The sequence below is a fragment of the Deinococcus aerolatus genome, from assembly GCF_014647055.1.
GTDB lineage: Bacteria > Deinococcota > Deinococci > Deinococcales > Deinococcaceae > Deinococcus > Deinococcus aerolatus.
This window is the reverse complement of record NZ_BMOL01000014.1, coordinates 1-91,672: the sequence shown is the minus strand read 5'-3', so window position 1 is coordinate 91,672 and position 91,672 is coordinate 1. Positions and strand designations below refer to the sequence as shown.

Annotated in this window: 72 protein-coding genes and 4 pseudogenes; 42 read left to right on the top strand and 34 right to left on the bottom strand. The window is 63.4% G+C overall.

From position 1 onward, the window contains the following. Positions 1-716: 716 nt before the first annotated feature. From IEY31_RS13995 to IEY31_RS13985, 3 genes are all read left to right on the top strand, one after another. On the top strand, positions 717-1,910 hold the full coding sequence (locus IEY31_RS13995; protein ID WP_188973044.1) for a sensor histidine kinase: 1,194 nt from the start codon (positions 717-719) through the stop codon (positions 1,908-1,910). Positions 1,911-2,315: 405 nt separating this feature from the next. Further along, on the top strand, positions 2,316-3,077 hold the full coding sequence (locus IEY31_RS13990; RefSeq protein WP_188973042.1) for a hypothetical protein: 762 nt from the start codon (positions 2,316-2,318) through the stop codon (positions 3,075-3,077). After that, entirely contained in the window at positions 3,049-6,417 is a 3,369-nt protein-coding gene (locus tag IEY31_RS13985) for a PAS domain S-box protein (protein ID WP_188973040.1), read from the top strand. The genes IEY31_RS13990 and IEY31_RS13985 overlap by 29 nt, the downstream gene beginning before the upstream one ends. Here the strand turns inward: IEY31_RS13985 and IEY31_RS19090 are convergent. Then, a complete protein-coding gene (locus tag IEY31_RS19090; protein WP_373289172.1) occupies positions 6,392-6,601 on the bottom strand; it encodes an EAL domain-containing protein in 210 nt (69 codons plus the stop codon). The two genes, IEY31_RS13985 and IEY31_RS19090, sit on opposite strands and share 26 nt — an antisense overlap. Positions 6,602-6,795: 194 nt before the next feature. Between IEY31_RS19090 and IEY31_RS13975 the strand changes: the two genes are divergently transcribed. Beyond that, complete coding sequence (locus tag IEY31_RS13975) at positions 6,796-8,211, top strand: SAM-dependent methyltransferase (RefSeq protein ID WP_188973036.1); 1,416 nt, start codon at positions 6,796-6,798, stop codon at positions 8,209-8,211. Between the two features lie 533 nt (positions 8,212-8,744). On the opposite strand, the gene IEY31_RS13970 is transcribed toward IEY31_RS13975, so the two are convergent. From IEY31_RS13970 to IEY31_RS13960, 3 genes are all read right to left on the bottom strand, one after another. Then, the gene (locus tag IEY31_RS13970; protein ID WP_188973034.1) at positions 8,745-9,116 is read right to left on the bottom strand and encodes a hypothetical protein; all 372 of its coding nucleotides are present in this window, start codon (positions 9,114-9,116) and stop codon (positions 8,745-8,747) included. A 345-nt stretch (positions 9,117-9,461) separates the two neighbouring features. Continuing rightward, on the bottom strand, positions 9,462-11,756 hold the full coding sequence (locus IEY31_RS13965) for a tetratricopeptide repeat protein (protein WP_188973032.1): 2,295 nt from the start codon (positions 11,754-11,756) through the stop codon (positions 9,462-9,464). 242 nt (positions 11,757-11,998) lie between these two features. Next, entirely contained in the window at positions 11,999-12,226 is a 228-nt protein-coding gene (locus IEY31_RS13960; protein WP_188973030.1) for a hypothetical protein, read from the bottom strand. Between the two features lie 703 nt (positions 12,227-12,929). On the opposite strand from IEY31_RS13960, the gene IEY31_RS13955 reads away from it, so the two are divergent. From IEY31_RS13955 to IEY31_RS18745, 4 genes are all read left to right on the top strand, one after another. Further along, positions 12,930-13,385 carry a DUF1775 domain-containing protein gene (locus IEY31_RS13955; protein ID WP_188973028.1) on the top strand — a complete coding sequence of 152 codons (456 nt, stop codon included), beginning with the start codon at positions 12,930-12,932 and terminating at the stop codon, positions 13,383-13,385. Positions 13,386-13,619: 234 nt separating this feature from the next. After that, positions 13,620-14,330, top strand: coding sequence for an alpha/beta fold hydrolase (locus IEY31_RS13950; protein ID WP_188973026.1), 711 nt, complete (start codon positions 13,620-13,622; stop codon positions 14,328-14,330). A 102-nt stretch (positions 14,331-14,432) separates the two neighbouring features. Next, a complete protein-coding gene (locus IEY31_RS18750) occupies positions 14,433-15,062 on the top strand; it encodes an IS630 family transposase (RefSeq protein WP_229723637.1) in 630 nt (209 codons plus the stop codon). After that, the gene (locus tag IEY31_RS18745) at positions 15,023-15,466 is read left to right on the top strand and encodes a transposase (RefSeq protein WP_308424333.1); all 444 of its coding nucleotides are present in this window, start codon (positions 15,023-15,025) and stop codon (positions 15,464-15,466) included. The genes IEY31_RS18750 and IEY31_RS18745 overlap by 40 nt, the downstream gene beginning before the upstream one ends. A 637-nt stretch (positions 15,467-16,103) precedes the next feature. On the opposite strand, the gene IEY31_RS13940 is transcribed toward IEY31_RS18745, so the two are convergent. Then, a complete protein-coding gene (locus IEY31_RS13940; protein WP_188973024.1) occupies positions 16,104-17,699 on the bottom strand; it encodes a histidine kinase N-terminal 7TM domain-containing diguanylate cyclase in 1,596 nt (531 codons plus the stop codon). A gap of 390 nt (positions 17,700-18,089) precedes the next feature. Between IEY31_RS13940 and IEY31_RS13935 the strand changes: the two genes are divergently transcribed. Both IEY31_RS13935 and IEY31_RS13930 read left to right on the top strand, forming a co-directional pair. After that, entirely contained in the window at positions 18,090-18,494 is a 405-nt protein-coding gene (locus tag IEY31_RS13935) for a hypothetical protein (protein WP_188973022.1), read from the top strand. A 157-nt stretch (positions 18,495-18,651) separates the two neighbouring features. Then, a complete protein-coding gene (locus tag IEY31_RS13930) occupies positions 18,652-18,840 on the top strand; it encodes a hypothetical protein (RefSeq protein ID WP_188973020.1) in 189 nt (62 codons plus the stop codon). A gap of 70 nt (positions 18,841-18,910) precedes the next feature. Here IEY31_RS13930 and nucS read toward each other — a convergent pair whose 3' ends face one another. Together nucS and IEY31_RS13920 are read right to left on the bottom strand one after the other, a co-directional pair. Further along, the gene (gene nucS, locus IEY31_RS13925; protein ID WP_188973018.1) at positions 18,911-19,666 is read right to left on the bottom strand and encodes an endonuclease NucS; all 756 of its coding nucleotides are present in this window, start codon (positions 19,664-19,666) and stop codon (positions 18,911-18,913) included. Positions 19,667-19,926: 260 nt separating this feature from the next. After that, a complete protein-coding gene (locus tag IEY31_RS13920; RefSeq protein WP_188973016.1) occupies positions 19,927-20,241 on the bottom strand; it encodes a helix-turn-helix domain-containing protein in 315 nt (104 codons plus the stop codon). Positions 20,242-20,392: 151 nt separating this feature from the next. On the opposite strand from IEY31_RS13920, the gene IEY31_RS13915 reads away from it, so the two are divergent. After that, complete coding sequence (locus tag IEY31_RS13915) at positions 20,393-21,316, top strand: tyrosine-type recombinase/integrase (protein ID WP_188973013.1); 924 nt, start codon at positions 20,393-20,395, stop codon at positions 21,314-21,316. Here IEY31_RS13915 and IEY31_RS13910 read toward each other — a convergent pair whose 3' ends face one another. From IEY31_RS13910 to IEY31_RS13895, 5 genes and pseudogenes are all read right to left on the bottom strand, one after another. After that, positions 21,317-22,171: a TniB family NTP-binding protein gene (locus IEY31_RS13910; RefSeq protein ID WP_188973011.1), complete on the bottom strand. Its 855-nt coding sequence runs from the start codon at positions 22,169-22,171 to the stop codon at positions 21,317-21,319. Beyond that, positions 22,168-23,931: a Mu transposase C-terminal domain-containing protein gene (locus IEY31_RS13905; RefSeq protein ID WP_188973009.1), complete on the bottom strand. Its 1,764-nt coding sequence runs from the start codon at positions 23,929-23,931 to the stop codon at positions 22,168-22,170. The genes IEY31_RS13910 and IEY31_RS13905 overlap by 4 nt, the downstream gene beginning before the upstream one ends. Next, positions 23,882-24,796, bottom strand: coding sequence for a hypothetical protein (locus IEY31_RS18740; protein WP_229723636.1), 915 nt, complete (start codon positions 24,794-24,796; stop codon positions 23,882-23,884). The genes IEY31_RS13905 and IEY31_RS18740 overlap by 50 nt, the downstream gene beginning before the upstream one ends. A 45-nt stretch (positions 24,797-24,841) precedes the next feature. After that, positions 24,842-25,306: pseudogene (locus tag IEY31_RS19085) on the bottom strand (TniQ family protein); the annotation flags it as partial. A 1,034-nt stretch (positions 25,307-26,340) separates the two neighbouring features. Then, complete coding sequence (locus tag IEY31_RS13895) at positions 26,341-27,876, bottom strand: hypothetical protein (RefSeq protein WP_188973005.1); 1,536 nt, start codon at positions 27,874-27,876, stop codon at positions 26,341-26,343. A 731-nt stretch (positions 27,877-28,607) separates the two neighbouring features. Between IEY31_RS13895 and IEY31_RS13890 the strand changes: the two genes are divergently transcribed. The 3 genes from IEY31_RS13890 to IEY31_RS13880 all read left to right on the top strand — a co-directional run bounded on the left by IEY31_RS13890 (position 28,608) and on the right by IEY31_RS13880 (position 30,419). After that, positions 28,608-28,892 carry a type II toxin-antitoxin system HigB family toxin gene (locus IEY31_RS13890; RefSeq protein WP_188973003.1) on the top strand — a complete coding sequence of 95 codons (285 nt, stop codon included), beginning with the start codon at positions 28,608-28,610 and terminating at the stop codon, positions 28,890-28,892. A 58-nt stretch (positions 28,893-28,950) separates the two neighbouring features. After that, positions 28,951-29,376, top strand: coding sequence for a helix-turn-helix domain-containing protein (locus IEY31_RS13885; RefSeq protein WP_188973001.1), 426 nt, complete (start codon positions 28,951-28,953; stop codon positions 29,374-29,376). A gap of 74 nt (positions 29,377-29,450) precedes the next feature. Continuing rightward, complete coding sequence (locus IEY31_RS13880) at positions 29,451-30,419, top strand: tyrosine-type recombinase/integrase (RefSeq protein ID WP_188972999.1); 969 nt, start codon at positions 29,451-29,453, stop codon at positions 30,417-30,419. Positions 30,420-30,484: 65 nt separating this feature from the next. Here the strand turns inward: IEY31_RS13880 and IEY31_RS13875 are convergent, their stop codons facing one another. From IEY31_RS13875 to IEY31_RS18735, 3 genes are all read right to left on the bottom strand, one after another. After that, complete coding sequence (locus IEY31_RS13875) at positions 30,485-31,381, bottom strand: ParB/RepB/Spo0J family partition protein (RefSeq protein ID WP_188972997.1); 897 nt, start codon at positions 31,379-31,381, stop codon at positions 30,485-30,487. Continuing rightward, the gene (locus IEY31_RS13870) at positions 31,378-32,313 is read right to left on the bottom strand and encodes an AAA family ATPase (protein ID WP_229723635.1); all 936 of its coding nucleotides are present in this window, start codon (positions 32,311-32,313) and stop codon (positions 31,378-31,380) included. Before IEY31_RS13870 ends, IEY31_RS13875 begins: the two co-directional genes overlap by 4 nt. Positions 32,314-32,690: 377 nt before the next feature. Next, on the bottom strand, positions 32,691-32,843 hold the full coding sequence (locus IEY31_RS18735) for a hypothetical protein (protein WP_229723633.1): 153 nt from the start codon (positions 32,841-32,843) through the stop codon (positions 32,691-32,693). 329 nt (positions 32,844-33,172) lie between these two features. Between IEY31_RS18735 and IEY31_RS13865 the strand changes: the two genes are divergently transcribed. Further along, complete coding sequence (locus tag IEY31_RS13865; protein ID WP_188972995.1) at positions 33,173-33,373, top strand: hypothetical protein; 201 nt, start codon at positions 33,173-33,175, stop codon at positions 33,371-33,373. Positions 33,374-33,629: 256 nt separating this feature from the next. Continuing rightward, positions 33,630-34,130, top strand: coding sequence for a sulfocyanin-like copper-binding protein (locus IEY31_RS13860; RefSeq protein WP_188972993.1), 501 nt, complete (start codon positions 33,630-33,632; stop codon positions 34,128-34,130). Positions 34,131-34,529: 399 nt separating this feature from the next. Here the strand turns inward: IEY31_RS13860 and IEY31_RS13855 are convergent, their stop codons facing one another. The 3 genes from IEY31_RS13855 to IEY31_RS13845 all read right to left on the bottom strand — a co-directional run bounded on the left by IEY31_RS13855 (position 34,530) and on the right by IEY31_RS13845 (position 36,298). Continuing rightward, the gene (locus IEY31_RS13855; RefSeq protein WP_188972991.1) at positions 34,530-34,964 is read right to left on the bottom strand and encodes a response regulator; all 435 of its coding nucleotides are present in this window, start codon (positions 34,962-34,964) and stop codon (positions 34,530-34,532) included. Between the two features lie 55 nt (positions 34,965-35,019). Further along, entirely contained in the window at positions 35,020-35,727 is a 708-nt protein-coding gene (locus IEY31_RS13850) for an HD-GYP domain-containing protein (protein ID WP_188972988.1), read from the bottom strand. Positions 35,728-35,905: 178 nt separating this feature from the next. Beyond that, complete coding sequence (locus IEY31_RS13845; protein WP_188972986.1) at positions 35,906-36,298, bottom strand: SH3 domain-containing protein; 393 nt, start codon at positions 36,296-36,298, stop codon at positions 35,906-35,908. Between the two features lie 47 nt (positions 36,299-36,345). On the opposite strand from IEY31_RS13845, the gene IEY31_RS13840 reads away from it, so the two are divergent. Continuing rightward, positions 36,346-36,621, top strand: coding sequence for a DUF3006 domain-containing protein (locus tag IEY31_RS13840; protein WP_188972984.1), 276 nt, complete (start codon positions 36,346-36,348; stop codon positions 36,619-36,621). A gap of 191 nt (positions 36,622-36,812) precedes the next feature. Here IEY31_RS13840 and IEY31_RS13835 read toward each other — a convergent pair whose 3' ends face one another. The 4 genes from IEY31_RS13835 to IEY31_RS13820 form a co-directional block, all read right to left on the bottom strand. Next, entirely contained in the window at positions 36,813-38,888 is a 2,076-nt protein-coding gene (locus IEY31_RS13835; protein WP_188972982.1) for a putative bifunctional diguanylate cyclase/phosphodiesterase, read from the bottom strand. Between the two features lie 472 nt (positions 38,889-39,360). After that, positions 39,361-40,188, bottom strand: coding sequence for an alpha/beta fold hydrolase (locus tag IEY31_RS13830; RefSeq protein ID WP_188972980.1), 828 nt, complete (start codon positions 40,186-40,188; stop codon positions 39,361-39,363). Positions 40,189-41,149: 961 nt separating this feature from the next. Next, on the bottom strand, positions 41,150-41,443 hold the full coding sequence (locus tag IEY31_RS13825) for a hypothetical protein (RefSeq protein ID WP_188972977.1): 294 nt from the start codon (positions 41,441-41,443) through the stop codon (positions 41,150-41,152). 83 nt (positions 41,444-41,526) lie between these two features. Continuing rightward, entirely contained in the window at positions 41,527-42,519 is a 993-nt protein-coding gene (locus IEY31_RS13820; protein WP_188972975.1) for an NERD domain-containing protein, read from the bottom strand. A gap of 520 nt (positions 42,520-43,039) precedes the next feature. Between IEY31_RS13820 and IEY31_RS13815 the strand changes: the two genes are divergently transcribed. The 5 genes from IEY31_RS13815 to IEY31_RS13795 all read left to right on the top strand — a co-directional run bounded on the left by IEY31_RS13815 (position 43,040) and on the right by IEY31_RS13795 (position 48,510). Continuing rightward, positions 43,040-44,188 carry a transposase gene (locus IEY31_RS13815; RefSeq protein ID WP_188972973.1) on the top strand — a complete coding sequence of 383 codons (1,149 nt, stop codon included), beginning with the start codon at positions 43,040-43,042 and terminating at the stop codon, positions 44,186-44,188. 350 nt (positions 44,189-44,538) lie between these two features. Continuing rightward, positions 44,539-44,826: a DUF3006 domain-containing protein gene (locus IEY31_RS13810; protein WP_188972971.1), complete on the top strand. Its 288-nt coding sequence runs from the start codon at positions 44,539-44,541 to the stop codon at positions 44,824-44,826. Then, on the top strand, positions 44,823-45,848 hold the full coding sequence (locus tag IEY31_RS13805) for an excalibur calcium-binding domain-containing protein (protein WP_188972969.1): 1,026 nt from the start codon (positions 44,823-44,825) through the stop codon (positions 45,846-45,848). Before IEY31_RS13810 ends, IEY31_RS13805 begins: the two co-directional genes overlap by 4 nt. A 51-nt stretch (positions 45,849-45,899) precedes the next feature. Next, positions 45,900-47,294: a DEAD/DEAH box helicase family protein gene (locus IEY31_RS13800; RefSeq protein ID WP_188972967.1), complete on the top strand. Its 1,395-nt coding sequence runs from the start codon at positions 45,900-45,902 to the stop codon at positions 47,292-47,294. Beyond that, entirely contained in the window at positions 47,281-48,510 is a 1,230-nt protein-coding gene (locus tag IEY31_RS13795) for a DUF790 family protein (RefSeq protein ID WP_188972965.1), read from the top strand. The genes IEY31_RS13800 and IEY31_RS13795 overlap by 14 nt, the downstream gene beginning before the upstream one ends. A 3-nt stretch (positions 48,511-48,513) precedes the next feature. Here the strand turns inward: IEY31_RS13795 and IEY31_RS13790 are convergent, their stop codons facing one another. Beyond that, positions 48,514-48,777, bottom strand: coding sequence for a hypothetical protein (locus IEY31_RS13790; protein ID WP_188972963.1), 264 nt, complete (start codon positions 48,775-48,777; stop codon positions 48,514-48,516). 775 nt (positions 48,778-49,552) lie between these two features. Further along, positions 49,553-51,058, bottom strand: coding sequence for an indoleacetamide hydrolase (gene iaaH, locus IEY31_RS13785; protein WP_229723631.1), 1,506 nt, complete (start codon positions 51,056-51,058; stop codon positions 49,553-49,555). Between the two features lie 589 nt (positions 51,059-51,647). On the opposite strand from iaaH, the gene IEY31_RS13780 reads away from it, so the two are divergent. The 6 genes from IEY31_RS13780 (at position 51,648) to IEY31_RS13755 (ending at position 57,666) form a co-directional block, all read left to right on the top strand. Further along, entirely contained in the window at positions 51,648-51,983 is a 336-nt protein-coding gene (locus IEY31_RS13780) for a hypothetical protein (RefSeq protein WP_188972961.1), read from the top strand. Between the two features lie 191 nt (positions 51,984-52,174). Beyond that, a complete protein-coding gene (locus IEY31_RS13775; protein ID WP_188972958.1) occupies positions 52,175-53,164 on the top strand; it encodes a Kelch repeat-containing protein in 990 nt (329 codons plus the stop codon). A gap of 385 nt (positions 53,165-53,549) precedes the next feature. Then, on the top strand, positions 53,550-55,481 hold the full coding sequence (locus tag IEY31_RS13770; protein ID WP_188972956.1) for a tetratricopeptide repeat protein: 1,932 nt from the start codon (positions 53,550-53,552) through the stop codon (positions 55,479-55,481). Between the two features lie 433 nt (positions 55,482-55,914). Beyond that, complete coding sequence (locus IEY31_RS13765; protein ID WP_188972954.1) at positions 55,915-56,457, top strand: DUF3592 domain-containing protein; 543 nt, start codon at positions 55,915-55,917, stop codon at positions 56,455-56,457. Positions 56,458-56,494: 37 nt separating this feature from the next. Further along, a complete protein-coding gene (locus IEY31_RS13760; protein WP_188972952.1) occupies positions 56,495-56,662 on the top strand; it encodes a hypothetical protein in 168 nt (55 codons plus the stop codon). Positions 56,663-56,883: 221 nt separating this feature from the next. Then, positions 56,884-57,666: a carboxypeptidase-like regulatory domain-containing protein gene (locus IEY31_RS13755; protein ID WP_188972950.1), complete on the top strand. Its 783-nt coding sequence runs from the start codon at positions 56,884-56,886 to the stop codon at positions 57,664-57,666. A gap of 31 nt (positions 57,667-57,697) precedes the next feature. On the opposite strand, the gene IEY31_RS13750 is transcribed toward IEY31_RS13755, so the two are convergent. From IEY31_RS13750 to IEY31_RS13730, 5 genes are all read right to left on the bottom strand, one after another. Beyond that, on the bottom strand, positions 57,698-59,830 hold the full coding sequence (locus IEY31_RS13750) for an AAA family ATPase (RefSeq protein ID WP_188972948.1): 2,133 nt from the start codon (positions 59,828-59,830) through the stop codon (positions 57,698-57,700). Between the two features lie 70 nt (positions 59,831-59,900). Further along, entirely contained in the window at positions 59,901-63,218 is a 3,318-nt protein-coding gene (locus tag IEY31_RS13745; RefSeq protein ID WP_188972945.1) for an ATP-binding protein, read from the bottom strand. A 212-nt stretch (positions 63,219-63,430) separates the two neighbouring features. Beyond that, positions 63,431-64,225, bottom strand: coding sequence for a hypothetical protein (locus IEY31_RS13740; protein ID WP_188972943.1), 795 nt, complete (start codon positions 64,223-64,225; stop codon positions 63,431-63,433). A 137-nt stretch (positions 64,226-64,362) separates the two neighbouring features. Next, on the bottom strand, positions 64,363-65,397 hold the full coding sequence (locus IEY31_RS13735) for a DUF4352 domain-containing protein (RefSeq protein WP_229723629.1): 1,035 nt from the start codon (positions 65,395-65,397) through the stop codon (positions 64,363-64,365). A gap of 215 nt (positions 65,398-65,612) precedes the next feature. Continuing rightward, positions 65,613-66,245, bottom strand: coding sequence for a carboxypeptidase regulatory-like domain-containing protein (locus IEY31_RS13730; protein ID WP_188972941.1), 633 nt, complete (start codon positions 66,243-66,245; stop codon positions 65,613-65,615). A gap of 1,446 nt (positions 66,246-67,691) precedes the next feature. Between IEY31_RS13730 and IEY31_RS13725 the strand changes: the two genes are divergently transcribed. Continuing rightward, complete coding sequence (locus IEY31_RS13725) at positions 67,692-68,330, top strand: hypothetical protein (RefSeq protein ID WP_188972939.1); 639 nt, start codon at positions 67,692-67,694, stop codon at positions 68,328-68,330. A gap of 273 nt (positions 68,331-68,603) precedes the next feature. Further along, a pseudogene (locus IEY31_RS13720) lies at positions 68,604-69,734 on the top strand (transposase). Positions 69,735-69,898: 164 nt separating this feature from the next. Here IEY31_RS13720 and IEY31_RS13715 read toward each other — a convergent pair. The 5 genes from IEY31_RS13715 to IEY31_RS13695 form a co-directional block, all read right to left on the bottom strand. Beyond that, on the bottom strand, positions 69,899-70,801 hold the full coding sequence (locus IEY31_RS13715; RefSeq protein WP_188972937.1) for a PDZ domain-containing protein: 903 nt from the start codon (positions 70,799-70,801) through the stop codon (positions 69,899-69,901). Further along, a complete protein-coding gene (locus tag IEY31_RS13710; protein WP_188972935.1) occupies positions 70,798-71,727 on the bottom strand; it encodes an SDR family oxidoreductase in 930 nt (309 codons plus the stop codon). The genes IEY31_RS13715 and IEY31_RS13710 overlap by 4 nt, the downstream gene beginning before the upstream one ends. Positions 71,728-72,070: 343 nt before the next feature. Further along, positions 72,071-72,238 carry a helix-turn-helix transcriptional regulator gene (locus IEY31_RS18725; protein WP_229723627.1) on the bottom strand — a complete coding sequence of 56 codons (168 nt, stop codon included), beginning with the start codon at positions 72,236-72,238 and terminating at the stop codon, positions 72,071-72,073. Between the two features lie 340 nt (positions 72,239-72,578). Beyond that, a complete protein-coding gene (locus IEY31_RS13700) occupies positions 72,579-72,941 on the bottom strand; it encodes a hypothetical protein (protein WP_229723626.1) in 363 nt (120 codons plus the stop codon). A 478-nt stretch (positions 72,942-73,419) separates the two neighbouring features. Beyond that, entirely contained in the window at positions 73,420-75,747 is a 2,328-nt protein-coding gene (locus tag IEY31_RS13695) for an ATP-binding protein (RefSeq protein WP_268238959.1), read from the bottom strand. Positions 75,748-76,014: 267 nt separating this feature from the next. Between IEY31_RS13695 and IEY31_RS19080 the strand changes: the two genes are divergently transcribed. The 12 genes and pseudogenes from IEY31_RS19080 to IEY31_RS13635 all read left to right on the top strand — a co-directional run bounded on the left by IEY31_RS19080 (position 76,015) and on the right by IEY31_RS13635 (position 91,374). Then, positions 76,015-76,239, top strand: a complete 225-nt coding sequence (locus IEY31_RS19080) for a DDE-type integrase/transposase/recombinase (RefSeq protein WP_188972929.1) — start codon at positions 76,015-76,017, stop codon at positions 76,237-76,239. A 178-nt stretch (positions 76,240-76,417) separates the two neighbouring features. Further along, a pseudogene (locus IEY31_RS18715) lies at positions 76,418-76,863 on the top strand (phosphotransferase-like protein). Between the two features lie 331 nt (positions 76,864-77,194). After that, positions 77,195-77,314: a recombinase family protein gene (locus IEY31_RS18710; protein WP_308424331.1), complete on the top strand. Its 120-nt coding sequence runs from the start codon at positions 77,195-77,197 to the stop codon at positions 77,312-77,314. A 698-nt stretch (positions 77,315-78,012) separates the two neighbouring features. Further along, entirely contained in the window at positions 78,013-79,767 is a 1,755-nt protein-coding gene (locus IEY31_RS13675; RefSeq protein WP_188972927.1) for a LuxR C-terminal-related transcriptional regulator, read from the top strand. A 276-nt stretch (positions 79,768-80,043) separates the two neighbouring features. Further along, positions 80,044-80,409 (top strand): hypothetical protein, encoded by a 366-nt coding sequence (locus IEY31_RS13670; protein WP_188972925.1) that lies wholly within the window; start codon positions 80,044-80,046, stop codon positions 80,407-80,409. A 19-nt stretch (positions 80,410-80,428) separates the two neighbouring features. Next, positions 80,429-80,902, top strand: a pseudogene (locus tag IEY31_RS13665) (type II toxin-antitoxin system VapC family toxin); the annotation flags it as partial. A gap of 660 nt (positions 80,903-81,562) precedes the next feature. Then, positions 81,563-82,957 (top strand): replication initiator protein A, encoded by a 1,395-nt coding sequence (locus IEY31_RS13660; RefSeq protein ID WP_188972923.1) that lies wholly within the window; start codon positions 81,563-81,565, stop codon positions 82,955-82,957. A gap of 185 nt (positions 82,958-83,142) precedes the next feature. Further along, a complete protein-coding gene (locus IEY31_RS13655) occupies positions 83,143-83,481 on the top strand; it encodes a hypothetical protein (protein ID WP_229723621.1) in 339 nt (112 codons plus the stop codon). 438 nt (positions 83,482-83,919) lie between these two features. Then, on the top strand, positions 83,920-84,717 hold the full coding sequence (locus IEY31_RS13650; protein ID WP_188972921.1) for an IS5 family transposase: 798 nt from the start codon (positions 83,920-83,922) through the stop codon (positions 84,715-84,717). 288 nt (positions 84,718-85,005) lie between these two features. Next, positions 85,006-85,968: an IS4 family transposase gene (locus IEY31_RS13645; RefSeq protein ID WP_188973048.1), complete on the top strand. Its 963-nt coding sequence runs from the start codon at positions 85,006-85,008 to the stop codon at positions 85,966-85,968. Positions 85,969-86,258: 290 nt separating this feature from the next. Then, positions 86,259-88,109 carry a sensor domain-containing phosphodiesterase gene (locus IEY31_RS13640; RefSeq protein ID WP_229723617.1) on the top strand — a complete coding sequence of 617 codons (1,851 nt, stop codon included), beginning with the start codon at positions 86,259-86,261 and terminating at the stop codon, positions 88,107-88,109. 10 nt (positions 88,110-88,119) lie between these two features. Further along, positions 88,120-91,374, top strand: a complete 3,255-nt coding sequence (locus IEY31_RS13635) for a diguanylate cyclase (protein WP_188972919.1) — start codon at positions 88,120-88,122, stop codon at positions 91,372-91,374. Positions 91,375-91,672 lie beyond the last annotated feature (298 nt).

Below are 91,672 nucleotides of genomic sequence, written 5' to 3'. Positions count from 1 at the left end.
GAGACACCGCTCTTAAGGGCAGGTGCGTACGGAGCGAAAAATCACCATGTCAGACGACGAGGAAGAGTGTCTTTCCTCGCACGGCACCGCCCTCGCGGAAATACTGCAAAGGCAGATACGTGAGTAAATAATGTGATCTTTATGATCTTAGAGTGAAATCATACTCTTGGAAAGTATGTTTTATCACTTTGTAAGATTTTTGAGAGAGTCTCTCGCTCTACTGGGTGGTTGGCATCAGGCCTGAGGTGCACCTCGCCCTTCGCCATGCGAAGTGAGATTTAGAACCCATCATCCTATTCAGCGCTCAGGCCATCGCTGGGACTGCAGTCAGGCACGTTAGAGTGAGCTTTGGCATGCCTTGAGTTCAGAGAGCCAAGCGGTCATTAATGGCAGCGGTTGCCGTTCAGGCGTAGCTCTGCCGCTTTGTCTTTTGTTGGATATACCCGCTCCGAGGAGATACGGCAGGACATACAGGTCAGAAAGCTGCTGACATCTCTATGCAACACCTATCACTGCATTGACCGTGACGGAGGCTGGGAACGCAATACTGTTTCCCCTCCTGTCAGCACCCGCCACCCGGAGCGCCGTGCTGGGCCTGACGCCGCCTCCATGAGGTGCCGCCCAGGTGCCCGGGTCATTCACCGCGCCACGTCTCCCCTTTAAGCTGGACCAATGACGACGTTGCTGATCGACAGCGTGGTTGAAAGAGACCGCGCATGGACCCGCTGAATCTGGCCCGCACCCGCGCCCACACCCTCCGGCAACTGGCCCTGACGCTTGCCCCACTGCACACCGTGCCGCCCACCGTGGACGCGCTGCTCCAGACCCTGGGCACCCTGGATGGGCAGCCCCACGGCGTCCTGGTGGTGTTCGACGGCGCGCGGCGGGTGGTCAGCGCCCTCCATCCGTTTGGCCCGGCCGCTGGCGCTCCCAAGGCTGAACCGGTTCCCGACCTGAGGCCGCCGAGCCTGGTGATGGGCGCCGCGCTGGACACGGCGGCGCTGTGGGCGGAAGTGGCCCGTTCGGGGCAGGCGGTTTTTGGACCGCCGGTCACCTGGCTGCCCTTGCCCGGCCGTCAGCAGGCCCCGGGCCTTGTGGCGCTGGACTTCGGGCTCAAGTACCCCATCGATGACGATGAACAGACCTTCTTGCTCTCCGTCACGGGGCTGGGCGGTCAGGCGCTGGAAGAAACCAACCGGCAGCTTGAGGAGCGCAGCCTGGAACTGCAAGGCTTTACGCGCGCGCTGGCGCAGAACCTGAGTGAACCGCTGCAGCGCATCCACGGCTTTCTGAAGCTGGCCGAGGCAGCCCTGGGCGAGGACCTGCCCCCGCGCACCCGGCGCCTGTTCTCGCTGGCCCACCTGGAGGCCGAGACACTGGCCGAGCGCAGCGACGAACTGCGCATGCTGGCCCAGGTGGATGGGCAGCCTCTGCGCCTGGAGACCGTCGATCTGCGCCGCCTGCTCGCACAGGTGCAGCATGACCTGGTGCCGCTGACCCAGGGGCGGAACGTGGCCTGGACGATCGGAGCGCTCCCGGCCGTGCGGGGGGACGCGCTGCTGCTGTACCAGGCCTTCATGGAACTGCTGGCCTTTGCGCTGGAGAACACCTGGCAGCACCCGGAACCGCGGGTGAGCATCCGGGCAGAGGTGCCGGACGGGCAGGTGCTGGTGTACATCCAGGACAACGGCGCGGGCGTCACGGCGACGGCGCAGGACCACCTGTTCGAGGTGCTGGACCGTTCGGTGGCGCGGCGCACGGCCTTTGGGCGGCTGGGGCTGTCGAATGTGCGCCGGGTGGTCAATCGGCACGGCGGTTGGATCCGGGCGTCCACACCGCCGGAGGGGGGGCTGGCGTTCGTGCTGAGTTTGCCACGCCCGGTCACGGATGCCGCCAGCGCGCCGTCCTGACCAGGGTGCAGTCCATCCACTCCTGCCCGGTGTCAGGTTGGAGTATACCCCAACCAGACGTCAGATCACGGGTGGGAAAAGCGTCAGATTAGGATTGATTTCAGCATTGTCTGGCAGCCTCCTGTCGGAGTTCAAGACCCTAAACTGACACCTTGACGCCTACAGGGGCTCCTTATTGGCTGGCCCTCGCCCGATGCCCCGGGCTTCACCCGACACTTCTACATGGATTGACGGCCAAGCTCACGCCTATCCGCCAGTTCGCCGCGAGGACTAGGATGGCAGGATGACAGCGTTGACTCTCTCTAGCGTCGTTCTAAGCCGACGCCCATCGACACCGTAGCGCTGGCCTGCACCCGCGCCCACACTCTCCAGCAACTGGCCCTGGACCTCGCCCCACTGCAATCTGTGGGGCAGACCGCAGAGGCCCTGCTCCGCACCCTGACTATGCTTGACGGCCACCCCCACGGCGTGATCGCGACGCTGAACTGGGATGACCGGGTGGTAGACCAGGTGTGGTCCTCCGCGCCTGTCGATTCAGTGCCCATCCCCGGTGAAGCTGCCCCCCAGCCTTCAGCGACTCAGGCCCCAGACGCTCAGCCCCTGGCCCTGGTGTCGGGGGCCCCGCTGGATACGGAGGTCTCCTGGGGTCAGGCCGCCCGGTCCGGCGTGGCCTCGTTCGGCACCCCCGAGACAGTTCTGCCCCTACCTGGACGCCAGCAGGCTCCCGGCGTCGCCGTGCTGGTATTCGGGCCGTCCCATACGCCTGGGGATCAGGACGAGCAAGCCTTCCTGCTGTCGGTGGCGGGACTGGATGGCCAGGCGCTGGACCGCGCCGTGATCCTAGACGCGCAGCAGGCTGCCCAGACCGTGCTGGCCAGGCGCACCCAGCAACTGGAGGAACGCAACCTGGAGCTGTACAGCTTCACCCGTGCGCTGGCCGAGAACCTGGGCGAACCCCTGGAGCGCATCCACGGCTTCCTGAAACTGGCCGAGGCTGATCTGGGCGAGGGCACGCCAGAGCGCGTCCGCCGCCTGTTTACCTTCGTGCGCCTGGAAGCCGAGATGCTGACCGAAGTGAGGCGGGCAACTTTGGCCTTATGGTCGGCCATGAACCGCAACGGCGCATTCAGGAGGTGCCATGCAACTCCACAATGCTCCCTCGCCTGATCTCCATCTTCTGAGCCAAGCATTTGCCGCGAGCGTCACCGGCATCATTCTCACCGACGCGCGGCAGCCGGACCTGCCGATCATCTTTGTCAATCCAGCCTTCGAGCAGCTCAGCGGCTACCTGGCTGCCGAGATCATCGGGCGCAACTGCCGCTTTCTCCAGGGTCAGGACCGTGATCAGGACGCCCGGCATGAGATCCGGGACGCCCTGCTGCAGGGCCAAAGCGTCACCACGGTGCTGCGCAATTACCGCAAGGACGGTTCGCTGTTCTACAACGAACTCACCGTTAGCCCCATCCGCGACGCAGCGGGAACCATCACGCACTTCGTGGGCTTCCAGACCGACGTCACCTCGCGTGAGCAGGCCAGGCAGCAAGAAGCGCACGCCAAACAGCACCTTACTTCCACTCTGGAGCGCATTACTGACGGGTTCGTGTCTTTTGATCAGGACTGGACTGTCACTTACGTCAACGCGGCAGCGGCAGCCATGATGGCCCGTGAACCCACCGAAACCCTCGGCCAGAACCATTTCGACCTGTTTCCACTGTCCACCCACGCACCCCTGGGTCTGGCCCTTCAGAAAGCCCGGGAATCTGGGACTGTTCAATACCTGTTGAACCACTCGGCCATGGGGAAGCAGGCAAACGTCACCATTTATCCAGGCGGGGACGGCGTCTCAATGTTTATTCAGGATGTCACCGAAACCCGGGAGGCGCAGCGGGAGCGGCAGATCAGCCAGGAGCGATTCGCCAAGGTCTTCGAGGCGAGTCCCGTCGCCATCTTCATCACCCGTCAAAGCGACAAACACTTTATCGAGGTCAATGCCGAGTTCTCACGCCAGAGCGGCTATACCCGCGAGGAGATCCTCGGCCAGTCTTCTCAAGCCCTCGGCTTGTGGGTCAATTCAGCTGACCGCGAGATTGCCTGGAGCATGGTCGACGGCGATCTTATAATTCGCGATCGTGAAATTCTTTTCCGCAGCAAGAGTGGAGAGGAAGTGTACGGCGTGCTGTCGATTATCCCAATGGAGGTGGCCGGTGAAGCCTGCGTGATCGGCTTTGTGCGGGACATCACCGAGGAAAAGCGGGCCAGCAATCAGCTCCAGGCCAGCGAGGAGCGCTTTGCCAGAGTCTTCGAGGCTTCACCAGTCGCCATTGTCGTGGCGGATCTCGAGAGCGGCCATTATCTCGACGTCAACGCCGAGTTTCTGCGCCAGAGTGGCTACAGCCGCGAGGACGTGATCGGCCGCACCCCGGTCGATCTCAACGTCTGGGTTAACCCGCCAGAACTCGAAGATGTTGGGCGAACGCTGCAGGCAGAAGGGAAGGTGCTCAACCGTGAGGTGCAGTTCCGCCTGAAGTCCGGAGTGGTGGCCGACACGGTCATATCGGTCGTTCCCGTCACGATTGATGGAGAAGCGTGCGTGGCCACGCTGGTTCGTGACATCACGGTGGAGAAGCGAGCGCAGCAGGTTCTGGCAGAGAGCGAGGAGCGCCACCGCCAGATCGCGACCCAGTTGCAACGGACGCTGGACCTCTCACTTGACCTGATCACCTGCATTGGACCGGACGACCGTTTTATGACGATGAGCGCCGCTTCCATTCAGATCCTGGGCTACACACCTGAAGAGATGATCGGCCGCGCAGTCTCAGACTTTATGCACCCGGACGACCACATAACGACCCTTACCGCGCGGCAACGCACACGAGCAGGTCACACCACGACGAACTTTCAAAACCGGTACCTGCACAAAGATGGGCGTGTGGTCTGGCTGGAATGGTCAGGCACGATGTTGCCGGACGACGCGGTGGTGTACGGCATGGCCCGCGACGTCACCCAGCGCCGGGCTACCGACGAAGACCGGGCCTTCCTGGCGGCCATCGTGCAGGCCAGTCACAGCGCCATCATCGGCGTTTCGTTGGACAACACCATTCGCTCCTGGAATCCTGGGGCCGAGGAACTCTACGGCTACGCCGCCGAGGAGGCGATCGGTCAACCGGTCACCTTCATCGTTCCTGCCGAGCTTCAAACGCTCGAAATTAAGTTGATGGAACGGGCCAGTCAGGGGTTCCGGGACCCACCATTTGAAGGCAACCGGATGACCAAGAACAGCAAGCAGATTCAGGTACTGGTGACCCTCTCGCCAATCCTGGATGCTACCGGTCAAGTGATCGGTGTCTCCAAGATCGCCCGCAACGTCACGGCCCTGCGTAAAGCTGAGCAAGAAATTCAGGTCCTCAACGGGGACCTCCAGCGTCAGTTGCGGTCCATTACGGGCCTCCGCAAAATTGATCACTCAATCGCCGTCAGTGCGGACCTCAACGTCACCCTCGGTCTGGTTCTGGACAATGTCAAGCAGCAACTCGGCATGGACGTGGCCACCGTCCTCCTGTTCGATGCACTCCGGAAGACACTCACGTACACTGTCACCCGGGGCTTCTACGCCGAAAAACTGGAGAACTCGGGGACGAAACTGGGCGTAGGCCTGGCAGGGCGCGCAGCGCAGACTCAGCAGCCAATCAGCCTTCCGGATCTGACCAATGCATCCGTCTTGCCAGCCTGGCGTGAAGTCGTGAAAAACGAAGGACTGACCGCTTATTACGCGGTACCGCTCCTCAGCAAAGGGCAAGTGGTGGGGGTCATAGAAGTGCTCCATCATCAGGCCTGGCCACTCTCACTGGATTGGCTCTCAACCCTCGCGACGCTGGCCGATCAGGCCGCCATTGCCATTGACAACGCCAGGCTGGTGGCCGAACTGGAGCGTAGCAACGTAGAGTTGCGTTCAGCCTACGACGCCACCATTGAGGGCTGGGCCAGGGCACTAGACTTGCGTGACGAGGAAACGGAAGGACACTCACGCCGGGTCACGGAGATGACGTACGAGCTTTGCCAGGCACTCGGATTTACCACCGATCAACTGGTACAAGTCCGTCGGGGTGCTCTGCTGCACGATATCGGCAAGATGGGCATCCCTGACGCAGTGCTGCTCAAGCCAGGCAAGCTCACCGAAGACGAGTGGACCCTCATGAAAAAGCATCCGGAGTACGCGGCGGATCTGCTCACACCCATCGAGTTCCTGCGTCCCGCCCTGGAGATCCCCGAGTGCCACCATGAGAAGTGGGACGGCAGTGGTTATCCGGCTGGGCTGGCAGGAGAGGCCATTCCACTGGTTGCCCGCGCCTTCGCGGTGGTGGATGTCTACGACGCGCTGACCAGCGACCGCCCCTACCGAAAGGCCTGGACGCGGGAGCAGACCATCACCCATCTCCAGAACAGCTCAGGCACGCACTTCGATCCTGAGATCGTGGAGGTCTTCATTCGCATGATTGGGCAGCACTGATGTCGGCGGTGAAACGCCGGCCGATTTTGACGATTTTTACTGGCAGTTGTGCCAGGGCCACGAGAGTGTTGTAGCCGGTCCCAAAATTGTCCAAAGCCGTCTGGATACTCAGGGCCCCAGGTTGCTCAGTCACCACCGCGTCAGGCTGAGCCTTCGGCCACCGTACCCGACAGGCAGTTGGCATGAAAGCAGAAATCGTTCGCCCCACCGCCGGATTCTCGCTGCCTGTCCGCACGCTGGACTGCGTACTGTTCTCAGATATGGTGGATCCTGACCCGGGATGAACTGATGGACGAACAGCCCAATGAATGAACACACCATGCACTCCCATATTCGCAATCTTCACCATCCCCCGCAATTTTGGACTTACCGTGGTCCATGACTGCCTCACCGCGCCGGCCAGTGCGTCCTGCCCCCCGGCGCTCTGGTGCTCCCGTTCTGCTGGCCGCCACCGGGTTGGGGGCCGGACTGCTGCTCCGCAACGTCACCAGACTGCCGCCCACGGCCGCCGAGAAGAAGGCGACAGCCCTTCAGGTGCTGGACGTGATGTTGCCGGAGACGCGCGCTTTTGACGTGCGGCTATGGGACGGCACCGTGCTGGCCGCGCCCCAACGAAGCGCCCGCGCCACACTGGTCCTGAACAGTGAATATGCCCTGGACCGCATGGTGCGCTTTCCGCTGGACATTCACCTCGGCGAGGCCTACCTGCGTGGCGATTACGACATTGAGGGTGAGGTGGGCAGCGTAACCAGTCTCGGCGACGATCTGCACCTGACGCCCACCACGCTGCTTCGCCTGCTGGCGTGGCTGCCTGCCCTGCGCCGCACAGGCAACGGTGCGCCGGAACCCCTGGCAATCACCGCAAGACTGGCTGGCCCGCCCCACAGCCGGAGCCGCGACCAGCAGGCCGTTCAGTACCATTACGACGTCTCCAATGACTTTTACAAGTTATGGTTGGACCGCCGCATGGTGTATTCCTGCGCGTACTTTCCCACAGGTACCGAGACGTTGGACACGGCGCAGGCGGCCAAACTGGAATATCTCTGCCGCAAATTGCGCCTGAAGGAAGGTGAGCGGCTGCTGGACATCGGCTGCGGCTGGGGTGGTTTGGCGATCTACGCCGCGCAGGCCTATGGCGTAAAGGTGCTGGGCGTGACCCTATCCGGCGCCCAGCTGCGGGAGGGCCAGGCGCGCGTAAAGGCGGCGGGCCTGGAGCACCAGGTCTTCCTGCAACGACGCGACTACCGCGACGTGCTGGCAGACCGTACGCCGCAGTTCGACAAGATTAGCTCGATCGGCATGGCCGAGCATGTGGGCAGCAAAAACCTGCGGACGTACTTTGCCACCGCCTTCGCCGCCCTGAAGCCTGGCGGGCTGATGATGAACCATGCCATTGCCAGTCCGCTCCAGCTGCGCAAGCTCCCGCAGTGGGTGGAGGGCGGCAACTTTGTTGGGAAATACGTTTTCCCCGACGGCGAGCTCCAGCCAATTGCCGAGACGCTGCAGCGTGCCGGCGAGGCGGGGTTCGAAGTGCGGGATGTGGAGAACCTGCGCGAACACTACGCCCTGACGCTGCGCCACTGGGCTGCCAACCTCGAAGCCCACAGCGAGGAGGCCCGCGCCGCGCTGGGCGAACAGCGCTTCCGGCTGTGGCGCTTGTACCTGAACGCCTGTGTTCCTGCCTTCGAACGCGGCAACCTTCAGCTTTTCCAGAGCCTGCTCGCCAAACCTGCTGCGCAGGGCAGGGTGCAGGTGCCACTGACCCGGGAAGATCTGTACCGCGACGACCACTGACCAGGTGAGAACACCGTTGGGATGAAGCACAAGCTCCGACGGATGGAGGTCTGCTCAAGGTGGCTCCACGCCCTGTCCTAACAGAACGGCGGGCCACCGTGGCCATTGCATACAGGGACAGGGGGCGCCCATCGTCCGGGGGTGCTGACCGGGTGGCCCCCGCAATGGGCTGGCGGCCGCGATACGTGAAGACAGCGCGTCGGTACGTCCGCATTCAGCATTAGCACGACCTGTCCGCCCACCCCCGTTTCGTTCGGTAACAAAGCTTCATGGACCCAGGTCAGCTGGTCCTCGTCAGCCCCGACCCACTTGACTCGGCTGCTCGGAAGAGGGCTGTGGCCACGCCGCCCGTCCTGGATCCTCACCCGTTCCTCCTGGCTGCAGGCTTTTTCTTCGTTTGTGCACCAAAAGCCAGGAACTCCATCACAAGCCTATTTTCTGTCGCACGCACCAGCCAGACTATGGACACCTGAAACTGGATGTCCACGGTCTGCAGCAGAGCGCTTCCTCAGCCCATTCGGGTGATGGACTCCTCAGGGTAGGGGAAGGAATTCATTCCACCCCACCTGGCCGGCTATCTCCGCGGCCGAGAACGCATTGTCCGACGCCTGCCACCCCGAGAACGCCACAACGGTGGTGTGACGCTGCGGGTGGTACCACAGGGCGGTCATGACGGCGTCCGCACCCAAGTGAGCGCGCCTGGAGACGTACCCCGCCTTGCTCAGCATGGTTCCCAGGGTCTGCATGCGCGTCTGGCACTCTGAGAGCTTCAGCCCTGTTGCGGACATGGCGGTTAACTGGGTGCCCAGGGTCTCAGCGGGAGCTGCCTCTCCAGAGACACCCAGCAGCCCCAGGGTGAGCACCGCGACGGACAGGCGGCGGACAGCAGTCTTGAGTGGAGACATGAGCGTTCCTCCTGGGCAGGGTAGGCCTGCCGCCGCGCCGCTCGTCCAGCCGGGACTGGGACGGCGCGAAATGAGGTGGGGTGAACGACGCCGGAAACCTGGAGCGTCAGGTGTGCTCTTCTCACCTGACCTCAGCGCTGAGCTGATGCGTTCAGAGTGCGCGCTTCCGGTTCAACGCGCATCGCGAGAATTACCCACGGTGCGCGCAGGTGACCCCGGCAGAATTCGGTAGGCCCCAGCCTGTCGGAAGGGACGGGGAATCAAAGCAGCCAGAGATCTGACTGGAGCAGGTGCTTCCTGTGCGCCGATGCTGTCGTGTTCAGGCCTGAGTTCAGTCCAAGGCGCTCATGAACGGGGTGGCTTGGATTGACCCCCTTCGGCCAGCCCGTGCCCGATGGCCCAGCGGGTGAGCTCCACACGGTTGTGCACTTCCAGCTTGCCCAGCAGGCTGGCCACGTGCTTCCCGACCGTGCCTGGACTGATGCCCAGCGCCTGCGCGATCTTCTTGTCGCTGTGTCCCTCAGCCACCTGGATCAGCACCTGCTGTTCCCGGGGCGTCAGATGGTGCGCGGTCGGCAGGCCGGGGCCATCGGCCATCACGGCCTCGTTCAGCTCAGCGGCGACGACCTCCGGCCCGGCGTGCATCCCCACCTCCCAGGCCGCCGTGAAATCGCCTGTGGGCAGCGCAGCGCGCAGGGCATCGATCAGCTCCCCGCGCTCGACCTCGCAGCTGGGCGGCATCCGGACACCAGAGCGCCTCTGGACGGCGGTGCTGGCCGCCGACAGCCGTACAGCCAGCGTCAGGTGGCCCCGGCGCTGGGAAAGCAGCGCCGCGGTGTAGAGCAGGCTTTCCTCGAAGAAAACGTCGCGGAGCGTCTGGCCCACCCGCCAGCCCCGTCGCAGGTGGGTCAGGCCGGCATCGAGGTCCCCCAGCAGCGCGCTCATCCGCGCGCATGCGACGCTGGAATAGGCTTCACCCATGATATAGCCCAGTGTCTGATACAGGTCCAGGGCGCGTTTCAGGTGCGCCAGGGCGGCTTCGTAATCCCCGGCCTGACCCAGAGTGAAGCCCAGGTTGTGCTGCGTCTGCGCCTGCAGCGGCAGGTCGTGCTGCGCCTCTGCCAGCCCCAGGGCCTGCTGGAAGTACTTGATGGCTGGCGCAGCCTGACCCTGGCTGCCGAGCACATCGGCGAGGGTGGACAGGGCCGAGGCCTCACCGGCCGGGTCCCCGAGGGCACGCCAGACCTCCAGGCCCTCGCGGCCCCACCTCACGGCCTCGCGGTGCTGATGATTGCGCAGGGCCAGCCAGGCCGACGACTGGAACACCTCGGCCCGCCGGGCACTCAGGACATCTCCGGGCAGGGCCAGCACCCTGGCGCACAGTGCCACCGCCCTGGAGAGCCCCCCCTGGCTCGCCCAGTACCCGGTCAGGGCCAGCACGAAGCGTTGCGCTTCCCCGGCCAACCCAGCGGCAACAAGATATTCCAGCGCGGCATGCAGATTGGCGTCGTCGGCCTGTAGGCGCGCCATGCCCTCAGGCGTCAGGTTAACGCCACCCGACGCGATGTGTTCGGCCATAGACAGGAAAAAATGTGCGTGACGATCAGCCAGTCGCCCGGATCGTCCTGAGGATCGCCCTTCCCCGGCCGCGTACTCCCGCACGGGTTCCAGCAGCCGCCAGCGCGGTTCCGGGCCAGCCGCGCGTTGTACCAGGCTGTGCTCGACCAGGGCGATCAACACGGACTGGGTCCCGTCCACACCCGCCACCGCTTCCAGGGCCTGCAGCGTGAATCCGCCGAGAAAGGCCCCGCAGGCCAGGAACACCTCGCGCTCGGTGGGGCTGAGCAGGTCGGCACTCCAGCGAACGGCACTGCGCAGGGACTGGCGGTGTGGTGCGTCGTCCAGGGGCCCGTCCGTCAACACTTCGAGGGGAGCGTTCAGCCAGCCCAGCAGACCCTCCAGATCAACGGCGCGCAGGCGGGCGGCGGCCAGTTCCAGCGCCAGCGGCAGACCCTCCAGCACCCTGCAGATGGCGCTGAGCACCGCGGCGTTGTCGGCGCTCAGCGCGAAGTCGGGGGCGACCTCCTGGGCCCGCTGCACGAACAGCTGAACAGCGGGACTGGCTGAGGCATGGGCGTCATTCACAGGCACGGCGAGGGGCCTCAGGGGCAGTTCCTGTACGCCGCGCAGGTGCAGCACACGCCGGCTGGTGATCAGCAACCGCGCACCGGGCAGGCGTGAGGTCAGGGCGGCGAGGTCTGCCTCAGGGCCCGGCAGGTGTTCGAGGTTGTCGAGCACCAGGAGAATCGAGCGGTGGCCGATGGCGGCCGCGAGCTGATCCAGCGCTGGATCCGGTGAGGCCGGCAGGTGAAGGGCGCGCATGATCGCCGGCAGGAGCTGGCCCTCACCGCGCTGGGGAACCAGATCCACGAAGCAGCCGCCCAGGTCGGAGTTGGGGAAGATGTCGGCCAGCAGGGCCTGGGCCAGGCGGGTCTTACCGACACCGCCGGCGCCTCGGATGTTCACCACCCGGATATCTGGGCGGGTCAGGAGTTCCCGTGCCACCGCGAGCTCATGATCCCGGCCCACCAGCTCCGGGAAGGCGAAATCGCCGGGATCCATCGTTCGAAGGACCGTCATGATCCACTGTACGACTCCGGAGACTTGGAGCATACGAGGTTCCTGGATCAAGCGAATACCTCCATGCATGATCCACCTAGAGTGCGTCAGAAGATCGTGCTCACGCAGCTTTTCTCTGTTTATGGCGCTTCCGTTGACTTGGGGCTCAGGATCAGCTCCGCCCTGGAGTGTCAGGTGAGAGAAGATTGCCTGCCCATGGCTTAGCGCGTAGTGAACCGACCGGAGACCGATCTCGAGATAGCTCAGCGCCCGTCGCCAGTGGGGATCGACGACACGTCGATCCCCCGCCGCACCACTTCGATGCCTGCAAACACGAGGAGCAATGTCGCCACGGGCAGCACAGTTGCCAACCGTTCGAGACTGAGCGGATCTCGCACGTTGGAATCTTCCAAACCAAACAACCTGCTTTTCTCGTTCAGGAAACCTTCCTCAATCTGGAAGTGCTCGCCGTACTCAGCAAAGGCCTCCATGCTCGTCGTCGCTGACCACCTGCCAGAGCAATGTAAACGGGACCAAACTGCTTGTGAGTGAGGGTGATGTTGTGGAAGCAGCGCGTTTTTCTGGGCGAGAGCTGCACATCACGCACCTGACAGAGCCGCTGGCCATCCGGGGCTGCCAGGATCAGGGTCTGACTGCCCCAGTCGCGCAGGGCATGGGTGACCAGTGGACCGTAAATGCGGCCACAGTCGATGGCTGGATTCTCCAACTACCGATGAAGTCGACGTTCGCTGCTCTGGATGAACGTGGCACGGGAGCGGATGGGAGGGAGCCAGGCGGGGATGAAACTGCGCTCTGAGAGCAGCAGGCCCGTGACCATTCAGGCCAGCGTGTGAGCGCCCTAGACGTCGTTCCACAACCCCTGTTGGATGTGGTTGAAGACGGCTGGAGACAGTCGGGAAGCGTCCCCTACCGGGGACGCGTTCTCATACCTTGTGGCAAGCGATCAGGGAGGGCCCTGGGTGGGTCATCTTGTCTATGACGGGAAACGACTGCTGTGGGTCATTCACCCGATGCAGGACACGGCCACGGGACCTAACCTCAAGATGTTGGTGCGGCCAACCAGGGAGACAACCTCCTGTCCGTCCGGAACTCACTTCAACCGTGCCCACTGTCGCAGCTGAGCACGCAGTTGTGAGTTCCCATTACCCCCAGGGGTCACAAAGGAGACAGAACATGCGTACACTCACCAGCTTCCTCGCGATGGCCGTCCTCGCCTTCGGAGCCAGTGCCTCCGCCCACGCGGTGGTGCGTACAGACCTGGGTTCCGCCGAGAGTGCCCTGGGGGCAACCGAGATGTACCGCTTGCAGGTGCCGAACGAGAGCGCGGCGACGAGCGCGACCACCGAAGTTCGGATGTTGATCCCTGCAGGCTTCACCTTGTCCCGCACAGTCCAGGCACCGGGATGGCAACGCCGCTTCGAAAAGGATGCGGGCGGGAAGATTACCGCGGTGATCTGGAGCGGTCACATTGATCTGCAGGAGATCGCGCGCTTCTACTTCCAGGGAACGAATCCGAAAGAAGCAACCAGCCTGAGCTGGAAGGTCTATCAGAAGTACGAGGATGGCACGGTGACGGCCTGGGACGATGCCACCAAGGACTTCCCGGCGTCATCCATCACCGTGAAGTAAGACCAAAGGCGTGCAGGAGTCACCAAACTGTGGCAACCTCAGGGCCCTTGGCCATCCAGCGCACGTGACCAATTTGGGTGGCCCCAGGCCCCAGAGGGGTGGCCATCCGGTTCAAGAAGACCTATTCTGGAGATGTTCAGCAGGTCGGCTACGCCCATAATCCACGTGGACAGGACGCGGGACGGCGGCTTGCGCCCGCGTATCCCTTCCTTCCAGCGTCTTCGGAGAGTGAGGATGGCAACATTTGTGCTTGTGCATGGGGGCTGGTCCGGCGGCTGGGTCTGGCGTGCGGTGTCCAAAGAGCTTCGCTGCCACGGGCATGACGTGTATACCCCGACCCTGACCGGCTACGGTGAGCGCTCGCATCTGCTCAGTCCTGCCGTTTCGCTGGCCACGTTCCTAGATGATGTCCTGAACGTCATCCGCTTTGAGGACCTTCTTGACGTCATCCTGGTCGCGCACAGCTTAAACGGCCCACTGGCTCAGGGTCTGGCCTCCTTCCAGCCGTCTGTCTTTGCACAGCTGGTTCTTCTCGACGCCTTTTTTGTTCGACCTGGGGACCGGACTGTCGATGCCTTCGAGCCTGCGTTCGCGTCAACTATCCAGGCCTGGGTGGATGCCGCGGGCCAGGGCTGGTTCGTTCCTCAACTGCAACCCGATCAGGACAGTATCGATGCCACAGAAGGTCGGGGGCGGCATACGGCCATGCCCTGGAACCCCTATCTGGAACCGGTGGCGGTGCGTGCCAAGCTCACCACCGTGCTGCCTTGCACCTTCATCCTGTGTACTGAAAAGCCGGCCTCACCGACAGATACTGCCATCCTTGCCTCAGCGCAACGTGCACGCGAAGACAGTTGGACCCTGATCGAACTCAGGTCCGGGCACGTCCCCATGTGGACGGCTCCCACCGAGCTGGCGCGTCTGCTCGCGGATCTCACCAGTTAAGGACTGCTCTGCCGTGGTGTGGTCTACCGCTTGCCGGTCCTCCTCAGCATGGCGCTGCCCTTCCACATTTACTGATGCATGCGTAAATATGTAGCATAAGGTGTGACGATTTCCTTCTGGCGGCTCAGCCGCCTCACTCGCACCCAACAGGAAGAACGGCGCCTTGCCGCCCAGTCCGCCCTCCCCGACTCCGGCCGCACGACCCGCGACCTGGCCCAGCAGTTCGGCATGGCCGAGTTCACAATCCGTGCGTGGCGTGCTCGGCTGAACCGCGATGGACAGGAAGCGCTGCGCGCTTCCCGCGCCACAGCTCGACCACAGCGCCTGACTGCAGCGCAGCAGGACGAAATTGGGACCATGATCAATGGTGACCCCCGGTCGCACGGCTTTGAGACCAGTGGCTGGACGATTCCGAAGATTCGCCACGTGATCGGCGTGGCCTACGGCGTGTGGCTGGATCGGGCGCACCTCTCCCGGAAACTCCGGCGCTGGGGGTTCACGTATCAGCGGCCCGCACTGCGGGCCGTGGAGCGTAACGAAAACGACATCGCCACCTGGGTTCGCGTGCAGCGAGAGGCGCTGGAAAAAAAAGTCGCTGAGGGCGCCCCCCTGGTGTTTCTGGACGAAAGCGACTTCAGTTTGAAAACGACGAAGGGAAGGTACGTACCTGGGGACGGTGTGGGCGGACGCCCATCATCCCCACGAAACTCCGCTGGGAACATCTGTCTGTGATCGGCGCCATCACGACAGGTGGGCAGTTCCTGCACCACACGCACCGCGGCGCGGTGCGCTCACCAGGGGTCGTGACGTTCCTGGAGCATGTGCTGCGACATGTGGACGGCGAGGTGATCGTGGTGCTGGATCGCGCCATGATCCACCGGTCGAAAGCGGTGCAGGCGTTCGTGCACCTGCACGAACGCCTGTCCTTGGTCTACCTGCCGCCGTACGCGCCGGAACTGAACTCCACCCTGCTGATCTGGGCCGATCTCAAGCGGAATGTCGTGGGGAATTTCTGCGCGATGTCGGTGAGCGAGTTGAAGAAACGGCTGACGGTAGGCTGGCAACGCATTCGGCGCAAGGCTCTGTCGCTGGCATTCATCCGGGGAACCCCATTCACCGCGTCGCTACTGACTTAAACATGGATCAGTAAATCGAGGACGCAAGATGTACGTGCTGGAAGGCATCGAGAGCGTCAAGTTCCAGTTGAAGCGCTCTACGACGCATCTCGGGGGTGAACGAGAACCGTACAGTTCTCGCCAAGGCGCCCCAGTGCGGCCACGATCCCGGCACGCTCACGGGCACGTCGAGGTTCTGAAGATGGCAGAGCAGAAAAGCCACCACTGACAAGCACCACCAACGCGTCACCCCCTATCTGCTGTGCTGCGGGAAGCGTTCGAACTCAAAACGCCCTTTAACCTGTAATTCTCAGCACCTGTCACTTCGAGGAATTGACGTTCCAGTCGATGGAAAAGGCATGCTGAGTAGTTCGAGGCAGTCCCAGAAGGCGTCGCTACCCACCGCACTGCCTGACTGAGGATCTGCCACCCCATCCGCCAGATGCGCAGACATTGCCGAATCCGCTTCCGGCGCAGGAAGGAATATCACTCCTGCAGTGTGGACTCATAGTCTGCGATCTATACCGCCCACCGGCGGGCGGGGAGCATGTTGAGGAGACGGGCGGGCCAAAAGGATGTGCGCTGCCGTACTGCTGCCCGCCCTGATGGGGGTTGTGGCAAGTTGCCGGGGAAGGTGACTTGGTGCTGAGCGTCTCGTTCAGACCACGGGCGCGGCCAAGACCCAGCGGTCACGCCCCTGGGTCTTGGCCTGGTAAAGCGCCTGATCAGCGGCCAAGAGCACGCTGTCGAGGTCAGGGCCGTGCTGTGGAAAACTGGCGACCCCCAGCGAGATGGACACGCGCAGGAGATGCGCCCCATACGTCACCTGCTGCGCCCCGATCTCCATGCGCCACTGTTCTGCCCGGCAGACGGCAGCAGCGCTGTCCAGACCAGGCAACACGACAATGAACTCCTCTCCGCCATAGCGGCAGATCGTCTCGCTGGGCTGCCGCGAGGCCTGGAGACACGCGGCCACCTGGCGCAGGACCGCGTCACCTCCAGCATGACCGGCCAGGTCATTGACGGCTTTGAAGTGGTCGAGGTCGAACAGCACGACGCTGAACGGGCTGTCCTGGGCACTCAGCAGGGCTTCTTGCAGGTACCGGCGGTTGTACAGGCCAGTCAGAGGGTCACGGACGCTCTGCTCGCGCAGTGCGTGCTGCAAGTGCTCAATTTCGGCCATCCGCAGCTGAAGCTGCTCGTGGGCGAGCCGCAGTTCGGCCTCGGCTTCGCGTTGAGCCGTGACGTCTCGCCAGACCACAATATGCCCCTGAACCTGTCTCCGGGCGTCCCGCAGGGGGGTGACCCGCACCTCCAGATGCTGTTCGCCCAGCGTCAGTTCAGCCGACGCTGCCTCGCGGTCTCCGGTTAGGGCGCCCAGGGACGCCGCGGCCACACCCCACTGCTCAAACACCCGTTCGGCTGGGTGGCCGAGCGGGGTCGGCAGCGCTGGGTCGGCGAGTTGCCTGGCCACCGGGTTGAGATCTACCAGCCGCCCCGCCCGGTCGAGGACGACCACGCCCTCCCCCATCTGCTCGATCACTTGATGCCTTGCGACCGGCACGAGATCGAACAGCTGGAATCCCAGCAGGCCCCACAGGAATACCAGGGCGGTGATCAGAAACAGCATGGGGGTCAGGTCCAGTTCGGGAAAGGGGCTCAAGCCCAGGACGCTGACCAGGTTCACGATCCAGGGCAGCCCCAGGCCCGCCAGGAGGATCCCGGCCTGACGGCGGTACGGGTCCGTTGCGCTCCGGAAGAACAGCGCCAGCCGCAGCGCACTGAGTAGCATCAAGCCGTAACCGTGCACCACCACCACCGTGAACCCGGGACCGCCCTGAAGCCTGGTATGGGCTTCCAACGTTCCCAGCTGCCCGAACAGGATCCCGCCTGGATCGCCGGCCAGCAGCAGGCCCCAGGTGGCGACGGGGACGGCGAGCAGGGTGACCCAGGCTCCCGCGTGCATGGGCCGGTTCGGTTGGGTAAAGGCGCGGGTGAACAGCCACACGCACACCGGCGCACTCACCACGCCGAAGAAAGTGGCGTCCAGCCAGAACTGTTGCAGTCGGGGCGAAGGGCTATCCCAGTGCAGCGCGTAGGTCAGGCTCCATTGCGCGAGGGCCAGCAGCAGGAAGGCGAGGGGACGGGCGCCCGGCGCACCTCGGCGTCGCCAGACGAAGTGGGCGATACCCAGGGCCGCGAGCCCGGTGACGTACAACCACGCGGCGTATCCGGTGGCCAGGGTCTCGGTCATCGGCTGCGCGGGGGCTGGACCGCCCCCGGCCCTACGCCCACTCCAGCCCAGCGAAAGGAGAGAGAGATGATCATTTTGTCTTAATGTACAGCGCCTGGTCTTGCAGAATTCTGCGCTCTGCCGTGGACTGCTGCGGCTGGTGATGGCAGGGTGGCCTTCAAGGGCCTTGAGCGACACAGCACGCTTTGTTCGCCGGCTGGAACGTTAGTTCCTCTCCCCGTTTCGACTCAGGACCGAGGAACGGGGGGAGGGCTGTCAGGACCACCTACGGCCTGGGCGAAACCTGCACGAATTCTCCGCCGTCTCTCCACAGGGGCGGCGCATGCTCTGTCTCAAGACGACGCGACAGGCGAAACACGCCCGCTCCCACGTCAGACAAGGAGAAAGACCATGAACAAGACCCTGATGACCGCTGTGCTCGCCCTGACCCTCGCCGCCGGCTCCGCCTTCGCCGCCCCCAACCCCGTCCGGGTCTCGGCCAGCGATGGTGAAGGTCTGGGCTACACCAAGCTCTACACCGAAAGCTCGTGGATGTCGCTGGTGGTTCCGATGTCGGCCTTGGAGTACACCGTTCCCGGTGACCTGAGTCTGTCCGTCACGGGGCTGCCGGAAGGCACCACCATCACCCTGGATGGCGTCACGCAGCGCGGCAACACCCTGCTGTTGAACGTGAGTGTGAGCCGCGACGACACCAGCGTGGGGGTCAACGACATCGCGTCCATCGCCCTGATGTCGGGAGATCAGGTGTTGACCACGCTGACGATTCCGGTGATGGGCGCAGCCGCCAGCGACTGAGCCGCCGTTTTCCCCCAGAGGGGCCGCCACTTCATCTGAAGTGGCGGCTTTTGCTGCAGGCCGGATGGCCCGGAAGTGACGGCTTCCCCTGGCCTCTGCCTCGCCCCGAGGTATAGGAGGCGGGACGGCTTCAGGATCGCGTCTTGGCCCGATCTGCGTGTTCGAGTCGCCCCTGGCGCGGGTGCAGTTCGCCAGAAAGATCCGGGTGGGCAAGGCCATGATCCGGCTGAAGCTGGGAGAACAGGACTTGCGGTTTGAGCTGTCGAGTGGAGAGTTGGTGGGCGCTGTGGGGCCGCTGTCCACGTTCATTCTGCCGGGGGCGTTGGAGGCCTTGCGTGCGAGTTGAGGACTGACTGGCGAGGCAATGGATGGCCATTGTTCCCCAGGCGTGGAGCGGGGGTTGAGGTGACTGGCGTTCAGTCGAACAGGGAAGGCAGGACAGCGGGTGCGGGCGCATCCGGCCAGGCCCCGATCTCGCGGAATTCCAGGCCACGGGCGCGCAACTCCTTCAAGGCCGGCGCGGTAATCGACGGCGCGGCCAGAATGCCCCGGACCTCGCCCACTCCAGTTTTATGCACCGTCGCCACGTAACGGCCCAGCTGACTGACAGCATCCTGCGTCGCGCGGCCCCGCTTGAGTTCCACCACCACGAACCGGCCGTGTGTGTCGCGTGCGTACAGGTCGATGCCGCCGGAATCAATCAGCAGCTCGCGGTCCAGCACGGTCAGGCCGGGCTCAATCAGGTCCGGGTGACGGGCCAGGGCGTCCTGCATCTGTTTTTCTGAACCGGACAGCGTGAAGGACGCCTCCTCGTGCAAATCCAGCGCGAGAGCCAGATGCGGGTAAAGGAAGGTTACCCGCACCAGCTCCTCCGGACTGCGGCGAGACGCGTGCAACACGCAGTGACCGTGTTCGACGCGGGCGCTGAGTTCGTCCGTGCGGGGTTGCCAGTTCATGGGTTTGATGCCGGTGGGCGCGTGGATCTGTAGGCTGCCGTCGCGTTTGATCAGGACGAGGTACGCGCCGACTTCGGCGGTGCTGGCCGCGCGGCCGTGGTAGGTAACTTCGGCGAGGCCAGCGATCTGGAGGAGGACGTCGCGGGTGCGGGTGTGAGTGTTGAGGAAGGTGGTCAGACTGGCGGGGTCCGGCGTGAGGAGTTGAGCGCGGATCATGCCGGCATGGTGGCATGGCACGTCAGCGGGTTCTGGTCAGCGCGGCATGCTGTGCCTATGGCGCCCTGGTGATGGACTGCCGGGGCACACCAGAACGACAGGACGCTTAGAACTATGGCAGCGTCACGCTCTATATTCGAAAACCCAAGCGCAAACTTTGAGACCCCTTTGCGGACACCGACGTCACAATGCTCTTTCTCGACAGTGTCGACACCGCAAATGGAGCACCTTCAGGGCCATAGACGCCGTCCTGGACCGCTTCACTTAATGGCAGATGGAGTCAATTCAAGAACGATATTGGCGTCCAGTTTCAACACAGCACACAGTGCTCGGAGCTCAAAATCGTACATGCTCCGCTCTGCACGCTCGATCTTGCTGATGGTCGTGGCCGAGAGGTCAAGGCCATACGTTTCTGCAACGGCGGCGCTCAGCTCCTCTTGCGACCATTGGGGGTTCCTGTCCAGCCGGGCCTGCCGGATTTTGGGACCACTTAGGTTCATGCCTTTCCCCATCCTTCCGAGGGCTTGGGATTTCCGGCCTTCGAACGTGCGGTTGGGTCGTTTGGCTTGGGCCATAGCCCTGACACGCTAGAGACCCAGTTGGCATGGCACCACTCTTTATTATAGATTCTCTATTAAATACATTTACAGACTTAATACCTGAATAGATTTTTCCGACTTCCCCTCCTCCTACTAGAGCATCGACATGCCTGTCTCCTCAACGAGTATGTTCAAGTGGCTTTCAAAAGCCGACGATGACACCATCAGCCACTGGGCTAGGAACATCTCGGACGCTAGGGACGAGTCTAGCCTGGGCGTTCTACTGGAATTCTATTTGTTGCACGCCAGCCGGAAACAGGCGCATATCAGCCCACGAACACTCCTCGCTTACCGCACTGGGCTTTCCGCCTTTCTGATCTGGTGTGAAGCTGAAGACGTCAATATCTCCCAGCCCATGCGCCGTGACCTGGCCCGTTACCGATTGCATCTGGAGAATCGTCCGAATCGAGGGCGTCGGGGCGGCTCACATCTTGCCCCAAGCACCGTCGGCGCCTATCTGACCACTGTACGCCTCCTGTACCGCGCACTGCACTGGGCGGACGTGATCCAAGGCCCCTTCCCTGAGGACGTCCGGAGCCCTATTGATCCCACCCGCAGCGCTGTTAAAAACCCTCCTTATGACCAGGAGGTTGAAAGGGCGCTGGAGCTGGCCACACCAGGGATTCGCGCACTTCTCCTGCTTTGTGCGCACGGTGGCCTCCGCATTTCAGAAGCCCTCATGGCAAGGCGCAGTCACCTCCACGGCGCCGTACTTCTCGTGAAGGGAAAGGGGGAGAAGACGCGGCAGGTGCCGCTCAGTGCGAGAACCCGAGAGGCGCTGCTAACATTGCCTGCACCCGCAGGCCAGGACGCCTATTTTGACTGGACTTACAATCAGGCGTACTACCGTGTACAGAACCTTTTCCGCGACGCTCAAGTTGAATGGCGCGGGTTTCACGCTGCCCGCAAAGCGGCCGCCTCACGCTTGTACCACCAGACCCGGGACTTCACCCGGGTTGCGATCTTCCTCGGGCACAGTTCGGTGGACACCACGAGGCGTTACGTCAGGATGGACGAGGATGATGTTGCAGCCGAAGTGGAACAATGGTGATTAATCCTGTCCTGCCCAGAAGGTGGTTGCAACCGTTTGAATATCGGCGCGTGTCACACAGGGTCGTCCCGCTGCCAAGGCCAAGCAGGCGGCCTCACAGAGGATGACGGAAAATGCCCCCAGGCGATACCGCCCCAAATGCAGAAGCTTCGACGCCAGCTCTGAATCTGGATTCAGCAGTTCTGATTCTTCTGGAAAAGGAAAATCAGATAGAACTGTCGCAAGAAACGCGTAGTATTCCGGACCATCCTCCCATTTTCTCAGTTGATGTCGTTCAAATCGCGACGAAAGCTGGGGGTCGTTGCGAAGGATATCCACGACCTCAGGCAGGCCGGAAAGCACCACCGTGACGCCAGGGAGGTTGCACAGGGCTCTCAGACCCGAGAGGATCATGGGCATCTGTCTGGGCTGGCACCGCCGAACGTCATGAAATTCATCCAGGATGATGAGATTTGTCTCCTTCTTCGCGAGGATTTTGCAGAGCGCATCGAATTTCCGGTCGCTGTCGCCTCGAAGGGAGATTGGGGCCCCCAATGACTTGAGGCAAACGTTGTAGAGTGACACCAGGTTCCACCCTGCGGCGACATCTGCCCGGAGACTGGGCGTGCCGTGGGGGGAATGTTGTTTTGCCCGGTCATGAATCCAATCGAGCAGCGTGGTCTTTCCATGCCATTGCTCTCCGGTGAGGGCCAGACAGCGTGAACGGTGCTGATACTGATGTTGGTGTAGGTTCTGCACCCTCGACATAAACTGATTCGCTGCGGCGTAGTTGAGACGTCGGCGACGCCGTACATGAGTGATCTGCTCGTTGAGCGGAGCTTGGAGCAACCGCTGCGCTGCTGCGGTGAGATTCAATCTTCCTCCAGGAGCAAAGGGGCAGCCAGCCAGGTCTGTTTGTCCGCGGCTGTAGGGCGCTCAGGCGGCTGCTCTAGCTTGGTTTGCGGCTCAGTCGTCACTGAACGCCGCGTGGCCTGGGTGGCGGCACGACTTTCGGCCGACCTCTCCTCACTACGCCGGTAGAATCCCATGACGGAGTCGGTATCGGATGGATCATGGCCTGCAGCCCGCATAGCCTTTCGCGTCTGCTTGTATTCTCTGAGTGTAAGCCTGGGATATCCCAGATCCTTGTACCGGAGGCGAATGTACGCTTTCCCCTGCAGCAACCACACAGAGCTCAGGTCATAAGGATCGTACTTAATAATGTATTTCTCGGATCGACCGATCAGTGGAATGAGGCTGTCATTCCAGTACTGGATGTTGTGCACGAGTACACCAAATGGATGAACTTTTCGTCCAACGGTAAGTTGAGGCAGAACATCCACAAGAAGTGCCTCCCGGTTGGGTGAATAGACGGGCTCCGGGTGCGGCGAAGTTTGATATGCCTTGAGCGGCGTGGACTGCAGGGTCTCGTGGATGGATCGGTGGTAACCGTTGACAATGTAGTCGATCAACTCCGTCTCAAGTTCACGAAGGGTACGGGTAGCCTCGCGCGCGCCATCTTGACGGCCCCCAGGGAGTGCCTTGGTGCTTCCGGGCAGGTCTTTTACATATCGGCTCAGGGTGCCGAAAAACGCCTCTATTTTGGCCTTGTCTCGAGGTCGATATGGTCGAGCAGGGGTGAGGCTGAAGCGGTATTTGAGTGAAAGGTCTTGGAGAAGCCGTGACTTGAATTCGGCGGCGTTGTCTGGACGCAGCCGTTTGGGTACGCCCCAGCACGGCCATTCGCCCTGAATGCCCAGGCGGTGCAGGACCTCCGTCTTAGGCTGAAAGGCGCTGTAGAGCGCGCGGCCCACCGCGTACTGATTGGGCGGGTCAAAGGAGAGGTAGTAGCCCAGAACGACTCGGGTCGCGGTGTCTAGCAGCAGGGTGAGGTAGGCGACACCGACAGGCCGCCGATCATGGTCGGCGAGAAGAATCATATCGATCATCCAGTGATCCACTTCCACCAGATCCAGTGGGCCCGCCCCGACCTCTCCTTTCTTCGTCGGGCGGAGTTGATCCTGAGCTTTTCGTCCACGCTGTGGCTTCATGCGTTCCAGAACCGGCCGATCTCCCACCCGGCGACAGAACGTCGCGTAACTGATGTTCCGGAGGCCAAGCGAAGATAGTTTGTTCTGCAGATCGTGATAGGCTCGTTTTCTTGATCGGGGCTGATTGAGCGCGTGAGCAGCAGTGATCACCTCCTGCATAAGGGCCTCAATCTCCGCAGGCATACGGGAACGGTGAACATCTGAGCGGTATTCTTTTACCAGTGGTGCGTCGGTCATCCACTGCCGCCACCAGGTGTAGGCCGTACTTCGTGCAATGCCGACAGCACGACCGGCAACTGTAACAGCATCAGGAATCACGTGCGCAGTCATCTGCGAGTAGAGGTCCTGGAACTGCCACTTGAGATCAAGACGCCCACGCTTGGCCGGTGTGTCGTTCGCAGCGATGAGCGAGACAGATTTCTCAGGTGAGATGTCCAGATCTGAGAGTGGCCGAACCTGTTTTGCCCCTATGCCTCCTAACGCACTGAGAATTGCGTGTCCACTGGAGAGAATCTCGTCGATTCGCCAACTCTGATCATTCAGACGAATGATGTTTCCCGCTCGCAATAGGGGGGGTTGGGTCATGACAACTGTTCTCATAGTCTCCTCCAAAGTGCAGCTGAGGTTTGATCAATGGAACGTCAGAGGTAGTGATGGAATAAAGCGAGCTGCAGCGGGTGCAGCGGTAGATCCAGATATTGCTCGGAGCGGCGAAGAAGTTAGACTCGGGAACCTCCTTCTTTTCGCAGTGGGCACAGTGATCGTCAACGCAGATGGCAATGGCCTCTGTCAGGGTGCCAGCTGTTCCAAGGTGGCATTGAGTGCCTTTCAAGACGTCGGTGTACCAACTGGCATACACCAGATGAATCTCCGTTTCGGTGTCTTCGAGAGAGACGTGCCTCCAAATGTAGATGTCGTACGAAGCGTTAGCTGGTTTGAAGGAGGGGCGTGACCAACCCTCCCACGGGCGAGCACCAAACGTGAAACGCTCGCCTATTGAGGCGTGAATCTCCATACACCGGCGATAGGCTGCTTGAGCTTCAAACGGCAGGCACTCGATGACCTGCTGGCGTTCCCACGCGTAGCGCGAAATAAGATAGTGGAACGACTGCACAAAAGCGTTGCGGTGAGCGAGGCTCGCTTTTTCCCAACTGATACCTGCTGGTAGAGGTCGCCCTGAAAAGACGAAGGCGTTGATCAGGGCGATACTTTTTGTCTCCAGCCAGTCCGCGAAGGCACCAGCAAAATCCCAATTGTTGACCGCGGTGAAGCGTCCCCACTCGCCTTCCTGCACGCTGAGGTTCTCGAGGAGCACCGCGCCGATGAGAAGCCGGGACGTGGCCTGATGGTCTTTCGGCTTTCTTCTGGGCGCCGTACAGAGGTCCTCGCCACAGACCTGGCAGAGCCGAATGCTTCCATGCCCTGCTTCACTGTCGAGTCGGCCCGTCAAGGTTCCGCAGTGTGGGCAGGTTTCACGCATAGGTTGACCATGAACAGGGCAGAGGGTCGTGATGCGTAGTCGCCAGGCTTTCCTGAAATATGGAATGACATCTGTGGCCAGACACTGCGGGCAATACACGGAGGTGCGGCGAGGGAGGACCCAGAGGCGGTGGGCATGAAAACTGTTGGGGCGGGCAGCAAAGGAGTGGGGGAGTCGCTGGTAACTCAGGTTCAGGGGATAGCAACTAGGAAGGAACAGCGGTGCCAACAAACTTTGTGTTATTCCTGTCTGTTCAGCCAGGTCACGTATCAGTGGCTGCGTATCCGGCAGAAGATCGGCTGGTCGAAGAAGAGCCACGTGTTCCTGATCGCTGGGGGCTAAGGCTTGAGCAAGTTCCTTGGGTTTCACGGCATACGTGCTTGCCAGCCGTGACCACCAGGAATCGAAGGCTTCTCCAGGGAGGGGGATGACGTGAAGGGGAAGGTCGGCCTGCGAGCCAGTTGAAGATGTCGGTGGCATAGTGCTCCTTCACAGCGGCTGGCTGATGTTCTCCAGTCAGCTTCATGCAGACGCCAACGTGCGCTCGCGCTGCCTTCCCGACGTATCTCCGAATAAAAAATTTCAGATCCAGTCTGCGAAAAATCACGGAATTCTGGACATTTTGGCGCTCTAAATAGGAATTTTCTCAAATTAAGCTGGACTTTTTCGCAAATTAATTTGGACTTCTTCTTGAATTCGCTGAATAAGTTGGACTATTTCGTCTGAATATGCAGGCCGCCGCGCGCCCGTATCGCCGTCCGTCCGCTCCTGTAGAGACAATACCAAGGAGGGTAAGGGAACTTGGGTCGCCCGGTTGGATGAATAAATCAGATTAATCCAGTTTATTTTGATTCTGCCCAGGTCCCGGTGAAGATTTGCTCATAAAGTGAGCGGCGTTTCAATGACCCAGAAACTTCAGTTCCGGATCCGCCAATTTCAGCAAGGAAGCATCAAGACTGACTTCCAATACTCCAGAAGTTGGACTGAACGAACCAAGAGACGAAGTGTTTCGCCTCCATCCGCCCACAGAAGGCAGCGCCCTAGCCAGAAAGACAGCGCGGAAGGAACGGACGGGCGGATGGACTTCGCGGAAATGAGGCGGCAGGTGCAGACCTTCAACGCAAATCTGAAACCTTCTCGTGGGCATGCAACTGCCGATCTTGATTCTCCTTCCGACCGGGCCGTCACCCAGCAGAATGTCCTGTCGATGCCCCTCCACCGCAAATCACGCGGTGGACGAAGAAAATCATGTCCGTCTCGACTCACCCCGGACGATAGCTGTGGCTTCGGCACGGGCGTACAGGGCCGAAGCCGACTCCCGTTCCCGTTCCTTACATTTGAAGAGTGCGGCGGGCAGCTGATTCTCAGCCGGCCGCAAACCCTCAGCCTCCAGCTCGGCAATGGTGGCGTACTGCGGCGGATACAAGTTAAGAAATGTGGGGGTAGGACGACGGACGCGCGACATGCAGCTCACATCCTGGGTAGGGCTCTGCCAGGGCACCGGACCAGGGCGGTTATGCCACAGTCATGAAAGCCGGGCGGCGGTACTTGAGGGTAATTTCCGTGGGGGAGAGGGTCTTGTCGTCCTTGAGGTGCAGCACGGGCGCGGCGCCCGCGCGTTCCTCAAGGTCCAGGACATTCACCACGACAGCCGGATTATTTTTCAGTTCCCACAGTCCCAGGTACTGGGCTCGTAAGTCCAGCGGCGGTCCCCCCTCGGGCTGAGGCTCTGCTCTGGGCGCCGCGCTGGCCCCATTCTTGACCTGATAGGCCTGGCCCAGCGGCTCTTCTGAGGGCCGCGGAGGGTTCCGGCCGCTCGCGATGAGTTCGGCCGTTACTGGTTCACCGATCAACACGTCCAGCGCCAGGAGGGCGATGCGGTCAAATCCCTGGCCGGTCTTGTCCAGCGGCGTGTCCTGCTGGGCGGCCTTAAGTGCGCCATTGATTTCCTGATCGGTCAGCCGCGTGAATAGATCACGGGGCAGACCGCTGTGGGTGCCTAACTTGAGGTACGCGTCCAGGTGCTTTTCGCGCGTCTTGTTCGAGGCCTTCAAGACCGCCCGCAGCGTGATCATCCCCAGTGGATCCCGGCGAGGCCGCCCCTCAAGGACTGCGCGCGGCACTGGCATCAGCGTCAGCAGCGCCGCGCCGCCGGGCGGAACCTTTTCAGAAGCAGTTGACGTCAACGCTCCAGGCTTTTCCAGAATCTTGTCCTGATCAATCGGGAAGGGCAAGTCCTCGTCGCCTTGCGTCCTGGCTGGTGTGGCCTGCTGTTGTTCGGCGACTGCCGAAGACCCACCATCACCGGGAACAGAGGATGGAGCGACAGCTTCAGAAGGTCGCGTGAGTGGTGATGTCTGTTGAAGGATTTCTGGAGAGGATTCCTGTAGAAGGATATCTGTGTTATTGCTTCGGTCAATTTGCCGACTTGACTCGGCTTTTCTGCCGTCTCCAATCGGCTTTTGTGCCGTCTCCACTCGGTCAATTTGCCGAGTGCTATCAGTCAAATCTGCCGACTCGTCTACAACGGGTTTTTCCCCGTCTTTCGGGTCATGCCGGTCTGCAGCCGTTCCGTCCGGGTCATCACTCATGGCAGGGTCTTCACGCGACTGGCCCCAGGCGTCCACGGCCTTCTGAACAATCTCTACCTGAAAGAGCCACTGTGGCGTCCGGTCCCAGTTCAGGCGCGGGTTCTCGCGCTTGGCCACGAAACCTTTGTCGACCAGCAGGTCCAGGCCGCGTTTGACGACCTTGTAGGAATACTCGTCCATCAGTTCCCCGCACCAGCCGAGGCTTTTGGCGTCCTTAGGGTCAATGGCCATGCGCACCCAGAGGTCCTCGTCGCCCTCCGCTTTCAGGCCGCCCTGACGGCGGGCACGGTTGCGCCCCCGCACCTCCTCGCGGGCCTGGAGTTTGTAGAAATGCCAGCGCTCCATCGCGTTCAGCAACCGGGCCGCACAAGGATCGCCGTCACAGATGGCCTGATAGCTCTCCCGCAGCAGCGTCATTTTCTGTTTTCCCGGCTGGGCAATCAGCAGAGAGTCGCTCATTCCTCACTGCCTTTGTACGCTTGCCGCAGTTCAACAAGGGTGATTTCTAATCTCGTCGTCTCGCCGTCCGGCGATTCGTGGATGGTCATTGTGGAACTCCCCAACGCTCCCTGACCCTTGAGGGTCGTTCGGTCTGTTGACCGAACATGCCCAGGCGCGTATCCTGTGCGTAAGGCAATGCCTGCGAACTCCCCAGTTCGCAAAACAATCGAATTCTTCGGAACGGACACCCTCTGCGAACCACGGCCGGCAAGCCGCGCGGGGGGTGTTCCCTTTGGTCAAATGCTCGGTGACCTCCGGGACCTGCTCAGCATACCGTGATTTCGCTCACGAGGTGCCCATGTCCTTGCCAGCGCTGCATTGAGGCTCAACCGCCGGTGGCTGAGCAACTGCGGTTTGCACTTGGCTCTGGCGGCCACCGTTTTGGCGAGATGCATGTCGGGTTTGCCGTTGCTGCGGCTGAGGGCCACGGACTTACTTGCAGGATCAGACCGTGTGGACGGACGTGGAGGTATTTCGGATCGCGAACTGCGAGTGGAGTTGGGTGATGGTCGGTGAAGGTTGACAGTGGATCTTGGGAGGAAGGTTCTTCAAGGTTGAGGCTTGATCAGATTCGTTGGCATAACAGGTATTAGGCACAAGCCGCAGCCTCAGCCCGAAAAATCTTTCCCAACTCTCCACGACATGCGCTTCTTGCATAAGATGCAAGAAGCGCATAGACTGTAAGCGGGATGAACGTGCTCGCGAAAAAGACGCTGCTCCAATTCGCAGCCCAATACCCTGAAGCGCATGTCGCCCTCCTTGCCTGGTTCGACCTTGCCAGCAAAGCGGAGTTCACTTCGTTCGCGGACGTGCGGGCCGTCTTTCCCACTGCCAGCTGGGTTGGGCCTGAGTACATCGTGTTCAACATCAAAGGAAATCACTTCCGTCTGATCACCACCGTGGATTTCACCTTCAGAAAAATTAGGGTCAAGGAGTTCATGAGGCATTCGGAGTACGACCGCTGGAAACCGTGAAAGCCGAACGGAAAAGCGGCTCCAGATGGGCAATGCCTTGGAGGAGGTACGCACAATCATGAAACACAGTGAGATTGACCGCGCAGTGGCCGCCCTGGCTGAACTCCCGGAAGCGTCCCGCAACCTGCTGGGGCCTATCAGGAGCGACGAACATCTGGAGTTTGCCCTCAATGCAGAAGAACAGATGGGCCACCTGATCGGCGGCGACGCCCGGCACCCACTCGCCGCCGTGTATGCCACCCTGATCCAGCACATCGCCGAGTATGAGGCCGAGGCCTATCCGACCCCGGCCAGCAAGCCGGGCGACATGCTCGACTTTCTGATGGACCAGCAGGGTGTCCAGCAGCAGGAGCTGGCCACGCGTTTAGGAGTGAACCAGAGCACGGTCAGCCGCCTGATCCACGGGCGCGTGGCCTACACCACGGACCTGATCAAGCAATTAGCTGAAATCTTCAAAGTGCCTCCCACTGTTTTCCTCGGCTGAACAGCGCGCAGCCTATCCATCCCAGCCTTCACTCATCTGGAGGCCTTTTCTTTTCTTGCGTGTACCATGCGGCCATGAGCCTGGAGCTGATGGCCGCCAACCTCGACCTCCAGGGCCGCGCCGACCGAGTAGCTCACCTGGATCCGGATAGCCTGAAGAAGGCCGCGTTGCGGGCGGCCCGCGACACAGACGCCGAGGGATTATGGGCGTTGCTCGAGGCGTATCTGGTGACGCGCGGGGGGCGGGGCGCGCGCGTGAGCGTCAACACCCTGGAGGCCTACCGCACGGGCCTCGACACCTTTCTGGCCTGGGCCAGTCCGGCAGGCGTCAGTCTGCTCCGTCCCGGACCAAACGCGGGCTTCCGGTACGTCCGGCACCTGGAAGGCGCGGGCCTGGCCCCCAGCAGCGTGCGCGTGCGCCTGAGCGCGGGCAAGGCCCTGTACGCGGCCCTCCGCTGGACCGGGGCCTGCGAGGCAGCGCCCTTCCTGGACGTGCGGGCCGCCAGCGATCCAGTACCCCGGTGGGAAAAGCGCAAACCCTACTCCACCGAGGATGTGGCGTTGCTGCTCCGGCATGCGGGAGTTCAGGACGCGGTGATCGTCGTCCTGGGCGCGCACGTGGGATTGCGGGCGACGGAGATGACGACGCTGCTGAGAAAGGACTTGCATTTAGACGCGCCCGAACCCTACCTGACGGTAACTGGCAAGCGGCAGCGTCGTCAGGAGGTGGCCCTCTCCCCTACTGCGGTCAGGGCGCTACGCACGTGGCTGGCCGCGACGCCCAATTATGGCCCTCAGGTGCTGAGCATCCATACCCGTCAGAGCGTGGAGAACGCCCTCAGGCGGCTGTGCCAGGAGGCAGGGGTACGCTATGGAGGCCGCGAAGTACACGGGCTGCGCCACAGCGCAGGCACCCGGATCTACAGCGAAAGTGGGGACCTGCTGGCCGTGCGCGACCACCTGCGCCACCGCACCGTCGACAGCAGCGAGATCTACGTGGACTACGCGCGGGCCGGCCGCAAGAAGCCCGTGGGTGACTGGTAAGGGTACAGGCATACCCCTCGGGCGTGGCTGTCCCGTAACCGACGTTGCGCCGCCCCTCTCCCCTGTTACTCCTTGAGAAGCTGCTCAACCTCCTGCAACAATTTCCTCAGTCGAGTCTGTTTACGGGCGTCCAGCGCCTCCACCCGGCGCGGCGCGGCCAGCTTCAAGACCCGCCGTGTCTCCTGGGCCAGGTCACCCTGTTCCAGGGGCGTCGGTGCACTCCGTCCTGCCAGCAGCGCGGCCTCCACATCGCGCACCCCCCACTCCCCGGACTCGACCCGGGGCAGCCACTCGGCCTGCTGGTCACGGCTCGCCCGCCGCAGCAGTCGTACAGCATTAAAGGGCGCGCCCCGCTGAATGGCCGCCCGCAGTTCCGCGGGCAAGTCCAGGAGCGGCAGGTAGTGCTTGGCAAAGCTCAGACGCGTCAAATCCCGTCCCAGGACGCCCAGCGCCTCCTCAAGGGCGGCGCTGACCTCGGCCGACGGCTCTCCCCGGCCCGTGAGCTGTGACCTCACCTGCTCCGGCGACTGACCCAGACTCAGACCCATCAGGGTCAGGGCCACGCTGGCCACCTCATAGGCGTTCAGGTCCTGGCGCTCCAGATTCTCGCGCAGTCCGTACAGCCGCGCCTGCTCGTCCGTGGCGTCCCGCACGATCACCGGCACCTCGGACAGACCCGCGCGTCCGGCCGCCCGCCAGCGCCGCTCGCCTGCGATCAGCTCCAGACCGTCTGGCAAAGGCCGGGCCAGCAGGGGTTGCAGGACGCCGTTGGCTGCGATGTCCTGAGCCAGGCTATCGAGATCATGCAGGTCCATTCGCGCCTGGAAGGGCGAGGGCCGTAGGTCCTCAAGCGCCACGTATTGCATGGGCGGACGGCTGCGCTGCACACTCTGGATATCTTCGTGAACGGCCTGCGTGCGCTTGAGGGCAGCTTGCATACCGGCGCTGAGCTTGCGGCTCATGCGCTATGCCCGATGCGGGAAAGCAGCGTCTGGACCACGGCCTGAACCTCACGCCGGGCCTCCGAATTCGGGGCATTGACGCCCACTGGTTCCCCGATCGGCTGGCAGCGGTTGTAGATGGCGGGGCGGTAGGTCAGCGGTCCTGCCAGCTCTGGACCCAGCACCTGCTGGAAGACCTCATGCGTCTCCTTGCTGTGCGCCGTGTTCTCCATCTGGGTGACCAGATACATGGCCACCCGCAGGCGCGGGTTGGTCCGCGTGTATTCACCGAGCATCTCGCGCAGGCCGTCCAGCGCCACTAGGCCCTTGTAGCGGGCGGGCACCGGCACGATCACCCAGTCGGCCGCGTTCGCCGCGTTGGCAGTCAGCTTGCCCAAACTCGGCGGCGGATCAATCAGCACGAAATCGTAGGCTGCGCTGGCACGGACGGCGTCGATGGCCGAGCGCAGACGGCCCTCGGCGTTTGTGTATCCCGGCAGCCGGGCGTCTGTGCGCGCCAGTGCCAGATGGCTGGGGATCAGGTCCATGCCGTGGACCCGGTACGGCTCCGGCAGCGGCGCGTACTCCTCCAGCACCGGCTGCAGACTGCGCTCGACCGGCGCGTCGTGCACGCCCAGCCACGTGGTCAGGTTGGCCTGGGGATCGATATCCAGCAGCAGCACCCGGTAGCCCAGCTCCGTCAGTTCGTACCCGATATCGCGCACGCTGCTGGTCTTGGCCGCGCCGCCCGCATGATTGAAGGCCATCAGAACGGTGGTGTTCTGCGCGCCACTTTCAATGGTCTGCAAGTCCTCAATGGACACCAGCCCGGCGACAGGTTTGCCATGCCGCGCCAGGGTGACGGGTTCGCCTGGGCGCAAATTCTTCACCTGCTGGCCGAGCTGGGTGTGCGCAGTACTGATGGGGATAGACCGTTTGGGTTTTGCGCTCATGTCTGTATTTTGCTCAATCCAGGGTACGAGCGCAACGTTTTGCCCAAAAGACAGTGGGGGAGAGGAGAGGGGGAACAACGTTGTTCCCCAGTGACTTGCCTCGTGAACAAGACGTCTCGGAGGTACATGCTGATCAATGGTCTTCAGCTGGGTCTGGACCGTTTCCGAAGGCTGCTGGGGCGCCTTTCGCCACAGCAACAGTGCTGTGGCGTCTGCGGGCAACAGGGTTTGTCGTTCAGGTATAGCGGTGAATGTTTAAGATCCGGATGTGCTGCGCGATGAATTCCTGCGTTTGCAGCTCCGGTCTAAAGCTGGCTTGGCTCTGCTGTCATGTTGATGTTGCAGCGGCGATGGAACGGACCTTCCCGTGCTCCGCGTTATGACACTCGTTCAGTTCCTAGATAACCGCCCCATGGCTCCAGCGCCGATCGGCAAACAGCCTCCAGGATGCCGTACCCGTTCAGCAGGCAGACGAGATAGAAGTTAGCCGCCGCGATGTCACGGCGCACCTGAAGAAGAAATTCCAGCACGTCCACATATTCCAGAGCGGCTCGCCACAACCAGTGTCCCACCCCGCCAACTTTGACGTAGACCTGTGTTGATCGGCTACCGCGCCAGCAAGGGCAGCGTGCCAGGGATCTTGCCGCTGAAGTAACGGACAAGACAAGCAATTGACTGCCCCCAGTTTCAGGCTCCGGCATGAGCTGAGGGCCTTTATCGTTTGTTCCGCGCGCACAAAAACAAACTGATGTATTGTGTCCCGGCCTCTGCACTACGCTGCGGCGTGGCTAGAGAATACGCAGAACTGGCTGGCACCAGTAGAGAACTGGCAGGCCTTGCAGGACCAGCAGATCACGACATGCCCAGCAAGATGATGGACGACGAACTGGACCCAGCTGGAGACCGCTGGCCTGCCTGGGTGGCCATCTTCACCTGCATGTGTGCGGGCGGCGGACTGGCACTCAACAGCACCATGAACGACACCGGCGCCTTCACGCTGGCGCTGCTGATGGCCTCAGTTGCCGTGGCGGCTGTGGCCTGGCGGGTCTGGGGTAAGTAGAGGGCCCACTTAGGCATCTGAACCCTGCTGCCATGACCTCAAGACACCTCGACCCAGGCTGCCCGCGCCAACGTCGGCCACGCTCCGGCGCTGGCTTCAGCTGAACTTGGAACCGTGAATGCTGGCGGACTTCGGCCATACTTTCAATACAGAGACGTTGTTGATATCTCAGATACAGTTTTAGAGGGATGTAAGGTAAGCACTTTGGCTTTCATTTTCAAGGAGCACAATAGAGGGCACCATGAGAAGCCCAGTGATGGCCGCGTTCTTGCTTGCCTCCGTCGCCCTTGCTCAGACCTCCGGAACGCCCACGGCGCCCATGACAGGCATGGACATGCCACCAACCATCAAGGCCGACAGCGCCAATAAAACGGTGCGGGTGACCTTCGTGGCTGGCCACGGCATGAACAATAATGGCCTGAATTACAACGGGGACGCCAAAGGCGAAAAGACCCTGACCGTGCCTCTCGGGTGGACCGTGGAAGTTAACCTGAACAACGCGGGCCGCATGCCGCATGACTTTGCCGTGATCGCCGGCAGCACGCTGCCAGCCAACCCTGCGACGGCTCGCCTGGCCTTCCCCGACGCAGCGACCAGCATCGTCCCACCCGCCGGTGCCACGGCGGCTCCCGCCAAGTTCATGGCCAACCGTCCGGGCACGTATTTCATTCTGTGCCGGGTTGGCAAACACGCGCAGAATGGCATGTACGTGAAGATGCAGGTCGTCAACGGCGCCAAGGCCGTGGCCTACAAGTAATGGCAGAAGGGAGAGACGTCCTCCTGGTCTTGAGCCTGAATCGGAAGCGCCCCCTATGACCTGCCCCGCCCCTGACATTTCGGCTTGGGCAAGTGGGGGCTTTTTCCATTTCGCCCCGCACTATTCTGACCCTCAATCGCTCTCGCTGACTACCTGGACTGCCATGAAGAGGCCAGGGCCGCCGCCTGGGCCGCGTGGTGTGCGGAATTGAACCCGGCACAGTGGGACGAGGCCCAGTACTGGCTGGACGTGGAATTCGTGGAGCCGTGCCCGGAAGGGCGCGCTGCCTCAGAGCAGACCAGGCCGGCCGGCTGACTCTTCCGCCCGGTCCAGCCCTTCCACTCGCCGAAGACGAAGTGCTGGCCCTGAACCTGGAAAGAGCCCGCCGGTCAGCGCTGTTCAGCTGTTCGCTTCGAAAGCCTCGTCGTGCACGGTGCGGCTGAGTTTCCAGTAGTGCAAGATCCTTTCAAGCTGTTCCAGAAAGCCAGCAAAGCTGGCAGATTTCACAACATAGGAACTGGCATGCAGGACGTAGGCCTCGTTCACATCCTGCTGAGCGTTGGACGTCGACAGCATCACCACGGGGATGTGGGCCAGACGGGCATCATCCTTCATCACGCGCAGCAGCTCGAAGCCGCTCATGCCGGGCATGTTGAGGTCCAGCAGGATCACATCCGGCTGAAACCCCGGGCTGCGCAGCAGGTCCAGCGCTTCCATACCGCTCCCCACGCACGTCAACACGCCTTCCGGGCACAGCTGCTCAAACGCTTCCTGCGCCAGAAAGCGGTCTTGTGGAGCGTCGTCCACCAGGAGGTAATGTCGGGTTGCCGTCATCAAGAGGAGAATAAAGCGTTCTTCATGCCATGGGGCGAAGACCGAGCGTGTCGCCTCAGAGCAGACCAGGCCTGCGGGCTGACTCTTTCTTCCGGTCCAGCAGTTCCACGAACACCCCGGTCAGCACCGCGTCGAAGTGCTGTCCCGCCCGGGCCGTAATCTCGGCCAGCGCCGCCTCATGCGTCCAGGCTGCCTTGTACGGCCGCTCACTGATCAGGCCGTCGTACACGTCGCACAGCGCGAACAACCGCCCCGCCAGGCTGATCTCATGGCCCGCCTTGCCCGCCGGGTAGCCCTGCCCGTTCCAGCGCTCGTGGTGATCACGCACCACCTGCAGGGTGACTTCTGGTAGTTCGCCCAGCGCAGCCACGATCTGCAGCCCTTCCTCAACATGCGAGCGCATCACCGTCCACTCGTCGGCGGTCAGCCGGCCAGGCTTGAGCAGTACCTCGTCAGGGATGGCGATCTTGCCGATGTCGTGCAGGTACGCACCCCAGCGCATGGCCCGGATCTGAGACGGTGACCAGCACAGCGCCTCGGCCAGTTGCGTGGCCAGTGCGGCGACGCGGTCCGTGTGGCCCTTGGTCTCGCCGTCCCGGCGCTCCAGGGCCACCCCCAGCACCCGCAGTTCGGCCTCACGCACCTCGCTGGCCCGCTCGATGGCCGCCAGACGTTCGGTCAGGCGCACCTGGGCCTGGATCAGATCATCGTCACTGGCGCCCAGGTCAACAGGGATCACGCGCTGCACCCCGTCCCACGTCATGCCCCCAGCATGGCTGCGCGGGCCTCACAGCGCTCTGACCGGGCCGCGGTCCAGACCGAGCTCAAGGTCAGACATGCACTAGAGCACCTTCGGCGGTTCCCAGATGCGGCTGCAGCAGCGCGGTCAGGGTGGCGGGGGTGTGCACGTCCTCGGTGCGCACTCTCAGCAGTGGCGAACGTCAGCGCCTCAAATATTTCTGGGAGACGTAGCCGACGCCCTGCGCTGCGCTGACCTTGCACCAGCCGGATGCACAGAACTGCATCCGGACCCGTGTGTCCTTCCCCAGCGTGGCTACTTTCGTCGTTTCCGCTCCCGGCCCAGCCCGCAGGTTGAGATTGGTGGTGGTGTAGCGGATGACGTCATCGGCGGGCGGCGCGGCGGCGGGAATCGATACGGGTCTAACCTGCTGGGTTATCCCGCAGCCTGAGGTGTAGCCTAGATCACCGCAGACGTAAGAGCCGCTGTCGCTGGGGCACGAGTGCCAGCGGTGACAGCCACTGCGGTGGGCCTGGGCTGGAGCCAGGAAGAGAAAGAACAGGGCCGCCGCGCTGAACGTCAATTGTCTTCTCATGGCGCAATCTGACACAGGGTTGCCTTTGACGTACGCTACTTTGCGGTATGGCCGAAGAGCATGAAGATCCAGGCGTCAGCCTCGTCACCGTCGACGGCATCGAGGGGAAGTTGGCGCGGGTGGAACTGCCAGACGGCACCCTTGAGGACTGGCGCCTGGCAAGTCTGCCCCAAGGGGTCAAGGAGGGCGACGTAATCCGCATTGACGTGCGGGGCGGTGACGTGGACGTTGATCACCAGGAGACGGACCGACGCCACGCCCTGGGCCAACGGACGCTTGATGGCCTGAATGCTCAGACGCCCGAAGGAGACCTGGACCTGTGAGGCGCCTCCTCCTGCTGGCGACGCTGCTGGGTGGGGGCGCTCTGGCTCAGAACGCTTTACCCGGCGTACTCACCATCCGCTTCCTAGACGTCGGCCAGGGCGACGCGGTGCTGATCACCGCCCCCGAAGGCCAGAGCCTGCTGTACGACGGCGGGCGCCTCGTTCTTCGCCATCAGTCGTGTGTCAGACCGTCAAAGCGTCAGCTTAAGATTGAGACTGGGTTTCTCTCGATGTTTTGAGGTGTTGATGGCCCTCACCGCTTCTGAGATGTCCATCGGATGGCCGAAGTAGAATCCCTGCCCCACATCGCATCCTAGGGTGCGCAAGCGTCTCGCTGTCTGGGCATCTTCGACGCCTTCGGCGACCATCGCCAGGTTCAGGCTGTGGCCCAGTGCCACGATGGCGCGCACGAAGGCGGCATCGTCTTTCCGAAGCTCCTTGACGAACACCCGGTCGATCTTCAGGACGTCGACCGGCAGGTACCGCAACTGTCCAAGACTTGAAAACCCCATACCGAAGTCGTCCAGTGCAATCCGTACTCCCAGCGCTTTAAGCTGCATCATCTTGCTTCTCGCACTGTCGATATTCGCCAGAACGGTACTTTCGGTCAGCTCGAGGGTGAGCGCTGAGGGGATGAGGGCATAGTCCTGAAGCGCCGCCATCACGTCGGCCACAAAATCGGGCGCGTCGAACTGGGCGGCCGATACGTTCACGGCCACATAACTGTCAGGCAGGGCCTCATCGCGCCAACCCCGCGCTTCCTTCAGGGCGGCTCGCAAAACCCAGCGGCCGATGCCGCTCATCATCTCTCGGGCCTCCGCGACGGGAATAAAGGTCATCGGGGAAACTTGCCCAAGGACCGGCGAGAACCAGCGCAGCAGGGCCTCAAATCCTTCTACAGCGCCCGTGTTGAGCGAAATGAGCGGCTGAAAGTGCAGCGCGAACTCGCCCCGTTCGAGTGCGCCACGCAACTGCACTTCGATGTTCGCCTTGGCCACGTGCGTGATGTTGAGGTCTGCGTCCGCGAAGCGCCAGCTGTTCTTGCCGTCCTGCTTGGCATCGTACATGGCCTTGTCGGACTTCTCGATCGCCTGAGCCACCGTCGTCGCGTCGCTGGGAACAAGCGCGATGCCGATGCTGGCTGTGAGATTGACGGTTTCGCCCACGACCTGGAAAGGCTGCGCCAAGGCTTCCAGAAGCTGTTGGGCAATGGACGCCGCTTGCGTGGGGTGTTGGACCGCCGACAGGATCACCACGAACTCGTCACCGCCAAACCGCGTCACGCTGCTGACGCAACCCACGTCGCTGGTCAACCGCGCCGCCACTTCGCGCAGCACCAGATCACCAACGGAATGGCCGAATGTGTCGTTGATCAGCTTCATGCGGTCGAGGTCCACGAACAAGACGGCGGCTGGCTGGCCCGTTCGGCGATTGCCATCAATCAACTGCTGTAATCGGAGTTCGAGGTCACTTCGGTTGCGGACGCCGGTCAGAGGATCGTGGTCCGCGCGGTGGGCAAGGCTGGATTGGAGGTACTGATTGTTGGCCAGAACCAGCACCTGTCTCAGGATGAATAAGGCGGCAATGACCAGCAGCACCGCTGCTTGCAGGGAGCTGAGCGGAGGTCCCAGAAGCCGCGAAAAGAGGTAAAAGGCAAAGACGGTCAGCACAGCGTAATGCGGCAAGAGCGCTATCCAGCGGTCCAGCGCCTTTGAAAGGAAGAGGGTCAAGCCCGCAGTTTGACGCTCGGCGCGGCTGCTTGAGTACGCTGCCCAGCCAAAGCAGACAGCGGCCAGTGTCCAGCCAGCATCAAGGAGCGTCCCTGGTTGGTATGTTTCCAGGCTGACTTGACGGGCGTAGATCATGTCTGCAATGAGAAAAGAGCCCATCCCTGCCGCCAGGAGAAGCAGTTCGCCCCGGCGGAGATCTACCGGACGCCAGAGCGCCAGAGTGACCATACCGGCACCCAACAGCAGGTCTACCGCTGGGTAGGCCAACGCGACAGCCAGGGTAAATGGCTGCCCAGGATAACTGCCAATGATGGACGATACCGAGGCGGCCCACAACACCTCGCCGATCATAAGGACCACCAGCACTGTGTCAAGCAGGATGCTCAAGCGGTTGAGTCTGCCCTGCGCTTCACGCCGTAACTTGATGATCCCCAGCCCGATGCAGGGCAGGGTAAAAAGGTAAAAAAGGTCGGCCAGTGAGGGAAACACACTCAGGTGAAGCACAGAGTCGATCAGGAAATACACCGCGCTGGCCATGCCCCAGGAGGTGATCCCCGCCGCGATCCACTTCCACGAATTTGCGGCCGGACGGTGTCGGCTGGCCGCATGGAAGGCCAACCAAGCACTGAGGCCATACAGCGGTAGGTAGCTCAGATTGGCAATGGCAGAGCGCCAGACTGAGGAAGGTCCACCGATCAGGAGCTACAGCAAGTGCAGTCCCATTCCGCCAAGGAGCAGAAACAATACCACCCGCGGAAGATTGCTTGGCATGCGGGAGATCATCGCTTTTATTCTCTTCGTTCAAGCATGGCGGGTTTCTGACAACGGAAACAAAATGGCTCATCCTGCCTTCCGAGGAGCCGAGATCAAAAGCAGCTCACTGAGTACTCCAGTTGTAGTTGTGCAGGCTTCTTCGATTCCATCGACTTTGTCCTTGCGCAAGAACCAAGAGAAGCGCCGTATGCATCGCAGCTGGAGTACTTAGTTGCCAGAACAGCCGGCGGCCCTATCAGGCTGTCGTATCCAGGATCAGCCGCAGCGTCTGTGCGGGCATGTCCCAGTGCGGGAAGTGGCCGCTGTGGTCGAACCAATGCAGCCGGGCGTCAGGAAAGGCCTCCTGAGCCCTCGAGGCCTGTGCTGGCAGACACACCCGGTCCCAGCGGCCCCAGCCGATCACCAGAGGGTGTTCCAACCGGCCCCGGGGGATCCCCTGCTGCCCCTCGCCGAACGCCAGGTTGCGCAGCAGTTCATCAGTGGACGGCGAGGCGGCGAAGCTCCTCATTTCGGTCAGGGTGAGTTCCGGTGCCAAAGCCCAGGGATGCGAGGAGAACTGGGCGAACAGGGCGCTGCGGCCGACGGGAGAAGCCGTCAGGGCGGGCATGACCGGTTGAAGCGCACGGATCAGCCAGATGGACGCAGCCACCGTGTTGTAGAAAAAGCCCCGTTCCCAGCCCTGCCAGAACCCACCTGGATCAAGTGACACCACCGCTCCCAGGACGCCCCCGCGCCGTGCGAGTTCCAGTACCAATCGGGCGCCCATCGAGGTGCCCACCGCGTCGATGCCCAGGAGGTTCTCGCGCGTCAGAAAATCGGTCAGCGCGTCGGCGAGCGTGGCGATGCTCACTTCACCGGGCAGCGGGGGGGTGTGGCCGAAGCCGGGCAGGTCGACGGCGATGACTTCACGCTGCGCCTCCAGTCCGGCCAGAATCGGCGCCCAGGTCTGCCAAGAACTGCCCAGCCCATGGATCAACAGCAGCGGCTTGCCCTGGCCGCGCCGGATGTGGTGGAGCGAAGCACCGGCGTGGCCCGGAGCAGTGGCAGGAGTGGGCGAAGTCATCCTCTTACTTTCGGGGCGTGCCGTGTGGCTGCACGCCCGATCACGTAAAGACCACTTGAGCCTCCCGCTGGCGGGAGGTGGAGTGCGCTGCATCGCGCTTACCGGGGAACGTTAAAACGCCGCTCCAGAGGTACGCTCGGATCGGTCACTGCTCAGACTTCGGGCTTGACGAAGCAGACGACTGATGGTGGCACTTGACCTGAGCCTGGAGAACCTGTTCAAAACGTTGAAAAGTCGATTCGGACTCCACCGGTTTGGGCAGTACACCCGACGCGGTGTTCTGCGTTACTGCTGTTTGTGCTTACTGAGTTTCCTGCTCTGCCATGTTCAGGACCTGGAGGATGTGGAATCAGGACGTCGTACCTCTCCTTGGCCAGATTGGGGCGAACTCGCGAGTCGAGTTCGGCTCCACTGCTGCGGTTTGGTGCGTCTTGCTGAGCTTGAAGTGGAGAGTGCAAGCATTAGAACTGTCCTGGACAGCGTTTTACGGCTATGAACGCAAACTGCAAGATCTCAGGTACTGAAGATTCTGCGGCGGGTCATGGTTGTGCCTCCTATGATCGAGGCTTAACTCCTCCTGTGCAAAATCGACTGAACCCCAGATCCTGAGTCACCCGTTCCACGTACAGGCTCCACTCGTGCAGACACAGGGCCTCCACCCACAACGACAGGTCACGGAACGTCCGCCACAGCGCCGCAGGCACCGTGAAAGCGGGCTCGGCCGGGCGCGTGCCGGGAAGGGGATGACCGCTCAGCGTCCCGGCCGGGGCAGGCAGGCCGAACAGCGCGTGCGCGCCCCCTTCCTCGCATATCTGACAGGTTGCCGCACCGCGTGTGCAATGGCGGAGATCGTCGCCTGCGTGAGCCGCTGCAACGGCTCGGGCAGGCTGCCGCGGCCCACCTGAAACGCGGCGAGCAGCAGCACTCCATCCGCTGGCCCACTGCTGGTGCTCGTCCACTCCTACCAGGCGCCGCGCAGCGCCGTCAGGGCCTCCCGGAAGCTCAGGTCCTGCACGGTTCCTACCGCGCGTCTGGGCCGTGGACCCTGATAGATCGGCCCGTCGCCCACGAAGGTCCAGTACGACACCAGCCAGCGCTCGGCCACGAGACGCAATGGAATGATGCCCCCCTGACCGCTCGGCCCTGGATACAGCAGGGCCAGGTCATTGAGGGCCCGGACCAGCGCGAACTTGTAGGAGTTGGATTTCGCCTCATGGCGCAGCAGGGTGGCGAGGATCGCGCGGCCATCATCCATCTTCCTCCCTCCAAGAGAGCACCGCGCTTTCCACGTTCTACTGTCCTCTGCCAGATTCCAGCCGTCGATCAATGCGCTCCGTCTCAGGCACGACTGACAGGCGGGTTCCGGTGATAGAGGGAGCTGGTTTGACACTCCGCGCACTCTGCGAAGAACTCGGCCCCCGCCTTGCGAATATTGGCCTTCCCCTGGCACGCGGGGCAGGTCAGTTGAATCCGCGTGTTGCCCTCACACTCGAGACATTTGACGTAGTACCCATATTTTCCGTAGGCCACCTCGACGCCCGTGCCCTGGCAATGTCGGCAGGTGACGGCCGATCGCTCTGACGCGGACACCGCTGTGGACTGTGGCTGGGCATCGGCGCTGACCGCCTTCGCAGGAAGGACCTCGGGCGCTGGGACCGCCGGATTGGCCTGCTGAGTCCGGGGCGTATCCCTGGCCCTTAAAAATGCGCTGACACGGACGAGTTCTTCTGGCGTGACCGTGACTCCCCAGGTGTCCGACCGAGGATCCTTGCTGAAGACCTTGGCCAGCTGAACGTGGTCTGCGATGAGCTCTCTCACCCGGTCAGGCACCTGGTCCGCCTTGCGCACATCCGACAGCTTCCCGTCATGCTGCACAACGCCCTGGTCACTGATGGCCACCACCACGTCAATGACAAAGGCCCGGAAGCTCTTCTGCTTGAACCCGAAGAGAAACTTGCCGAGCAACTCCTCCCGGTGGGCCTCCAGCAGGGAGCGCAGGAAATCAGCCTGGCGTCTGGCCTGCAAGACCGGAGAGGGCATGCCTGTCCAGCGGCCGTTCCACTGCCGGGACCACTCCTCTCTCTCGTTGATCCGCACGGCGCTGGTGACGCTCTTGCTCTCGACGATGACGGCGCCGCTGCGGTGGAGGATCAGGTGATCGATCTGGGCGGCGTCTTCACCCTTCTCGAAGCGGAGGTTGTGAAACACATGCACGTCGGGGTCACTGCCGTAGGCGCGGCGCAGGTAGAACGCCATCTGCCTCTCTGCGTCGTCCCCGGCGCGCTGGAACTTGTCACTGGTGGGCGGCGCCTGATGCTCTTTGACAATCATGGATGCCTCCAGCTTAGCCTCATGCCTTTGACGGCGGTGTCACATGTGCGGCCCATGCTGACCGCCGCGGTGCGTCGTTATGCAAACTTCCAGGCACAGGTTCCCGAGGGATGCGGTGGGCTTCGGACCGCCTCCCCTGGCCAGCCCAGGAGGCCATCGGCCACATGCCCCAGACCAGATCGGTGAGGATCAGACAGCAGGTAGAGGGCAGCGTCAGCATGAGGCCGCACCAAGATACGGAAAAAGCGGCCCGAAAGGCCGCTTTGATTCCTTCAATATAGGGCGATATGCAGCCGCTGTCAAATCATGCGCTTGAAAGCCGGACAAAAGTGTGCATATTCAGGGCATGACGCCCTCAGGGACAGCGAATCTCCAGTGTCTCAATACCTACGTCCAGCCTTACCGACACCTGTTCCGGGATCGGCGTCTGTTCCAAGGCTTCCAGGACGCATTGGCGGGCATTCTGGCAAGTGGGACCACTTGCCTACGGCAGATGGCCCGAGTCACGCCCGGAACTGGAATGATTCTCCACGGCGAACGTCGGCTGCGTCGCCTGATTCACCACCAGCACCAGCGGAGTCATCTGCGGGCCGACACCCTGACGGACTGTCTGCAGGTGCAGGGCGCGCAGTCGTTCTCGGGCGAGGACGAGGTGATCGTCATTCTGGATGGTTCCGATCTGCGCAAACCGCACAGCCAGAAGCTCGAGTACCTGGACACGGTGCGGGATCTTGGAGGCCACCCTGTCGCGGGCTACCACACCCTGAACGCCCTTGGGATGACGCCCGATGGGCGTCATCGTCTGGTGTACCACACGACGTACAGCACGCAGGCTCCAGGGTTTCTCAGCGAAAAGTCCATCGTGCTGCAGGCCCTGAGCCAGATCGTCCGGAATCTGCGCGCGGCCTCCGTGGGACGCATCATTTTCGTGTTGGACCGGGGCTTCGACGACCAGAACATCTTGCGCCGTCTGCGTCGTCTCCAGGTTGATTTTGTCGTGCGCGTGCAGCACACCACCCGACGAACTCGCCTGACGCCCACCGCAACGGAACAACCTCTGCAAGCTGCCGCGCAGCTTGCGCCGATCTCACACCGTTTTGAGATGTCCCGTCCCATCGTCCGTAATGGCCGTATCAAGTGGCGGCCCACACGCACTGAGTTGCGGGCCAGGGAAGTGTGGCTGGACAGCGGCAAATTGCGTATGAACGTCGTCCACTTGAGCTTCCCTGGCCGTCCCACAGGAGAGGAACACGGGTGGACCTTGCTGACAAGCCTGACGGTCTCGCCCGGCGTTGAGGCCGGGCAGGTGATCAGGCTCTACTTGCGGCGCTGGAGTATCGAAGACGTCTTTGCCTGGACCAAAACTGCGTTAGGCTGGGAAGACGTGCGGGTGCTGGACTTTGAGGCGCTGCGCACCCTGGTGGCGCTGGCCTGGCTGGCAGCGGCCTATGTCTTTGAGTTGAGCGATAACCTGGACGAGCCGACGGTGTTGCTCCTGGCCCATCTGGGCGGCTATGTGCCCCACAAAAATCGGCCGCCCGGAAAGAAGGTGCTGCTGTTGGGGGTGCAGCGGCTTGCCGCTGCATTCCTGGCCCACCGAATGGCCCATGACAGGGACCGTTATGCATCGCCCGACACCGTGCTGGACAGACTTTTTGGAAAAACATGAATTCTGTCCGGCTTTCAAATGCGCCCCGGTTCTCCTGTTGGCGAGGCGAAAGCGTCTGGGACACATTTTAAGCAGATGATTGAGAGTGACCTGGCATTGAGACCTGCCTGCTTACCTGCATGATGGGTTTGGAGGGCGAGCCGGGACGCGCGTCTGGAGCCTCGCGCAGCCCCCAACTGGTCCACCCTGGGCTGGCTGCACTTTGCCGGAATGAGCACGCCGCGGACCGGGCCTGTGACTTCTCCTTGGCCGCCGAGTCATCCAGGGTGTTTTGCCTCTGCTCTCGTGGGGCACGTGCCTGAGGCAACACTGGACGTCAACCGGGCATTCTACGTGCGCTAGCGTGGGACATGTCACCCGAGCAGCGTAACGAGGACCCGGGCATCAGCTACGTCACCGTCGACGGCATCGAGGGGAAGATGGCGCGGGTGGAGCTGCCGGACGGCACCACCGAGGACTGGCGCCTGGCAAGTCTGCCCACAGGGGTCAAAGAGGGCGATGTGGTCCGCCTCGACGTTCAGGGCGGCGACGTGGACCTCGAGGTGGACCACGAGGAAACGGACCGACGCCACGCCCTAGGCCAGCGGACGCTCGATAGGTTGAATGCCCAGACGCCCGCAGGAGACCTGGACCTGTGAGGCGCCTCCTCTTATTGGCGGCGCTGCTGAGCGGAGGCGCTCTGGCTCAGACCGCCTTACCCGGCGTGCTGACCATCCGCTTCCTGGACGTCGGCCAGGGGGACGCGGTGCTGATCACTGCCCCCGAAGGCCAGAGCCTGCTGTACGACGGCGGGCGCAGCGAGAAACGCATGACGGAGTTGCTGACTCAGTACGGCGTTCGGTCCCTGGCTGTCGTGGCCGCATCACATGGCGATGCGGACCACGTCACGGGCCTGATTCCGGCCGTTCAGCGCTTCAAGCCGAAGTTCTTCCTCAACAACGGCATCGCGGCCACGACCCAGACCTTCGGCAAGCTGACGACAGCGGTCAAGACCGCGGGGACCCAGGGCCTGCTGGCCAGTGACCGGGTCATCAACCTCGGCAGCGTGAAGGTGACCGTCCTGCCCCCACCCCCCGGCATGCCCAGAGGGGACCAGAACCTCAACAGCGTCGGCCTGCTCGTCGAGTACGGCGCGTTCCGGGCCCTGATGACTGGCGACAGCGAGACTGCCGAAACTCAGGGCTGGCTGAAGACGTACCCGGCCAGCAAACTCGGCCCCATCGACGTCTATAAATCCATCCACCATGGGGCGAAGAACGGGGACAGCCCCGCGTGGCTCAGGGCCGTGCGTCCCAGCAACGTGGTCATCGGCGTCGGCCCCAACAACTACGGCCATCCCACCTCGGAAGCGCTGGCCCTGTACAAGAGCGTGGGCGCAGCCATCTACCGCACGGACCTCAACGGCACGGTGACGGTCACCGTGCAGCCGGGAGGGAAATACAATCTGAGTGCTGTGAAAGGGACTGGGACGACGCCTCAGACCCGCCCAGCAGCACCTGTGCCCAGGGCGCCCACACGTGTTCCCGCCCTGCCGCCCAGCTCCGTAACGTATCCGAACTGCGCGGCGGTTCGGGCGGCTGGCAAAGCGCCACTCTTGATTGGACAGCCGGGCTACAGCCGCAAGCTGGACCGCGACGGGGACGGCCGCGCCTGCGAGTGATTGGCGCCCCCGTCAGCATGGAATGGACCTTTAGCCCGTAGCATGGCGGGCATGACTGCGCCGCTGCGGCTGGACCGGGGCACCCTGGTGATGAAGGCGGTGCCGGAGGTGGTGGCCGAGCTGTTCACCTGGGACGCGAGGAGCCAGAATCACCGCGCCCGGGGCCAGGACTACCGCGAGATCGTCGAGCGGCTGCGGGCCGCGGGCCTGACCTTCAAGGACGAAGCCGCCGACTTCCAGAAGCTGGAACTGGGCTTTGCCCGCGAGATCAACCCCTATGCCCACCAGACGGAGACCTTGAAAGCCTGGAAGGCCGCGGGACGAAGAGGGGTGGCCGAGCTGCCCACAGGCTCCGGGAAAACGCTGGTGGCCCAGCTGGCGTTGAGAGACACGCCCAGAAGCGCATTGATCTGCGTGCCGACGCTGGATTTATTACAACAGTGGTACTCGGGGCTGCTGGCTGCATTTCCGGACGCCAACGTCGGCCTGCTGGGCGGCGGCAGCCACGACGACACGCCAATCCTCGTGTCCACCTACGATTCCGCTGCCATCCACGCTGAAGACCTGGCCGGGAAATACGCGCTGCTGATCTGCGACGAGTGCCACCACCTGCCTTCTGATTTCACCCGCGTCATCGCGGAGATGAGTCTGGCTCCGTATCGCCTGGGGCTGTCGGCCACCTTGAAGCGCAGTGATGGACGGGAACGTGACCTGGAGACCCTGCTGGGCCCAGTGGTGTATTCCTGCAGTCCCGAAGATCTTGCGGGCACCACGCTGGCCGACTACCGCGAAATCATCATCAAGGTGCGGCTCAGTCACGCTGAGCAGGACCGCTACGACACCTTGATCCGGCAGCGGAATGACTTCCTGCGCCTGAACAGCATCAAGCTCGGGTCTCTGGACGGCTGGAAGCAGTTCATTATGGCCAGCGGCTCGCCCCAGGGGCGGGCCGCCATGCTGGCCCACCGGGAAGCGAGATCTCTGGCGTACGGCACGGAAGGCAAGCTGCGCGTCCTGGAGGAGATCCTGGTCAATCACCCGAACGAGCGCACGCTGATCTTCACCGACGACAACGCGACGGTGTACCGCATCAGCCGCGAGTTCCTGATTCCCAGCATCACGCACCAGACGCCGACGAAAGAGCGGCACGGGGTCCTCGAACGCTTCCGGGACGGCTCGTACCGCATCCTGGTGACCAGCCGGGTGCTGAACGAAGGCGTGGACGTGCCGGAAGCCAGTGTGGGCGTGATGCTCTCGGGCACCGCCACCGAGCGCGAGTACATCCAGCGTCTGGGGCGGATCCTTCGCAAGGCCAAAGGCAAGAAGGCCACGCTGTACGAGGTGATCACCGAGGGCACCAGCGAAGAACGCGTCAGCCAGCAGAGAAAGGGCCAGTGGCAACCACAGGCGGCCCCGTCCTGGGAGAGCATCAATGCTCCCGACTGAACTGCTGATGTTCCGGATCAAGGCGGGGCTCTTCGAGCCCCGCCGCCTGAAGCCCACCACCAATAACCTCAAGCTGGCCGAGACCCTGATTGCCGTCTTCGGGGCCCATGTCGGCAAGCGGCGTGCGGACCTGGACGACGAACTGCGGGACCTGGAGGCGGGCCGCTCGGATTACCGGGTGGTGCGCGGTCTGGCCCACCTGCTCTCGCAGCGCGGGGAGTTCGAGGCAGGCGGTGGCCTGGCCCCGGCCGCGGTACGGGAAAAGGTCTTTGCGCTGGCCCAGGACGGACCGCCCAGCCGTCACCGGACGAACACCGTTCTGGAACAGGCCGCCCGCGCCCTGTCCACCGAGTCGCCGCTACACCCGCACGACGTTGCCGCTGCGCTGTACGCCGATCTACCGGACCAGCAGACCCTGATTGCCTTCGAACCGCTCGAACCCCTGGACCTGATTCAGCGCTGGGATCTGGCGCAGGCCCAGGGGGCGCTGTACCGCGCCTTTCAGCTGGTGATCACTGCCCGGCGCAACGAACCCGCCCGCTACAAGCAACTGTTGAAATACCTCAAGTTCTTCGGCCTGATGGTGACGGTGGAAGGGGACGCCAACTACGGCTTTACCCTGACCCTGGACGGGCCCACCTCGCTGTTCTCCAGCAACACGCGCTATGGCCTGGCGATGGCGAAATTCCTGCCCGCCCTCCTCCACGTCACCAAATGGGACCTGAGCGCCGCCCTCAAGCCCCGCCGGGATCTGGCCTGGGTGGACCCCAAGGACGACGAATGGTCTTTCCAGCTCACCAGCGAGGACGGTTACGTCAGCCACTACAAGGCCCCTGAAGAGCACGACAGCGCCCTGGAGTCGGGCTTCGCCGAGCGCTTCGCGAAACTGGAGACCTCTTGGCAACTCGAAAGAGAGGTGGACCTGGTCCCGGTCCCGGGCGGTGTGATCCTGCCGGATTTCCGACTGGTCCATGGCGAGCGCAGCGTGCTGGTGGAGATCGTGGGCTACTGGCGGCCCGAGTATTTGCGAAAAAAGTTCGCTTTGCTCAAAAAGTCGGGCCGGACCGATCTGATCGTCTGCGTCTCCGAGCGGCTCAATCTGGAGAAGGCCGGGGTGGACCCGGGCGAGTTCGGGGACCGGATGGTCTGGTTCAAAGGCGTTTTGAATCCGAAAGACGTGCTCGCTCTGGCGGAGCGGACCGCGGTGACCACCTGATGCTTACATCGCGGCTTCGAGCCAGTCCAGGTTGAAGAAAGCTGCGTCGATCAGTGGCCCGAGCTCCCGCAGCGCCTCGTCCTTCAGCCCGCTCCAGTCGCCCATCAGCAGGGGGGGATCGGCCCGGAGAAACGCTGGGGAGGCCAGCACCACCCCTGCCCCGTAACCTTCCCCGGCGCACCGCTTCAGCGTTTCCCAGGCCTGGGGGTCGACGTCGTGACCAGCCGGGACACTCACGACCAGCAGGCAGGCAGAAGAGTGGTGCATGCTGAAATCTTACCGTGAAATTCAGCCTGGGACAGAGCACACTGCGGGCGCAATGGAGGGTGTGCTGGGGCTCCCCCTGTGGTCCACGGGTGTACCCGGCTCCGTACCGACAGCCGCTGATACAAGTGTTGGCGGCGACATTACGGCACTTTTGACCCCTCCCTCTCCCATGTCCACTCCGTCTCCGAGGCTGAAGCGGCGGATAGGTTCTTCCTGCGCCGACGCTCCCGCAGGGCACGAACCCCCTTCCTTATGGTCGTCGGCGGGCGGGGCAAGTCCAAGGACGTTGACCGTGCCTATGATGGCTGGGTGAAACCCGATGTCAACCGGAAACGGGCGCTGCTGGACGCCTGGCTGTACGTGGACGCCTGCATCCAGCCCTGGCCGCGGACTATGCTGACGCGCACCGCCGCAGGGCCACGGCCTTCATGCCGCACGTGTCGTTCGAGCAGGCCGGCGAAGACATGATGTTCTGGCACCCAGTAACCCGGCAGCATCCACATCTGGGTGAGCTGAGACTTCGTCCAGAAACCTGCGTTAAGAGCAAAATCTCGTAATCACTCTCGACTGGGTGAATGGACTAAAACTGGATTTAAGGTGTACTGAACGGGTTTCCCGAGAGATTTAGCTCCAACCATCGAATGCCGGACTGGAGCCACTCGTTGCGGAGGAAGGCTCACTTGAATTTTTCGGGAATTGCCCTCTCAGCCGCAAGAATCCAGATTACTTATGCCGTTAGCGCAGGTTCCGGTTTCAGGTCTCGGGTCGCCCTAAGTCAGGGCAACTGCGGGACGGTGACGGGGCCGAGTACCTTAGAAAGTGCGGCACCAATGGCCAGCAGGCGTCGGTCACTTCCGGCAGGACCGTCCAGTTCCAGGCCCACCGGCAGGCCCTGTGCAGTCAGACCAGCAGGCAGGCTCAGGCCGGGCAGTCCGGCATTGCTGCTGGGATCGGTGTTGCGGATAAAGGTGTTGAAGGTGGGAACGGCGCGGCCTGCCACCATGACCTGCTCCACACTGCCTTGAATAGGCTGAGCTGGTGCGGGTGTGGTGGGAAAGATCAGGGCTTCTATCTTAAAGTTGGCGAAGGTCTGCCGGTACAGCGCCTGCAATGCCGGACGGGCCCCCTGGATGGCTCCCTGGTAGACCTGCTGGCTGATGGCGTCGTCGGCGGTCCCGGGTTGTCCGTCTGGCCCCAGCGCCGCAGCGAAGGCTCCTACCACGTCCGGGCTGCGGATACCCGCGACCACATTGTCCAGTGTGACGCCGCTGCCGCTGGCCTTCAGGTAGGCGGGCAGCGTTCGCAGCACCTCGTACAGCACCACGGGAAAACCGATGCGTGCATTCAGTTCGGCCAGGCCCGGCAGCTCGACGGGGACCAGCACAGCCCCAGCGGCCTCCAGGCGGGACAGCGCCGCCTCTATGACCCGGCTGGTCTCCGGGTCTAGATCGTCGTAAAAATATGCGCGTGGTACGCCGAGACGCAGGCCTCGCAATGGGGCAGCCTGCAGGGTCACGTTCTCGCCCGTGATGAGCGCGTCGAGGAGGGCCACGTCTTCCACCGTGCGGGCCATTGGCCCAGCGGTATCGCGGGTGTTGGACAGTGGGACGATCCCCGCTTGTGAATAGCGGCCCACGGTGGGACGCAGTCCCACCGTCCCCGTCAGCGCCGCTGGAATCCGGACACTGCCCCCCGTGTCGGTGCCCAGCCCCCCTGGAGCCAGTCGGGCCGCCAGTGCCGCCGCCGTGCCACCACTGGACCCCCCGGCAAAGCGTGTCAGATCGTATGGATTGCGCACCGATCCGAAGGTGGCGTTGTCGCTGGTAATGCCGAAAGCCAGTTCATGCAGGTTGGTCTTGCCCAGCACAATGGCTCCAGCATCTATCAGCGCGGCAACCACCGGAGCCGAACGCCGCGCGGTGGCCGTGCGGAGCGCTGCCGTGCCGCCGCTGGTGGGCAGTCCCATCACATCAATGTTGTCTTTGAAGACCAGTGGAACACCGTGCAGGGGTGGAAGCGTTCCCCCCTGAGCGGTTTGTTTATCGGCGCGGCGGGCAGCGGCCAACGCACCCTCGCGGTCAAGGGTAATGAAAGCGTTGAGCTGCGTTGAGCGGTCTATTCGGGCCAGCAGGGCGCGCACCAGTTGTTCGCTGGTCAGCGTGCGGGCGCGAATTTGCTCGGCAGCCTGCGTGAGCGTCAACTGGGTGGGATCTGGGGGTGAACCTCCACCACCTAGCGCGACTTCGGCAGTTAAGAAAAGCATCGCAAGCGTCTTAGACATGACAACCCCTCTTGTTCAGAGATAGAAACCGTCGAACGGAAGATTGGTCAGGGTTTTTGAAGTGATGTCGTGCGCCGGTATAGTACTCCGTTCAGGGCCAGAGCTGGCTTAGGTTTCTCGGCACCCAGACGGTAAAAAGTGAGACGATATGGCTGGGCCTCGTCTCCACCGCAGTTGAGGCCGTCGGCGCCACATACGCCCCCTTCACTGCTGGAGCGAAAAGCATTTCGGCGACCAAAAGAAGTGTCTCAAGTCAGGGTAGACCCACTCGGGACAGGGGCAGGGAGTACGATCTGCCGATCAGCCTGACGCACTGCTTTGCCGATCCCCCCATGTACGAGAGGGCGGGAAACAACCCATGCCCCTTGGTGCCAGCGGCGGCCTGGCGGCGTAGACATGTGGACGACATGGTCTGGCGGGGTCAGAACCTTTCTCAAGGCAATAGGCCTTAGACGATCCGCACAGTTGCTTCCGAAAGTGACGTACCGGATCCCGCGAACCGCAGCCCACGTCCGGATCATCAAAGCGTATGTCGGGAAGCGGGGTCGTGCAGGTCCGGACGGAGATCCCCACTGGCACATGGGCCCGCGTGAATGAGGAACTGAAGTGCTTGGGGTATCGGACGGCGAATACCTTAGCGGTCGAGCGTCAGAATGCAACTACGAGACGGATGAACCCTCATCTGGCCAGGAAAATCCTCGCGTTCGCGAGGCTGATGATCCAACGGGTAAGCCTGGCCTATGTGGTTCAGGGGGTCTACAACTGGTGCCGAACTCAACGTGGTCTGCGGATGAAACTGGGCGTCCCGAAGGCCCGTCAGCAGTATCTGCATCGCCCGCCCGCCATGATGATCGGCATGATCAATCAGGTCTGGACTGTGCGAGGCTGGCTGTCACAGCCCCAAGGCGTGCCCTGTCGGGCATAGTTCCAGCCAATTACCTGTGGCAGGATCAGGCATGATTTCCAGATGACTTCAGATCACCGCCGCAGGCCAGTGCCGCCCACCAGACGCGCAGCACACTTGAGAGGACCCAGGGGAAGGGGAGAGGCGCCAGGCCGGGAGCCGGCATGATGAACCGTCAAGGAACGCGGAGCCGACACCTCTGGGGGGCGTTAGTGCTGCTGACGCTGACGGCCTGCGCTCAGCCGATAGACGACGCGGACTTGGCCGACGACGCCCTGCCCGTGACCTGGACCGCGCGTACCCCTGCGCCCACCACGCTCTACGAAGGTCAAGGCGCGGTGGTGGGCGGCAAGCTGTATGTGTTCGGCGGCTTTGACAAAAACGTGAACGACAAACCCATGGCCACCCGTGCGGCCAGCATGTATGATCCCGCCGCCGATCGCTGGACCCGCCTTCGCGACATCCCTGATCCCGTGACCCATGCGGGCGTGGCCGCCGACGATCGGAGCATCTACCTGGCCGGTGGCTTTCTGGGCAACCATCCCGGCCCCCAGACCGATCATGTGTGGCGTTACGACGTCGTCGACGAGACCTGGAGCGCCTTGCCGGCGCTGCCAGTGGCGCGTGGGGGAGGGGCACTGGTCCGCCTGGGGCGTGACCTGCACTTTTTTGGCGGCGTCACCCGTGATGCCAGGGGCGAGTATCTCAGCGATCACCAGGACCACTGGGTCCTGACTCTGGACGGCGCAGGCCAATCTGGTACAGGCACGTGGCGGACGGCGGCCCCAATGCCCAACCCGCGCAACCACCTCGCGGGTGCGGTGATGAACGGGCGGATCTATGCCATTGGCGGGCAGCACCTCGGCGACGAGGCAAACGGCAATCAGAGCGAGGTGGATGTCTATGACGCCGCCACCGACACCTGGCGGGCGGTCCGCGCGTTGCCGATACCGCTGGGCCACATCACGTCCTCGGTGTTCGGCTGGCGCGAGCGGATCATTGTTGCCGGCGGCGTGACGCAGGGCGAGCGCGAGAGCGCGCAGGTGTTCGCTTATGATCCTGTGGCAGACCGCTGGACCCGGCTGCCCGCGCTGCCCGGCCCGCGCCAGTCCCCGGTGGCGGATGCGGTTGAAGACGCGCTGGTGGTGGTCACCGGCGCCACGTCGGCCGGACCCACCGACAGCACGTTCATGGGCCGCTGATGATTCAAGTGAACGATGCGGTCAGGGTGTAACTCGCCTTCACTGCCCTGTTTCACATCGCGCTGGGTTCAGGACGCTGTTTCTGTCAAGGCTTCAGGTGCGGCCCGTTCGGCCAGAAAAAAGCCCCACGCACGGTGGGGCGGTATGCCTGCCGTCACCCGGGCAGGCCCTGATCTATATGGAGTCAGCGTAGTGGGCCTGTTGTCACACGGGTCTGACGTCTTACGACAGCCGAAACGCTTCAGGGATTGGCCGACGAGCAGGACCCTCTCCATCGTCAGCCTCGGGGGGGCTTGGTCTCAGCCTCAACCGCCAGCCCGCGCCACCTGAGGGCAGCTGTGCCCACTTCATTCGGAAATCACGCCCCGTTACTTACGGTGCGCTCGTGAGACATCCATCCATATTCCAATTTCTCCGGCTGGGCCTGGCCCTGTTGGCGCTCGCTGCAGGCCATCCCGGCTCGGCCCTGAGCATCGAAGAGTCTCCCGTGCTGCGCAGCGTGCAGGACGCTGCCGTATTCGACGACGTCTGGGTCTCCGAGGCTCTGGAGGACGCGCGGCTGGCCCTGGGCACCCGGCCGGTCACGTTCATGTCCCTGACGCCCCAACAGGCCCTGGCCAACCTGGACCGCTCCGTGGATTCGCGCGCTGGAAAAGCGGCGCGCGCCGCACTCGAAGGGATGCTCAGGGGCCGCACCCCGCTCGAAGCCAGCGAGATTGCTGCCGGCGCCGTGGTGCAGCGGCGTCCGGTCGCGGCCTTGCAGGCCCTGCTGTTCGCCCACCGCAGCGAGCCCCAGCGCGCCGCGCACCTCATCAATATCGCCGGATTGGCCAGTGCACTCGGGTCTCCGAATGAAGCCCTCGCACTCCTGACGGCCGCCGAGACGCTGGGCGGGAAGCCCCGGGCCGCGCTGCTGAACAACCGCGGACGGGCGCTGATTCTTCTGGGCCGATACCCCGATGCCGAGGTGGCGTTGCGGGAAGCGGTCAAGCTCGACGCGTGGCTCTCAGAAGCGAAGCGCAACCTGGCCCTCGCGTTGTACGCGCAGAAGAAGACGCCGGAAGCCGTGCGGTTCATGCGGGCCGGGCAGCGCCGAACGCCCGCCCTGGCGAAGGAAGCGGCAGACAAGCCGCTTGCTCCGGCCACCCCTGCGGAGAATGACGAAGACGCGCTCAGCGTCACCCAACACTGGGCGCCGTCGCCGCTCACGTTCGATCTCTCCCGCGCCATAGACGGCCGGCTTCCCGCCCTTCCGTTTCCCAAGGATGTCGCGGGTCTGGGCGCCTACGCCGCGAGAATGCAGGCCCTCCGCCTCGAGTACGCCGCGCAGGTGCAGAGCCGAACGGCGCGGCTCAACGCCCTGACCGAGCAGCCCCAGGGCGCACAGGGCGGCGCGGCACCTGACGCCGTTGCCGCTGCGCGCGTCGCGGCCATCTCACACACCATCGAGTTCGCCCGTTCCGAACCGACGGTGCGTGCCCTGTGGGACAGGGTGGACCGGCACGTGTCCTTCATGGACCCCATCAACGAGCAGCTGGGAGAGGTTCTCGGGGACTCCATCCGGCGGGAGGGTCCAGAAGTCAGCGCCTGCGGTACGGACCGCCGCTGTCAGGAGGCGGTTCAGGAGCGCCACCGCCTGGTGCGCTGCGGCGCCGCGCAGAACGCGTTCACCCAGTGGCGCGCAGGCATGCGCGAACTCGATAGCCTCACCGCTCAGGCGTTCCGCCCGACCTACCGGCTGCTGACCGGGCTGATCGGGAACGTGAGCGACCCCACGACGTACCAACTGCTCATGCTCGAGATGCAGCGCCGCACCCTGATCAGCATTGAAACGGATCTTCTGGTGCCCGCCCAGCAGGGCGCGGACCTGTGGACGGTGGCCGAGGTCTCCGCGCCGTGCGGAACAGTTCCCGAGCTCGAAGATGAGGTCGAGGTGTCCCTCGACGAGCCTGGACCGTGCCCGGTCCGCGACCCTTACAAAGTCACCCTCGATTTCCTGATCGCTGAAGTCAGCTTCAACTGCGAGAAGGTCGCCATTCAGATCGAAGGCCCAGGCGTGGTCCTGGCCGATACCTTCGGAGAGGTCGAGTACGCGTTCCAGGGCAAGATCACCGTGTTTGCCGGCGTGAAGGCTGGGCTGGGTGTGGGCGCCTTCAAAGTAGGCCCGGGGGCCAAGGCAGGCTGCTACGTCGCCGTCAACACTTCAGGGGAGATTGTCGATGTTGGGGCCAAGGCGTCCGTATCAGTTGGGGGGACAGTGGGTTCCTACGGCCTGGAGGTCGAACAGGAATACCCCATCAGTTTCATCGCGGAGTGACCGCCGCGGCGAGAGGGAGCGGCCCGGCGGGCAACCTCCCCGCCGCCCAGCCCGCCGATTCACCCGGCTTCGGGCTGGTCACCCGGTGGCGAGGTCGCGTCGTGGCGAGGTCATCATCCTCAGATCACGCCCGTCCACTCCGCACTTCAGGGCGACGAGCCGCCCCTGACCCCACAGGAGACCGCATGAAGATCCGCAACCACACCTCGTTTCGCGTCGTGCTGGCGCGTGCCCCCTCCCGAACCTCCATCCACCCTGCCTGGCAACGAGGCTGGCGGTGGCGTCCCGGGACGCGCCGATGCGAAGGGTTCGGCGCAGATCATGGTGATCCCCATGTGGCGACGGACAGGGCGCACACCCAGCAGGCCGCCTGGCGGCGAAGCTCACCTGACTTCAGGCGAGGCACCAATGCCGCACTGAAGCGGGTGAACGCATGATCCGCATCCTCGCGTCGTGGCCGCTGGAACGGGTGGTTGGGCTGGGAATTCTGAGCGTCACGCTGATGTTCGCGCTCGGCCTCGGTGGCCTCGCCCACCTCGGGCACCGGACCTTGACGTGGCCGACCACCCCCGGCACCGTGACGGACAGTCGCCTGTCGCGCAGTCTTTCCGGCGAAAAGGAGCGGTATACCGCCCACGTCGAGTCCAGCTCCGCGGTCGGTGGTCAGGGCTACCGCTCCCAACAGGTAACGCGCCGCTCGTCGCCGCCGGATGAAGCGTTCGCGCGCCGCGTTCTGGCGCGCTACCCGAAGGGCCGCCCGGTTCAGGTGCACTACGCTCCGGCCACTCCGGGGCAGGCGGTGCTGGAACCTGGCACGGACGCCTTCATCCTCGGCGCTCTGGCGGTGGCCACGGTGGTCCTGTTGGTGGGTGGAGGCGTATTCGTCAGCACCTTCCGTCCCTCCTCCACGTGGCCCGGGCGCCGCTGTCCAGGCACACCCAGCCCCCAGGGAGCGGGGGGCGTCCGGCCGTCGTGACGTGCCTCCCGCCCTTCCTGGCGCGCCGGTGACGAACATGATCGGTCCGGACACCCAGCGCTGGCTGGTGGTACGCGTGTGGCTGGAGCCGGACGGTGCGCAGGGCAAGTGGCGTGCCTCTGTGCGCCGCGACGACCAGCACCGGTATTTCACGTCCCCCGAAGCGCTGATTGCGTACCTGGCTGCCGCCATCCAGTCCACCTGACGGCCAGGCTGCCGCTGGCGCAGCCGGAACACGGTCAGGCGCGGATGAAGGCAAGCACTTCCCGTGCTTCCCGGCCTGCGGCCCTCGGCAGGGGCCCACAGGGTGACCTCCCCCTTGACCAGGACCGGCCCGGTCCAGGTCACTCGGAAATCATGGCGTTGTTCGTACGCTGCCTTCCGATCAGCCCAGAAGATGACCTGGGCCTGCCCAAGGAGTAAGAGATGTCAACACCCGTAAAAACGTTCACGCTCAGCCTTTCCGCCCTGCTCCTGGCTGCCTTCGGCCTCTCGGCCACGTCTGGGCCGACGCCCCATACCGTCAGCGGACGCGTGGTCGATGAGCGCGGCAAGCCGGTGGCGGGCGTCCAGATCATCATTGCGCCCGCGATGTTCCGGGGCACGCTGTTCACGACCACGAACGCGCAGGGCCGCTATCAGTCCACCGAACTCAATCCCGCCGCCAATCCGTATTACGTGACGGCCTACAAGGAGGTGAAGTACCACGATCAGCGCTATTGCCTGCGCATGGCCGGAGATCCGGAAGCGTACCAGGACGCCTTCAACGCCAAAGCGGGTGCGACGCGGAACTTCGTTTGGAAAATCCGCGGAGCATCGGACATGCCGTCATCAGAGTACGGGGGCGACACCTGGGGCGGGACCCTGAGCTTCGAACGCCTCTCCACCGACGACGCTCAACCGGTCGCCCCTGACGCCACGGTCGAGGTGACCCTGGTTCCGGACGGACCACTCATCGATGGCAGCAAGGGCTCCACCATCACGCGCACGACCCGGGTGTCGCAGGGGCTGGGTGACATTCCGGTGGGGTACTACAGGGTCTCTGCCGCCCTGAAAAATGCGAACGGGACGAAGACGCCCCTCCGGGTGGGCCAGACCGATACGGAAGAGGCGCTGGGCAACACGACCATGGTGCTCTTTCAAGGATTCGACACCTGCGGTCACAGCGGCACCCTCCGTCAGACCCCCATCTGGCTGCTCCAACCCTGAGCGCAGGCCCCCACCTGCACCTTGTGGCTGTTCAGGCCAGGGTGGAGGTCAACTCGTTCTTGAGACGCTCCACTGAGGCGTGCAGCTCGGGCGTGCGCGCGGTTTGTGCCAGACGGTGCAGACACGCCGCCAGGCGGGCGTGGGCGCCGCCCGGCCAGAGCACCTCGGCAGCCAGGGTACGCCGGATGTCGAAGGCCTGGTGCGGTTCGCCAGTGGCCTCGAGGGTCGCCGCCGCCTGTTCGAGGGCCTCGGCCGCTTCGGCGTAACGCTGCGCGGCGACCGCCGAGCGGGCCGCCGCCTGCAGCGCCGGCACGGCCCGGCGGGCGTCGCCTCCCTCAGTCCAGTGCCGCGCGATGCGGGCGGGCTCCTCGCCCTCACGTTCCAGTGCCCGGGCGGCGCGGCGGTGCAGCGCCTGCCGGACGCTCTTCGACATCCCTGCGCGGACGCTTTCGTACACGAGGTCGTGGCTGAACCGGCCCTGCTGGAGAATCTGCGCGCCCTCCAGCTCCTGCCAGGCGGGCAGCATGTCCAGCAGAGGCGCGTCGAGCATGGTGGTGACCAGGTCGAGGTCGACGTCGGTTTGCAGCACGCACGCGGCCTGGGCCAGCAGCAGTGCTTTCGGAGACAACCGCCGCAGGCGCTCCCCGATGACCCCATGCACTTTCTCCGGCAAAGCGGGCGCCGGCCCACCGGGCGCGTGCTCGATCAGGTGTTTGACCGCCTCGAGGAGAAACAGGGGATTGCCGTTGCTGGAGCGCGTGAGGCGGGCGACGTCCCCACCAGAGAGGGGCAGGTCCAGGCTGGCCAGAACCCGCGTGACCGCCGTGTCGTCGAGGGGCTGAAGGTCAATCCAGATGCCGTGGCCCACCGCGACCAGCCTGCGCAGCGACGCTTCGACGTACGCTGGCAGCTCCCCCTTCCGGTGCGCGGTAAGGAGTGGGACGATGCCGCCCTGCACGGTGAACGGCGCGTAGCGCACGGCGATGGCGGAACTGAGCTCCATGCTCGCCGCGTCGTAGTACTGGATGTCGTCGGCGACGACGCCGGCCATGCCCTGGCAGGCACGCAGCGCCAGTTCGTCCATCGCGTGGGCGAGGCCTTCCTGATCAGGCGTGGCGGCGTCGGGCGTCTGGGCGGGGCTCAGTTCCGGGAGGAACAGCGCGAGCTGCTCGCGGGCCCATCCGGGCAGGTCAATGTCCGGCCGGGCGCGCAACAGCGCGCGCCACACCCGGGCGTACGTGCCATACGGCACGGTGGTGTCGCCGGGCCGGCCGTCCAGGTGGAACCAGGCGCCTTTGCTCGCGATGAATTCGCGCATCAGGCGGGTTTTGCCGATGCCCGGCTCCCCCGACACGACAATGCTCAGGCCACGTGACCAGGCGTCGTTCATCAGCGCCCACTCGCGTTCACGTCCCACCAGGACCGGTGGGCACCGCACGGCTGGCGGCATCGCGGGGATTGGAGGCGGCGCGGGACGGCTGATGGTGCGGCTCTCCTGGACGAGGCGCGCGAGCGCCAGCGTGGCAGGCAGAGGGGCGACGTGATGCTCGCGGCGGAGGGCGGCCTCGCAGCGGTGGTAGGTCGCGAGCGCCCGGTCACGGTCACCCAGCAGGTACTGCAGTTTCATCACCCGCAGGAAGGCCTCCTCTGACGCAGGCGTGAGGGCCAGCAGTCGCTCGGCCCACCCGAGAGCGTCGTTGTACGCCGCCCGGTCGGTGTCGCGGTCGCACAACCGGGTGAGCGCGCCGCGGCGCGCTTCATGCCAGCGGTCCCGTTCGCCACGCAGCCACTCGTCGAACTCCGGCAGATCGCTGTAAGCGTACGGCTCCAGCAATGCGCCCTGAAGGGCGCCGAGCGCCTCGTCCTGGCCGGCCAGGTATGCGTCGAACACTTCGGTGGCGTCGACCGACACTGCGCCCGTCAGAGAAACGGTGTCGCCGCCCTCGACCAGGTTCTCGCCCACCGTGCGGCGCCAGCGGCGCATCAACTGCACCAAGCTGTTCCTCGCCAGGCTCTCTCGCGAATCAGGCCACAGGAGCCCTGCGAGCCTCGAACGAGAGCTGCGGCCGGTGCAGGCCAGCACAGCCAAGACGCCGGCGGTTTTGCGGTCCAGAGGAATGACCGTTCCGTCGGTGTGGGTCACCGTCGGCATACCGAGAAGCACGACTCGCACGGTAGGCGCTGAGAGCACGCCGTCAGTATAACAACCGGCCCGACCTGCTGCGGACGGCAGGTCAGCGGGCGGCCCGGTAGACGCTCTGGAGTTCAGGTGGAACGTGGGGCATAGCCGCCGCCAGAGCGTCTGCCGCCTGACGCCCAACCGCTGCGGCGTCCGGATGGCCCGTCGCACTCAGGATCCGCGCGTGCAGCGCCAGCAGCTGATCCCGTGAGACTTCCGCCGGGGCGTACGCCCTGAGCAGTTCGACTGCTTCCCGGGCGGACGCCGCGGCCGGCGCCGGCCGGCCGGCGTCCAGAAGGTGTTGGGCGTGCAGGGTCAACGCGACGATCAACAAGTCATGCGCTTCACCCGCACGCAGGTGGCCGAGCAGCGCCTCCAGCGCCCCCACGTCCAGGAGGCCAAGTCTGGCAAGGGTCAGGTCGACGCGGAGCACGTCCTCAGGGCCCAGGCCACGGCGCAGTTCGGCAAGTTCCCGCAGCTCAGCGTGGATTTCCTCGCCGAGGGATGCGCGTACCAGGGCGAGCACCCGGAGCGCCTCAGCGCGTTCAAGCGCGTCCTTGGCCGCGCCCAGGGCCTGTTCGGCGGCCGAGCGCGCGGTCTCGAAATCGCCGAGCACTGCATGCACGGTGGCCTGCTGCTGCCTGATGAGCGCCCAGGCGAAACGCTGGTACCCCTCACTCACCTCGGCGGCTCGCTCCAGGGCCTCGAGCGCCCCGGCAAAGTGCCCGAGGTCCCGCTCGATGCCGCCCAGCGTGATCAGCGCGAGCACCCGGTTCATCTCCCGGCCCTGCGTGAGGTCCAACTGGGTCAGGACCGCGAGGACGTGCTCCCGCGCGTCACGCTTGGCACCCAGGCGACTCAGTGCCACTGCGAGGTTGGTTCGGGCGTTCAGCACGCTCACCGGGCGCTCGGCCCGCGTGCCCAGCTCAACCAGGGCCGTCAGGTGCCCGACTGCTTCCGCGTACCGGCCGAGTTTGCCCAGCACCACCCCCAGGTTCTGCAGCGCCGACAGTTGACCGCTCACCCGGCCGAGCTCCTCATTGAGCGCCGCGGCCTGGCGAAAAGCGGCGGCCGCCGCGTCCAGCTGATTAACGTGGAGGGCCGCGATGCCCAGGAACTGCGACAGTTCAGCCTGGACTTCCGCGTCACCACTCTGTTCTGCATGCATCCAGCCGGTCTGCGCGGCCTCCAGGGCAGGGCCGTGATGCGCGCAGCGACTGTGCAGCAGGCCCTGGCAGTGCCAGGCGCGCGCCTGTTGACCTTCCGTCCGCGCCAGGCTGAACAGCCGGCCCAGTGACGCCTCGTAGCGCTGCCCCAGGTCGAATTCCTTGAGAAGATCCCGGGTCAGCAGGTGCCGGGTGGAGAAGGCCCGGTCCGGGTCACCGTGGCGCTCGAACAGGGCGGCGGCCTCCTCGAGCAGGTCGGCCGCTTCCACGAAGCGCAGGCTGCCGCGCGCCAGGTCTGAGGCCTCCTGAAACTTCACCGCGGCGCGAACCGGCTCCCCTCCCTGCAGCCAGTGGCGGCCCACGCGTGAGGGCGGGAAGCGGTGACCCTCCAGGACCCGCGCCGCGCTGCGGTTCAGCGCTTCCCTCACACCCGGCGCCACCTGCGCTTCGACCGTCTCGTACACCAGGTCGTGACTGAAGCGGCACTCGGTCACCACCTGGGCACGCTCCAGTTCCTGCCAGGCGGACAGCACGTCCAGCAGAGGCGCGCGCAACACCTCCGTGATGAGCTCCACCGTGAAGTCGCTTTGCAGCACGGCAGCGGCCTGCGCGGCATGCAGCGCGGCAGGTGACAGGCGCTTCAGGCGCCGGCTTACGATCTCGCGGACGGGACCGGGGGGAGGCAGGCGGTCCGGGAACCCCCGTTCCAGGTCCCCGGTCTCGATCATGTACTTGACGGTTTCGAGCAGGAACTGTGGATTGCCTCCGGTGTAGCGCTGCAGAGCGGGCGTCAACGCGGTAAGTTCCGGGACGCTGATGCTCTCGACGAGCCGTTCGACCGCGTCCGGCGTCAGTGGTCCCAGCTCCATGACCAGAACCCGCCCGGTGCGGACCAGGTCCGCCAGGGCCTGCCCGGCGACGGAGGTGTACGCCTGCGGCCGCAAGTTGAACACGATCCGGAACGGCGCGTCGATGTCCCCCCACCCCAGCGCGCCCCACATGAACAGCTGCGCCTCGGCGCTCCCGTCGTCGAAGTAATGGGTGTCGTCGTAGGCGAACACGGTCATGCCCGCCTCGACCGCACGGCGCACCACCTCAGTGATCGCCTGATAGAACCGCACCTTGTCGGCAGGTGCCACCATCGGCGGAGCCGACCCGAACTCCGGCAGCAGCCGAGCGAGCTGAAGCGTGACCCAGGGCTCGAACTTCAGCTGCGGGTACCTGCCGAGAATCCTGCGCAGCATGCGGGTCGTCAGGCCATACAGCACCTTCTCGTCGCCCGGACGGCAGTCGAGGTAGAAGTCGCCGCCGTGCGCGCGGGCGAACTCCTGAACCAGGCGTGACTTGCCGACGCCCGCCTCACCCACCAGGCACACGCCCTGGCCGTTCGCCCAGGCCTGCTCCATGAGCGCCCATTCCCGCTCGCGTCCCACCAGAATGGGTGGCCGCAGGACCGTGAGGGGAATGGCGCGCTGCGCCGTGGGCGGTCGCGGCGCCTCACCGCTGCCCTCACGGATCAGGCGCGCCAGCGCCCGGGTCTGCGCGTTGGGGTTCACCCCGAACTCGCGCTCGAGCATCGCCTCACAGGCCCGCAGGGTGCCGAGGGCTGCCGTGCGGTCCCCCACGGCGAACTGGAACCGGGCCACGAGAACGTACGCCTCCTCGGACGCCGCGTCCGCCGCCAGCAGCTGCCGGGCCCACTCGAGCGCACCGCCGGGGTCCCCTGTCCCGTCCGCGTCCAGGGCAAGGGAGCGCAACGCGGCTCGCTGCCAGGCCTGCCAGCGCTCACGCTCGGCGATCAGCCAGTCTTCGAACTCCGCGCAGTCGTCAAAGTCAAACGGGGCGAGCAATGCGCCGTACCCCGTGACGAAGGCCTCGAGCCGGCCCTGCTCGTACATCTCCCGGACTCCGCGCGCATCGACCCGCACCCCCTCGGCCAGCTGCAGCGTGTGGCGGCCCATCACCAGGCCCGGCTGCCTCGCCAGGCGGAGTTTGCGCAGCGCCTGCGCAAGGTTGTTCCGGGCGATGGCCTCCGCTGACTCCGGCCACAGCAGGGCAGCGAGCTGGGCGCGGCTGGTCGGGCCCTCAAGCGCCAGGTAGGCGATCAGGGCGCTGGTCTTCCGGTCAAGCAGCGCGCCGCCGGCCGACTCGCCGAAGAGCCGGGGGACGCCGAGCACCTCGGCATGCCAGGAGCGTGTGGGAGACACCTTCAAAGTGTAACGGGCTGGAGATCGGCGCAGGCCGCACCTGGAGGGAGAGACCACGCTGCCCAGCACCCGAAGCGCCCTGGACACACAGGCCGAGAAGAGCGGCGGGACACCGGCCTTCTCGGCTCGGCGCCTCAGCGCCAGAGACGACAGGCTGCGCCGCCGCGTGTGCGGCGGCGCAGCTCCGGTGCACTTTCACTGCAGTGCCTGGGTTACGGTTCGCCCATGGCCATGACGAAGGTTCTGACCGTCAGCACTGCACTGCCGGAACGGACCGTGCGGCTGACGGTCCGGCCCACGCCAGTCAGGATGCCCGACCCGAACCCCAGGGCACTCAACTCCGCGGCCGTTGCGGCTGGCAGCGTGAATGTCCCGTCATCTTTGACCACGCAGGAGAACATAACCTCCGAATCGTCCGCCATCCCAGTCAGCAGGACGGTGGCGTTCGGGTCCTTGGTGGGATTCGACCAGGTGAACGCCGTCTTCAACGTAAAGCTCTCCCCCGCGGCGGGAGCCGTGAGGCGCAGCGGGTCCGAGACAGGCACGGCAACACCGCTGAACGCGGGAAAGCCGCCCGCCGCGCCCGGGATATTCAGTACGAGTCCGGCTGGAGGCGCCGGCAGGGCCGGGACCGCGGAGCGGTAGGTGTACTGCGGCGGCCCGGACCGGACAAGCTGAGCATAAGGCGCCTGGGCCGTTCGCAGCGCCAGAGGAGTTCCCGCATCCAGGGGAACCGGTGTGCCGGATGCCGCCGCCGGGGCCTGTGGGAGACCGTCCTCGTCTTTGACGACGCTGCACACATCCTGTGAGAGTGAGGCCGTCAGGGCCGTGGACCCTTTGAAAAACGAGGCCGCGGCGCTTACCGTCACTTGCGGCGCCATGCCGGGGATGGTGAGTTCCGACCGGGACAGAGAGACGTCACCGACCATCGTGATGGGTGGAGGGGCCGCGCCCTGCGCGGACGTGACCCCGCTCAAGAGGGGCGCCAACAGAAGAAGGTGTTTCATCAGGGAGGTGTCTCCAGTGATCGAGAAGTGCTGTGGGCACAGCAGCGCGTACGGTACCGGCCTGGCAGGCGAGGTGCTGGATCGGTCAGCGCCTGCAGTGGAGGCGCACCGCTCCAGAAGAGCGCCTCCTTTGCATCTCAGCGGGCGGCGCTGACGCTGAAAGCAATCGTCCGAGACTCGCCTTCACTGACGCTGAGTGTGGAGCCCGCCACGTTGTCCGGCAGCAGGAAATACACCCGGAACCGCGCTTCTTCCCCCGGTTTGAGGGTGCCGTTGGCTGTTTCGTCCCGGGCGACTTTCAACAGGTAATCGTCGTAGACCTGCACCTCCCCGTCGGCGTTCCGCAGCTGGAACTTGAAGGTGTTGAATGTCCATTCGGCTGCCTCCGCCGTTTTCGCGGTGCCGTTCCGGAGGCCGAGGGTCGCCACCAGGTACCGCTGCCCACTGGGAGGAGTCTGGCCGTTGATCGCTGCCGGTGACAGCGCCGCCGCGTCCAGCTTCATGTCGAATTTTCCGAGTGGAGCGTAGGTGCTGTTCGCGACCGTTTGGACCTCGCGGGCCGTGGCGAAAGAAGGGTCCTTCGGGTCGGCGAGCGCGGCCGCCAGGCCTTTGACCTTTCCGCGCAGGTCATACCGCTGCACCGGGAACTCGTCTCCGGCGCTCACGATGAGTTTCGGGATCGGACCCGCCGCGGGCACGGCCATCACCGCGTACACATTGATTTTCTGGGCCGGCTTGAGGGTCATGTCGAGCTGTTCGGACGTGCCGTCCCGCCCGACGTAATTGTCATGCTCATGGTTGGTGTCCTGGGCATCCACGGCGGTGAATTTCAGGGTGTTCCAGGACACGTCCTTCGATTCCTTCTGAGGGTTTTGCAGCGTGTAGCGCAGAATCAGCAGCTTCTCGTCGGCCTTCGGCACGTAGACATTCGTGCCTACAGTCACTCTGGCCAGCGTGAATTCAGCGCTGTTGAGCGTGAAGTTGATTGCCGCGCGGCCCTTGCCCAGGGTAACCGTCTTGCCCAGGGTTCCCTGCCCGCCTGCCAGCTGCGTGGTGCCCTGAACGACGGGTGTGGCAGGTTTGGGTGCCGGGTTGGCTGCGCCTGTGGGGGAAAGCATCGTGGACAGGATCAGTGCGGCGTTCAGGCCCACTGCGCGTTGGATTGTCTTCATACGTCCTCCAGGACCAGGGTTGACAGCCTGTCGTGGCCGTGGTGCCTGCCCCTGACGCGCACCATGCAAAACGGAGAATGAATTCAGGATGAACGGTGGCTGACTCTTGGCAACTGTGGCAGGCGGGCCGCGCCCATGTAGGTCTGGTTCGTGCTGGAGAAGCGCCCGGGTTGATGCGGGGCTTCTTGAGCCGGAGAAGCAGTCCGGGTGCGGCGTCACCTGGAAAGGGCAAGGGGGGTGGCGTGGTACGTGGCGTAATGCCCGCAGCTGGACAGGCCATCGAACAGGATCGTGATTGTGGTATCGAACGGCACCTTCTGCACGTCATTGTCGGCTTTGATGTTCAGTGGTGTCTTTGTCCCGTCGTCATTCACGACCGCCGCGGAGATGTCATAACGCCCGGCCGGGACGTCCCTGACCCCCTGGCCCGCCTGGACGATGCGCGTCAGGCGCTGGCCGACACTGCCATCAACCAACGGTCCGTTCGGCACCAGCGTCACCTCAATGGTCTCGTCGTCGCGGACCACGTCGGCGTCCGCCGTTGAAGGATCCTGGTAGAACCGGAGGTCACCGCCCCAGGTGAGGTTGTCGTAGCCGCCCTCGGCCGGCCCGGTCATCTTCCACCGGAAGTTGCGCACGGCGCCGTCGCGGGGATTGAAGACGTCAAAGTCAGCCAGGGTTTCACCGCCCATCCGCACGCAGGTCCTTTCACCGTGGTAGTCCAGGAGCTTGTAGGCCTGAGCCTCAAAGGGGGCAACGGCGAGATTGAGCTCAGGGGACTTGTAATAGCCCTGGGCGTCGGTACGCGCCTTGATCAGGCCCTGGAAGGACGCGGGTTGAATCCACACTTCAGCCTCCGCCACCGGACGGCCCGCCGCATCCAGTATCCGCCCACTCACCGTCCTCGCCGTTGGGCTGACGGGCCCTGGGTCCTGGCCGGGGCCTGGTTCCGGATTGGTGGTTGGTCCTGTCCCCCCACATGCGGAAAGAACGAATGCCATGCTCAAGGAAATGATCAGTGTGCGCATTGTGCTCCTTTGCCGTTCCGGATCGTGCTGGCGTCCCGAGGCGCACTGAATCTGTCAGGTGTTGAATGATTGGCGAGTGAACGCCCTACCGGAAATGTTCGTCTGGCCAGGGACCAAGAAACTGGCGTGGAATTCTCCGGGTGAAGGCCACTTCCGGCGCGGCAGTGTTCCAGGGAAGGCAGTCCAACGTACCCGGCATGAAGGGTGTGCTGCAGGCTGCCTGGGAGTGGAAGGTGGGGCCCGGTGCAGGTCTGAACACGGTTTCGTCCTGCGCCAGAGGGCTTAGCGTCCCTTGAGGCTGCGTGAAAAATGCTGACAAGGTGACCTCCTGGCGTGCATCGACGGGGACGCACTCCCCTCCCCTGTGGCGCCAGGGTCCGGCGCGCCGGGAGGTGTACCGGAGCGTGGAGTGTTGCGCCGAAGCGTCTGGACATTGGTCTGGCCCTGTCTGTTGGCGGGCCAGGCGACCGGGTGACGCTGGGGGGGCTCTTCACCCACAGGTCAGCCCTGCACACGACACGCGCCCGGCACCGCAGCGACTCCGGAGCCCGGGGGGCGGCGAATGATCAGGGCACGTTCACGGTGATTCGTTTTTTGTCCTGCTGGAGCACCGGGACATGTTGTGTGCGGATCCGTGTATCCGGCAGGTTCGTTCCGGTGCGTCTGTCGGTCAACAAGTGTGATTCGCTTCAGGACGCAGATTGCGACCCCAGCACCTGGCGACCAGATGGCCACACCGGCCGCATGTTCCGGGTCCTTCGGTCACGTCTGCAGCTGCAGGCTTGTCGACATTCATCCAGAAATCACCCATGGATTCATAGGCTCGGGGCGATGCGTAGGATCTCGCCCCGTGTTCGGCTCCAGAGCCCATTTCCACGGTTCGACGGTGCTGCTCATCATTTGTTTTGCCCTGGCAGAGATGGGGCGACGCATCCCTGCCGGTCTTGGTGCGGAACGCGGTGATGGAGTGGGCGGAGCGCGGACTCGCGACATCAACAAGGCGTTCGGGATCCGGTTTCGGGTTGCCTCCGCTGTGGAGTCCTGGACGTCACGTGCGGATGACGCCCGGCTCTCTCCGTCGGCGGGACCTGTGAACGTCCTGTCCACGGGTGTCCTCAGGTCACCGTGGCACGAGCCGGCACCCTTGGGCTCCGGCCGGTCCGTGAGGACAAGGACGGTAGCGAGGTCAGGATTGGTTGGGGCTGTATGGCCCCGTACGTTTCCCTGTGCGGCAGCACAACACTTTCAGTGAAGAGGAGTGAGGACATGACACGACACGGCAACCGAGGTGGACTGCTGGGAATTCTGGCGGGCCTTTTGTTTCTGGCTTTTTCGTTCATGCATATCGCCGCGCACGGCCTGGATGCTAGTCCAGACCACGCGGTCGTTCTTGGCGTATCCCAGGACACCTGGTTCGCTCTCGGGCTGCTTCCTTATCCCCTCCAGATCTATGCTTTCCTGAGCGCCATGGGCGCCCTGAAGACGCAGTCCCGGCCCCTTTCCCGCGTTCTGCTCTGGCTGGCTTTGCTCGGCCTCTGCGCCTCCGCGGTCGGCCACGCATTTCTGGCTGTCCCCTACACCGAGGACTGGCGCACAGCACCCACGCAGCAGATCGGCTGGTCCACGTTCGCGCTGGGAAACCTGACCTTCGCGCTGAGTGTCCTGCTCGGTGCCCTCAGCGTCCCTTCCGCCGCCGGGGGGCCGCGCGTGCCGCTCATCGTGATAGGCGGGGCCCTGCTCAGTTCCTTTCCTTTGGCCATGCTGGACGCCGACCATGGCTACGAATTCACGCTTGTCCCCACCTTGCTGTACGGCCTGGGATGGGCGTGGATGGGGGCCACGCTCCTCCGGCACGCGCCGGCATCCGTCGCTGTGGAGGCCGCTGTCGAAGAGACCCAGATTTGAGACTGACTGTCGGCCTGAGAATTCTGCGGCCCTGATCGTTGTTGGTAGCCTGCGCCGTACCTTGTGATTCTCTGCGTCGGGGAAGGAAGAAATCGAATTCTCGACCGTAGCGGCCATCGCTGGTGCTGTCAATCTGAATGGTGTTCGCGTGCGGTAGTCCACCTCCAGTCTTATTCTGGAGGTTCGTTCTGGTCTGGATCTCCGCACCTGACACTTTGCGGCAAATGCCGTTCCGGACGCGGTATGACATGACGAAGGGCAGTATCTGGGTCTGTGACGATCCCCGATACTGCCCGATTGCATGCCGACACGCTGGCGACCCATCTGAAAGGCCGCCTCATCGCCGCACCGATGTCCTGACACGGCTGGCCGAAGTGCTTCTGGCCCTGCCCTGCTCCAAGCCGGATCCACGCTCCACCGCAAGATTGCGCTTCACCTTCATCGAGATGCCACCCTTGATTTCATCACACGCATCGCCGCGCGGGTCTTCCACGACGCTCAACTGACCCCGCAGGACGTCTGTGACGTCCTGCTTCCGCTACTCCCTCAGGGCAGCTGACCTTGATCCTGCACCGCACCTTCCTGGGCACAACAGACGCCCATAAGGACGCTTGCCCGCACCTGGCACCACGGCCAGACGCCACTGAACATCCTGGTGCTGGGCGCGCTCCTCGGTGGCGCGGTCATTCCCCTCGTGTGGAGGGTCCTCCCGCATCAGGGCGGGCAGCTGTACGGCGGCCCGGATCCTCCTGGTGGCCCGACTGCTCTAGGTCCTGCCCCCAAGGCGCTGGGCCGTGTTGATCGCAGACGGGGAGTTCGTCGGGCAGGAGTGGTGCTCATTCCTGCGTTGGAAACCCATCCGGCAGTGTGTGTGCCTCTGGGAAAACACCCGCATTGAGGATGAGCTGGCCCAGGATCTATTCACGACGCTGCAACCGGGACAGGTACGGACGCTCTTCAAGCGGACCTGGGTGTACGGCGGATGGATGCACGTGGTGATCACCCTGTCCCCCGTGGGGGACAGGGTGATCGTCGCTTCGAATTTGCCTGTCCTGGACGTGCTGAACACCTATCGTCGGAGGTGAGGCATTGAGTCGGCGTTCTCGTCGTTGAAATGCCGCGGGCTGAGGGGTGAAGGCCACACACATGACGGCTCCGGAGCGGATCTCCCGGTTGTTCGGCCTGCTGTGTATCGCACTGGCGTGGGGTGTGCAGCAGGCGCAGGACCAGCCCCCTCGTCAGGACACCCGTGGGCGGGCCGTGGTCAGTCTGGTCCGGATCGGGTGGCAGGTGCTGGGTCAGGCCGCGCGGTAGGACGGCGAGGTCTTATGGGGCTGCTTTCGGCTGCTCAGCAGACCATTTCCAGCCACCAGTACATCAATTTCCCGAGGTGTCAGGTGCTGAGGTCTTGCCCACTGGGGATGTGGGCAAGACTCCAGCAACGGAGCCTAAACGGGACACCGCCAGTTCGAGCTGCCCCGGACGATGACCTGATCCGCACCTGAACCCTTCTCGGTGGCCGCGTCTGCTTGACACCTCGAGCAAGGCCCGGCGACCCAGCTCGGCCTTCAGGGCAGACGGACCAGTTCCCGCACCAGCTTGAACGTCAGCGGAGCGGCCTGACCATTTCGGCGCACGCCCAGCGTGATGGCCGTGCCCGCCTGCCCCCGGATGCGCGAGAGCACCTGTGCGAACGGAACGCCCTCCAGGCTTCGCCCCTCCAGCGTAAGGAGAACGTCGCCAGATTGGAGCCCCGCGCGTGCGGCGGGAAGATCTGAGCGGACGATGTCCACGACCGTCTCTCCAGCGGGACCTGGCTGGAACATCATGCCGACCCCACCGTATTCCTGATACAACCGCCAAGCCAGCCCGGACGGAAGTACCCCCGCGGTGAGGCGGGCGCGCTCACCGCCTTCCGGCGTCACTGTCTCCACCCGGCGCGGCGCGAGATGCCAGCCTGCACCGAAGGTGCCGCTCAGCGTCTCTCGCATGTTCTGGTCCACGCACTCGACCGTGCCTTGCAAGGACGTCGACGTATCGAAGTACATCAGGGGCGCGTCAACAGCCCTCGTGAATGGCCCCAATCGGGCCGAGCTTTTCAGCGTGATGTCCCCCAGGCGCTCCGCACCGCGCCGCACAACCAGCTGGAAGAATTTGAAGTGGCCGGTTGTGGGTGTGGCGGTGCCCTCACCCTGACACCCACGATCATAATTCGAGGGCCGGGCGAACAACCCGCTGATCGGGGGCAAGCCGATGGCCTCCGGGACCCGGGTGGGCAACGGCACGCTGAAGGTGCCCCCAGCGTCGACCGACCCGGTCACCAGCAACTCGCCGGTCTCGGTCTCGATGCTCAGCTCGGCCCGGCCGCCCGGCCAATCCACGATGCGGCCCGTCAGGGTGCCACGCACCGGCGCGGCCAGGGCAGGAAAAGACAGAAGGGCGAGCGTAATCCCCGCAAGCAAGCGTTTCATGGGTGAGCCTCCTGCCCTCCACGTTCTGGTGTCTCCAGAGGGCTGGGCGCCGCCACCTGGCGCGCATACTCCGGCAACGTGGTCGGCGCAGGGCACAGGGCGTCTTGCCGGGGATCCGGTGTGATGGTTACTCCCTGCGCGAGGGTGAGCATCAGGGCGGCGAAGCTCTGTTCAAGAGGTGAGTTTGCGGTGGTTACCTGCGCTTCCAAGGCCTCGACCGGGACGTGCTCGAGCTCAAAGGTCCGCCCGCCGATCTGCTCGAACAACCCCACGACCTCGCGCATACTGCGGTTCTCGGCGATCAAGGGAAGTGTGGCCCCGCGGAGGTCAGAGTGGTCCAGGCAGGTCACTGCGGCGCGAGCCACGTCGTGCAGGCTGATCCAGCCGATTGGGGCCTCGCCGCTGCCGAGTACACGTGCCCGGGCGTTCAGGGGGTCAAAGCCCAGCGCTGGGCTGAGCCAGACTTCCATGAAGACGCCGGGCTGGAGGATCGTGAAGGGCATCTCCCCGTGCCGTAGTTCCCGCTCCACAGCTCGCTTGGCCTGCGACAATGGGGAAGGGCGCGCTCCGTCGTAGAATTCCGGGAACGAGACGTACACGAAGTGCCCCACGCCGGACTGCCGGGCCGCCTCCACGAGGTTCAACCCACCCTGATAATCGACGTCGGGAATCGAATCCTTCGTGGGGTCACGCAGGGTGGTCGTGGCGGTACTGATCACCACGTCCATTCCCTGACAGGCGGCGAGCAGCGAGGCGGCGTCCTTCAGGTCGGCCTGCACGAGCTGAGCTCCCAGGGTACGGAGGGCATCGACCTGCTCCGGCGGGGAAGAGGGGCGGACGACCGCACATACCTCTCTGCCCTGCTGGGCGAGCTGTTCACAGATGCTGCGGCCAAGGTGTCCAGTGGCGCCGACGACGAGAACCATAAGAACCTCCTGGTGGGAGTGAGGGCCTTGATTCAGGAGAAGGGAGCAGGGATGGGATCTCTTTGACGGACCACCGCTCGCAAGGGCGCGCGGGTCAGAACGCCACACGCGATGCGGTCTCCGCTTGCTTCCTGAAACACCTGAAGCATGTGTGGGCTGTATGCAGCGCGGTGTTCAGCGGGATACAGCCGCAACAGGGCGCGATACACGGCCACTAACCTCTCGACAGCCTGAACGCCCATTTCTCCTCCCCCGGTCTAGAGATCGCCCAGAGCAGGCTTTCGGTGGGCCACCTGCACTAGTCGGCGCATGCGCTCGACTTCCTCTGCAAGGGTGCGCTGTCCTAGCGGCGTGAGGCGGTAGTAACGGCGGCGCTGGTCATCCAGAGCGGGATCAGGCCGTCGTCGCTCTCGGCGACCAGCCCGGTCTCCAGCAGGCGCTTGAGGGTGTCATAGAGGGTACCGGGACCCATGCGGGTCTGGCCGTCGGAGTGGTTCTCGACGGCTTTCATGATCGCTTAGCCATGCTTTTCGCCGTCAGCGAGGGCCAGTAGGACGTGGAACACCGCGGGGGTCAGAGGCGAGGGGGCGCTGAGTAAGAACCGGTGATGCTCCATCTCTTTCTCCTACCGCAGTCGATATAACTGTGGTGGATATAGAGGAACAGGGTGCGGGACGTTCGTCGAGGGCTTTAGCCCATTCCGCTGAGGCTTCAGGAGCCAGCCATACAGGCTAAAGGCGCCAGCGGCGTGCTGGTTGAGCAATCGGCCCAGTGAAAGGATGGGAAGGGCAGCAGGTCTTGAAGAACCGCGCCTGCAGGTTTAACCCACCGTTGCCTAGCCTCAGCCGTTCTCAGGGCAGGGCTATGAGCTCGCTCTCCGCTACCACGCCATCCTGCTCAATGACAGTGAAGGCATTCCCCACCGCGTTCTGCCCTGAGAACGCCAGAGCCGTCCTGTTCATGGTGCGGTTGTACCAGCGCGCTGCCAGCGTCCCATCGCTCAGCCCGTGGGTCCGTGCGCTTCCGTACCCTGCGCCTTCAAGCAGCGCACCAAGCTTCTCCAGACGTTCGCGGCATTCTGCCATCGTCAGATTCGTTCCAGCCATTCCCGTCATCTGCGCACTGAGCGTGGCACCCTGCCTGGCCAGTACGCTTCCCAACAGAAAAGTCACCAACACCAACAGGCGAGTGGAGCGGGTCACGCGTGTCGTCATGGGCATAGTGGTTCCTCCCGGGCAGGCTGACTCCTGCCCAGAACGTGTCCCTGCCAGCAGGGGCACCAGAAGGACGGGTGACCGTCAACTCGGGTGGATGGGGCTCGGCCGCCGATGCAGTACCTGCCGGATCCGCCGGACCCACGCCCCCAGCCCGCGACTCAGGACGGGCTTACGGTCGGCCGTGCACTGGCGCAGCGCGGTGTCCGCAGCTGCTTCCCCGTGATAGCGGTGAATTTTGTCCCAGGCGCCGTTGAGCTGCGGGTCGAATTCGGGTCTCATGGCAGGACTCCTTGTGTGGGGACGAGGGCGGGGAAACGACCGGTGGGTGAGCGTGCACGCAGCTGGATCACGGCCATCCTCCTGACTCCTGGGTTGACCGATGCCTCACGGTAGACTGGAGCCCCCTGCAGTACATCGGCAGAACTGGGTAGTGCGCCGTGTTATCAGGACTATGTAGTCGAACCTGAGGGGTGGTTCAGCCCAGTTCGTGTTGCATGGCCCAGCGTGCCAGCTCCACGCGGTTCCGCATCCCCAGCTTCCCAAGCACATTGGCGACATGTTTACTCGCCGTGGCTGGACTGATGCCCAGCAGCTTCGCGATTCGCCTGTCCGGATGGCCCTGCGCCACCAGCGCCAGCACCTCCACTTCACGGGCCGTCAGGCCGTGACTCGGCGTATGGGCACCCGGGCCACCGCTTGCTGGAGCCGTGTTTTCGCGCTGGTGCTGTTCCTGCAGGCTCTGCACGAACGCTTCCGCTTTCCGCCGCATCTCCTCCGGCGTGAGATACGCTCCCTCCTGCCAGGCCTGCTGGTAGGCTCTATCCCCCATGTTTTGCCGCAGCTCGGCCAGAACCCGGTCAAACAGCGTGGTGATATACCGGCCGACCGCCCCGGTCAACCCGTGTTCGAGACGATGCGTGAAGGAAAAAAACTGAACGGCCAGTTTCGGCGCATCCTTGGCCGCGAGAACCAGGCCGAATTCCTTGACTTGCGCCGCAAGCTCCGCCCAGAATTCTTTTTCTAGATAATAGTGGATGTTGGAGAGGAGAGACTGGGCCGCCTCCCGGTAGAGGCCCATATGGTACTGAACCAGGCCCAGACAACTGATGTAATCGGGCACGCCACTCTGCCGGCCCCATTTCTCTGCCGCCTCGGTGAAGTGCAGTGCCTGTTCGTACTCGCCGAGTTCGAGCAGGGGGAACACTGCATTGTTCAACGCATTGATGATCGTCATTCGGAGCCAACCATCGGTAACGCTGAAAGGTCTCTGCTCTGGAGGTACGGTCAGCAACTGCTCGCAGCGCCGAATGAGTCCATGACTCGTGCGTACGGCGTCCTCATTGCGCCCGGCCCAGTGCTCTCCCAGAGCCACTGCCAGACACCCGGTAAGCTCCTCCGAGATATCCCCCTGCGCTTGACTCACCTCCAGTAATTCCCTGGCCACCGAGATGAATGTTTCATACAGGCCCAGGCCCATCAGGCATTCGAGCACAGCATGAAGGGCATGTGGGCGCAGATAATCCAGGCCGGGGGCGGGAAGTGCCAGGGCGCGTTGTGAAAGCCTCAGCCCTTCCTGGAACAGGCCAAACGGAATCCAGATGCGGCTGATGCCAGGCAAGTACCGCAGGGCGACCTCTGCCTGCTGGTGTTCGATGGCCCAGGTGAGCCCCTCGCGCATGTTCGGGTAGTCCGGCGCGTACTGCTGCGCGATCATATGGAATCCAGCGTGCGGCTCCAGTGCCTCAACCGCGATGGTCAGGTAGTACCGAGCATGACGGTCGCGCCAGGTGTGGGTGGTGCTGCTGACATCCAACTTTTCGAGAGCATGTTCGCGCAAGGGCTGCAGCATTTTCCAGCGGGTCGTGGAGCCTACCTGCCGTTGCAGGAAGCTGTGCTCCAGCAGGGCATCCACCCTGTCAAGAATGGCGGGGTCTTGCCACACCGCGACCAACGCTTCAGGGGTGAAACTGCCCTCGAATATTGCGCAACACTCGAAGACCTCCCGGTCACCATCGCCCAACAGGTCGTAACTCCACTGGACAGTCGCCCGCAGGGAACGCAGCCGTTCGGGACGGTCACGGAAATCAGCCTTCAGGAAGGCCAGCGGATGATCGAGGTGATGCAGGAGATCCGTCAGGGTATAGCTCCGCAGGCGAGCCGCCGCGAGTTCGATGGCCAGCGGTACACCCTCGAGGGCGTTGACCAGGGCCGCCACCTCCCGGGCGTTCTCGGGCGTGATCTGAAACTCCGGCTGGACAGCTTGCACACGGTGAACGAACATCTCGACCGCGGCACTGTCTTCGAGCCGCTCGAGTGATACTGGCAGAGAGAGAGGTTCGAGAGGATACTCGTGTTCGTCATGCAACCCCAGAATCGTGCGGCTGGTGACCAGCACCTGCACGGTGTCGGCGGCAGCCAGCAACTCGGGGAGATCACCCGCGGCGTCTAGGATCTGTTCGAAGTTGTCGAGGATCAGGAGTGTCGGCCGATTGGCGACTGCACTGACGATGGTGCGGAGGGCTGTCTCGTGCCGATCGGCAGCCGGCAGGGTAGCCGCGATGGTATCAAGCACCTGATGAGCATCACGGATCGTGGCCAGATCAACGAACACGACTCGGTCACCCGCCTGCTGCATGGCATGCGCGATGTGCTGAGCCAAAGCCGTTTTCCCGATGCCCCCCGGCCCGCGGAGAGTCACAAGCCTCGTGCCGTTGCGAAGCATGTGCATCAAGGTCTGTAGCTCATGTGTACGGCCATACACGGGAGTATTCAGGGAATGGGACGCGGCTAGAACGGTCTCCATACATCAGTGTAGAACCAGGTTGTTCCAAGTTGTTGTTTCCTCAGCAGCCTATCTGGTTTAACTTGCCAGACCCCCGCCACGCATTTCTGCCAACACGGCAAGAAGGGGAGAGGTGGGCCGAGGTGTGCCAGGGTTTGTTGTGACAAGTTGTCTTGGTAGCGTGGCGCGGTGTTGAGCGATCAGAAGATTCCTCGACACCGATTCCCTGTCGCGATCATCGGGCATGCCGTCTGACTGTACCAACGTTTCACCCTCAGCTATTAGGACGTGGAAGAATTGTTGGTGGAACAAGTGCTCATCGTTACCCGCGAGTCTCTTCGTAGCTGGTGCATCAAGTACAGCGACCTCTTCGCACATGGACTGCGTCATCGGGAACCCCGTCGGGGTTCGAGGTGGCACCTTGACGAGATGTGCCTGGACGTCGGCGGGGTCACACACTGGCTGTGGCGGGCCGTGGATGAACATGGTGCTGTGCTGGACGTCCTCCCTTAACAACGCCGGAACACCGCGGCGGCCAGGTCGTTCTTCCAGCGCTGAGAAGACCAGCTTCTGCCGAGTCTTGCAAGCCGCGCTGAACGAACCGTACCTGATGATGGGCCACGACCGGACCGGATGTGGATGACCGGTCCAGCACGCTACGGTCCCTTCCAGCGTCAGGAACGCGAAGGCAATGGTACAAACGGCCCCCGGCCCCGGCCTACGGGTGACCCATGTGGGCATCGACCCCGTGGGGCAACAGATCGTGTCGGGTCTGCACCATGCCGTGGCCGGTCTGCTGACCTCGGGCAACAACGTCATCGTGGACGCGCTGTTCCTGGAGCGTGGGTGGTTCGAGGAGCGGCTCGGTTATGGCAACCCTTCCTTCCGCTGCTCGTCACGCTCCGGCCGCCCCTGGAAGTCAGCGAGCAGTGGGAGGCGGAGCGGGAGGCCACGCAGGCTAAGCGGCCGCCCGGCCTGGCCCGGCTGCTGTACGGGGCGGTTCATGCCCACGGGGAGGGGGACCTGGTTATCGACACTTCGCAGGGCAGTCCAGACGAATGTGCCCAGCGTGTAATGGCGTGGATGCAGCAGGGTGACGCTTGCAGGGGGTTGCGGTCAGACGCGGCGCAGTCCTGATCCTGGACCAGATCCGTCCCCTAAACACATCGAACTCGAGGCAAACGCCCGGCAACCGCGCACAAGCCAGGTACCGGACAGATGCAGTTCACCCAGCACTTCATCCTCGCCCCATCACCGCCCTACACCGTGACGCGACGGTCGCTGTGGCGGCGGACAGGGACGGAGACCTGGGTGGCACCGGCACAGTTTCATTCGGGTCTATTCATCTCGACGATCAGGACTTACCCTCCGCATACCTTTCGTCCCTGGCCGTTCATCCAGCCCACCACTGGGGCGTGGCCGGGGCGCTGGCGGATGGGGGCTTCCCGTTGCAGCGTACGCCGGTACGTTGCGGAGCCAGGGGTTGAGCCTGCGCGCGGTTGCCGCCCAGCTCGAGGCCCACGGCTTCAAGACCCGCAAAGGTGGCCCGTGGAGTGCCGTACAGGTCAAGCGCGTCTTGAACAGGTAAAACACTGTCTTGGGGTTGCCTCGACAATACGGAGTTGAAGTTGAGCAGCTGACCCCAGTTGCAAGCAACCGCCGCATGAAGCAGATGCCTGGGGCGTCACGAGGAAGCCCCTATACTTGAGTATGAACGCCCGACATGTTGTGGGCGAGTCCGGAGGGATGCCCCTACCCTCCACCCCACTGATCGGCCGCGCCCCTGACGTTCACCTCGCCCAGGACCTGCTCGCTCAACCTCATGTCCGTCTTCTGACCCTCCGTGGGCCTGGAGGCATCGGCAAGACCCGGCTCGCGCTAGAGCTCGCGCACCATCTGGGGCCCACCTTTGCTCAAGGTGCGCTGTGGGTTGATCTGGCTCCGATTCGGGACGCAGCTCAGGTGCTGCCCACCATCGCGGCCGCTGTGCGGGCCTCGGGACCAGGCGTCGCCGCCATCGTTCAGGCCATTGGCCCTGGCCCCCTGCTCCTGATCCTCGACAATTTCGAACATGTGGTGGCCGCCGCATCAGCCGTTGGCCAGCTCCTGGCGCTGCTGCCCGATCTGCGCGTGCTGGTCACCAGCCGGACCGTCCTCCATCTGCGCGGCGAACACGAGCTGTACCTCAACCCCCTGAGCCTCCCGGCAGCTGCGGGGTCACAGGGCACAAGTGGGGCCGTCGAGATGTTCACAGTGTGCGCTCAGGCTGCAAACCCACGCTTTGCCATGACCGGCACCAACCGGGTGGATGTGGAGCGCATCTGTGTCTTGCTGGCCGGCATTCCACTGGCCCTGGAGCTTGCCGCCGCCCGGTTACGTGTGGTGACGCCCGCGGGTCTGCTGTCCTGGCTGGAGCGTCCTCTGGAAGTGCTGACTGCCGGACCCAGCGATGGTCCCCACCACGGACGGTCTCTGCGGGATGCCATCGGGTGGAGTTACGACCTGTTGACCCAGGAGGAACGTCAGGTATTCACCGCATGCGGCACGTTCATTGGCGGGTTTACCCTGGACGCGCTGACGGCGGTTACTGACCTGCCGCACCCGCGGGAGCAGTTGATTCGTCTGGTGGAGTACAGCCTGGTGCAGTCATCGGATTTGCTCCACGAACAGAGGCGCGGAAGTGAGTCCAGATGGTTCCTTCTGGAACCCATTCGGGAATTTGCCACTGAACGGCTCAAAATCGCTGAAGACGACACGCTGCGGGACCGGCATGCCACGTATTTCCTGCACTTGGCGGAGGGTGCAGAGCGGGACGTCGAACGGCTGACGCCGGACTGGCAGGCCAGGCTCCAGGTTGAAGAGGCGAACCTGAGCGAGGCACTGGCTTGGTTCATGGACCGTCACCGGAGCCGGGAAGCGCTGCGCCTGGTGCAGGCCCTGGCCCCTTACTGGGAAGGCGCGGACCAATTGCAGGTGGAACTCGAGTGGGCCAGGCGGGCCCTGGCCCTCCCCGGCTCCCATGAGGAACCCAAGCTGAGAGCAGACGTGTTGTGCACGCGGGCCTACTGCGAGCAGGACCTTCAGCGTCTGGACACGACTGCAGAAACACTTGAAGAAGCGGCCGCCCTGTACCGTCGGCTGGGTGACGAGGCAGGCGAGACGCATGCCCTGCGGATTCTCGCGAGCGTCCATTCTGGTCTCGATGACTTTGAACAGGCGCTCAGCCTTCTGGGTCAGCTGGCCGCCCGGTTCGAGGCGGCTGGTGACGCCTACCTGCTGAGCGAAACCCTTCACAACACCGCTGTGGTCTACATGCGGATGGGTCAGAGCGACCGGGCACGCCCATATCTGGAGCGGGCGCAGCCCCTGGCAGAACAGACAGGCTACCGCAACGGCGTCGCGTTCATTCTGATGCTGCGGGTCTGGGCCGGATTCCTGGATGGAGTCAGAATGATGCCGGTGGACCTTGTGAGGGAGGCCTGGAATGCCGCCCAGCAGCTGCAGATGCCCGGCCTGAGCGCCATGATGCTGCTGGTTCTGGCCAGTTACGCACGGGAGGCAGGCCTGGACAGGTTCGCGGCTCGGCTGTTCGGTCTGGCAGAAGCGGTGCGCGCTCCTCTGGGAAAACCGTGGACAGTGTGCTTCATACCGCAGGTGCGCCGCCTGGAGACGGAGTTGCCTGCCCTGCTGGGCCGCAGGTATGACATGGAGCGGGCGGCTGGGGCTCGCCTTGATCTCCAGGGCCTGCAGCCTGAGATCGAGGCCTGGCTTGAAGGGAAGAGCGGCCGGACTGGAGTCATCAAGCCGTCCGTAGATTCAAAAGGCGACCTGACCGCGCGTGAACAGGAAGTCTTGCGGTGTCTGGTCCAGGGCGCTTCCGACAAACGGATTGCTCAGCTGCTGACGATCAGCCCGGGGACGGTCAGCAAACATGTCACGAACATGCTGGGGAAACTCGGCCTGCATAACCGCGTTGAACTGGCGCGCTGGGCGGCGCAAAACGGTATGGACGGATCCGAGAGCGAGACCGAATTGACGTAACTAGCCTGCGCGCATACCTGAACCCCGCCCGTGCAGAGGTGAGGCCAGCACCAACGTACCTATTTTTACCAGGGCCCTGATTCTGGGGATGTCCCCGTTGAGGCCTCCGGTCTACGGTGGGACATCAGCGTTGTGCTGATTGCGGAAGGAGAGAACTGGCTGTCGGGTCTCCCGCTCCCGCCCCGTTCCTGGCAATCACTCGTGGCCCCACTCGGCGTCCACACCCCCGGTGTGGAGCGCGCTGGCAGGTCAACACCTGCCCCCGGAGGATCCATCATGCGCACTTCCCTTTGCGTCCGCGCTTCGCTGCTCATGGTCACAACCGCCCTGCTAGGTGGCCACGTACACGCCAGCCAGGCTGACACGCTCGGCACACAGATGGCTGCAATGGCCGGTAACGCCCTGACCCGCGCCGAGTGTGAGCAGCGGATGCAGAGCCTTTCCGGTCTGTTGGAGCGTGCCGGGTACAGTTCAATGCGGATGGTGACTTACACAGACGGCACCCTGCTGGCGCGCTGGTATCACGCCGGAAGTCACCAGACTGTGCTGGTGTTCTCTGGACAGAGAGCGACTGGAAACGTTTTCAGCGGCAGTGAGTATGCAGGGCTGGTGCGCCTGAACGAATTCCTGGGCGAACGTTGACCACGGTCGTGGCCGGGCAAGACAGCGGGCTGCAAAAACGCGGCTGGCGGCTGGAGAAGGTTTGCGTCCCGGCGAGGTGGGCCTGAGCGCCGTCACCGAAGCTGAGTTGCTGCACGGGGTCTATAAAAGTGCGCGCCTGGACCACAATCTCGCCGCCGTGCTGGATTTCGCCTCGCAACTGGTGGTGCTGCCCTTTGATTCGCAGGTCACGGACGCCTACGGACGGGTTCGGGCCGGATTAGAAAAGATCGGGCAGCCCATCGGGCCCTTGGATTTCCAGATCGCGGCCACGACCCTTGCTCACGGCCTGATTCTGGTCACCAATAACACCCGCGAGTTCGCGCGGGTGCCGGACCTGAAACTTGAGGACTGGACGCAGGGAGGATGGATCCAGCCGGGCAAGGTTCTCTCTGATTACCCCGAGCGTTTTTCAACGACTGGCAGCCGCACAGAGCGTTTCTTAATAGGCAGGACGAACGTCATGCTCCTGTGACAGCGCGCGGGTTAGGTTGGTGGCAACAGCAGGACCTGCCCATGTGCGGCGGGAACACCACCCCACCGAGTGTGGGGCTTTTTCTTTGGCGACTGGTCTTCAGCGAGAGGACGTGGGCGGCCACCAGGCTCAGGACAAAGGCGCACCGTAGAACTGGGTGGAGATGCGAGCACCGATCTGCACTTCATAGCGACACCTTTGCGGGAAACTTGGGCGGCCAGAGGAAGTTTGATGTGTCCCCTGACCGCGACACCTTTGAGGGATCGCATCTTGCAATCGGTGATTTCGCGGTCCAGCACAGCAGAAAACCAGTTGGTACGGATAGCGATACCTTTGCGGGAACTGGGGTCTATCTGGCGACACCTTTGCGGGATAGCCCCAATGGCCCACTAGCGATACCTTTGCGGGAAAACCCGGAGTTGTCATCCCACAGGGCTTTTCCGAGTTTTTGAAGGATGCAGATCAGTTCTGTCGCTGTAACGATACCTTCGCGTGAAACCCTCCTGAAAGTAGCGATACCTTTGCGGGAAGGAGGGACAAAATAGCGACACCTTTGCGGGATGTTGAGCTAAAACAGCGTCCTGGACAGTGTGGGCCACGCCCCTTGTTGTTGTCTTTTTATATCTTTACATCAGTTAAAAACAACAACAGGAGCCAAGCGTGGCGAAGAAGCCCAAAACCCCCAATTTGCACGACGAGCTGAACTTCGCCCGGTTCGGGGTCATCAGCATGCACTCGCGTGTGGATCAGAGCGTGACCACCTGGAACACCGAGTTCACGGTGAACGCCCGCACCTTCCGCATCGAGGCCATTACGCCCCAGGGCCGCCCACACGGCATCGACACCGATACGCTGGTGTCGCTCGAAACGCTGTTTGTCGTCAAAGGCTGTCCCGATGACAATTGGGTCCACACCACCGCGTACGAGGTCCGCGAGCTGATGGGCCTGGCCAACAACGGGGAGAACTACCACCGCCTGCGTCAGAGCATCCGGCGGCTGTATTTCACCAGCGTGATCGTGGGCCGCAAGTCGTCTTTGGCGGGCACCCAGAGGGTGCGCTGGGACAATGTGGGGGTGCGTTTCTTCGAAGGGCTGCGCTACCGCGACAGTGAGGACGACGGTGAGCTGAGTGCCTTGGAAAGCGAGGCGACGCTGAGCATCCGGCTGGGCGAGCAACTGGCCGACAGCATCCGGGCCGGAAGCTCACAGGTCCTGGACGGGCAGCTGCTGCACCGTCTGGAACAGCCGCCCGCACGGGCGCTGTACCGCACCCTTCAGGCACACCGTCGGCAGGACGACGGCCAGATGCTCAGGGAACTCCAGGTGCCGCTGACCGAGTGGCGGCAGGCCACCGGACTGACCACGGACCGCAGCGATCTGGTGCGCCGGGCGCTGGGGGCGGCACATGAGGAGCTGCTGGCCAACCACTACTTGGAGCGCGCCGTAATCGAGGGGCGAGGCAAGGCGGCGGTGGCCCACTACACCTTTGCAGATGTAGATGCGGCGGATCCAACGCTGGTGCGGCTGCTGCGAAACGCGGGGGTGACGGTGGCCCGGGCCACCGCGCTGGCGGGGCAGCATCCCGAGCGGGTGGAAGAAGCCCTGCGTTTTCTTGAACATCGGCGGGCCATGCAGGGTGGGGTGCGCAATCCGGGTGGACTGGTGGCCGATTTTCTGGAGCATCCGGCCAAGTACGATCTGCCTGCCGACTTCGTCACGCCTGAACGGCAGCGCGAGGAGCGGACCAATCGCCTGGGCCAGCAGAAGGTGGCCGCTGAACAGGCGGCGCAGGCCAGGACCGAGGCGCAGTTGGACCAACTTGGTGCGGCGTCCCCAGAAGTGCAGTGGGCGGCCCAACGCAGCACCTTGCAGGTGCTGCTCAAAAAGCATCTGAACGCCGGGCAGTGGGGCCAGCTCGAACACCTGGCCCGGAGTGGCGAGATCGGGGCGGTGGCGCTGACCCGCGAGCTGTTGGAGGCCACCGCCCGTTCGGGGTTGCCGGAGCAGATTGGCCGCCTCAAGCGGCGGCTTAACCCGCTGCTCCCGGCAGAGTAACGGAGCTGGCGCCTGGTCTTGCCTGGACAGTGCTTCGGGTTCTGCGTGATGAGCGGCTCCACGCCTGCGCAGGTGAAGGCGAGCGAAACGTGTCGATCATCGGGCAGGCCCGGGGTGTTGACCACAGTCCCAGGCGTATGACGGCTGCTGAAATGCTGTTCCATCGCCGCACTACAGTGCTGACCATGGCCGCACCCCAGTCTCCCGCCGCCCTGCGTCACCACACCGCGCCGCAGCACGCGGACCTGCGCGACCTCCCCTTTGAGCAGGCCTGTGCCGAGATCGCGGCCCGTCACCACTTCAGCGGGCCGTACGCCTTTCAGCTTGCGCCCGGCGGCGCGACGCATCTGGTGCGCCTTTCAGATGGCGCGGCGCTGTGTGGCCGTGGACCGCAGCTTTACGCTGAAGAGCCTCAGGTCATCGGGCCGCTCACCTGCCGGAGATGTGTTCAGGCCGTCGCCCGCCGTCTGAAAGGGAGCCTCGGACGCCGGGCCAGTCGTGTCACGCCCACTCGCAAGTTGTGACAGCCATGATGGGCCGAGGATGGCCGCATGAAGTAGGGGATCGCGGCGATGACGGGCGGCAAGTGGTAAGTCTGTGCGACGAACTCAAGAACCTGCGTGTGTCGCGGGAAACGGCAGAGCTTTGCCACCACGCTCGTTGAGCAGGGCCGCCGCCTACACATGATGGGGACGATTCTGGAGGATGAGAACGCGGCCATGCCAGCGGTTCACGAGCGAGGGCAGCTGTCGTAGGGCTTAACCTGGCGAAGGGCCGAATTTTGGCCAACATGGGTCAAGGCGTGGCTGAGCCTCCCTGGGGTGCGACTAATGCAGGAACAGAAATCCACCCCTGGGCGCCAATACACAGTTCGGTTCACCCAAACCAGGTTTCTGGGCTAGAGGCTGGAAGACAGGCCATCCAAAATTGCGGGAGGGAATCTGCTGGGTTCAGCATCGGGTATGACGCGACGTGCCTACCCCAGCGATGTCGATGACGAGACGTACCACTTTCTGCTGCCGTATCTGGCCCTGAGTCCAGAACACGCTCCACAGCGGAAATATCCCCTCCGAGACGTGTTGAACGCATTGTTTTGGATGAGCCGCACTGGAGCGCAATGGGAATATTTACCGCATGACTTTCCCCCGCCTGAGATCGTGCGATCTCAGGCTCAGCGCTGGTTCGCTGCCCACTGCTTTGAAAACGCCGTGCATGACCTGCGACTGTTCACCCGAGTGCAGCAGCAACGCGGTGGGGAACCCACCGCAATCATCGTGGATAGTCGAACCCTACAGAGCACGCCAGAGAGCGGCCATCGTGCCGGGTATGACGGCGCCAAGCGGCGCAAGGGCACCAAAGTCCATCTGGTCGTCGATATGCTGGGCCACCTCGTGACCCTGATGACGTCCCCAGCGCATGAACAGGACCGGGCACAGGTCAAAGACCTGTGCCGAGAAGCACAGGCGATCACCGGCGGGATGCTGGAAGTCGCCTTCGTGGATCAGGGCGATACCGGACAAGCGACTCAGGACGCGGCCAGGCAGAGCAATATCGAACTGATGGTCGTGAAGCGTTCAGACGCTTCACGTGGCTTCGTGCTGCTCCCGAGGCGCTGGGTGGTCGAGCGTTCCCTGGCGTGGTTATCACGCTTTCGTCGCCTGGGACGAGATTTGGAACGCCTTTCTTCCACTCTTATCGGCTTTCATTTCGTCGCTGCTTGCGTTCTGATGTTGGCGAAAATCAGGCCCTTTCTTGGGTAGGGTTCCTGGCAGCCTCTAGCAATTCAGACAGCGATATCGCTGTCTAAACCGTTGGGTATCGTCCTGGCCCTCTGTACCGGACATCTTCGAGTTGAGGTTGTGCTGGACGGGAAATCCCTGAACGTGTGAAGGGTCGCGAACCAGCACGACAATCGGCGGTGTTTTGGGTGTGTGACGACCTCAAAACCCGCCGATCTCCAGCGTACCGAACTGACCCACCACTTCAAAGCCTGCGTCCCTTTCCTGCGCCACGACACGCTGCAGCGTGTCGTGGACATCGTCTTCGCGATGGTCACGGCCAGGAGCGTAAATCAAAGTGACCTGTGCGCCCACCTCCCCGGAATCAGCTCGATCGAGGCGAAGAGACGTCGGGTGGAACGAGGCTGCCGGGATCCTCAACTCACAGAGCCCGTCTTCCTGGCGTTTCTCCTGGCCTTGTTGCCCCCAGGGAAGTTGCTGTTGAGCATGGACCGCACCACCTGGGAGCGTGGCGAGTCACCCCTGAACCTCCTGGTCCTTGGAGTCGTCCTTCACGGATATACGGTGCCTCTCGTCTGGACCGCCCTCGATCACGATGGCAACAGCGGCACGGTGAGGCGAATTCAGCTGATCTCCAGACTGCTCAAGGCCCTTCCAGTGGCCCGCTGGAAGGGCCTGGTCGCCGACCGGGAATTTATCGGCGGCGAGTGGTTCCGCTTCTTGAGACGGAAGGGGATCAAGCGGGCCATCCGTATCCGGAAGAATGCCGTCGTCGACGAGCTCCGCGTGGACACATGGTTCGGTGATCTGAAGGTTGGGGAGGTGCGGTGCCTCGCCGAGAAGGCCTACGTGTACGGTGAGGTGATGCAGGTCGTGGCCACCAGATCCCCCGCAGGGGATCTGGTGGCGATCGCAACGGATTTCAGCGTATGGGACACCTGCGTTCTATACCGGGCGCGTTGGACCGTGGAGTGTACCTTCGCCAGCCTCAAGGTCCGCGGCTTTGACCTGGAGCGCACCGGCATCACTCAAGCCACTCGGCTGGAACGCCTGTTCGGGCTGGTCATCCTGGCCTGGGTCAGTTGCCTGCGGGTAGGGGTGTGGCTCCACGCACAGGTGCCGGTCAAGGTGAAAGCTCATGGCCGCTCGGCCATGAGTCTCGTGCGCTACGGCGCCGAACGTCTCTGCAATGCGCTGCGCTGGATGTTGCCCGAGTCAGCCTGCCTGATCAAGCTGCTGAGGACTCCATTTCCCATGCCAGACAGAGTTTAAAGGCAAGATGTCCGGTACAGAGGTCCTGGCCTTGTTTGACGACATGCGGCGCGTGGCAGTGCGGGCACGTCACGCCCCATCGGGCCAACGGAGTTGCCGCATAACCTCGAGACATTTTTCTTCGTCCAGAAGCTGAATAAAGCTCAGCATGCTAGCAGTTTACCAGCGTATCTTTAGCTCTCCGGAAGCCAGAAGGATCTACGTTGGACAGCAACTGTATGCCCGAATTAAGTCTAGTTGAATAGACACAGTTTAAGAAAAATATAAAGTAATTATTAATATAGTATCTTGTGACTCTCACCCATGGCACAGACCCCAGCGGATTGTCGGAGGTCGTCCTGCCTACAGCTGAGCAGTTGCGGCTGGCTGCCCTCCACCGCTTCGCGATCATCGATACGCCCCCAGAACCGCAGTTCGATCACCTTGTGCAGTTGGCCGTCCGCGTGTTCGACATGCCCATGGCCCTGATCACTTTCGTTGGAGAGGACCGGCAGTGGTTCAAGGCCACCCACGGCCTTGCGATGTCTCAGACGCCCCGCAGCGAATCGTTCTGTTCGGTCGCGATCGCTCAGGACGGCGTGACGGTCATCCCGGACGCCACCCAGCACGAGCAATTTCGCACCTATCCCAATGTCCTCGGCGAGCCACACATCCGCTCTTACGCCGGGGCCCCCCTCGTTACGCCTGAGGGCCAGAAGATCGGCACCTTCTGCGTCATCGGAACGGAACCTCGGGAGTTTAGCGAGAAAGAACAGGTCCTGCTTGCGTCCTTCGCCCAGATGGCGATGGCCGAGTTGAAGTGGCGTCAGGCTCTCCTCGAGCTCGGCCATGTGGCAATGAACGATGCACTCACCGGTCTTCCCAACCGCGTTCAGTTCCGCCAGCACCTCACTGAAGCCTGCAGGCGCGCCGACGTCTCCGGGGAAAAGGTGGTGGTGGGGCTCCTGGATCTCGACCGCTTTAAGCTGATCAACGACACCTTCGGTCATGCTGAGGGTGATCAACTCCTCAAAGACGTCGCGCACCGCTTGAAAGAAGCCGTGGGGATCAGCGACGTGGTGGCCCGGATGAGCGGAGACGAGTTCGTGCTGCTTCTCACCGATGTTCCCTCGGTTGCGGACATTGCCCTGGTGACGAAGCGCTTGCAAGACGCTTTCGCGGTGCCGTTCGTGATTTCGGGTCAGGAGGTGTTCGTCCACTGGAGTTTGGGCTTGAGCGTGTACCCGGACGATGCAAGGGAACTGGACGCCCTGCTGGGCCATGCGGACGCCGCCATGTACCGGGTCAAACGGGCGGGTGGAGGCTACGCGTCCTTTCAGCGGCAAGAGGATCAGCGAACCACGCTCCAGGTGGAGCGTCTGACCGCTCTTCACCGGGCACTTGAACAGGATGAGTTGCAGCTGTACTTCCAGCCGGTGGTGCATGCCGAGAGTCAGGCTGTGGTGGCGCATGAAGCGCTGCTCCGCTGGATCAGGCCCTCGGGGATGGTGAGCCCGCTGGACTTCATTCCGTTGGCTGAGACCTCCGGGCTGATCGTGCCGATCGGCCGCTGGGTGCTTCGTCAGGCGGTCGATGCCGTAAAAACAGGGCAGCTTCAGAGGGTCTCGGTGAACGTCAGCGCCCTGGAGATCCGGCAAGTGGATTTCGCGGAGCACCTGCGGCGGGTCCTGACGGAGAGTGGCGTTGAGCCGCAGCGAATCTGGCTGGAACTTACCGAGAGCAGCATGCTGGAACCCCGCTTCGCTGCGGTGCTTCATGAGTTGAATATGCTGGGAGTGCGAACAGCGCTGGACGATTTCGGGAACGGCTACAGCAGCCTGACAGCGTTGACGAACCTGCCGATCCAGCTCGTGAAGATTGATCGTAGCTTCACTGCACCAATCGGAGAGGACACGCCCGCTGGGAAGCGGGCGCTGGAGGTGATGCGAGGGATCATGACACTCGTCAGGGCGCTTGGAATTCCGACTGTGGCGGAGGGCATCGAGACCCCCAAGCAGGCAGATCTCCTACTGAAGGTGGGATGCACTTACTTTCAGGGGTATCTGTTCGGACGCCCGGAACCACTTTCTAAACACGCCGAGCCGTCCGGGCCGCGGCCTACCCTCTCTACCGAAGTTCGTAACCCGGCGTATGGCGACTGAAGGACTTTCCATGACTTCATTCACCCCTGTTTTGCCTCCCAGAACCTTGGAAACCCTGCTTGTCAGCATGCCATCAGCACTTTTCGTGCTAGATGCTGCTGGACGAGTGATCTACGCGAATGCGTTGGCAGCCGGTCTGGTGCGCCGGAACCCTGAAGCGGTGCTTGGCTGCGACATTGCTCAGGAGTTCGGGCATCTCCTGTCAGCGCACTGGGATCAGGCGTGTCAGACGGCCTGCAGCGAACAGCGAACCGTGGAGTACGAACTTCATAACGTCGCGCTGGCCGTGTGGTTCCGGCTGTTCCTCACGCCGATAGAAGACAATCTGGTGGTTCACGTCAAAGACACCACGGAAGTCAACCGGATGATGCAATTACAGCAGCTCAGTGCGGCCCTGGCGAAGTGTGCCACTCCGAGCGAAGTGATCGAGGTCACGCTGTCGCAGGCCGTCTCGACGATGGGCGCATATCTGGGCGCCGTATTCGAGCTGAATCTGACCGGGGAGAACCTGGACCTGACGGGTGACATCGGCTATCCCGAAACCCTGCGGGCGAACGCGAAATCTGTTCCGCTGGCTGAGCACTACCCACCCTGCGAAGCCGTGCGGACAGGAGAGCCGGCGTTCCTGCATGGTAAAGCGCTCGATCAGCGGTATGCCGGGCGTGCGGAGCTTCGCTCGGCACAGACGCGGAGTCTGGCGTCTCTGCCGCTGCTGGTGGAAGGGCGGGCGCTAGGCGTTCTGGTCCTGAGTTTCCAGACGGAGCAGACGTTCGGCTCCCAGGCGCAGGAGTTTGTGCTGGCATTTGCGCTGCAGTGTGCCCAGGCGCTGGACCGCGTACGGGGCAGGGCGGTGATTGAAGAATCTCGTGAGCGTCTGGCTTTCCTGGCAGCGGCGAGTGCTCTGCTGTCCTCCTCCTTGAACATCCATGATGCCCTTCAGCACCTGGGTCAGCTAGCGGTCGAGAACGTGGCTGATTGGGCCACCATTTTCCTGGCGGACGAGACTGGTCAACTACAGCTGACGACCGCCGTTCACCGCGATCCTGGCCAACTGCCTCTCCTGAACGCCCTGATGGACCACTACCCGTTGAACATGCAAGATCCGCACGGCGTCGCGCAGGTCTACCGGACCGGGCGTTCTTCTCTGGTGGGGGCCGGAGTGGGGACCGTGATTGACGCTATCCCGGACGTCAGTAAACGCGAGATTTTACGTGCCATGAGACTGGAGTCGCTGATAACTGTTCCGCTCACTACCCGTGGCCGGGTGATTGGCGCGATGGCTTTGGCCTCGTCGAATGCCGAGAAGCCATATGTACCCGAGGACCTGGAACTGGCCGAAGAACTGGCCAGGCGTGCTGCAGGCACTATCGAGAATGTCCAACTGTTCTCGGCCGCCCAGGATGGAGAGGCGCGACTCGCGGGCATCATCGACACCGTGACCGACGCAATCATCACCTCCGATGAGCAGGGCTCGATCGTGGTGTTCAATGCGGCCGCCGAGCAAATGTTCAGGCTGGACGCATCTGCGGCGCTGGGGCAGTCCCTGGAGCACTTCCGCCCTTCTCTGCAATCAGACTTACGGCTGGCCGCGTCCAGTGTGATCGAAACGGACGGGCAGCGGATGCACGCCGAGCGGGCAGACGGAACGGTCTTCCCGGTCGAAGAAACCACCTCGGAGGTCGTCGTCCGGGGGCAGCGGCTGCTGACCTCGGTGATCCGGGACATCACCGAACGGCTCCAGACAGAACAGACGCTGCTCGAGAGCGAAGCGCGTTTTAGGACCACGTTCGATCAGGCGGCAGTCGGGATCGCGCACGTAGGCCTGGATGGTCGGTGGCTGGAAGTGAACGGGAGGCTGTGTGACATCGTCGGGTACTCGCGCGACGAGTTGCTTGCCCTGTCGTTCCCGGAGATGACATACGAGCAGGACTTGGAAGAGGACCTGGGCTACGCTGATCAGCTCCGGGCAGGCACGATCCGCACCTACTCGATGCAAAAGCGCTACTACCGTAAAGATGGGGGGCTGGTCTGGGTGAATGTCACCGGCTCGCTGAGGTGCAGCGAAGAGGGTGAAGCGCAGTACTTCATCGCGGTGGTCGAGGACATCTCGGACATCAAGCAGGCAGAGGAAGAATTGCGGGCGGCGCGCGACGACTTGGAACGCCGCGTTGAGGAGCGGACCACCGACCTTCAGCGGCTCAGCCAAGAGCTCCAGGTCCAGGTTGAGGAACTCGAGCAGCTCAACGGCGAAGCTGGGGTACTCAGCGAGATGAGCGAGATGTTGCAGGCGTGCTTCAGCTTCCACGAAGTCGAGCAGGTGGTTGCCCAGCATGTCGCCCAGCTGTTCCCCGACATACCGGGGAAGCTCTATGCGTACGGCGCTTCAAAAAATGGCCTTGAGGAGCTGGTGTCCTGGAATGGCGAGTCCTCGAGCACCTTCCTGTTTGGACCCGAAGAATGCTGGGGGTTGAGACGGGGGCGGCTGTTCGCTTCAGCGGGCAGCGCACTGAGCTGCAAGCACCATCAGGCCATGGGAGCGACGCTGTGTGTCCCGATGCTGGCACAGGGGGAAACGGTCGGCCTCCTGTACCTTGAAGGAGGCGAATCTGCATTCTCGAAACGTCAGGTGCGTCTGGCTCAGACGGTAGCAGAGTCGGTCGCGCTCGCCATGGTCAACTTGCGTCTGCGGGAGACCTTGAGGCAGCAGTCGATTCGGGATCCGCTGACGGGGCTGTTCAACAGACGTTACCTGGAAGAGACGTTCGAGCGTGAGTTGCGACGGGCGGAGCGGAAGGGCGAGTGTATGGGAATCGTCATGCTCGACGTCGATCACTTCAAGCTGTTCAATGACACACACGGGCACGAGGTCGGAGACGTGCTGCTCAAGGCGTTGGGTGGCGTGCTCAAGGAGAGTGTCAGGGCGGAGGATGTGGCCTGCCGGTACGGTGGTGAGGAGTTCACACTGCTGTTGACAGGAGCCACCCAGCAGCAGACGTTCGCCCGGGCCGAGCAGGTACGAGAAGCGATCACCAACCTGAAAATCATGAATCGGGGGGACGTTCTGGAGGGCGTGAGTGCTTCAATGGGGGTAGCGACGTTTCCACAGCATGGCCGGGAGTTGGCGGGGCTGGTGCGGGCCGCAGATCTGGCGCTATACCGGGCAAAACACGAGGGCCGCAACCGGGTAATCAACGCTGAGAACGCCACGGATTTGCCTGCTCGCGCCGGCCTACATGACGAAGCGCCTCAACAAGGTGATGCGTAGCCAATGACATTGGGGGAGGGGTGACCCGGTTTTGCGGCGTTTCCGTTAAAGTACGTCTGAAAATCGTCAGGGGAGGCTTTTAGCTAGGTGAGGCACCATCGGAGGGATCATGTCCTCGTACACCAGGTTTTCGACGGTTTCAATCAGTGCCTCATGTCTCTGGCCCTCCGCCAGGACTCCCCAACCACCTGACGGCCTGACACAAAGTATGAGAAAGGGTCCCCGGTAGGAGACACTTTCTGTTTGTGACAACCGAAAATGCCACCGGGGACGCGTCCCGACTCTACCAAGCCATCTT

What these genes read in the sequence shown, in the direction of transcription:
- IEY31_RS13995 (WP_188973044.1), top strand. Translation starts at nt 717, where the DNA reads ATGGACCCGCTGAATCTGGCCCGCACCCGCGCCCACACCCTCCGGCAA.
- IEY31_RS13985 (WP_188973040.1), top strand. Translation starts at nt 3,049, where the DNA reads ATGCAACTCCACAATGCTCCCTCGCCTGATCTCCATCTTCTGAGCCAA.
- IEY31_RS19090 (WP_373289172.1), bottom strand. Translation starts at nt 6,601, where the DNA reads ATGCCAACTGCCTGTCGGGTACGGTGGCCGAAGGCTCAGCCTGACGCG.
- IEY31_RS13975 (WP_188973036.1), top strand. Translation starts at nt 6,796, where the DNA reads ATGACTGCCTCACCGCGCCGGCCAGTGCGTCCTGCCCCCCGGCGCTCT.
- IEY31_RS13970 (WP_188973034.1), bottom strand. Translation starts at nt 9,116, where the DNA reads ATGTCTCCACTCAAGACTGCTGTCCGCCGCCTGTCCGTCGCGGTGCTC.
- IEY31_RS13965 (WP_188973032.1), bottom strand. Translation starts at nt 11,756, where the DNA reads ATGACGGTCCTTCGAACGATGGATCCCGGCGATTTCGCCTTCCCGGAG.
- IEY31_RS13960 (WP_188973030.1), bottom strand. Translation starts at nt 12,226, where the DNA reads ATGGAGGCCTTTGCTGAGTACGGCGAGCACTTCCAGATTGAGGAAGGT.
- IEY31_RS13955 (WP_188973028.1), top strand. Translation starts at nt 12,930, where the DNA reads ATGCGTACACTCACCAGCTTCCTCGCGATGGCCGTCCTCGCCTTCGGA.
- IEY31_RS13950 (WP_188973026.1), top strand. Translation starts at nt 13,620, where the DNA reads ATGGCAACATTTGTGCTTGTGCATGGGGGCTGGTCCGGCGGCTGGGTC.
- IEY31_RS13940 (WP_188973024.1), bottom strand. Translation starts at nt 17,699, where the DNA reads ATGACCGAGACCCTGGCCACCGGATACGCCGCGTGGTTGTACGTCACC.
- IEY31_RS13935 (WP_188973022.1), top strand. Translation starts at nt 18,090, where the DNA reads ATGAACAAGACCCTGATGACCGCTGTGCTCGCCCTGACCCTCGCCGCC.
- nucS (WP_188973018.1), bottom strand. Translation starts at nt 19,666, where the DNA reads ATGATCCGCGCTCAACTCCTCACGCCGGACCCCGCCAGTCTGACCACC.
- IEY31_RS13920 (WP_188973016.1), bottom strand. Translation starts at nt 20,241, where the DNA reads ATGGCCCAAGCCAAACGACCCAACCGCACGTTCGAAGGCCGGAAATCC.
- IEY31_RS13915 (WP_188973013.1), top strand. Translation starts at nt 20,393, where the DNA reads ATGTTCAAGTGGCTTTCAAAAGCCGACGATGACACCATCAGCCACTGG.
- IEY31_RS13905 (WP_188973009.1), bottom strand. Translation starts at nt 23,931, where the DNA reads ATGACCCAACCCCCCCTATTGCGAGCGGGAAACATCATTCGTCTGAAT.
- IEY31_RS13895 (WP_188973005.1), bottom strand. Translation starts at nt 27,876, where the DNA reads ATGAGCGACTCTCTGCTGATTGCCCAGCCGGGAAAACAGAAAATGACG.
- IEY31_RS13890 (WP_188973003.1), top strand. Translation starts at nt 28,608, where the DNA reads ATGAACGTGCTCGCGAAAAAGACGCTGCTCCAATTCGCAGCCCAATAC.
- IEY31_RS13885 (WP_188973001.1), top strand. Translation starts at nt 28,951, where the DNA reads ATGAAACACAGTGAGATTGACCGCGCAGTGGCCGCCCTGGCTGAACTC.
- IEY31_RS13880 (WP_188972999.1), top strand. Translation starts at nt 29,451, where the DNA reads ATGAGCCTGGAGCTGATGGCCGCCAACCTCGACCTCCAGGGCCGCGCC.
- IEY31_RS13875 (WP_188972997.1), bottom strand. Translation starts at nt 31,381, where the DNA reads ATGAGCCGCAAGCTCAGCGCCGGTATGCAAGCTGCCCTCAAGCGCACG.
- IEY31_RS13870 (WP_229723635.1), bottom strand. Translation starts at nt 32,313, where the DNA reads ATGAGCGCAAAACCCAAACGGTCTATCCCCATCAGTACTGCGCACACC.
- IEY31_RS13865 (WP_188972995.1), top strand. Translation starts at nt 33,173, where the DNA reads ATGCCCAGCAAGATGATGGACGACGAACTGGACCCAGCTGGAGACCGC.
- IEY31_RS13860 (WP_188972993.1), top strand. Translation starts at nt 33,630, where the DNA reads ATGGCCGCGTTCTTGCTTGCCTCCGTCGCCCTTGCTCAGACCTCCGGA.
- IEY31_RS13855 (WP_188972991.1), bottom strand. Translation starts at nt 34,964, where the DNA reads ATGACGGCAACCCGACATTACCTCCTGGTGGACGACGCTCCACAAGAC.
- IEY31_RS13850 (WP_188972988.1), bottom strand. Translation starts at nt 35,727, where the DNA reads ATGACGTGGGACGGGGTGCAGCGCGTGATCCCTGTTGACCTGGGCGCC.
- IEY31_RS13845 (WP_188972986.1), bottom strand. Translation starts at nt 36,298, where the DNA reads ATGAGAAGACAATTGACGTTCAGCGCGGCGGCCCTGTTCTTTCTCTTC.
- IEY31_RS13840 (WP_188972984.1), top strand. Translation starts at nt 36,346, where the DNA reads ATGGCCGAAGAGCATGAAGATCCAGGCGTCAGCCTCGTCACCGTCGAC.
- IEY31_RS13835 (WP_188972982.1), bottom strand. Translation starts at nt 38,888, where the DNA reads ATGGCCAGCGCGGTGTATTTCCTGATCGACTCTGTGCTTCACCTGAGT.
- IEY31_RS13830 (WP_188972980.1), bottom strand. Translation starts at nt 40,188, where the DNA reads ATGACTTCGCCCACTCCTGCCACTGCTCCGGGCCACGCCGGTGCTTCG.
- IEY31_RS13825 (WP_188972977.1), bottom strand. Translation starts at nt 41,443, where the DNA reads ATGGATGATGGCCGCGCGATCCTCGCCACCCTGCTGCGCCATGAGGCG.
- IEY31_RS13820 (WP_188972975.1), bottom strand. Translation starts at nt 42,519, where the DNA reads ATGATTGTCAAAGAGCATCAGGCGCCGCCCACCAGTGACAAGTTCCAG.
- IEY31_RS13815 (WP_188972973.1), top strand. Translation starts at nt 43,040, where the DNA reads ATGATTCTCCACGGCGAACGTCGGCTGCGTCGCCTGATTCACCACCAG.
- IEY31_RS13810 (WP_188972971.1), top strand. Translation starts at nt 44,539, where the DNA reads ATGTCACCCGAGCAGCGTAACGAGGACCCGGGCATCAGCTACGTCACC.
- IEY31_RS13800 (WP_188972967.1), top strand. Translation starts at nt 45,900, where the DNA reads ATGACTGCGCCGCTGCGGCTGGACCGGGGCACCCTGGTGATGAAGGCG.
- IEY31_RS13795 (WP_188972965.1), top strand. Translation starts at nt 47,281, where the DNA reads ATGCTCCCGACTGAACTGCTGATGTTCCGGATCAAGGCGGGGCTCTTC.
- IEY31_RS13790 (WP_188972963.1), bottom strand. Translation starts at nt 48,777, where the DNA reads ATGCACCACTCTTCTGCCTGCCTGCTGGTCGTGAGTGTCCCGGCTGGT.
- iaaH (WP_229723631.1), bottom strand. Translation starts at nt 51,058, where the DNA reads ATGTCTAAGACGCTTGCGATGCTTTTCTTAACTGCCGAAGTCGCGCTA.
- IEY31_RS13765 (WP_188972954.1), top strand. Translation starts at nt 55,915, where the DNA reads ATGATCCGCATCCTCGCGTCGTGGCCGCTGGAACGGGTGGTTGGGCTG.
- IEY31_RS13760 (WP_188972952.1), top strand. Translation starts at nt 56,495, where the DNA reads ATGATCGGTCCGGACACCCAGCGCTGGCTGGTGGTACGCGTGTGGCTG.
- IEY31_RS13755 (WP_188972950.1), top strand. Translation starts at nt 56,884, where the DNA reads ATGTCAACACCCGTAAAAACGTTCACGCTCAGCCTTTCCGCCCTGCTC.
- IEY31_RS13740 (WP_188972943.1), bottom strand. Translation starts at nt 64,225, where the DNA reads ATGAAACACCTTCTTCTGTTGGCGCCCCTCTTGAGCGGGGTCACGTCC.
- IEY31_RS13735 (WP_229723629.1), bottom strand. Translation starts at nt 65,397, where the DNA reads ATGAAGACAATCCAACGCGCAGTGGGCCTGAACGCCGCACTGATCCTG.
- IEY31_RS13725 (WP_188972939.1), top strand. Translation starts at nt 67,692, where the DNA reads ATGACACGACACGGCAACCGAGGTGGACTGCTGGGAATTCTGGCGGGC.
- IEY31_RS13715 (WP_188972937.1), bottom strand. Translation starts at nt 70,801, where the DNA reads ATGAAACGCTTGCTTGCGGGGATTACGCTCGCCCTTCTGTCTTTTCCT.
- IEY31_RS13710 (WP_188972935.1), bottom strand. Translation starts at nt 71,727, where the DNA reads ATGGTTCTCGTCGTCGGCGCCACTGGACACCTTGGCCGCAGCATCTGT.
- IEY31_RS18725 (WP_229723627.1), bottom strand. Translation starts at nt 72,238, where the DNA reads ATGAAAGCCGTCGAGAACCACTCCGACGGCCAGACCCGCATGGGTCCC.
- IEY31_RS13700 (WP_229723626.1), bottom strand. Translation starts at nt 72,941, where the DNA reads ATGACGACACGCGTGACCCGCTCCACTCGCCTGTTGGTGTTGGTGACT.
- IEY31_RS13695 (WP_268238959.1), bottom strand. Translation starts at nt 75,747, where the DNA reads ATGGAGACCGTTCTAGCCGCGTCCCATTCCCTGAATACTCCCGTGTAT.
- IEY31_RS13675 (WP_188972927.1), top strand. Translation starts at nt 78,013, where the DNA reads ATGACCGGCACCAACCGGGTGGATGTGGAGCGCATCTGTGTCTTGCTG.
- IEY31_RS13670 (WP_188972925.1), top strand. Translation starts at nt 80,044, where the DNA reads ATGCGCACTTCCCTTTGCGTCCGCGCTTCGCTGCTCATGGTCACAACC.
- IEY31_RS13655 (WP_229723621.1), top strand. Translation starts at nt 83,143, where the DNA reads ATGGCCGCACCCCAGTCTCCCGCCGCCCTGCGTCACCACACCGCGCCG.
- IEY31_RS13650 (WP_188972921.1), top strand. Translation starts at nt 83,920, where the DNA reads ATGACGCGACGTGCCTACCCCAGCGATGTCGATGACGAGACGTACCAC.
- IEY31_RS13645 (WP_188973048.1), top strand. Translation starts at nt 85,006, where the DNA reads ATGGTCACGGCCAGGAGCGTAAATCAAAGTGACCTGTGCGCCCACCTC.
- IEY31_RS13635 (WP_188972919.1), top strand. Translation starts at nt 88,120, where the DNA reads ATGACTTCATTCACCCCTGTTTTGCCTCCCAGAACCTTGGAAACCCTG.